The 113675-nt window shown below is 67.2% G+C and carries 105 protein-coding genes and 1 pseudogene (2 of these 106 cut by a window edge); 60 read left to right on the top strand and 46 right to left on the bottom strand.

Features of this window, described 5'->3' with window-relative positions; genetic code table 11:
• Positions 1-624, top strand: partial view of a hypothetical protein gene (locus M5C98_RS03330; protein WP_272550945.1) — the 3' end only. Its footprint begins 1938 nt before the window's first position; the window shows 624 of its 2562 coding nt (coding positions 1939-2562); its start codon lies off the left edge, out of view; its stop codon occupies positions 622-624.
• 9 nt (positions 625-633) lie between these two features.
• Here the strand turns inward: M5C98_RS03330 and M5C98_RS03335 are convergent, their stop codons facing one another.
• From M5C98_RS03335 to M5C98_RS03355, 5 genes are all read right to left on the bottom strand, one after another.
• Complete coding sequence (locus M5C98_RS03335) at positions 634-1842, bottom strand: M48 family metallopeptidase (RefSeq protein ID WP_272550946.1); 1209 nt, start codon at positions 1840-1842, stop codon at positions 634-636.
• Positions 1843-1870: 28 nt separating this feature from the next.
• A complete protein-coding gene (locus M5C98_RS03340; protein WP_442867272.1) occupies positions 1871-3106 on the bottom strand; it encodes a YjgN family protein in 1236 nt (411 codons plus the stop codon).
• A 181-nt stretch (positions 3107-3287) separates the two neighbouring features.
• Complete coding sequence (locus M5C98_RS03345) at positions 3288-4127, bottom strand: rRNA pseudouridine synthase (protein WP_272550949.1); 840 nt, start codon at positions 4125-4127, stop codon at positions 3288-3290.
• Positions 4120-5811 carry an MBL fold metallo-hydrolase gene (locus M5C98_RS03350; RefSeq protein WP_272550950.1) on the bottom strand — a complete coding sequence of 564 codons (1692 nt, stop codon included), beginning with the start codon at positions 5809-5811 and terminating at the stop codon, positions 4120-4122. The genes M5C98_RS03345 and M5C98_RS03350 overlap by 8 nt, the downstream gene beginning before the upstream one ends.
• A gap of 104 nt (positions 5812-5915) precedes the next feature.
• The gene (locus tag M5C98_RS03355; protein ID WP_272550951.1) at positions 5916-6176 is read right to left on the bottom strand and encodes a hypothetical protein; all 261 of its coding nucleotides are present in this window, start codon (positions 6174-6176) and stop codon (positions 5916-5918) included.
• A 416-nt stretch (positions 6177-6592) separates the two neighbouring features.
• Here M5C98_RS03355 and M5C98_RS03360 point away from each other — a divergent pair, with 416 nt between their 5' ends.
• The gene (locus tag M5C98_RS03360) at positions 6593-7843 is read left to right on the top strand and encodes a S1 family peptidase (RefSeq protein ID WP_272550952.1); all 1251 of its coding nucleotides are present in this window, start codon (positions 6593-6595) and stop codon (positions 7841-7843) included.
• Between the two features lie 25 nt (positions 7844-7868).
• Here M5C98_RS03360 and M5C98_RS03365 read toward each other — a convergent pair.
• Together M5C98_RS03365 and M5C98_RS03370 are read right to left on the bottom strand one after the other, a co-directional pair.
• Positions 7869-8615, bottom strand: a pseudogene (locus M5C98_RS03365) (NUDIX hydrolase); the annotation flags it as partial.
• A gap of 104 nt (positions 8616-8719) precedes the next feature.
• Positions 8720-9997 (bottom strand): flavin-dependent oxidoreductase, encoded by a 1278-nt coding sequence (locus tag M5C98_RS03370; protein WP_272550953.1) that lies wholly within the window; start codon positions 9995-9997, stop codon positions 8720-8722.
• A 59-nt stretch (positions 9998-10056) separates the two neighbouring features.
• Between M5C98_RS03370 and M5C98_RS03375 the strand changes: the two genes are divergently transcribed.
• On the top strand, positions 10057-10641 hold the full coding sequence (locus M5C98_RS03375; RefSeq protein WP_272550954.1) for a MarR family winged helix-turn-helix transcriptional regulator: 585 nt from the start codon (positions 10057-10059) through the stop codon (positions 10639-10641).
• An 82-nt stretch (positions 10642-10723) separates the two neighbouring features.
• Positions 10724-11707 (top strand): Bug family tripartite tricarboxylate transporter substrate binding protein, encoded by a 984-nt coding sequence (locus M5C98_RS03380; RefSeq protein ID WP_272550955.1) that lies wholly within the window; start codon positions 10724-10726, stop codon positions 11705-11707.
• A gap of 24 nt (positions 11708-11731) precedes the next feature.
• Here M5C98_RS03380 and dkgB read toward each other — a convergent pair whose 3' ends face one another.
• Positions 11732-12574, bottom strand: a complete 843-nt coding sequence (gene dkgB, locus M5C98_RS03385; protein ID WP_272550957.1) for a 2,5-didehydrogluconate reductase DkgB — start codon at positions 12572-12574, stop codon at positions 11732-11734.
• Between the two features lie 210 nt (positions 12575-12784).
• On the opposite strand from dkgB, the gene M5C98_RS03390 reads away from it, so the two are divergent.
• Entirely contained in the window at positions 12785-13675 is an 891-nt protein-coding gene (locus tag M5C98_RS03390) for a LysR substrate-binding domain-containing protein (RefSeq protein WP_272550958.1), read from the top strand.
• Positions 13676-13693: 18 nt separating this feature from the next.
• On the opposite strand, the gene M5C98_RS03395 is transcribed toward M5C98_RS03390, so the two are convergent.
• The 5 genes from M5C98_RS03395 to otsB form a co-directional block, all read right to left on the bottom strand.
• Positions 13694-14449 carry a zeta toxin family protein gene (locus M5C98_RS03395; RefSeq protein ID WP_272550959.1) on the bottom strand — a complete coding sequence of 252 codons (756 nt, stop codon included), beginning with the start codon at positions 14447-14449 and terminating at the stop codon, positions 13694-13696.
• On the bottom strand, positions 14449-14784 hold the full coding sequence (locus M5C98_RS03400; protein ID WP_272550960.1) for a hypothetical protein: 336 nt from the start codon (positions 14782-14784) through the stop codon (positions 14449-14451). Before M5C98_RS03400 ends, M5C98_RS03395 begins: the two co-directional genes overlap by 1 nt.
• 127 nt (positions 14785-14911) lie before the next feature.
• Entirely contained in the window at positions 14912-16279 is a 1368-nt protein-coding gene (gene otsA, locus M5C98_RS03405) for an alpha,alpha-trehalose-phosphate synthase (UDP-forming) (protein WP_272550961.1), read from the bottom strand.
• Positions 16280-16340: 61 nt separating this feature from the next.
• Positions 16341-18152 carry a glycoside hydrolase family 15 protein gene (locus M5C98_RS03410; RefSeq protein WP_272550963.1) on the bottom strand — a complete coding sequence of 604 codons (1812 nt, stop codon included), beginning with the start codon at positions 18150-18152 and terminating at the stop codon, positions 16341-16343.
• Entirely contained in the window at positions 18149-18886 is a 738-nt protein-coding gene (gene otsB / locus M5C98_RS03415; protein ID WP_272550964.1) for a trehalose-phosphatase, read from the bottom strand. The genes M5C98_RS03410 and otsB overlap by 4 nt, the downstream gene beginning before the upstream one ends.
• Before the next feature lie 162 nt (positions 18887-19048).
• Here otsB and trxC point away from each other — a divergent pair, with 162 nt between their 5' ends.
• Positions 19049-19492 (top strand): thioredoxin TrxC, encoded by a 444-nt coding sequence (gene trxC, locus M5C98_RS03420; protein ID WP_272550966.1) that lies wholly within the window; start codon positions 19049-19051, stop codon positions 19490-19492.
• A gap of 65 nt (positions 19493-19557) precedes the next feature.
• Here trxC and M5C98_RS03425 read toward each other — a convergent pair whose 3' ends face one another.
• The 4 genes from M5C98_RS03425 to M5C98_RS03440 all read right to left on the bottom strand — a co-directional run bounded on the left by M5C98_RS03425 (position 19558) and on the right by M5C98_RS03440 (position 22862).
• Positions 19558-20793, bottom strand: coding sequence for a multifunctional CCA addition/repair protein (locus tag M5C98_RS03425; RefSeq protein ID WP_272550967.1), 1236 nt, complete (start codon positions 20791-20793; stop codon positions 19558-19560).
• A 193-nt stretch (positions 20794-20986) separates the two neighbouring features.
• A complete protein-coding gene (locus M5C98_RS03430) occupies positions 20987-21346 on the bottom strand; it encodes a hypothetical protein (protein WP_272550969.1) in 360 nt (119 codons plus the stop codon).
• A 120-nt stretch (positions 21347-21466) separates the two neighbouring features.
• Complete coding sequence (locus tag M5C98_RS03435; protein WP_272550970.1) at positions 21467-22159, bottom strand: glutathione S-transferase family protein; 693 nt, start codon at positions 22157-22159, stop codon at positions 21467-21469.
• 130 nt (positions 22160-22289) lie between these two features.
• Positions 22290-22862, bottom strand: coding sequence for a 5-formyltetrahydrofolate cyclo-ligase (locus M5C98_RS03440; protein ID WP_272550972.1), 573 nt, complete (start codon positions 22860-22862; stop codon positions 22290-22292).
• A 15-nt stretch (positions 22863-22877) separates the two neighbouring features.
• Between M5C98_RS03440 and M5C98_RS03445 the strand changes: the two genes are divergently transcribed.
• Entirely contained in the window at positions 22878-24860 is a 1983-nt protein-coding gene (locus tag M5C98_RS03445; protein WP_272550973.1) for a lytic transglycosylase domain-containing protein, read from the top strand.
• Between the two features lie 88 nt (positions 24861-24948).
• Positions 24949-25509, top strand: a complete 561-nt coding sequence (locus tag M5C98_RS03450) for a DUF4124 domain-containing protein (protein ID WP_272550974.1) — start codon at positions 24949-24951, stop codon at positions 25507-25509.
• 24 nt (positions 25510-25533) lie between these two features.
• On the opposite strand, the gene M5C98_RS03455 is transcribed toward M5C98_RS03450, so the two are convergent.
• The 14 genes from M5C98_RS03455 to M5C98_RS03520 form a co-directional block, all read right to left on the bottom strand.
• Positions 25534-26088, bottom strand: a complete 555-nt coding sequence (locus M5C98_RS03455) for a cytochrome b/b6 domain-containing protein (protein WP_272550976.1) — start codon at positions 26086-26088, stop codon at positions 25534-25536.
• The gene (locus M5C98_RS03460; RefSeq protein ID WP_272550977.1) at positions 26075-26353 is read right to left on the bottom strand and encodes a PepSY domain-containing protein; all 279 of its coding nucleotides are present in this window, start codon (positions 26351-26353) and stop codon (positions 26075-26077) included. Before M5C98_RS03460 ends, M5C98_RS03455 begins: the two co-directional genes overlap by 14 nt.
• Before the next feature lie 58 nt (positions 26354-26411).
• The gene (locus tag M5C98_RS03465) at positions 26412-27095 is read right to left on the bottom strand and encodes a Fe2+-dependent dioxygenase (RefSeq protein ID WP_272550978.1); all 684 of its coding nucleotides are present in this window, start codon (positions 27093-27095) and stop codon (positions 26412-26414) included.
• Positions 27089-28246 carry an alpha-hydroxy acid oxidase gene (locus M5C98_RS03470; protein WP_272550979.1) on the bottom strand — a complete coding sequence of 386 codons (1158 nt, stop codon included), beginning with the start codon at positions 28244-28246 and terminating at the stop codon, positions 27089-27091. The genes M5C98_RS03465 and M5C98_RS03470 overlap by 7 nt, the downstream gene beginning before the upstream one ends.
• A gap of 72 nt (positions 28247-28318) precedes the next feature.
• The gene (locus M5C98_RS03475; RefSeq protein WP_272550980.1) at positions 28319-30640 is read right to left on the bottom strand and encodes a TonB-dependent receptor; all 2322 of its coding nucleotides are present in this window, start codon (positions 30638-30640) and stop codon (positions 28319-28321) included.
• 249 nt (positions 30641-30889) lie between these two features.
• Positions 30890-31279 (bottom strand): energy transducer TonB, encoded by a 390-nt coding sequence (locus M5C98_RS03480; RefSeq protein ID WP_272550981.1) that lies wholly within the window; start codon positions 31277-31279, stop codon positions 30890-30892.
• Positions 31280-31329: 50 nt separating this feature from the next.
• The gene (locus M5C98_RS03485) at positions 31330-32274 is read right to left on the bottom strand and encodes an MBL fold metallo-hydrolase (RefSeq protein WP_272550983.1); all 945 of its coding nucleotides are present in this window, start codon (positions 32272-32274) and stop codon (positions 31330-31332) included.
• A 34-nt stretch (positions 32275-32308) separates the two neighbouring features.
• Positions 32309-32698 (bottom strand): D-ribose pyranase, encoded by a 390-nt coding sequence (gene rbsD / locus M5C98_RS03490; protein WP_272550985.1) that lies wholly within the window; start codon positions 32696-32698, stop codon positions 32309-32311.
• On the bottom strand, positions 32695-33645 hold the full coding sequence (gene rbsK, locus M5C98_RS03495; RefSeq protein ID WP_272550986.1) for a ribokinase: 951 nt from the start codon (positions 33643-33645) through the stop codon (positions 32695-32697). Before rbsK ends, rbsD begins: the two co-directional genes overlap by 4 nt.
• A gap of 35 nt (positions 33646-33680) precedes the next feature.
• Positions 33681-34691, bottom strand: coding sequence for a LacI family DNA-binding transcriptional regulator (locus M5C98_RS03500; RefSeq protein WP_272550987.1), 1011 nt, complete (start codon positions 34689-34691; stop codon positions 33681-33683).
• A gap of 56 nt (positions 34692-34747) precedes the next feature.
• On the bottom strand, positions 34748-35764 hold the full coding sequence (locus M5C98_RS03505; protein ID WP_272550989.1) for an ABC transporter permease: 1017 nt from the start codon (positions 35762-35764) through the stop codon (positions 34748-34750).
• Positions 35761-37353: a sugar ABC transporter ATP-binding protein gene (locus M5C98_RS03510; RefSeq protein WP_272553140.1), complete on the bottom strand. Its 1593-nt coding sequence runs from the start codon at positions 37351-37353 to the stop codon at positions 35761-35763. The genes M5C98_RS03505 and M5C98_RS03510 overlap by 4 nt, the downstream gene beginning before the upstream one ends.
• Before the next feature lie 105 nt (positions 37354-37458).
• Entirely contained in the window at positions 37459-38412 is a 954-nt protein-coding gene (locus M5C98_RS03515) for a sugar ABC transporter substrate-binding protein (protein ID WP_272550991.1), read from the bottom strand.
• Between the two features lie 528 nt (positions 38413-38940).
• Positions 38941-40620 carry an AMP-binding protein gene (locus tag M5C98_RS03520; protein WP_272550993.1) on the bottom strand — a complete coding sequence of 560 codons (1680 nt, stop codon included), beginning with the start codon at positions 40618-40620 and terminating at the stop codon, positions 38941-38943.
• A 135-nt stretch (positions 40621-40755) separates the two neighbouring features.
• Here M5C98_RS03520 and M5C98_RS03525 point away from each other — a divergent pair, with 135 nt between their 5' ends.
• Positions 40756-41679: an esterase/lipase family protein gene (locus M5C98_RS03525; RefSeq protein WP_272550994.1), complete on the top strand. Its 924-nt coding sequence runs from the start codon at positions 40756-40758 to the stop codon at positions 41677-41679.
• A gap of 87 nt (positions 41680-41766) precedes the next feature.
• Here M5C98_RS03525 and M5C98_RS03530 read toward each other — a convergent pair whose 3' ends face one another.
• The 6 genes from M5C98_RS03530 to M5C98_RS03555 form a co-directional block, all read right to left on the bottom strand.
• Positions 41767-43251, bottom strand: a complete 1485-nt coding sequence (locus M5C98_RS03530) for a hypothetical protein (RefSeq protein WP_272550995.1) — start codon at positions 43249-43251, stop codon at positions 41767-41769.
• Positions 43252-43418: 167 nt separating this feature from the next.
• Entirely contained in the window at positions 43419-44258 is an 840-nt protein-coding gene (phhA, locus tag M5C98_RS03535) for a phenylalanine 4-monooxygenase (RefSeq protein WP_272550996.1), read from the bottom strand.
• A 62-nt stretch (positions 44259-44320) separates the two neighbouring features.
• Positions 44321-45250, bottom strand: coding sequence for a Bug family tripartite tricarboxylate transporter substrate binding protein (locus M5C98_RS03540; protein ID WP_272553142.1), 930 nt, complete (start codon positions 45248-45250; stop codon positions 44321-44323).
• Between the two features lie 126 nt (positions 45251-45376).
• Positions 45377-46513: a 4-hydroxyphenylpyruvate dioxygenase gene (gene hppD / locus M5C98_RS03545; RefSeq protein ID WP_272550998.1), complete on the bottom strand. Its 1137-nt coding sequence runs from the start codon at positions 46511-46513 to the stop codon at positions 45377-45379.
• Between the two features lie 147 nt (positions 46514-46660).
• Entirely contained in the window at positions 46661-47623 is a 963-nt protein-coding gene (locus tag M5C98_RS03550) for a lipase secretion chaperone (protein WP_272551000.1), read from the bottom strand.
• The gene (locus tag M5C98_RS03555; protein WP_272551001.1) at positions 47620-48561 is read right to left on the bottom strand and encodes a lipase family alpha/beta hydrolase; all 942 of its coding nucleotides are present in this window, start codon (positions 48559-48561) and stop codon (positions 47620-47622) included. The genes M5C98_RS03550 and M5C98_RS03555 overlap by 4 nt, the downstream gene beginning before the upstream one ends.
• A 169-nt stretch (positions 48562-48730) precedes the next feature.
• Between M5C98_RS03555 and M5C98_RS03560 the strand changes: the two genes are divergently transcribed.
• The 4 genes from M5C98_RS03560 to lnt all read left to right on the top strand — a co-directional run bounded on the left by M5C98_RS03560 (position 48731) and on the right by lnt (position 52681).
• Positions 48731-49213 (top strand): Lrp/AsnC family transcriptional regulator, encoded by a 483-nt coding sequence (locus M5C98_RS03560; protein ID WP_272551003.1) that lies wholly within the window; start codon positions 48731-48733, stop codon positions 49211-49213.
• A gap of 145 nt (positions 49214-49358) precedes the next feature.
• The gene (locus M5C98_RS03565) at positions 49359-50084 is read left to right on the top strand and encodes a GNAT family N-acetyltransferase (protein WP_272551004.1); all 726 of its coding nucleotides are present in this window, start codon (positions 49359-49361) and stop codon (positions 50082-50084) included.
• 90 nt (positions 50085-50174) lie between these two features.
• Positions 50175-51056 (top strand): HlyC/CorC family transporter, encoded by an 882-nt coding sequence (locus tag M5C98_RS03570; protein WP_272551006.1) that lies wholly within the window; start codon positions 50175-50177, stop codon positions 51054-51056.
• Positions 51056-52681, top strand: coding sequence for an apolipoprotein N-acyltransferase (gene lnt, locus M5C98_RS03575; protein WP_272551007.1), 1626 nt, complete (start codon positions 51056-51058; stop codon positions 52679-52681). The genes M5C98_RS03570 and lnt overlap by 1 nt, the downstream gene beginning before the upstream one ends.
• Positions 52682-52720: 39 nt before the next feature.
• Here the strand turns inward: lnt and M5C98_RS03580 are convergent, their stop codons facing one another.
• Positions 52721-53647, bottom strand: a complete 927-nt coding sequence (locus M5C98_RS03580) for a LysR family transcriptional regulator (protein ID WP_272551008.1) — start codon at positions 53645-53647, stop codon at positions 52721-52723.
• A 146-nt stretch (positions 53648-53793) separates the two neighbouring features.
• On the opposite strand from M5C98_RS03580, the gene M5C98_RS03585 reads away from it, so the two are divergent.
• The 3 genes from M5C98_RS03585 to fabB all read left to right on the top strand — a co-directional run bounded on the left by M5C98_RS03585 (position 53794) and on the right by fabB (position 56844).
• Positions 53794-54867: a type II asparaginase gene (locus tag M5C98_RS03585; protein ID WP_272551010.1), complete on the top strand. Its 1074-nt coding sequence runs from the start codon at positions 53794-53796 to the stop codon at positions 54865-54867.
• 214 nt (positions 54868-55081) lie between these two features.
• A complete protein-coding gene (gene fabA / locus M5C98_RS03590) occupies positions 55082-55621 on the top strand; it encodes a 3-hydroxyacyl-[acyl-carrier-protein] dehydratase FabA (RefSeq protein ID WP_272551011.1) in 540 nt (179 codons plus the stop codon).
• Positions 55618-56844 (top strand): beta-ketoacyl-ACP synthase I, encoded by a 1227-nt coding sequence (gene fabB / locus M5C98_RS03595; protein ID WP_272551012.1) that lies wholly within the window; start codon positions 55618-55620, stop codon positions 56842-56844. The genes fabA and fabB overlap by 4 nt, the downstream gene beginning before the upstream one ends.
• 130 nt (positions 56845-56974) lie before the next feature.
• Here the strand turns inward: fabB and M5C98_RS03600 are convergent, their stop codons facing one another.
• Positions 56975-57997 (bottom strand): c-type cytochrome, encoded by a 1023-nt coding sequence (locus M5C98_RS03600; RefSeq protein ID WP_272551013.1) that lies wholly within the window; start codon positions 57995-57997, stop codon positions 56975-56977.
• Between the two features lie 377 nt (positions 57998-58374).
• Here M5C98_RS03600 and glyQ point away from each other — a divergent pair, with 377 nt between their 5' ends.
• The 6 genes from glyQ to M5C98_RS03630 all read left to right on the top strand — a co-directional run bounded on the left by glyQ (position 58375) and on the right by M5C98_RS03630 (position 64672).
• Positions 58375-59319 (top strand): glycine--tRNA ligase subunit alpha, encoded by a 945-nt coding sequence (glyQ, locus tag M5C98_RS03605; protein ID WP_272551014.1) that lies wholly within the window; start codon positions 58375-58377, stop codon positions 59317-59319.
• 32 nt (positions 59320-59351) lie between these two features.
• Positions 59352-61646 carry a glycine--tRNA ligase subunit beta gene (glyS, locus tag M5C98_RS03610; RefSeq protein ID WP_272551015.1) on the top strand — a complete coding sequence of 765 codons (2295 nt, stop codon included), beginning with the start codon at positions 59352-59354 and terminating at the stop codon, positions 61644-61646.
• A 58-nt stretch (positions 61647-61704) separates the two neighbouring features.
• Positions 61705-62301 carry a D-glycero-beta-D-manno-heptose 1,7-bisphosphate 7-phosphatase gene (gmhB, locus tag M5C98_RS03615; RefSeq protein ID WP_272551016.1) on the top strand — a complete coding sequence of 199 codons (597 nt, stop codon included), beginning with the start codon at positions 61705-61707 and terminating at the stop codon, positions 62299-62301.
• A 78-nt stretch (positions 62302-62379) separates the two neighbouring features.
• The gene (locus tag M5C98_RS03620) at positions 62380-63126 is read left to right on the top strand and encodes a lysophospholipid acyltransferase family protein (protein ID WP_272551017.1); all 747 of its coding nucleotides are present in this window, start codon (positions 62380-62382) and stop codon (positions 63124-63126) included.
• Positions 63126-64145, top strand: a complete 1020-nt coding sequence (locus tag M5C98_RS03625; protein WP_272551019.1) for a M48 family metallopeptidase — start codon at positions 63126-63128, stop codon at positions 64143-64145. Before M5C98_RS03620 ends, M5C98_RS03625 begins: the two co-directional genes overlap by 1 nt.
• A gap of 74 nt (positions 64146-64219) precedes the next feature.
• Entirely contained in the window at positions 64220-64672 is a 453-nt protein-coding gene (locus tag M5C98_RS03630) for a rhodanese-like domain-containing protein (RefSeq protein ID WP_272551020.1), read from the top strand.
• 109 nt (positions 64673-64781) lie between these two features.
• Here M5C98_RS03630 and M5C98_RS03635 read toward each other — a convergent pair whose 3' ends face one another.
• Positions 64782-65435, bottom strand: coding sequence for a hypothetical protein (locus M5C98_RS03635; RefSeq protein WP_272551021.1), 654 nt, complete (start codon positions 65433-65435; stop codon positions 64782-64784).
• Positions 65436-65611: 176 nt separating this feature from the next.
• Positions 65612-66094: a peptidoglycan-binding protein LysM gene (lysM, locus tag M5C98_RS03640; RefSeq protein WP_272551022.1), complete on the bottom strand. Its 483-nt coding sequence runs from the start codon at positions 66092-66094 to the stop codon at positions 65612-65614.
• Positions 66095-66297: 203 nt separating this feature from the next.
• Here lysM and M5C98_RS03645 point away from each other — a divergent pair, with 203 nt between their 5' ends.
• Positions 66298-67089 carry a type III pantothenate kinase gene (locus tag M5C98_RS03645; protein ID WP_272551023.1) on the top strand — a complete coding sequence of 264 codons (792 nt, stop codon included), beginning with the start codon at positions 66298-66300 and terminating at the stop codon, positions 67087-67089.
• 3 nt (positions 67090-67092) lie between these two features.
• On the opposite strand, the gene M5C98_RS03650 is transcribed toward M5C98_RS03645, so the two are convergent.
• The 3 genes from M5C98_RS03650 to M5C98_RS03660 all read right to left on the bottom strand — a co-directional run bounded on the left by M5C98_RS03650 (position 67093) and on the right by M5C98_RS03660 (position 69273).
• Positions 67093-67869 carry a hypothetical protein gene (locus M5C98_RS03650; RefSeq protein WP_272551025.1) on the bottom strand — a complete coding sequence of 259 codons (777 nt, stop codon included), beginning with the start codon at positions 67867-67869 and terminating at the stop codon, positions 67093-67095.
• A 32-nt stretch (positions 67870-67901) separates the two neighbouring features.
• Positions 67902-68570: a TetR/AcrR family transcriptional regulator gene (locus M5C98_RS03655; RefSeq protein ID WP_272551026.1), complete on the bottom strand. Its 669-nt coding sequence runs from the start codon at positions 68568-68570 to the stop codon at positions 67902-67904.
• A gap of 139 nt (positions 68571-68709) precedes the next feature.
• The gene (locus tag M5C98_RS03660; RefSeq protein ID WP_272551027.1) at positions 68710-69273 is read right to left on the bottom strand and encodes a phasin family protein; all 564 of its coding nucleotides are present in this window, start codon (positions 69271-69273) and stop codon (positions 68710-68712) included.
• Between the two features lie 217 nt (positions 69274-69490).
• On the opposite strand from M5C98_RS03660, the gene rfbB reads away from it, so the two are divergent.
• The 4 genes from rfbB (at position 69491) to rfbC (ending at position 73048) form a co-directional block, all read left to right on the top strand.
• Positions 69491-70597 carry a dTDP-glucose 4,6-dehydratase gene (gene rfbB / locus M5C98_RS03665; RefSeq protein WP_272551028.1) on the top strand — a complete coding sequence of 369 codons (1107 nt, stop codon included), beginning with the start codon at positions 69491-69493 and terminating at the stop codon, positions 70595-70597.
• The gene (gene rfbD / locus M5C98_RS03670; RefSeq protein ID WP_272551030.1) at positions 70594-71484 is read left to right on the top strand and encodes a dTDP-4-dehydrorhamnose reductase; all 891 of its coding nucleotides are present in this window, start codon (positions 70594-70596) and stop codon (positions 71482-71484) included. Before rfbB ends, rfbD begins: the two co-directional genes overlap by 4 nt.
• Positions 71485-71505: 21 nt before the next feature.
• Positions 71506-72390: a glucose-1-phosphate thymidylyltransferase RfbA gene (rfbA, locus tag M5C98_RS03675; RefSeq protein WP_272551032.1), complete on the top strand. Its 885-nt coding sequence runs from the start codon at positions 71506-71508 to the stop codon at positions 72388-72390.
• 112 nt (positions 72391-72502) lie between these two features.
• Positions 72503-73048 (top strand): dTDP-4-dehydrorhamnose 3,5-epimerase, encoded by a 546-nt coding sequence (gene rfbC, locus M5C98_RS03680; protein ID WP_272551033.1) that lies wholly within the window; start codon positions 72503-72505, stop codon positions 73046-73048.
• A gap of 42 nt (positions 73049-73090) precedes the next feature.
• On the opposite strand, the gene M5C98_RS03685 is transcribed toward rfbC, so the two are convergent.
• Positions 73091-74974 carry a hypothetical protein gene (locus tag M5C98_RS03685; RefSeq protein WP_272551034.1) on the bottom strand — a complete coding sequence of 628 codons (1884 nt, stop codon included), beginning with the start codon at positions 74972-74974 and terminating at the stop codon, positions 73091-73093.
• A 202-nt stretch (positions 74975-75176) separates the two neighbouring features.
• Here M5C98_RS03685 and M5C98_RS03690 point away from each other — a divergent pair, with 202 nt between their 5' ends.
• The 18 genes from M5C98_RS03690 to M5C98_RS03775 all read left to right on the top strand — a co-directional run bounded on the left by M5C98_RS03690 (position 75177) and on the right by M5C98_RS03775 (position 93552).
• Entirely contained in the window at positions 75177-76919 is a 1743-nt protein-coding gene (locus tag M5C98_RS03690) for a GspE/PulE family protein (RefSeq protein ID WP_272551035.1), read from the top strand.
• Positions 76912-78183, top strand: coding sequence for a type II secretion system F family protein (locus tag M5C98_RS03695; protein WP_272551036.1), 1272 nt, complete (start codon positions 76912-76914; stop codon positions 78181-78183). Before M5C98_RS03690 ends, M5C98_RS03695 begins: the two co-directional genes overlap by 8 nt.
• Before the next feature lie 28 nt (positions 78184-78211).
• Positions 78212-78667, top strand: a complete 456-nt coding sequence (gene gspG, locus M5C98_RS03700) for a type II secretion system major pseudopilin GspG (RefSeq protein ID WP_272551038.1) — start codon at positions 78212-78214, stop codon at positions 78665-78667.
• 26 nt (positions 78668-78693) lie between these two features.
• Complete coding sequence (locus M5C98_RS03705) at positions 78694-79140, top strand: GspH/FimT family pseudopilin (protein ID WP_272551040.1); 447 nt, start codon at positions 78694-78696, stop codon at positions 79138-79140.
• Positions 79137-79544, top strand: a complete 408-nt coding sequence (locus M5C98_RS03710) for a PulJ/GspJ family protein (protein WP_272551042.1) — start codon at positions 79137-79139, stop codon at positions 79542-79544. The genes M5C98_RS03705 and M5C98_RS03710 overlap by 4 nt, the downstream gene beginning before the upstream one ends.
• Positions 79544-80224 carry a prepilin-type N-terminal cleavage/methylation domain-containing protein gene (locus tag M5C98_RS03715; protein WP_272551043.1) on the top strand — a complete coding sequence of 227 codons (681 nt, stop codon included), beginning with the start codon at positions 79544-79546 and terminating at the stop codon, positions 80222-80224. The genes M5C98_RS03710 and M5C98_RS03715 overlap by 1 nt, the downstream gene beginning before the upstream one ends.
• Before the next feature lie 44 nt (positions 80225-80268).
• Positions 80269-81087, top strand: a complete 819-nt coding sequence (locus tag M5C98_RS03720) for a type II secretion system protein GspK (protein ID WP_272551044.1) — start codon at positions 80269-80271, stop codon at positions 81085-81087.
• A 7-nt stretch (positions 81088-81094) separates the two neighbouring features.
• A complete protein-coding gene (locus M5C98_RS03725) occupies positions 81095-82432 on the top strand; it encodes a PilN domain-containing protein (protein ID WP_272551045.1) in 1338 nt (445 codons plus the stop codon).
• On the top strand, positions 82429-82989 hold the full coding sequence (gene gspM, locus M5C98_RS03730; RefSeq protein WP_272551046.1) for a type II secretion system protein GspM: 561 nt from the start codon (positions 82429-82431) through the stop codon (positions 82987-82989). Before M5C98_RS03725 ends, gspM begins: the two co-directional genes overlap by 4 nt.
• Positions 82986-83594 carry a hypothetical protein gene (locus M5C98_RS03735; protein ID WP_272551048.1) on the top strand — a complete coding sequence of 203 codons (609 nt, stop codon included), beginning with the start codon at positions 82986-82988 and terminating at the stop codon, positions 83592-83594. The genes gspM and M5C98_RS03735 overlap by 4 nt, the downstream gene beginning before the upstream one ends.
• Before the next feature lie 50 nt (positions 83595-83644).
• A complete protein-coding gene (gspD, locus tag M5C98_RS03740) occupies positions 83645-86077 on the top strand; it encodes a type II secretion system secretin GspD (RefSeq protein ID WP_272551049.1) in 2433 nt (810 codons plus the stop codon).
• Between the two features lie 49 nt (positions 86078-86126).
• The gene (locus M5C98_RS03745; protein ID WP_272551051.1) at positions 86127-86549 is read left to right on the top strand and encodes a hypothetical protein; all 423 of its coding nucleotides are present in this window, start codon (positions 86127-86129) and stop codon (positions 86547-86549) included.
• A gap of 196 nt (positions 86550-86745) precedes the next feature.
• Entirely contained in the window at positions 86746-88368 is a 1623-nt protein-coding gene (locus M5C98_RS03750) for a cell surface protein (RefSeq protein WP_272551053.1), read from the top strand.
• Between the two features lie 97 nt (positions 88369-88465).
• On the top strand, positions 88466-89371 hold the full coding sequence (locus M5C98_RS03755) for a peptidylprolyl isomerase (RefSeq protein WP_272551055.1): 906 nt from the start codon (positions 88466-88468) through the stop codon (positions 89369-89371).
• A gap of 93 nt (positions 89372-89464) precedes the next feature.
• Entirely contained in the window at positions 89465-90265 is an 801-nt protein-coding gene (locus M5C98_RS03760; RefSeq protein WP_272551058.1) for an ABC transporter permease, read from the top strand.
• 35 nt (positions 90266-90300) lie between these two features.
• Entirely contained in the window at positions 90301-91593 is a 1293-nt protein-coding gene (locus M5C98_RS03765; protein ID WP_272551060.1) for an ABC transporter ATP-binding protein, read from the top strand.
• Positions 91594-91733: 140 nt separating this feature from the next.
• On the top strand, positions 91734-92624 hold the full coding sequence (locus M5C98_RS03770; protein WP_272551062.1) for a class I SAM-dependent methyltransferase: 891 nt from the start codon (positions 91734-91736) through the stop codon (positions 92622-92624).
• 70 nt (positions 92625-92694) lie between these two features.
• Positions 92695-93552, top strand: a complete 858-nt coding sequence (locus tag M5C98_RS03775) for an SAM-dependent methyltransferase (RefSeq protein ID WP_272551064.1) — start codon at positions 92695-92697, stop codon at positions 93550-93552.
• 117 nt (positions 93553-93669) lie between these two features.
• Here the strand turns inward: M5C98_RS03775 and M5C98_RS03780 are convergent, their stop codons facing one another.
• Positions 93670-97560 carry a methyltransferase domain-containing protein gene (locus tag M5C98_RS03780; protein ID WP_272551065.1) on the bottom strand — a complete coding sequence of 1297 codons (3891 nt, stop codon included), beginning with the start codon at positions 97558-97560 and terminating at the stop codon, positions 93670-93672.
• 76 nt (positions 97561-97636) lie between these two features.
• Between M5C98_RS03780 and M5C98_RS03785 the strand changes: the two genes are divergently transcribed.
• The 15 genes from M5C98_RS03785 to M5C98_RS03855 all read left to right on the top strand — a co-directional run.
• Complete coding sequence (locus tag M5C98_RS03785) at positions 97637-98422, top strand: glycosyltransferase family 2 protein (RefSeq protein WP_272551067.1); 786 nt, start codon at positions 97637-97639, stop codon at positions 98420-98422.
• Positions 98419-99522: a glycosyltransferase family 4 protein gene (locus M5C98_RS03790; protein WP_272551069.1), complete on the top strand. Its 1104-nt coding sequence runs from the start codon at positions 98419-98421 to the stop codon at positions 99520-99522. The genes M5C98_RS03785 and M5C98_RS03790 overlap by 4 nt, the downstream gene beginning before the upstream one ends.
• A gap of 148 nt (positions 99523-99670) precedes the next feature.
• On the top strand, positions 99671-100564 hold the full coding sequence (argB, locus tag M5C98_RS03795; protein ID WP_272551071.1) for an acetylglutamate kinase: 894 nt from the start codon (positions 99671-99673) through the stop codon (positions 100562-100564).
• A 143-nt stretch (positions 100565-100707) separates the two neighbouring features.
• Complete coding sequence (locus M5C98_RS03800; RefSeq protein ID WP_272551072.1) at positions 100708-101415, top strand: response regulator transcription factor; 708 nt, start codon at positions 100708-100710, stop codon at positions 101413-101415.
• A gap of 52 nt (positions 101416-101467) precedes the next feature.
• Entirely contained in the window at positions 101468-102910 is a 1443-nt protein-coding gene (locus M5C98_RS03805; RefSeq protein WP_272551074.1) for an ATP-binding protein, read from the top strand.
• A gap of 122 nt (positions 102911-103032) precedes the next feature.
• A complete protein-coding gene (gene slmA, locus M5C98_RS03810) occupies positions 103033-103686 on the top strand; it encodes a nucleoid occlusion factor SlmA (protein WP_272551076.1) in 654 nt (217 codons plus the stop codon).
• Between the two features lie 272 nt (positions 103687-103958).
• Positions 103959-104627 carry a TetR/AcrR family transcriptional regulator gene (locus M5C98_RS03815; protein WP_272551077.1) on the top strand — a complete coding sequence of 223 codons (669 nt, stop codon included), beginning with the start codon at positions 103959-103961 and terminating at the stop codon, positions 104625-104627.
• A gap of 72 nt (positions 104628-104699) precedes the next feature.
• The gene (locus M5C98_RS03820) at positions 104700-106505 is read left to right on the top strand and encodes an acyl-CoA dehydrogenase C-terminal domain-containing protein (protein ID WP_272551078.1); all 1806 of its coding nucleotides are present in this window, start codon (positions 104700-104702) and stop codon (positions 106503-106505) included.
• A gap of 60 nt (positions 106506-106565) precedes the next feature.
• On the top strand, positions 106566-107000 hold the full coding sequence (locus M5C98_RS03825) for a DUF2147 domain-containing protein (RefSeq protein WP_272551079.1): 435 nt from the start codon (positions 106566-106568) through the stop codon (positions 106998-107000).
• A 21-nt stretch (positions 107001-107021) separates the two neighbouring features.
• A complete protein-coding gene (locus tag M5C98_RS03830; RefSeq protein WP_272551080.1) occupies positions 107022-109421 on the top strand; it encodes a 3-hydroxyacyl-CoA dehydrogenase/enoyl-CoA hydratase family protein in 2400 nt (799 codons plus the stop codon).
• A 19-nt stretch (positions 109422-109440) separates the two neighbouring features.
• The gene (locus M5C98_RS03835) at positions 109441-109959 is read left to right on the top strand and encodes a DUF4442 domain-containing protein (RefSeq protein ID WP_272551081.1); all 519 of its coding nucleotides are present in this window, start codon (positions 109441-109443) and stop codon (positions 109957-109959) included.
• Positions 109960-110004: 45 nt separating this feature from the next.
• Positions 110005-111204, top strand: a complete 1200-nt coding sequence (locus M5C98_RS03840; protein WP_272551082.1) for an acetyl-CoA C-acyltransferase — start codon at positions 110005-110007, stop codon at positions 111202-111204.
• 146 nt (positions 111205-111350) lie between these two features.
• Entirely contained in the window at positions 111351-112178 is an 828-nt protein-coding gene (locus tag M5C98_RS03845) for an acyl-CoA thioesterase (protein WP_272551084.1), read from the top strand.
• A 61-nt stretch (positions 112179-112239) separates the two neighbouring features.
• Positions 112240-113019 carry an enoyl-CoA hydratase gene (locus M5C98_RS03850; protein WP_272551085.1) on the top strand — a complete coding sequence of 260 codons (780 nt, stop codon included), beginning with the start codon at positions 112240-112242 and terminating at the stop codon, positions 113017-113019.
• Positions 113020-113157: 138 nt separating this feature from the next.
• A protein-coding gene (locus M5C98_RS03855; RefSeq protein WP_272551087.1) for a tripartite tricarboxylate transporter substrate-binding protein crosses the window boundary here: on the top strand, positions 113158-113675 show its 5' end (the start). Its footprint extends 520 nt past the window's final position; only the first 518 of its 1038 coding nucleotides appear in the window; the start codon lies at positions 113158-113160; its stop codon lies off the right edge, out of view.

The raw sequence follows: 113675 nt of genomic DNA on the forward strand, positions 1-113675 counted from the left end.
ATGCTCAATCCGCAGGCCAAGCAACTCAGCGCTTCGTTCGGCTTCAACTTCGGCTGGCATGACATCGAGTGGGACGGCATCACCCTGTGGGGCGTGACGCTGGTGCCGAAAATCCAGTTGCCGAATTTCAGCGTGGCGGCGGGCCTGGGCTTTTCCGCCTCGATGGAGGCCCTGGTGGTGACTGGCTATTTCGATTTCAGCCTGTTCGGGCTCGACCTCCACCTGGGCGATCAGGCCAGCCCCTACACGCTGCTGAATGTGAACGTGGCCGGCGTCATCGCCCAGCTCAAGGATGTGGCGGGCCATCTGCTCACCGCGCTGAAGCAGGAGGCTTCGGCCCTGATCCAGGCGGTGCTGTCCGGCCTGGACCGCTTCGTGGGCTGGGTCAAGGACCAGTGGCGCAATTTCGTCAACGGCCTGCAACTGGTCGGCCAGATCCTGCAGGACCAGTTCAAGCAACTGGGCAAGGACCTCGCCACGCTGCTGCAGAGCCTGGGCGCGCTCGCGGCCGAAGTGCAGCAGGCCATGGTCGCCCTGGGCTATGAACTGGAGAAGGTCGTGGACTGGCTCGGCGATCTGTTCGGCTGCCCGATCAACAAAGCGTCGAGTGCGTTGCCCAGCTAACTGAACAGCTCAACGCGCACAGTGCGGCGCCCGGCCTTCGCGCAGTTCGGTCGCCCGCTGCACGGTGCCCGGGTGGCTGTTCAGCAGCGACAGCAGGCCCTCGCCGCCGGGCTCGATGCTTGGCGAGCGTTTCGGCGGATCACTCTGGCCCTTGTCCTCCGATGGCTTGCCGGGGTGTTTCTTGTCCTCGTCGTGCGCAATGGCCAGCAGCAGGTCGGCCATGGGCGCGGTGGGCAGGTGGGCCTGGCCCATGAGCGCGATGGCGTAGCAGTCGGCTTCGCGTTCGTGGTCGCGGCTGTAGGCCAGGCCGGTGAGCAGCGCGCCGCCGGTGGACAGCAGGCCCGACACATCCCCCAGCGCCAGCCCCAGGCCGATGTTGAGCACGCCTTGCTCGACCACGGTGCGGGTGGTGTGGCGGTGCACGACATGGCCGATTTCGTGCGCGAGCACGCCGACCAGCGCGTCGTCGCTCAGGCCGTTCTTCGCGGCCGCCTGGGCCAGTCCGTCGGTCATGACCACACGCCCGCCGGGCAGCGCGAAGGCATTGGCGCCCATGCCCTGGCGGAACTCCAACTGCAGGCGCGGCGCGTAGCCGCTGTAGCGCGGCGGCAGGGTGCGCGCCTGCGCCGCCAGCGCATCGAAGCGCTCGCGCAGCTGGGCCTGGCGGGCGGTGGGCAGGGTGCTGGCTTTCAGCGTGCCTTGGTCCATCTGCTGCATGGCGCGGTCCGCCAATGCGGCCTCCCAGGCGATCGGCACGTGGCGCGTGAGCTGCGTGGCGGCCCAGGGCGTGCCGTAGCGGTAGAACAGCACCAGCGCCAGCACCGAGGCCAGCACGGTGGCGGCCAGCACGGTCCAGCGGGTCTGCATGCGTTGCGCGATGCCCGGGCGGTGGCCGGCCGCGTGCATGGCGGCCTGCCAGGCGCTGACCGCCTCGATCTCCAGGCTGCCGTGGTCGCGCAGGTCCACCACGATGCGTTGGGGCAGTCGGTCCGCGCTCCAGGATTCGGGCCAATCGACCTCGCGAAAGCCGAACGCGCGGGGCGTGGCACCGGGGGCCAGGGGATGCAGCGTGAGCGTGGGCCCCCGCGCGCCGGCCGACAGTCCCACCAGCGCCGGCTGGCCTTTGCTGCTCAGCCCGTCGTACCAGCGTGCGGGCACCAGGGCCGGCGCGCCCGCGTCAGGGGAGGGAGCCGCCGGGTGCGCGGAAGGGTCGGCCATGCGGGCGCGGTGCGGCAAGGGAAAAGCGTCAGCCGATCAGGTCGAGGCCGGCCGCGTCGGCCAGTGCGTCACCCACGCCGCCCTGCTGCTGGCGCACGAGCTGGCCGGCCACCTGGTCCACGCCGCCCTTGATGTGCAGGGTGACCGATTCGAGCTTCATGCGGTATTCGCTCACGCGGGCGAACGGGCGGTAGAACCCGAGCGTGACCACGGTGAGCAGAATGTTCTTGAGCCGCAGCGCCACGTAGCGGCCCGCGCGCAGGTCGCACTTGAAGCGGGCCATGTGGCTCACGCCGATGTTGTTCCACATGAGCTGGAACATGCGGGCTTCGCGAAATGCGCGCGCGGGTGCCGAGGCCAGCAGGAACACGACGAAGAACAGGATGAAGCCCAGCACGATGAACACGAACAGCCACAGCCCCATGCGCTGCGTGGAACTGGCCAGCAGCGCCCACGAGCCCTTCAGCGCCGCGGCGATGACGGCGCCCAGCACGGCCGACGACAGGAGAAACACCAGCACGGTGGCGACCCAGACCTTGACGAAGTCCACGTACTCCGGCTTCCAGCGGCCGGGCTCGGCGCCGATCTGCGAGCGCAGCACGAGCAGGCTGCGGTAGTTGTATTCGAGCCGGATGAAGCACAGCACGATGAGCACCAGGCCGAGTGCCAGCAGGCCCCACATGGGCGCCGTCACCTTGGGCAGCTTGCGGCCGCTGGCCTGCAGTTGCGCCTCGGGCGACAGCGCTTGCAGCCCGAAGAACACTGCCATGGCCACCAGCGCGATGGCGAACACGGGCCAACTGGCCTTGTAAACCTCACGCCAGTTGGCGGTGAACTGCAGGCGCAGCCCCTTCCATCGCGTGTTGGCCAGGCGAAAGCGCATGGCGCTGCCCCAGATGAGCGGGGCGAGGAGGGCGCCGCCGATCAGGAACAGGCCCACGGTGGCGTCCTGGCCCGTGCGCACGGCGATCTGGTAAGCGGCGGTGAGGCCCAGCAGCACGACGAAGCCGAAGACCATGCGGCGCTGCTGCGCGGTGAATTCGAGGGGGCTGCCGGCCACCAGGGTGTGGCCGTAGAAGTATTGCGCGGTGCGCCGCCGTGCCCACGGCGTGTACAGGCCGAGCGTGAGGATGCCCAGCAGCACGTTCACGATCCACACCCGGAAGTATTCGCCGCCGCTGCCGGTGAAGACCAGGCCGTGCGGTTCGATGCCGTGCGATGTGAAGGAAGAAGACACCCGGCTGTCGCCGGGCGGGGTGGTCATGTCCATGGGCTGCGCTCCTCAGTGCCGCGGAGTGTAGCTCAGCCCTTTTGCGCCGGGTGGCCTGTCCATCGGGCTGTAGCGCAATACCAACTTGCGGTGGCAGCTATTGTTTTTGTAGCGATTTTTTGCGGCAGGCCGTGTCGCGGACCGTGCCGCCGTTCGCGCGGCGAAGCCGCCGCCGTCAGAACTTTTCCCAGGGCTGCAGGTAGCGCCACTGGCCCTCGGGCACCTTGGCCAGCGGTACGCGGCCGATGCGGATGCGTTTGATGGCCACGACCGACAGGCCCACGGCCTCGCACATGGCCGGGATCTGCCCGGGGCGGATGCCCTTGAGCGCAAAGCGCAGGCGCGTCTCGTTTTGCCAGCTCACCTTGATGGGCGGCAGCGGGCGGCCGTTGAAGCTCAGGCCGTGGCAGAGCTTCTTCAGGCCGCTGTCCGACAGCGTGCCCTGCACCTCGACGATGCATTCCTGCTCCAGCGATTCGATGTCCTCGGCCAGCTTGCGGGCGATGCGCGCATCCTGCGTGTACACGACCAGGCCGCTCGCGGGCGTGGGCAGCGGGGTGAAGCATTCGAGCGACCGGAAGTGCCGCTGCAGCACCCGCGTGCCGCTGGCGTCGTCGGCCGTGTGCGAGGCGGGGCCGAGCAGGGTGAGCGCCGAGGGCTCGCCCTGGCTGCGGCTGCCGTGGCTGCCATGGACCTCTTGGTTCCTTTGGCCTTTGGGGCCGCCCTGGCCTGGCTGCGCCGCGCCGCCGGGGCCCGGCGGGGCGCCCAGGCCCGCCTCGTAGCCCACGGGCTTGTGCAGCAGCAGCGTCACCGGGGTCAGCTCCATCAGGTTGGCGTCCTTGTCCATGGCCACCGTCTGGTGCGGCGAGACGCGCGCGCCGGGTGCCTCGACCACGCGGCCGTCCACGCTGACCCAGCCGCCCTCGATGTATTGCTCGGCCGTGCTGCGCGAGCAGCCCAGTTGTTCGGCCACGCGTTTGGCGAGGCGGATGTGTTCACGGGTGGGATCAGACATGGCCGGTTTCCAGGAAAAGGTTCAGTGCGCGGATGCGCTCGACATGGGCCAGCAGCGAGCGCTGGGCCACCGGCCACATGCGCTCGGGCACATCGCCGTAGGCGTGGCGCACCCAGTCGTCCGGGCTGCCATCGGGAAAGGCCTGCATGGCGGCCAGCACCTTGGCCTCGCGCGCCAGGCGGTGGGCCTTGAGGCCGGTGATGGCGCCGCGCGCATCGCCCAGCACGTAGCCGTGCGCGGGCAGGATGAACTGCACGCCATGCCGCTCGCACAGCGCATCGAGCCGGTCGAGCGAATCGAGGTAGTCGGCCATGTTGCCGTCCGGCGGGTCCACCACCGTGGTGCTGCCGTTCAGGATGTGGTCGCCGCTGAAAAGCAGGCCGTCTTCGACCAGCAGCAGGCACAGGTGGTTGGCCGCGTGGCCGGGGGTGTGCACCACCTCCAGTGTGTGCGTCGCGCCCTCGGGCGACGGGCCGGCCAGCACCAGCCGCTCGCCATGCGCCAGCGCGCGCTCGGGCACGAAGTGGCTGGCCGCGCGCGCCGTGGGCGCCGACGGCAGGCCCAGGATGGGTGGCGCCGCGCGGCCATGGGCGGCCACCCGGGCCTGCAGCGGCAGTGCGCCGGGGGAATGGTCGGGGTGCGAATGCGTGCACACGATCATGCGGATGTCGCCGCCGGCCGCACGCCACAGGCGTTCCAGGTGCTCGGCATCCTGCGGGCCGGGATCGATGGCGATGAACCCCGTGACCGGATCGCCCACCAGGTAGCTGTTGGTGCCCGGGCCGGTCATCACGCCGGGATTGGGCGCGGTGAGCCGCTGCACGTTGCGCAGCAGCGGCACCGGGTGGTCGCTCTGCCAGTCGAGCGGGTGAACGATCTGGCCGTCGGGGCACACCAGCGCCAGTTCGCCGAAGGGCGGCTCGTGTTCCATGTGGCGCGACTCCCGGCCCGCCAGCAGGCCGGCGCGCGGGCAGCTGGTCCACAGCGGCGCCTCGTGCGCCACGGCGGCCAGCACGGCGTCCACGCCATCGAACCGCGCCAGACGCTCCAGCGTGCGGATGGTGGGGTAGATCATGAAGAAGCGGCCTGCGGCATGGCGCTCCAGCGCGTCGGCCGGGCGCACCCACACGGGCTCGAACTGCTCGGCCTCGTCGGCCACGGGCTCCTGGCCCTCGGGCATGCGCGCCACGAGAAAGGGCACGTCGAAGCGGCGCGGCAGATCGCGGTCGGCCGTCCAGTGGGCGAGCAGGAACACGGCATCGGCCGCCAGCCGCAGCCCGCGTGCCTGGCACTGCGCCACGAACGGCGCGTGGCGGTCCAGCGCGGCGATGTCCGCCGCATCGGCGAAGCAGCCATCGGCACGGCGCGCCAGCAGCACGCCCAGCTCCTCGAAGCTCTCGCGGATGGCGGCGATGGCCTGCGTCACGCGCAGGTCGTTCTGCGTGGGGCGCCGGTCCGCGGCGGCGTGCGAGGCGGGAGCGGCGTCCAGCGCGTCGATGCCGCCGCCCGGAAACACGTAGGCGTCGGGCGCGAAGCTGGCGTTCGGCGAGCGGCGCGTCATCAGCACTTCGAGCCCGGCGCCGCCGCCGGCCGCCGGCACATCGCGCAGCAGCAGCACGGTGGCCGCGGCGCGCGTGGCGACCGGCTCGCGGTGGGGATGGAGTTGTTGGGAGGTGCGGGGCATCGGGCGATTATCGGCAGTGGGCGCCGGGGCGCTGCCCGACCGCGCCCCGATGGGGGACAAGGCGGCCGATTGCTATAAAAACAGTAGCATTATGCCCTAGTGAATCATGCGCTGGAGGCCGATTGGGCTTGAACCTGCCGGTGGCCGGCCGCGGCCTTGTATTCCTGCACCCAGCGCGCCAGCACGGCCGGGTCCATCACGTCCTCGATGCGCGCGAAGCCTTCGGGGGCGCGTTCTTCCACCATGTCGAGGATGGCGTCCAGGCCCTCCTGCCGGTTCAGGGCCACGATGCGGGCGGTGGCGGGGCGGCGCGCCGCCTCGTAGTCTTCCAGCGCGGCGACGGGATCGCTGGGCTGCGTTTGCAACGCGTCGGCCAGCGCGCGGGCGTCCAGGATGGCCTGCGTCGCGCCGTTGGAGCCGATGGGGTACGCAGCAGGTGGACTGCCACAGGCTTCCTGTGCAGGCGATGGAGCAAATAGTCCCCCAAAAGATAGAGCCTTTCTACCACTTGTAAATCCTCTGCTCTGTGGGCTCTGTCGCATAAAACGATTTCTTCCCGATCAGCGTTCTTTGCGAAGGAATATTGCTCGTCCATAGGAACAATATTAATTCTGCTCTCTGGTCTTTTTTCATGGGTGAAATTTATTTTTGCAACAAAATCCCAGTCGAAAATCGTGGCTATGATAGCAGCGGCTTACGTCGCAATGCTCCGTAAACCCCCGGCATTTTGGTAATTTGTTGCCAATTGTCGGTAATTATCAATCACAAGGGAAAGGTAAAAATGACTATTAAAAAGAAAATCATGCTAATCGCTTTGGCGCTGGCAACAAACGCAGTCTATGTCAGCGCGCAAGACTTTTCTGCAGACACTTACGCCAAGCCAGAGAATTTCAACTTTACTAAAGAGCAGGCGCTTAAGGCCGCTGGTTTGGATGTGTATGTGAACGAAGAGAATTCTAAGCAAGTTCAAGCATTGGTAAAAAATAGGCCAAAAATACAGGAAATTGCTGGAGAATTTTATGCTGGCTCGTGGATAAGATATGATGAAAATCTCAAGGCACATCAAATTTTTGCCACTACTGCCCCTATCAACAAGCTCAAAAATTCGACTTTTGATGGAGATGTCACATTCGTCCAGGTGAAATTCAGCTATAAACAACTGGAGGCGATGAAAGACAAAATCATGAGTACTTTCGCCGAGTCTGCTCAAAGCAGTAATCCGCTGGTTTTCGGAGTTGCCATTGATGAAGAGAAAAACCGACTTCTAGTGCGGGGGCGCGAGGAAAACCACAATATCATCAACTCTCGATTGAGGTTGCTTGGTATTGACATGGATGCCATCTTGCTCGAGGATCAAAATGGCCCTATCACTCTAATGGGTTCATTGTTTGGTGGGTCAAAAATTGGTGCATCAAACGCGGATACAACAGCCATGCTCAGATGCACCGCTGGGTTTAACGTCATCGTTGACGGTATATATCCTGGCACCATCACATCGGCGCATTGCTGGCATTACAACACCAGCTGGAATAAGGTGTACTTCGCTGATGGGGTGGGCAAGGGTGTTGAAATTGGGGAATTCTTTGCCGATGGATATCCGGATAAAATGGATGCTATTATCTTTGGGAATACTAATTTTGTTCACACGCTGTTCAGAAAAATAATTACAACCCCTAACAATGCCGTGAGCGTAAAACCCGTAACCGGCTTGTCTCAAAATGCCAAAATATGCACTTCAGGTGGTACCAATGGTTGGAGATGCGGCACGCAAAAACAACTCGTTTCCGAAGCCTTTGTTAATGGAGCGATTTTTAAATTCTCGGAAGCAACGTTCTGTGGCTCTGGAGGTGATTCCGGAGGGCCGGTGGTTAATGAAACTAACAATGCAATAGGCATCTACACGGGGGCGGTTGGCAACCACCCTAATGGAACATGCGGATCAGTATTCGGAGGGGGAACCGTAAACTCGTTCTTTCAGCCGCTTACGCAGTATCTCGCACGGTACCCAAATGTGGCCATAATGTCAGAGTAAATTAGGCTTGAATCGAAGGCGGATTCGACTCCCGGTCCGCCAGCAGGCCGGCGCGCGGGCAGCTGGTCCACAGCGGCGCCTCGTGCGCCACGGCGGCCAGCACGGCGTCCACGCCATCGAACCGCGCCAGACGCTCCAGCGTGCGGATGGTGGGGTAGATCATGAAGAAGCGGCCTGCGGCATGGCGCTCCAGCGCGTCGGCCGGGCGCACCCACACGGGCTCGAACTGCTCGGCCTCGTCGGCCACGGGCTCCTGGCCCTCGGGCATGCGCGCCACGAGAAAGGGCACGTCGAAGCGGCGCGGCAGATCGCGGTCGGCCGTCCAGTGGGCGAGCAGGAACACGGCATCGGCCGCCAGCCGCAGCCCGCGTGCCTGGCACTGCGCCACGAACGGCGCGTGGCGGTCCAGCGCGGCGATGTCCGCCGCATCGGCGAAGCAGCCATCGGCACGGCGCGCCAGCAGCACGCCCAGCTCCTCGAAGCTCTCGCGGATGGCGGCGATGGCCTGCGTCACGCGCAGGTCGTTCTGCGTGGGGCGCCGGTCCGCGGCGGCGTGCGAGGCGGGAGCGGCGTCCAGCGCGTCGATGCCGCCGCCCGGAAACACGTAGGCGTCGGGCGCGAAGCTGGCGTTCGGCGAGCGGCGCGTCATCAGCACTTCGAGCCCGGCGCCGCCGCCGGCCGCCGGCACATCGCGCAGCAGCAGCACGGTGGCCGCGGCGCGCGTGGCGACCGGCTCGCGGTGGGGATGGAGTTGTTGGGAGGTGCGGGGCATCGGGCGATTATCGGCAGTGGGCGCCGGGGCGCTGCCCGACCGCGCCCCGATGGGGGACAAGGCGGCCGATTGCTATAAAAACAGTAGCATTATGCCCTAGTGAATCATGCGCTGGAGGCCGATTGGGCTTGAACCTGCCGGTGGCCGGCCGCGGCCTTGTATTCCTGCACCCAGCGCGCCAGCACGGCCGGGTCCATCACGTCCTCGATGCGCGCGAAGCCTTCGGGGGCGCGTTCTTCCACCATGTCGAGGATGGCGTCCAGGCCCTCCTGCCGGTTCAGGGCCACGATGCGGGCGGTGGCGGGGCGGCGCGCCGCCTCGTAGTCTTCCAGCGCGGCGACGGGATCGCTGGGCTGCGTTTGCAACGCGTCGGCCAGCGCGCGGGCGTCCAGGATGGCCTGCGTCGCGCCGTTGGAGCCGATGGGGTACATGGGGTGCGCGGCATCGCCCAGCAGGGTGACGCGGCCGTGGCGCCAGCGGGGCAGGGGGTCGCGGTCCACCATGGGCCACTCCAGGATCTGCGTGGCCGCGCGGATCACGCCGGGCACGTCCAGCCAGTCGAAGTGCCACGCGCCGAAGGTGGGCAGCAGATCATCCACCGCGCCGGGCCGGCTCCAGTCGGCGCGGTCCGGCGCCCGGAGCCCGCCGCCGAAACCGTCCTCGCGCAGGCGGCGGTCGGCCACCCAGTTGATGAGTTGCGTGCCGTCCGGCGCGGGCGGCGCGATGGGGTAGACCACGAACTTCGCGCGGCGGTGGCCCGCCTGCACCATGGTGCGCCCGTCCAGGAACGGCCGCGCGACCGTGGTGCCGCGCCACATCATCATGCCGTTCCAGCACGGCGCGCCTTCGTCGGGATAGAACTGGCGCCGCAGCGCCGAATGGATGCCGTCCGCGCCGATCAGCAGGTCGCAGCGCAGCGCCTCGGTGCGGCCATCGGCATGGGCGATGTGGGCGGTGGCGCCGGCGTCGTCCTGCGTGCTGCCGGTGACGCGCGCGCCGCTGCGCACCTGCGCCGCGCCCAGGCGCCGCACCGCCTCGTCCCACAGGAACATCTGCAACTGCCCGCGGTGCACGCTCAGCTGCGGATGGCTGTAGCCGGCGGCCACGCCGCGCCGGTCTTCGTAGATCGGCTGGCCGTGGCGGTTGGCGAAGACCAGCGCCGCGGTCTCCACCCCCATCGTGCGCAGCGCGGGCAGCAGCCCCAGGCCATCGAGCACCGCCACGGCGTGCGGCAGCAGGTTGATGCCCACGCCGAGCGGCTTCAGGTGCGCGGACGCCTCGCACACGGTGATGCGGTGGCCTTGCGCCGCCAGGGCCAGCGCGGCCGTGAGGCCGCCGATGCCGCCGCCGGCGACGACGATGTGAAGCGGTGCAGAGGGCATGGTGGGTCTCCGGGTTGTCCTGCTTGACGCCAGGCGTTGGCGCCGCCTATTGTTGCGCCATGCAACAAAAAACGGCACGCGCGAAAACCCTGCCCTCCCACGCGCTGGCGAAGCCTGCGGCGCCAGCGCCGGCCCCGGATGCGCCCGAGGGCGAGTTGCGCCACCTGCCAGGCCTGGACTACGGCGTGCTCGACCAGCTCATGGGCTATGCGCTGCGGCGCGCGCAGAACGCGCTGTACCTGCACTTTCAGCGCGCCGTCGCCGCCCAGGCCGACGTGAGCCCGCAGCGGTTTGCCGCGCTCGTGCTGGTGGCGGGCAACCCGGGCCTGCGCCAGGGCGTGCTGGCCGAGGCGATGGGGCTGCACCGCAGCGGCGGCATGCGGCTGGTGGACTGGCTGCACGTCCAGGGCTGGGTGCGGCGCGCTCCCGATCCGCTGGATGGCCGCGGCTGGACCCTGCACCCCACGCCCGCGGGCCGCGCCGCGCTGAAGCGGCTGAGCGAGTCCGTGCAGGCGCACGATGCGGCGCTGGTGCAGGCGGTGGGCGAGGGCGGCGGGCAACTGCATCGGCTGCTGGAGCGCCTGGCAACGGCGGCCGCGGCGGCGCCAGAACCAGCACCCCTTTCCTCATCCCCGCCCCCCTGATGGCCCCGTGGCTCCGGCCGGCACGGTCGTCTGGCATGCTTTCCGGCCTTGCCCCAACAGAACCTGCACAAGGAGACAACGCATGAAGAACATGAACCGACGCCAGGCCGGCCTGGCGCTGGCCGGGCTGGCCGCCGCTGGCCTGGGCGCGCCCGCACGGGCGCAGCAGGGCGTGCCGCGCATCCTGGTGGGTTTCCCCGCCGGGGGATCGATCGACGTGGTGGCCCGCCGCCTGGCCGAGCAGTGGCGTGGCCGCACCGGCACCACCACGGTGGTCGAGCAGAAGGTGGGCGCGGGCGGGCGCATTGCCCTCGCCACGCTCAAGGACGCGCCGCCCGACGGGCTCACCCTGGTGCTCAGCCCGTCGTCCATGCTGACCATCTACCCGCACGTGTACAAGCGCCTGCAGTACCGGCCGGCCACGGACTTCATCGCCGTGACGCCGGTGGCCCTGTCCACCTGCGGCTTCATGGTCGGGCCGAAGGTGCCCGAGTCGGTCAAGACCCTGCGCCAGTTCGCCGACTGGACGAAGGCGCGGACCGAGCCCGAGGGCTACGCCTCGCCCGCGGCCGGCGCCATGCCGCACTTTCTGGGCAACCAGTTCGCCCGCGCGGCCGGCATCCAGCTCACGCACGTGCCCTATCGCGGCGCGGCCCCGGGCCTGCAGGACCTGATGGGCGGTCAGGTCGCCTCCGGCTGCTTCAGCGTGGGCGACTGCCTGCCGCACCTGCCCACCGGACGGGTGCGCGTGCTGGGCGTGACCGACACGCGGCGCTCGCGCTTCCTGCCCGATGTCGCCACGTTCGAAGAGCAAGGCTTTGCCGGCATCCACGGCGTGGAAAGCTATGGGCTGTACCTGCCCGCCAAGACGCCCGCAGCGCAGGTCGACCGGCTGCTGGCGCTGGCGCAGCAGGCGATCCGCGACCCGGCCGTGGTGGAGTCGCTGGCCAAGCTGGGCTTCGAGCCCGTGAGCAGCACGCCCGAAGCGTTCGCGCGGCAACTGGCGCAGGAGCGCGAGCGCTGGGCGCCCGTGGTGGCGGCTTCGGGCTTTTCGTCCGAGGAGTAGGCGCTGCGGACGCTGCCGGTCCGTTCAATCCCAGGCGGGGGCCAAGCCTTGCGGATCGACCAGCCGGCCGCCGCGCTCCAGTGCGGCGATGCGCTGCATCTGCCCGTCCGTCAGGCGCAGTTGCGGTGCTTTGAGGTTGCCTTGCAGGTGGGCGCGCTGCGTGGACGAGGGAATCACCGCATGGCCCAATTGCATGGCCCAGGCGAGGGCCACCTGTGCCGGCGTGGCGGCCAGCTCCGCCGCGATGGCCTGGATCACCGGGTCCTGCAGCACCTGGCCGTAGGCCAGCGTCATGTACGACGTGGTGTGGATGCCCTGGCTGCGTGCGAAGTCCACCACCGCACGGTTCTGCAGGTAGGGGTGCAGCTCGATCTGGTTCGTCGCGATGCGGTCCGCGCCCACGGCGGCGATGGCTTCGCGCAGCAGCGCGGTGTTGAAGTTCGATACGCCGAAGGCCCGCGTCAGCCCCTGCGCCTGGGCGTCTGCCAGTGCGCCCAGAGACTCCGCCACCGGCACCGCCCCGCCGGGCGCTGGCCAGTGGATCAGCGCGAGGTCCACCCGGTCGGTGCGCAGTTGGGCGAGGCTCTCCTTCAGGCTGGGGATGAGTCGGTCGGCCGCGAGGTGGTCGGTCCAGACCTTGGTGGTGATGAACAGCTCGTCGCGCGGCACGCCGCTCTCGGCAATGGCCTGGCCGACCTCGGCCTCGTTGCCGTAGATCTGGGCCGTGTCGATGTGGCGGTAGCCCAGCGCCAGCGCGGTCTTGACCGAGTCGATGACGACCTGGTCTTTCAGGCGGAAGGTGCCCAGGCCGAAGGCTGGAACGGCAGGGACAGCGGTGGTGGCAGAGGGGCTGGTGATCGTCGTCATGGAAATCTCCTGAAGAAATGAAAGCGGGGGACGGGAAGGACCGGTGCTGTGCGAGGAACGAGGGCCTTCGCAGCGCCATCCATAAGAGCGATGGCATGGGCACCCTCGTGAAGAGCCCCGAGTCTGCAGGTTTATCCTTTGCAGAAAAACACCGCCATGCTCCATAGATATTTGCTCTGGAGTCAATAATGAACCGCGAGCGATGCGCCCATGAAAACCACACTCGAAGAACTGCAGGCCTTTGCCGCCGTGGTGGACGGCGGCTCCATCACCGCTGCAGCCGAGCACCTGGGCCAGACCGTCTCCGGCATCAGCCGGGCGCTGGCGCGGCTGGAGAAAAAGCTCGAGACCACGCTGCTGCGCCGCACCACGCGCCGCATCGAACTCACCGAGGAGGGCCAGGCCTTCCTCGCCCGCACCCGCGCCATCCTGGCTGCGCTCGACGAGGCCGAAGAGCACATGGCTGCGCGCCGGCGCGAGCCTGCCGGCCGCCTGCGAGTGAACGCCGCCACGCCCTTCATGCTGCACGCCGTGGTGCCCCTGGTGCCCGAGTTCCGCCGCGCCTACCCGCAGATCACGCTGGAGCTGGACACCGACGAGCTGAACATCGACCTGCTGGCACGCCGCACCGACGTGGCGATCCGCATCGGCCCGCTGCGCGACTCCACGCTGCACGCGCGGCCGCTGGTCACGAGCCGCATCCGGGTGCTGGCGAGCCCGGCCTATCTGGCCGAACGCGGCCGGCCGAAGACCGCGGCGGCCCTCGGCCGCCACACGCTGCTGGGTTTTTCACAGGTCGAATCGCTCAACCGGTGGCCGCTGCGCGGCGCGCATGGCGACGAGTGGCCCATCGCGCCGGCGATCACCGCCTCCAGCGGCGAAACGCTGCGCCAGTTGGCGCTACAGGGTGCGGGTATCGTGTGCCTGTCCGATTTCATGACCGCTGCCGACCGCGAGCGGGGCGACCTGGTGCAGATCCTGGCGAAGGACACGGCCGACGTGCGCCAGCCGATCAGCGCGGTGTATTACCGCAACACGCAGCTGGCCGCGCGCATCGCGTGCTTTCTGGATTTTCTGCAGGAGCGGTTGAAGTCGTTTTGAACACTCTGCCGGATGAATTCAGGCGCTGCCAGCGGCATCTGCTGGCCATTCCCCGGCCACTGGGGCCATCCAGTAGTTGGCCAGTGCGGGAAAATGATCGCCCTCGCTGGCATAGGCTTGGTCGCGAATGTCAAACAGCAGGTTGCCGCGCTGCTGTGCGCGAACCAAGGTAAAGGCCTGTTCGATATCGCGGCTGTTGTCGAACATCAGGGTCATATCCGCCAGCGGCGCCGCATGCCGGATGGCTGCCTGGGTGCGCGGAAACCGCTCGCGCAGCTTGGCCGTCGGCACGGCGTGCCCGCCTTGTTGCTTGCGTGTTTCCACGCGCAACTCCGACAGCGCAACGTTGGCCAGACCCACGAAAAGCAGAACCACGTAGTAGCCGGAGCGCTGCATCTCCAGGATGTCTTCGTGCTTGCTTTCCATGGTGCCGTCCGAGCGCTTGCGCCAGTGAGAGAAAACGGTCTCGAACGCAAAAGGCATGCGTTCGGCCATCACGATGGCCTTGAAAGCGCGGATTCCCTCTTGTGAAAGGCGTTGCCAGCGTTGATCGGAATCCCGCAGTTTCTGCGCCCATTCGGGCATGTCGCTGGGCAGGATGGAGGCGGTCAGCCGATCGGCGTTGATGAGCGGAATGCGCAGATCGTGGGCCAGGCGTTCGTACCAGAGGGTCGATTTTCCTGAGCCGTTGTGCCCTGCCAAAACCAGCGCCAGGGGCTTTTTCTGGCTGTCCAGAGCCGCGTGAAGGACGTCGGCTAGAACCGGAGGCCGCATCAGGAACCGGCTCGTAACGCCTTGAACTTACCGTTCACGAATTCTCCGATAGTGGTTTCTCCGTCCACCGACCTGCGCACCATCTTGGTGGGATCCGTTTCGCTGATGGCATAGGAGTAGATCTTGCGAGCGGAGTGCTGTTTGAAGACCGCATCGGCGGTGATGCCGGGCGTCGCCAGGGAGCGGCCTAACTCGACCACCAGAACATTCGCTTGTTCGCTGCCCCTGACCCGTGCCCGCTTGGTGGATCTTTCAGACCGGACCAGCGACAGTCCACCGTGGAACGAAGCCACCGTTCTGCCGTCCGAAGGGGGTGTGGAGGTCTTGGTATTCATGGCCGGAAGGGAAGTAGGCGGTGGGAAAGGTCATTGTGCCACCGCGCTATGGAAAGGCGCTGTGCATTGCCGTGGAGGGCTTGCGGTGCACATCGGAATTTTCGACAGCACGGCCACTGCCCTCCCTTCAGCCCAGCGTCTCCAGAAACGTCTTGCGCCACCAATGAATGTCGTGCTCGCGAATGCGTTCCATCAACGCCTGGTGGCGCCGCTGGCGTTCCTTGAGCGGCATCTGCAGCGCGGTCTGGATGGTGTCTGCCATGCCTTGCGTGTCGTAGGGGTTGACCAGCAGCGCTTCCTTCATCTGCTCGGCCGCGCCCGCGAAGCGCGACAGCACCAGCACGCCGGGGTCATCAGGGTCTTGCGCGGCGATGTATTCCTTGGCGACGAGGTTCATGCCGTCGCGCAGCGGCGTCACCAGGCCCACGGCGGCGGCGCGGCACAGGCCCGGCACGCGCTTGCGGGCCACGGTGCGGTGGATGTAGCGCAGCGGCATCCAGTCGAGCTCGCCATAGTCGCCGTTGATGGCGCCGCACAGGCCTTCCAGTTCCTGGCGCAGGTCGGCATAGGCGTCCACGCTGTCGCGGGTGGGCGAGGCGATCATCACCAGCGTGGCGCTGTGGTGGTTCTCGGGGTAGCGCGCCAGCAGCTCGCGGAAGGCGCGCACGCGCTGCGGGATGCCCTTGGAATAGTCGAGCCGGTCGATGCCCAGCAGCAGGCGCCGGCGCGAATACTCGTCGCGCATGGCGGTGAAGGTCTGCACGGCCTCGGGCGCGGCGGCCAAGCGGGTGAATTCTTCCACGTCGATGCCGATGGGAAAGGCCCCCACCTGCACCGTGGCGCCGAAGGCGCGCAGGTGCTGCGGGCCCACGGTTTCCGCATTGGCTTCGTTGCTCAGGTAACGCGTGAAATGCGACACGTCGGCCTCGCTCTGCAGGCCCACGAGGTCGTAGGCGAACAGGGAGCGCATGAGCCATTCGTGCTGCGGGATGGCGGCCATGATGAGCGGCGGCGGCACCGGGATGTGCAGGAAGAACCCGATGCGCTGGCGGCAGCCCAGCGCCCGCAGTTCGGCAGCGAGCGGGATCAGGTGGTAATCGTGCACCCAGATGGTGTCGTCTTCCTTGAGCAGCGGCAGCAGCTTGCGGGCGAACATCTGGTTCACGCGGCGGTAGCCGGCGATGTAGCTGGCATTGAAATCCGCCAGGTCCAGCCGGTAATGGAACACGGGCCACAGCACGCTGTTGCTGTAGCCGCTGTAGTAGCTGTCGTGGTCTTCCTTGCACAGGTCCACGGTGGCCAGGGTGACGGAGCCCGCCTGGCGCGTCTGCAGCTTGGCTTCGCCGGGAAGGCTGTCTTCGGAAATGTTGCCGCTCCAGCCGAACCACAGGCCCCCGGTGCGGCTCAGCGTCTCGCCCAGCGCGACCGCCAGGCCTCCGGCGGCGGGCTTGCGGGGGTCGGCGATGCGGTTGGAGATGACGACGAGGCGGCTCATGGGAAATTTCCTTGCGGTGCGAACGGGCAGTCGGGGTGGGCGTGGCGGATGCGGCGCCTTTTCAGATCACGCTGTCCCAGGGATCGGACAGCCGCACGGCGGCATTGATGATGCCGACCATGGAATAGGTCTGCGGGAAGTTGCCCCACATCTCGCCGGTCTGCGCGTGCGTGTCCTCGGACAGCAGCCCGAGCGGGTTGCGGGCGGCCAGCAGGGCCTCGAAGATCTCGCGCGCCTGCGCCTTGCGGCCGATGCGGGCCAGCGCGTCGATGCGCCAGAACGCGCAGATGTTGAAGGCGGTGTCGGGCTTGCCGAAGTCGTCGGCGGCCTCGTAGCGGCGCATGTAGGGGCCGTCGCAGAGCGAAGCCTCCATGGCGTCCACGGTCGAGACGAAGCGCGGGTCCATCGGGTCGATCAGGCCCACCTCGGCCATCAGCAGCACACTGGCGTCCAGTTCGTTGCCGCCGAAGCTCTCGGCAAAGGCCTGGCGCTCTTCGCTCCAGGACTTGGCGAGGATCTCGTCGCGCATCGACCGGGCGTGTGCGCTCCAGTAGTCGGCGCGTTCCGGCAGCTGCAGCGAATGGGCGATCTTGGCCAGGCGGTCGCAGGCGGCCCAGCTCATCAGTGCCGACGAGGTATGCACGCGGGCTCGGGTGCGCAGCTCCCACATGCCGGCGTCGGGCTGGCCGTACACGCGCACGGCCAGCTCGCCGATCTGCTCCATGCGCGAGAACTCGGTCGCGCCCGCCGGGTGCAGCAGCCGCTGGTCGTGGAAGGCCTGGGCCGCGCCCAGGATGATGTTGCCGTACACGTCGTGCTGGAAATGCTCGGCCGCCTGGTTGCCCACGCGCACCGGGCCCATGCCGCGGTAGCCGGCCAGCTGCGGCACAAAGGCCTCGGGCAGGTCGTGCTCCAGGCCGATGCCGTACAGCGGCTGGATGTGGCCGTCGCTGGCCTCGGCCACCACGTTGCTGAGCCAGCGCAGGTAGTCCTCCATCGTCGCCGTCTCGGACAGGCTGTTGAGCGCCCGCACGACGAAGAACGCGTCGCGCAGCCAGCAGTAGCGGTAGTCCCAGTTGCGGCCGCTGTCCGCCGATTCGGGAATGCTCGTGGTCATAGCCGCCACGATGGCGCCGGTGTCCTCGAACAGCGAGAGCTTGAGCGTGATGGCTGCGCGGATCACCGCGCCCTGCCATTCGAGCGGAACGGCCAGGCGCTGGGTCCAATGGCGCCAGTACCAAACGGTTTCCTGCTCGTAGTGGCGCGCCGTGTCGGCAATGCCGACGGGCAGCGATTCGTCGGCGCCCAGCAGGAAGTTGTGTTCGCGCGCCATCACGAAGGGCTGGCCCGACAGCACGTGGGAGATGGGCACGTCGGTGTTCAGCCGCAGCGTCAGGTCTTCGCCCACATAGCGGATGTGGTTGCTGCCCTGCGTGATCTCGGGCGCATGCTTGCCCCAGCCGTAGCGCACATCCACCGTCACGCGGATGCGCGGGGCGCCCTCCAGCCGGCGCACGCGGCGCACCAGCATCATGGGCCGGAAGTAGCGCGCCCGGGCATAAAAGCGTGGCGCGAAATCCGTGATCTCGATGCTGTTGCCCGAACGGTCGGTGAGCCGCGTGCGCAGCACCGCGGTATTGGGCTCGTACCACTGCTCGGTGGTGGCGAGGTCTTCGATCTCGATGGCGAAGCGGCTGCCTTCGTCGCCCGGCTGCAGCAGGGCGTTGAACACCGGGTCGCCATCGAAGCGGGGCAGGCAGCACCACACGATGTGCGCCTGCGCGTCCACCAGAGCGCTGATGGCGCAGTTGCCGATCAGGCCCAGGGCCAATGAAGGCTCGGCGGGCGGGCCGAAATGGGAACCGGTCTTCATGCGGCGGGCCTTTCCGGCGCCGCCATCTGGTAGAGCCATTCGCGCAGGACGGTGGTGTCGTCGCAGCGCACTGCGGCCTGCGTCTCCCCCGTGCCCACCTTGATGCCGATGCCGCCCAGGGCCTGCGTGGCGACGAAGCCGTTTTCGTCCGTCACGTCGTCGCCCGCGAACACGGGGATGCGGCCCTGGAAGGGCGGGTGCTGCATGAAGTCGGTGATCGCGCGTCCCTTGCTGGGGCCCGAGGGCTTGATCTCCAGCACGCATTTGCCCTGCATCAATTCGAGCCCGGGCGCGTGATTGAGGGCATGTTCCAGGGTCGAGCGGCACACAGCTTCCAGTTCCTGCGCCTGCCGGTAGTGCAGCGCGACGCCGGCGCTCTTGCGCTCCAGGACCAGGGCGGGGTAGCGGTCGCGCAGTGCCTCGATGATGCGAATGACCGCTGTCAAGTCCGTGGCCGGCACGGCCCCCACGAGCCCGCTGTTCAGGCGGTACTGGGCGCCGTGCTCACAGGCCAGCGGCAGCTGAAGGGGGGACAGGAAGCGGTCGATGTCGGCTTGCGTGCGGCCCGTCGCGATGGCCAGGGCACCGCCCAGCCTTTCGTGCAGCGCCTGCAGCGCCGGCACGATGCCCGGGGGCACCTGCACCGCATCGGGGTGGGACGCAATATCGGCGAGCGTGCCGTCAAAATCGAGGAAAAGTGCGTATCTCGCAGTCAGTAGCGGTAGATTTTGCATTGCCAGCCACCTTACCAGAAGCCTTTGCGCGGGCTGTAGGCGCCGAGGCAGGGCGCCTGTAGGCGGGTTGAAAACGCCCGCCGTAGCGCCCATGTGCGATGGGTGTACCCCCGGTGCCCTGGCCTGTCTGGGCCACCACACCCTTCTTCATTGCGGCCTTCCATGAACGACATCTCGCACCTGCACATCGTGTGCCCCCACTGCCACACCACCAATCGCGTGCGGGCGGACCAACTGGCGAGCGCGCCCGACTGCGGGCAGTGCCATCGGCCGCTCTTCGCCGGCGCCCCTCTGGCGCTGGATGCGGATGGTTTCGAGCGCCACGTGCAGCGCAGCCACATTCCGGTGCTGGTGGATTTCTGGGCGCCCTGGTGCGGTCCCTGCCGTGCGATGGCCCCGGCGTTCGCGCAGGCCGCGCGCGAGTTGGAGCCGCAGGTTCGCTTGGCCAAGCTGGACACCGAGGCTCATCCCGCGTTAGCGGCGCGCCATCAGATCCGCAGCATCCCGACGATGATCCTGTTCCGGAACGGCCGCGAGTCCGCGCGCATTTCCGGCGCGCTGGGCGCGGCAGACATCGTGCGCTGGGTGCGCACCGCCACCCACTGACCGTTCAGCGGGGCGATTGCCTTCAACGGGCCCGCTTTGCGGGCGTCGGGGGGCACAGGAGGGAGTCAGCCCTGCGCGGCCAGCCAGCCGGCCACCGCACGCACCCGCGCCTCGCGGATCCATTCCCCCACCTGCGGGCCCGCGGCGCCAGCCGCCGCGGCGCGGGCGGCGATCTCCGCCGTCACCACCGACTGCGCCGCCGACAGGACGGCCGCCAGCCGGGGGCGCTGGGGGTAGGGCGTCTCTTCGAAGCCGAGCCGGCCCCGCGCATCGCACTCGCAGGCCAGCAGCACCTCGGCAAAGCGCGCCGGCTTGCGCAGGGCATCGCACCGCTCCAGGAGCCGCACCAGGGCGGCTGCGCCGAGGTCCGCGCTGCGGTGGATGTTGCCGTGCTCGCGCGCCACCACGTCGGCGGTTTCGCGGCAGTCCACCGGCACGCGCAGGCGCTCGCACACGTCGCGCAGCAGTTCTGCGCTGCGGGTTTCGTGGCCGATGTGGCGCGGCAGCACGTCGGCCGCAGTGGTTCCCTTGCCCAGGTCGTGCACCAGGCAGGCAAAGCGCACGGCCAGGGGCGCCTGCAGCCGCGCGGCCATGTCCAGCACCATCATCACGTGCACGCCGGTATCGACCTCGGGGTGGTATTGCGCGCGCTGGGGCACGCCCCACAGGCGGTCCAGCTCCGGCAGCAGCACGGCCAGCGCACCGCAGGCGCGCAGCACCTCGAACATGCGCGAGGGCGCGGGCTCCATCAGGCCGCGGGCCAGTTCCTGCCAGACGCGCTCGGCCACCAGATTGTCCACCTCGCCGGCCTCGACCATCTCCCGCATGAGCGCCAGGGTTTCGGGGGCCACGGTGAAGTCGGCGAAGCGCGCGGCGAAGCGGGCCACGCGCAGGATGCGAACGGGGTCTTCGCGGAAGGCGTCGGTCACGTGGCGCAGCACGCGTGCCTGCAGGTCGCGAACGCCGCCGTAGGGGTCGCACAGGCCGGTCGCGTCGGCCTGCTCCGCGATGGCGTTGATCGTGAGGTCGCGGCGCGAGAGGTCTTCCTCCAGCGTGACTTCGGGCGAGGCCTGCACCGCAAAGCCGCGGTAGCCGCGCCCGCTTTTGCGCTCGGTGCGCGCCAGGGCGTATTCCTCGTGCGTCTGGGGGTGCAGGAATACCGGGAAGTCGCGCCCGACCGGCAGGTAGCCTTGCGCGGCCATTTCGTCGGGCGTGGCGCCGACGACGACCCAGTCCCTGTCGTTGACCGGACGGCCCAGCAGCCTGTCGCGCACCGCGCCGCCCACCATGTAGATTTGCATGGCCGGCAGTGTACGGGGTGGCATTCATCGCGCGGTGGCTTCTGGCCTTTCATGCGCGATGCAGCGGCCCTGGCGGGAAATCCAAGGCCAAAAAAGCACCATGCCGGCGTATTTCATGCCTTCACTGCTATAAAAAATATAGCGATCGATGCGTTTTGCCAGGGGGCCTGGCATCGCCGCCGGGCGGCGCGGGTCAGCGCTTGTCGGCCGTCAGGCGCGCGAGCGCGCCCCGAATCACCTCGATGCGCTGCGCTTCGTAGGAATGGCTGTAGCGCAGGGTCTTGATGCCGTGGGGTCCGCGGGTCGCCTGCGTCTGGAAAGTGCCTTGCAGCCGGTCGAGGTAGGCCAGCAATTCTGGATGGTGGCGCGCGGCCACGGCCCGGTCGAAGGAGAGGCTGCCTTCGGCCTGCGGCCCGAAATCGCTGTCCGGCAGGGTGCCGTTGCCTGGCGTGAACGGCGGCGGCGGGATGGCGAACCGCGTGGATGGGCGGACGGGCCGGTCCACGCCCATCAGGGACGGATCAGGCGGGGTGCTGAAGAAGGTGGTAGGCATGGAACTCTGGTCCTGGAGTGGCTGCGTTCACAGCGTGCCGCCCCTCCCGCCACGCCCCTGCCGCAGGCCGGAAGCGATGTTCCATTTTGCGAAGCGCCCCTCCTGCGGGCGCCTCGCCAATCAGCGCTCCGTGCGGCTCAGCCGGTACGGCTCTTCGAAGTCGAGAAAGTCCGCCTCGGCTTCGGCTGCGCGCACCCAGTCCTGCACGCCGGGCAGCGCCAGCACGCGCTCCACGTAGTCCGCGATGTGCGGGGGCAGGGGCAAGGCGTAGGTGGTCAGGCGCGAGCACACGGGGGCGAAGAAGGCATCGGCGATGGTGAACCCGCCGAACAGCAGCGGGCCGCCGTGCGCCTGCAGCAGCGCGGTCCACATCTCGATCAGCCGCGCCACGTCGGCGCGCAGCGCGGGGCGGTCGCGCCACAGCAGGGCGCCGGTGTCGGGCAGGCGGGCCTCGATGTTCATCGGGCAGGCGCCGCGCAGCGCGGAGAAGCCGCTGTGCATCTCGGCGCAGACGCTGCGGGCGCGCGCGCGGGTGGCCGCGTCGGCAGGCCACAGTGCCTTGTCCGGGTGCTTTTCCGCCACGTATTCGGCGATGGCCAGGGTGTCCCACACGGCCAGGCCGCCATCGACCAGCACGGGCACCTTGCCAGTGGGGGTGACCGCCTGGATCTTCTGCTTGAACTGGGAGCCTTCGTCGAAGCTGTCGAAACGCAGCGGAATTTCTTCGAACGCGATGCCGGCCTGGCGCAGCAGCACCCAGGGGCGCATGGACCAGGAGGAGTAGTTCTTGTTGCCGATGTACAGCTGGAGCATGGGGGTCACCTCGGAAAACGGGAGGTGCATCCTACGATGCCGCAGCACGGCCCTTCGATGCCTTTTCGCGCGGCGACTGATGCGCGCCGCGCATCAGCCGTTCTTTCGGGCGCCGCTCGGGGCGGGCCGGTCAGATTGGCCAGACCACGCCGTTGTCGTTCAGGATGGCATCGAGCGCACGGTCGTGGTCCTCGGCCTCGAAGTCGTCGATGTAGCCGTGCGTGAAGCCCAGGCCCACCGTGGTGGGCACCGGCTGCAGCGTGGCCAGCGTGCGGTCGTAGAAGCCCCCGCCGTAGCCCAGGCGGTAGCCGCCGGGGCCATAGCCCACGCAGGGCACGAACAGCAGGGAGGGCACGATCACCTCGGTGTCCTTGGGCTTGGGGATTCCGTAGGCGTCTTCTTCCATCGGGCAGCCGGGATACCAGGCATGGAAGGTGAGGGTCTTGTGCACCTTGTCCACCACCGGCAGCCCGATGCGGCGGCGCTGGGGCTCGTCGAGCAGTTCGCCGTCTTCCTTCCAGCGGTGCAGCGCCGGGAGGGGGTCGAACTCGCCCTTGATGGGCCAATAGGCACCGATGACGGTGTCGGGCCGGTCCACCAGCCAGATTCGCATGACGCGCTGAAGCAGGTCCGCCCGCTGTAGGCGGTCGGGGAGATTCAGGCGTTCTTCTACCAGTGCGCGGCGCAGGGCTGCTTTGTCCATCACATAATTCCCCCAATGCAATTGCTCAAGATTCTGACACCGCTCGTCGCGGGCGCCTTGCTCGCCGGTGGCGCGACCCTTGCCGTCGCGCAAAACCGGGGCGACGATACCCTGCTGGAGATGCAGCAGGCCTTCCGCAAGGGCGACCGGCAAAGGCTCGCCCAACTGCTGCCCAGCGCCCGTGGCCATGTGCTGGAACCCTGGGCAGCTTACTGGGAACTGCGGGCCCGCCTCGGCGAGGCCCTGCCGCAGGAGGTGAACGCCTTCCTGCAGCGCTACCCCGGCACCTACCAGGAAGACCGCCTGCGCAACGACTGGCTGCTGCTGGTGGGCCAGCGCCGCGACTGGGTGCAGTTTTCCGAGCTGCATCCCCAGTTCCGCATGGGCGATGACCGCGAGGTGCGCTGCTACGCGCTGCTGATCGAGCAGATCAAGGGCACGGCGCCGGCTGGCGCCATCGACGAGGTGCTGCGCAATTGGTATGGCCAGCGCGAGGCCGACGACGGCTGCACCCACGCGGTGGCCGAGTTCTACGCCGACAAGAAGGTCACGGCCATGGACATCTGGCGCAAGGCGCGTCTGTCGGCCGAGGCCAACCGCGCCCGTGCCACGCGCAGTGCGGTCGAGATCGTGGCGCCCGAGGCGCTGCCGCTGCTGCGCGAGGTGTTCGACTCCCCCGTCAAGTTCCTGGCCGGCCGTGCCACGGCCGCCGGGCGCGTGCGCCAGGAATTGGTGGTGCTCAGCCTCATCAAGATGGCCATGGCCGACCCCGGCGGCGCGGCGCGGCTGCTGGACGCCAAGTGGGGCGTGCAGCTGTCGCCCGAGGAGCGCAACTGGGTCTGGGGCGTGATCGGCAAGCAGACGGCGATCGCGCTGTCGCCGGACGCCATGGGTTACTTCGGCAACGTGTCCAAGGATGCCGACCTGCCCGATGACGCCCTGGGCTGGAAGGTGCGCGCCGCCTTGCGCGCCGGCCAGTGGAAGCAGGTGGCCCGCGCCATCGACGCCATGTCGCCCACCGCCCGCCAGGACAGCACCTGGACCTATTGGCGCGCCCGCGCCTGGCTGTCCGACCGCCCAGGCGACGAAGACAGGGCCCGCGCCCGCGAGCTGCTCGAACGCATCGCGGGCACCAACGGGTTCTATGAAATGCTTGCCCTGGAAGAGCTGGGCCAGCGCGTCGTGCTGCCGGCTGCGCCCCTGCCGCCCACGCCCGAGGAAAAAGCCGCCGTGCGCGCCAACCCGTCGCTCAACCGCGGGCTGTACGCCATCTTGCTGGGGCTGCGAAGCGAGGGCGTGCGCGAGTGGAACTATGCCACCAACCTGCACAGCCCGGGCGGCATGGCCGACCGCGAGTTGCTGGCCGCTGCCGAATTCGCCTGCCAGCGCGAGGTGTGGGACCGCTGCATCAACACCAGCGAACGCACCAAGGCCCTGTTCGACGCATCGCAGCGGTTTCCCATGCCGTTTCGCAACACGGTGGTGGCGCGTTCGCAGGCCATCGGGCTCGACCCGGCCTACGTGTACGGGCTCATCCGCCAGGAGAGCCGCTTCGTCATGGACGCGCGTTCGGGCGTGGGCGCCTCCGGCCTCATGCAGGTGATGCCCGCCACGGCCCGTTGGACGGCCCGCAAGATCGGCATGGCCAACTTCACGCCCGACCAGATCAACGACCGCGACACCAACATCACCATCGGCACGGCCTATCTCAAGCTCGCGCTGGACGATTTCGACGGCTCCATGCCCCTGGCCGCGGCGGCCTACAACGCCGGCCCGGGCCGCCCGCGCAACTGGCGCAACGGCCCGCTGCTGGAGGCGGCCATCTGGGCGGAGAACGTGCCTTTCAGCGAAACGCGCGACTACGTGAAGAAGGTGCTGGCCAACACGACGCTCTACGCGGCAATCCTGAGCGGCCAGCCGCAGTCGCTCAAAGGCCGCCTGGGCAGCGTGGGGCCGCGCGATGCAGCGGTGCCGGAGCCGACCAAAGACCTGCCATGATGGCCCTCGCGAGGCCGGGCGCCAGGTGCCCCGGCCTCGCGGTTTCACCGGGCCGCGGAGGGCGGCCGTTTCACTTCCATAAAAACCGATGTCGAAGAAAAAAACCGGGGCCTTGGTGGCCGTTGCCGTGGCGATGGGGTTGCTGTGCGGAGCCGCTTCGGCGCAGCAGGTCTACAAATGGGTGGATGCACAAGGCCGCACGCAATACGGCCAGCAGCCGCCGGACCTGTCCACCGCCGAGCAGCCCCAATTGCACAACACCGTGCCGTTCGGTGGCAGCAGCGGCGGCGCAGCCAGTTCGGGCAGCGCCCCGCGCAAGCTGCCCCGGGACGTGCAGGACCAGGTGAACGGCCTGGCGCAGGGCCTGACCAAGACGCAGCCGGGCAAGGTGCCGCTGGCCTGTGGCAGAGCGGTGAGCAACGCGACCTCGGGCCTGGACACCATGCTGGAGACCGGCGACAAGAACGCGCGCGACGGCTACCTGTCGCGCGAGCAGTACGAAGCCACGGCGGGCAAGATCCGCGCCACGCGCAGCCATATCACCGTGAGCGATTGCGAATCGTCCACGGGCGTCAAGCGCGACTTCTACCAGTGCATTTCCAACGACCGCAACCACGTGATGGGGTGCGCGCAGCAGCACCGCTTCTGAGGCGGGTCGGGCCCGGCGGTGCGATCAAGGCACGTCGTCGCCCGCGGGGGGTGGCTTGCGCCCGGTGACCATGGCCCGCACCAGGTTCTCGCGGTGCTTCCACCCGGTGAACAGCACGCCGCCCACGTGCAGGGCGATCAATCCCAGCAGGGTCCAGCCCAGGCCCTCGTGCAGGTTGGCGAGCCAGCCGTAGCCCCAGAAAAGATCGGTGGTGTAGAGCCAGCCGGTGAACCCCAGCAGACCGATGCAGCCCAGCAGTGCCACCACCATCCAGCCGCCCAGCGGGTTGTGGCCTAGGTGGCGCGGCGCACGCCCTGCGCCCACGGCACGCGCATAGGCCCAGGTGGCGGCCGGCCCGCGCACGAACTGCGCAAAGCGTGCGTGGTTTCGGCCCGCGAAGCCCCAGGCCACGCGCGTGCAGGCGATGGCCAGGGCAGCGTAGCCCAGGTTTTCGTGCAGGGGCCCCAGCCGGTGCCGGGTGATCCAGGCCGCGGCGACCGAGGCCACCAGCGACCAGTGCAGGAGCCGCACCGCCGCGTCCCACACGGGAACAGGCGGCCGGGAGTTATTTTTCTTCAACGCGTTCCAGCGTCTTGGGGTCGAAGAACGCCTCCACGCGCTTGCCCTGCGGGTCCTTGCCGTACACCTCGTAGCAGGTGGTGGTCTTTTCCATGCGGCGCACGGTCCAGCCTTCCTTGACGAGCTTTTCCTGCAGCTCGGTGTGGGGGCGCCATTCCGATGCGGGATGGGAGGGGCACTGCACGTCGCCGTGCGCCCAGGCGCCGCCGGCGGCCACGGTCAGGGCCAGGGCGATGGCGGCACGGCAAAAGGGGGTGGAATTCATGGGGGACTCCTGCAGAGAAAAAGGATAGGGGCGAAACGGTTTCGGCCAGCGCAGCGTGTCAGGTCTGCGCCCAGCGGCGCAGGAGATTGTGGTACACGCCCGTGAGCTGCAGCAGCCGCGGATCGGCGGCGTCCAGCGAGGGGGTCAGGCGCTGGATGGTCTGGTCCAGATCGAAGAGCAGCGTGCGGTCGCCCTCGTCCTGCACCAGGCTTTCGATCCAGAAGAACGAGGCGATGCGCGTGCCGTGCGTGACCGGCGTCACGCGGTGCAGGCTGCTGGAGGGGTAGAGCACCAGGTCGCCGGCTTCGAGCTTGACGCTCTGCACGCCGAACGGGCCTTCGATTTCCAGTTCACCGCCATCGTATTCGTGCGGGTCGGCCAGGAACAGCGTGGCCGACACGTCGGTGCGCATCGATTGCTGCGTGCCGGGCCACTGCATGACGGCGCTGTCCACATGCGCGCCATAGGTGCCGCCGTCGGCATAGCGGTTGAACTTCGGCGGGTGGATCTTGCGCGGCAGCGTGGCCGCGATGAAGGTCGGGTGGCTGCCCAGCACCTGCAGCAGGTGCTGGCCCAGTTCCACCGCCACCTCGCTGGCATCGTCGAGCTGCTCGTTTCGCTTGACCGACCGCGCCAGCGTGCCGGCCGTGGCGCTGCCGCTGCGCCAGGCGGCGGTATCCAGGCGCTGGCGGAAGTGGCGCACTGCGTCTGCGTCCAGAACGTGTTCGAGGGTGATCAGCATGGCGTGTCTGGCAAAGAAGGACAGGAAAGCGGCTGGGCCACGAGTGCGCCGGGGCCGATGTCGGCCAGCGTGGCGCAGCCGGCCAGCGCCATGCAGGCCTGCAGTTCCTCGATCAGCAGGCGCAGCAGATGGGCCACGCCCAGCGCGCCGGCCACGGCCAGCGCATAGACCTGCAGCCGGCCGATCAGCACGGCATCGGCGCCGAGCGCCAGGGCCTTGAACACGTCGGTGCCGCTACGGATGCCGCCATCGAACAGCACGGGCCATTCGGACCCCACCGCGGCACGCACGGCGGGCAGCATCTGCAGGCTGGCGGGGGCGCCATCCAGGCCACGCCCGCCATGGTTGGAGACGACGATGCCCGCCACGCCCCGGGCCTGCAAGGCGGTGGCGTCGTCGGGGTGCAGCACGCCCTTGACCCAGACGGGCAGGGGCGTCTGGGCCATCAGCCATTCCAGGTCGGCCCAGGTGGGCGCGAAGTGCATGGCATGAAAGACCCGGCCCTGGCCCGGCTGCGGGGCGGGCGGCTCCATCGGTGCCTGGCCACGCAGGTTCTCGGCCACGCAGCTCGGCGGCATGCGAAAGCCCACCTCCAGTGCCTGGCGGCCGGCCGTCTGCAGGGCCGCGTCCAGCGTGACGACGATCGCGCGGTAGCCGGCGGCCTCGGCGCGGCGAACCAGCTGCAGCGTGTCGTCCCGCCGCGGCTGGAAATACAGCTGGAACCAGCGCGCCGGGCCGCTCGCCTGCGCGATCGATTCGAGCGTGCGGGACGACAGGGTGCTGGCGACCAGGCAGGTGCCGGTGGCCTCGGCGGCGCGCGCGGTGGCGATCTCGCCGTGCGGGTGCGCCAGGGCCTGGAACGCGACGGGCGCCAGGGCCAGCGGGTGCTCCCAGGCCTCGCCGCCCACTACGGCCCGCACATGGCCGTGGCGCACGTCGCGCAGCAGCCGGGGCAGCACGGCCCAGCCGTCGAAGGCGCGCCGGTTGGCCTGGGCCGACCCGCCCAGGCCGCTGCCGCCCGCCACGTAGGCGTGGTGCGCGGCATCCATGTGCTTGGGCGCGAGCAGTGCGTAGTCGAGCGCGCCGTGCACGCCGGGTGGAATGCGGTCCGGTGGCGGGGCGGATGCGGTGGAGGGAAGGGCGGGGGTCATCGTGGATAAGCGGCAATGCCGGGCAGAGCCCGGCATTGGATCAGACCAGGGGCGCCGTTGCCAGCGCGCGGATCAGAACTCGTAGTCGAGCGTGACGCGCACCGCACGCCCGTCGCCCTTGTACAGGAACGAGCCCGAGCGGTACACCGCGGTGTAGTAGTCCTTGTCGCCGGCGTTGAGCACGTTGACGCGGATGTCGGCGTGCTTGTTCAGGCGGTACGAGGCGAACAGGTCGTACACGGTGAACGAAGGCACGGGCTGCGCGCAGGTGCCGCTGGTGTAGCTCGCACCGGTGTCGGGCTGGCCGCCGCAGCGGTCGCTTTCATGCCGCGCCGTGGCGCCCACGGACAGCGAAGGGGTCAGCTGGTACTTGCCCTGCACCGAGAACGAGCGGTCGGCGAAGTTCGACAGCGGCAGGCCCACGTTGCCCGCCGTGGAAGACTTCAGCACCTTGGACTTCATGAACGCCACGCCGGCCTGCACCGTGAATTTGGACGTCACGTTGCCCACCAGGCCGAATTCGACGCCGCGCACGCGGTTCTTGCCCGTGTTGAACGTGCCCAGTGCGTCGTAGTTGGCGCCTTCCATCACGTCGGACTTGGTGGTCTGGAACGCAGCGGCCGTGAACAGCAGCTTGTTGTCCAGCAGGTTCCACTTGGTGCCGATTTCCAGATTGCGCGAGGTCTCGGGCTTGGCGCCTGCGGCGCTGCCGTTGTAGACCACCAGCCCGCCGTAGCCGCTGCTGGTGCCGGTGTCGGATTCGCCGCCGTTGATGTCCTGCGCCGAGCCGTAGCTGGCATACACGATGCCCATGGGGTTGATCTTGTACGACACGCCCAGGTGGCCGTTGAGCAGCGTGTCGGTGTAGCTGTAGTTGCCCGTCTGCGCGGCCGTTGTGGCATTGCGCGTGACGAGGCTGAAGTCGGTGTAGTCGGCACGCACGCCGCCGAACACCGTCCATTGGTCGGTCAGGTCCACCGTGTCCATGGCGCTGAGCGCGAAGCTCTTGACCTGCCAGTCATTGGCCCAGGGCGTCTGGGCGATCTGCCGGCCCATGATGGAGTTCAGGCCCGGCGTGACGGCGCCCGTGGGGCCCGAGAGGCAATACGCCGTGTTGGGGCCCGCGCCGGCTTGCGTGCGGCAGTTGAACGCGCCGGTGTTGGTGACGGCGTAGTTGCCGCGGGTCACCTGGTGGTCGGTGTATTCGAGGCCGAAGATGAGTTCGTTCTTCTTGCCGGCGATCTCGGTGTCCCAGCGCAGGTTGGTCTGGTGCGCGAAATACTTCACTTCCTGCCAGCCGTTGTGCGTGCTCAGCGAGGCGCTGCTGAACGGCGCGCCGTTGCTGTAGCGCGTGCCGCCCGAGGCACCGGTGACCACGTAGCCGTTGTCGGACGTGCCGTAGCGCGTCAGGCTGGTGAGGGTCTTGTCCGGCGCGATGCGCCATTTGACGCGCGCCGTCAGGGCGTCCACGTCGGAATTCTGGAAGTCCTGGTCCTGCGCGTACAAGGGCACGCCGGTGGCCGGCACGCGGTTGGGCACCGTGCCCACCAGGTAGCTGCCCAGGTCGGGGTGCTTGTCCTTGGCGCGCAGGCCGTAGTAGTCCAGCGTGACCGAGAGGTTGGCATTGGCTTCCCACAGGCCCGACAGCGCCAGGCCGTCGCGGCGGCGCTTGGAGGGGTCGCGGTCCGGCACGCCTTCGTTGCTGTACAGCGCGTTGGCGCGCAGGGCGAACTGGTCGGAAAAGCCCTTGTTGGCGTCCAGCGTGGCGCGGCGGTAGCCGTCGGAGCCTGCGCCCACGGAGATGCGCGAGAAGTCGTAGTCCAGCGTGGCCTGCTTGGTGATGGCGTTGATCGCGCCACCGGCCGAGCCGCGGCCGGCGAAGGTCGAGTTCGGGCCCTTGGTGATTTCGAGCTGCTCGATGGCGAAGCTCTCGCGCGTCGTCATGCCAGGGTCGCGCAGGCCGTCCACGAACACGTCGCTGCGGGCTTCCTGGCCGCGGATGATGTAGCGGTCGCCGAAGGCGTTGCCGTTCTCGCCCGTGCCCAGGGTGATGCCGGGCTGCGCCGCGAGGATCTGCTTGAGGTCGGTGAAGCCGGAGTCGTCGATGGCGGCCTTGGTCACCACCGAGATGGTCTGGGGCGTCTCCGCCAGGGGGCGCGTGTGGCGCACGTCGGCTGACGTCTTGGCCTTGTAGGGCACGCCCACTTCGGCATTGGGATTGGGGTCGATGGCCTGGTCCTGCACCGTCACGGTCGGCAGGGTGTTGGTGTCCTGCGGCGGCACCGTCTGGGCCATCGCGGCCCAGGGCAATAGCACGGCGGTGGAGAGGCTGGCGGCGACGCCTTCCGCCAGGCGGAGGCTGCGGGGTTTCTTGACGGGGCTGGAGTGTTTCATTTTGTTGTCAGGACCAAAAAACAGCCGCGATTATTGATGCGAATCACTCTCGTTCAGGTGCGGGCCCACCCTTGGACGGGAGGAAAGGGGCGGTTTGTAAGATTTTTGCAACAAATTCCGCAGGGAGGGACGTGCGGCCCCGGCGCGCTTGCAAGGGAGGCCGGCCGAGTCGAAGGCCCAGGGATGCAGCGCTGGCGGCCCCCTCGGAAAAGAGGCGTGCAGACCGCTCCTGAAGGGATCCGCCCCTGGTTATCCCATCGCCGGAAAGTGCAGCGGCACGAGGACGGTGACCGCAATGGCACGACCGTTTTCAACGAACGGGGCGAACCTCATCTTGCGCATGGCCCCCAGGGCCGCGCCGTCCATTCGCGGCGTGCCACCGCTTTCCAGCACGGCAGCGCGCACGACGTTGCCGTTGTCATCCACATGCAGGCGAAGCACCACCGTGCCGGCGGGGCTCCCGCTCATCCTGTTCACCAAAAGCGAGAAGTTGAGGCGTCCGACCGGCTGCATTTGCGCAATGCCTACCGTTTTTGCAGGCCATGCATATTCCGCTTCGGGTGTGGCGGCGCAGCCAGCGACCAGCACGCTGAGCGCGATTCCGGCGAGGGCGCAAGGGTATGAACGGCTTGATTTCATGGGTACGGATTAAAGCGCAGGCGGGCCTGCCGGCAGTGTCGCGGCCTCCATCACAGATTGTGGATCTGCGTGCCCTGGACCGCCGCCGCGCCCGAGCGCACCAGGTCCTGCACCGTGCCCTCAAGCCATGCTGGCAGCGGCTGGTCGGCGAAGTAGCGCCCGTGCAGCAGCGCGAAATACGGCGTGGCAGCCGCCCAGTCCCACAGCCGCTGCGCCTCGGCCTGCTGCCACTCCAGCAGCTTGTATTTGACGAGCACCTTGGCGGCGTAGCGCGCGTGCTTTTCGGGCGACTGCACGAAGCCGTCCAGCCGCCGGCGGGCGGTGTCCAGCGCAGGGGCGAGGCCGGTGAAGACGCGGCCATGCCCGGGAACGAGGGTGCGCGGCGCCAGCGACTCGATCAGGTCCAGCGTGGCCGCCACGTCGGCGAAGGCGCTGTCGCCCTCCAGTTCGGGAAAGACCACGCCGAAGCCGTTCTCCCACAGCGCGTCGGCCGAGATCAGCACGGCGTCGATCGGCTCGAACAGCACGATCGAATGCGGATCGTGCCCTGGCGCGGCATGCACCTGCCAGGCCCGGTCGCCGAGCATCACTTCCGTGCCCGGCTGCAGCACGCCGTCCATGCGAAACGGCGGGCAGTCCTGGCCCGTGGGCGTGTAGCTCAGGGCATTGGCATCCCACTGGCGCACGTGGGCCGCCTGGCCCGGGGGAATGAAGATGCCGAGGGCGGGCCAGGCCGCCTGCAGCGCGGCGTTGCCGCCGCAGTGGTCGCTGTGCAGGTGGGTGTTGAGCACGCTGTCGAGCGGGCGGCCCTGCAGTGCGCCTTGCAGCAGCGCGACGGTCTGCGCGGCATTGGTGCAGTAGCCGGTGTCCACCACCGCCGTGTGCCCGGCGCCGATGAACACGATGTTGTTGGCCGACAGCCAGCCACGCTCCAGCACGGTCATGCCGGGGGGCAGGGGCGCAGCAGGGCCCGAGGGCGTCGTCGAGAGGGGCATGGCGGTGGCTTTCATGGCGCGCCGCCCCGGCCGTCTAGAACGTCACGCCGGCGACGAGTATGACATTCGCATAGGGCGTGCATTCGCCGGTGCGCACCATCACGCGCGCCTGCTGGCACAGCCGTTTGAATTCCTCGTGCGGCACCGTATCAGGCACCACGGGCAGCAGGCACCAGTTGGGCAGGGCTCCTTCCGCGCGCTCCACGGCTTCCGAGGCGACGATGGCGCGCTCCACCTGCAGCTCGGACAGGACGGCGCACAGCACCTCATCCACGGCCGGGATGCCGGCCGTGACGGCCAGGTCGATGCGGCGCGGTCCGGGCGGGATGGGCAGGCCGGCGTCCCCGATGACCAGCATGTCGCCGTGGCCCATGCAGGCGATGGCGTGCGAGAGTTCGGCGTGCAGCAAAGCGCGGCGTTTCATAGCAATCTCCAGTCGGGTGGGCGGGGGCTGGCGGCGACGGCATCGCGCGTGGGAATGGAGGGCTGGGCGCCGGGCCGGGTCACGCACAGTGCAGCGGCACGGATGCCGCCCTGCACGGCCAGATCGAGCGGCTCGCCCCGGCCCAGCGCGACGGCGAGCGCCCCCAGGAAGGTGTCTCCGGCGGCCGTGGTGTCCACGGCCTTCACGGCCATGCCGGGGTGGTGGCGGCAGCCATAGGCATCGGCCGCCACGGCGCCGGCCGCGCCGAGCGTGACGACCACGCGCGCCGGGCCGCGCGCACGCAGCAGCCGCGCGGCATGCGCGGCCTCGGCAGGGGTCTGGACCGGGCTGCCGGCCAGGGCCGCAGCCTCGACCTCGTTCACGACCAGCGTGTCCACCAGCGGCCACAGCGCATCGGGCAGGGGCTGCATGGGCGAGGGGTTCAGCACCACGCGGCAATTGGCCGCGTGCGCCTGGCCCGCGGCGGCCAGCACCTGGGGCAGCGGCACTTCGAACTGTGCGACCAGGCAGGCCGCGCCCAGCACCGCGGGCGCCAGCGCCGGGGCGTCCAGCACGAACCGCAGGTTGGCTCCGGCGGCCACGACGATGCGGTTCTGCGCCGCGTCGTCCACCACGATGGCGGCCACGCCTGTGGGCGCGTGGCCATCGGTCTGCACGCCGGAGTGGTCGATGCCGTCGGCGTCAAGCGCTGCCCGCAGCGCCTGCCCGTTGCCATCGGCACCTACGCGCCCGAACAGGTGCACGTCCGCGCCCAGGCGGGCGCAGGCCACGGCCTGGTTGCCGCCCTTGCCGCCGGGAATGTGGTGCAGCGAGTGCGCCATGACGGTTTCGCCGGCGCCGGGCGCCTGCGGCACGCGCAGCACCAGATCCATGTTGAGGCTGCCGACGACGGCAATGCGGGGGCGGGAAGGGGAAGCGGCGTTCATGCGCGAAAAAAGAAAGGAAAAGCAGGCAGAAGGGATCAGGAAAAAAGGTAGCGGGCCGTGGAGGCGCGCACGCGCAATTCGGGCTGCAGCAGCACCTGGCGCAGCTCTTGCCGCTTGCCGTCGATGCGTTCCAGCAGCATGTCCACCGCCAGAGCACCGATGCGCAGCTTGGGCTGGGCGATGGTGGTGAGCGGCGGGCTGGTGAAGGCGGCCAGTTCGATGTCGTCGAAGCCGACGACCGACAGGGCATCGGGAATGCGCAGTTGCCGCTCGTTCGCGGCACACAGCGCGCCCATGGCCATGAGGTCGTTGCACACGAAGACGGCGCTCGGTGCCGAAGGCGCCCGAAACAGCGCCTGCATGGCCTCGTACCCGCCCTGGCTGGTGAAGTTGCCGTGCGACAGCATGCCATCGGAGGACGCGCCGGCTTCGGCCAGCGCCTCGCGCCAGCCGGCGATGCGCTGCTCGCTGGGCGCCAGGCCCTGCGGCCCGCCGATGCAGGCGATGCGCCGGTGCCCCAGGTCGAGCAGGTGGCGGGTGGCCAGGCGCCCGCCCTGGGCGTGCGCGGTCTCCACCAAGTCGCAAGGCGGCTGGGGCACCTCGATCTCGCGGTCCACCAGCACGGTCGGGATCGCCAGGCCCTCCAGTTGCCGCGCCAGCGTGGCGTCGTGCCCGGTCGAGACCACGATCAGCCCGTCGATGCGCCGCTCGGCCAGCACCTGCAGGTAGGACGCCTGGCGGTGGGCCTCGTCGTTGGTATTGCACAGGATGAGGTTGTAGCCCGCGCCGAAGCAGCGGTCCTCCACGCTGTGCACCACCTCGGCGAAGTAGGGGTTGGAGCTGTTGGGGATCAGCATGCCCAGGGTGCGCGTCTGGTTGCTCTTGAGGCTGCGGGCGATGGCGCTGGGCACGTAGCCCAGCTCGCGGATCGCGGCCTCCACGCGCGCGCGGCCCTCGGCGCTCACGTGGCGCGTGCCGTTGACCACGTGCGACACGGTGGTCACCGACACTTCGGCGCGGCGGGCGACGTCCTTGATGGTGGCCATGGGTTCAGCGGTGCAGGTGGTTCATCGGCGCAGGCGCAGGGCGGTCAGGGGCGCGGTCACACGGCGGCCCGGCGCTGGCGCACGGTATCGACGATCACGGCAGCCACGATCACGCAGCCGGTGATGATGCGTTTGCTCGGCTCGCTCGCGCCGATCTGCGCCAGGCCCGCCTCCAGCACCGCGATGATGAGCACGCCGAACGCGGTGGTGATGACCGAGCCGCGCCCGCCCATCAGGCTGGTGCCGCCGATCACCACGGCCGCGATCACCTGCAGTTCCATGCCGGTGCCGGCGTTGGGGTCGGCCGCTTCCAGGCGCGCGGACTGCATCAGCCCGGCCAGCCCGGCCAGCAGGCCGGTGAGCGCGAACACGGCGATGCGCAGGGGGCGCGGGTCCACGCCCGCCAGGCGCATGGCCTCTTCATTGGTGCCGATGCCCACCAGGCAGCGGCCGAACACGGTGCGCGACAGCACCAGTTGCGCCACCACCACCAGCACCAGGGCCAGCACGAACGCCACCGAGACGCCGCCCACCACGGGTGCCGACAGCCAGGAGATGGCATCGCCCACGTACTGCGTGCGCGAATCGGTCACCACGTAGGCGCCGCCGCGCACCGCCTCCAGCATGCCCAGCGAGACGATGAACGAAGGCAGGCGCCAGGCCACCGACACCGCGCCGGTCACCGTGCCGCACACCAGCCCCGTGGCCAGCGCCAGCGCGGCCGCGGCCGGCACGCTCCATTTCCATTGCAGGATGGCGGCGGCCGATGTGGCCGCCGACAGCGCCATCACCGAACCCACCGACAGGTCGATGCCCGCGATGATGAGCACGAACGTCATGCCCACGGCCATCACGGCCAGCGCCGGGATCTCGTTGGCGATGGTGACGAAGGTCTCGCGGCTCCAGAAGTACTCGGACATCCACGAAAACAGCACGACCATGCCGACCAGCACGGCCGCCAGCCCCAGGAAGGTGCCCAGTTGCGTGCGCCAGACGGAGGCCGCCGACGCGGAGGCCGGTGCGGAGGAAGAAGAGGGTGCGGCGGCCTGCGCCGCCGGTGCGGGGGTGTTCATGCGGAAAGGGGTTTGGGGGCGGCCGTGCGGCCACCGGGTTCGGAAAAAGCGGCCGCGAGCAGGGATTGCTCGGTCCACTGGCCGCGTTCGAACACGGCCACCAGGCGTCCGGCGCTCATCACGCCGATGCGGTCGGCCATGGCCATCAGTTCGCGCAGGTCGGACGACACCATGCACAGCGCGCGCCCGGCGTCCGCCATGCGGTCGAGTTCGGCATACAGGTCGGCGCGGGCGCCCACGTCCACGCCGCGCGTGGGCTCGTCCAGCAGCAGCACGCGGCCGTCGCGGTGCAGCCAGCGGGCGAACACCACCTTCTGCTGGTTGCCCCCCGACAACTGCCCCACGGGCTGCTCGGGTCCACGGCAGCGCACGCCCAGCGTGCGGATGAAGCCCTGCACCACGCTGCTTTCGTGCGCCCGGCGCAGCCAGCCGAAGCGCGACACGGCCGACAGGTCGGACAGCGTGGCGTTCACGCGGATCGGCTGCGTGAGCAGCAGGCCCTGCGACTTGCGATCCTCCGCCACGAGCCCGATGCCCGCCGCGATGGCCTGCATCGGCGAGGCGAAACCGCGCGGAATGCGGCGCACGTTCGAATCGTTTGCTATTGAATTTGTAGCGTTATGCCCTAGTGTTGATTGCACTGGAGGCCGATTTGGCTCAAAGCCTTCATGCAGCACCACGTCGCCGCGGTCGGCCCGGTCGGCGCCGAACAGCAGGCGCAGCAGCTCGGTGCGGCCCGAGCCCACCAGGCCGGCGATGCCGAAGACCTCGCCCGCGCGCAGCTCCAGGCTCACGTCCTGCACCGCCGTGCCCCGGCCCAGGCCTTCGGTGCGCAGCACCACCGGGCCGGCCTGGCGGCGCGGGCGGTGTTCCAGGTCGCTCACCGCGTGGCCCACCATGCGCTGCACCAGATCGGCCTCGCTCAGGCCGGCCATGGGGCGGGCATCCACCAGCGCGCCGTCGCGCAGCACGGCCACGCGGTCGGCGATGCGCCGCAGTTCCTCGAGCCGGTGCGACACATAGACGATCGCCACCCCGCGCGCCGTGAGCCGCGCGATCTGCTCGAACAGGTAATTCGTCTCGCGCGGCGTGAGCATGGCCGTGGGCTCGTCCAGCACCAGCACGCGCGTGTCGTCGTGCAGGTTGCGTGCGATCTCCACCATCTGCTGCTGCCCCAGCCCCAGGCGCGCGACCGGCGTGGCCGGGTCGATGTCGGTCAGGCCGATCTTGGCCAGTTGCGTGCGGGCCGCCGCATGCAGCGCGCCGCGGCGCAGCCAGCCCGCGCGGTGCGGCAGGCGGCCCATGAGCAGGTTCTCGGCCACGGTGAGCGTGGGAATCAAGCCCAGCTCCTGCATCACCATGCGCACGCCCTGGCCCTCGGCGTCGCGGCGCGAGGCGGGCGCATAGGGGTGGCCCGCCAGGCGCATGCTCCCGCGCGAGGCCGGCTCCAGCCCGCACAGGATCTTGGACAGCGTGCTCTTGCCCGCGCCGTTCTCCCCCGTGAGGGCCAGCACCTCGCCCGCGTGCAGCGACAGCGTCACCGTGTGGAGCACCGTGGTGGCGTGGTAGTCCTTGCCCACGCCGATCATCTCCAGCAGGGGGGCGGACGCGGGCGCGGCGGCGGGCGGCAAAGGGGGCACGGGGTCGGTCCTCGGTTCAGGAGAAGGCGGGCGCGGGTGCGGCGCAGCGGCGGATTACTTGCTGTCCTTGGTGACCAGCACCACCTCGGTCTTGACCTCGGCGGGCAGCTGGGCCTGCGGCGTCTTGGCGGCCAGGGCCTTTTGCACCAGCTCGATGCCGAACACGGCCTGCTTGGCGGCGTACTGGTCGGCCGTGGCGAGCACGCGGCCATCGGCCAGCATGGGCTTGATCGCGTTGATGTTGTCGTAGCCCACCACCTGCACCTTGCCGGCCTTGCCGGCGGCCTTCACCGCGGCCACCGCGCCCAGCGCCATGCTGTCGTTGCCGGCCAGCAGCGCCACCAGGTCGGGGTGTTCGCGCAGCATGCCGGCGGCGACCGTGTTGCCCTTCTCGATCTCCCACTGGCCGGACTGCACGCCCACCACCTTGATGTTGGCGGCCTTCATCGCGTCCTGAAAACCCAGCGTGCGCTGCTGCGCGTTGAACGTGGTCGAGACGCCTTCGATGATGCCGACCTTGTCGCCCGCCTTGATCGATTTGGCCAGGTAGTCGCCCACCAGCTTGGCGCCCGCGCGGTTGTCGGGGCCGACGAAGGGCACGGTCAGGTTCTTTTCCTTGAGCGCATCGGTGTCCAGGCGGTTGTCGATGTTCACCACCAGGATGCCCTTGTCCACCGCCGCCTTGACGGCCGGCACCAGTGCCTTGGAATCGGCCGGGGCCAGCACGATGGCGTTGACCTTCTGCGCCACGGCCTGCTCGATCATCTTGATCTGCGCGGCGGTGTCCGTCTCGTTCTTGATGCCGTTGGCCACCAGCGTGTATTCGCTGGCATGCGCCTTCTGGTGCGCCTTGGCGCCGTCTTCCATCGTGCGGAAGAACTCGTTGGCCAGCGATTTCATCACCAGCGCGATCTTGGGCTTGTCCTGCGCGAACGCGGGCGAGGCGATCAGCCCTCCCAGCACGGCGAGGGCGGCGGCGGTCTGAACAGAGCGGCGGGTGAAGGGCATGGTGTCTCCTGAAGGTGGTGTTGTCGGGGTGCTTGGTGCGCCGGTTGTGGACCCGAAGGGGCCGCCGAAAGGGACCCGATCGCCATCCGCAAAGCCGTCACGGACCGCCATGGTAGCGAAAGCAAACGTTTGCGCAAACGTTTGCGCGTCGGGATTATCCCTGAGCCCAGGGTCGGCGTTGCCGTCCGTTCATGGGGAAATGGCGCGGTGATGGGGTGATGGGGTGATGGGGTGATGGGGTGATGGGGTGATGGGGTGATGGGGTGATGGGGTGATGCGGTCCCCCTTGTCCAGGGCGCAATCGGGTGGGAGGCGTGGGGGACTGCGCCGAAATGCGGCGTGCCCGAAGCGGCCGATGGGCCGGAAGGGGCGCGGCGGGGCGCGCCAGGGCAGGGGGGAGGCAGAAATCAGCGGATGCAGCTGTTACATCCACCTGCACGCAGCGCGTGCGGCAACCCCGCGCCGGAGCTAAGCCGCCGCCCGCCGGGTCGGTCGGCCCCCGCGGCGAGGGCGTGGCCTGGAGTCAGATCAACCGCGCAACTCCCGGCGCAAGATCTTGCCCACATTCGTCTTGGGCAGCGCATCGCGGAACTCGATGTGCCGGGGCCGCTTGTAGCCGGTGAGGTGCTCGTGGCAGTAGCGCTCCACGTCTTCCTCCGACAGCGCCGGGTCGCTTTTCACCACGAATACCTTGATGGCCTCGCCCTGTTTTTCGTCCGGCACGCCGATGGCCGCGCATTCCAGCACGCCGGGGCACAGCGAGATCACCTGCTCCAGCTCGTTCGGGAACACGTTGAAGCCGCTCACCAGGATCATGTCCTTCTTGCGGTCGATGATGCGGGTGTAGCCCGCCTCGTCCATGATGCCGATGTCGCCCGTGCGCATGAAGCCGTCCGCCGTGAAGGCCTTGGCGTTCTCCTCGGGCTGCTGGTAGTAGCCGGTCATCACGTTGGGGCCGCGGATGCAGATCTCGCCCGATTGGCCGATGGCCAGGCTCTCGCCGGCATCGTCCTTGATGGCGATGTCGATGCCCGGCAGGGGCAGGCCGATGGTGCCGGTGAACTGCGTGTTGTTCACCGGGTTGTTGGTGCCGATGGCGCAGGTCTCGCTCATGCCCCAGCCTTCGATCATGGTGCTGCCCGTCACCTTCTGCCACTGGCGCGCCGTGCCCTCCGACGCGGCCATGCCGCCGGCCTGCGATACGCACAGGTGCGAAAAATCGAGCGCGGCGAACTGCGGGTTGTGCAGCAGCGCGTTGAACAGCGTGTTCACGGCCGGCAGCATGTGGAAGGGCCGCTTTTTCAGCACGGCGACGAACTTCGGAATGTCGCGCGGGTTGGGGATCAGCGTGAGGTGCGAGCCCTGGCGGATCGCCAGCAGGCACAGCGTGAGCGCGAAGATGTGGTACAGCGGCAGCGCCGCGATGCTGTTGGCATGGCGCACGTCGCCCACCTTGGACAGCGCGGGCGTGAACCACGCCTCGGCCTGCAGCGTGGCGGCCACGATGTTGCGGTGGGTCAGCACCGCGCCCTTGGACAACCCCGTGGTGCCACCCGTGTACTGCAGGAAGGCGGTGGAATCCAGCGTGGCCTGGCTGGGCGCCAGCGTGCGCCGCTCGCCCAGGGCCAGCGCCTTGTTGAACGGCAGCACCTGGCGGCCGTTGGTGAGCGGAATCTCGTAGGCCGGCACCATCTTGGCCAGGTGGCGCACGGCGAACGTGATCCATCGCCCGAACGCTGCGCCCAGCAGGTCGCCCATGCTGGCAACGCACACGTGCTGCACGGCGGTGCGGTCGATCACCTCGGCCAGCGTGTGGGCGAAGTTCTCCAGGATCACGATGGCGGTGGCGCCGGAGTCCTTCAGTTGATGCTCCAGCTCGCGCGCGGTGTAGAGCGGGTTCACGTTCACGCAGGTGTAGCCCGCGCGCAGCACGCCGGCCATGGTCACGCCGAACTGCGGCACGTTGGGCAGCATGATGGCCACGCGCGCACCGGGCGTGAGGCCCTGGCCCTGCAGCCACGCACCCAACTGGACCGACAGGCGGTCGAGTTCGCCGTAGGTCATCCACCGGTCCATGCAGACCGAGAAAGGGCGGTCGGCATGCTTGCGGAACGACTCCTCGAACAGGTGGGGCAGCGAGCGGTACTGCCCGGGCTCCACGCTGTGCGGCACCCCCGGAGGGTAGTTTTTCAGCCAGATCCGTTCCATGCGGTCGTCCCTTTCGTGCGCGGGTGGAGGTGGGCACGATTGTGGAAGCGGCTCGCTCCCTGTCCATGGGGCTTGTCCTAGGCCCGTCCCGCAAGTGACATGATGCGGGCTCGTTTTTTTTCAGGAGCGCCGGTCTTGACCAATGCACGATGGCAACGCGGGGTGGTGGTGTGCAACCTGCTGATGGCCGCTGGCTGGCTGCTGTGGCAATGGCCCGCCTCGCCGCTGCGCGCGGTGGCGGGCCTGGCGGCGGCGATGCTGCTGCTGCGCCTGTTCATGGGGCTGCAGTTCGTGTTCATGGCCCGCGTGAACCGGCAGGCCAGCCGTGCGGATGGCGTGCCCGTGCCCTCGCTGGCGCAGATGGTGCGCGCCTGGTCGGCCGAGGCGCGCTGGGCGAGCGTGGTGTTCGGCTGGTGGCAGCCGTTTCGCTCCATCGCCGTGCCCGACTGGCTGCCGCCCACCGCCGCCGATGGGCCGCCGTCCGCGCGGGGCGTGGTGCTGGTGCACGGTTTCCTCTGCAACCGGGGGTTCTGGACGCCCTGGATGAAGGTGTTGCGCAGCCGGGGCCACCCGTTCGTGGCGGTGACGATGGAGCCCGCGTTCGGCGCCATCGACGACTACGTGGGCACGCTGGACGAGGCCGTGCGCCGGGTCACCGCCGCCACGGGCCGCCCGCCGGTCGTGGTGGGCCACAGCATGGGCGGCCTGGCCGTGCGGGCGTGGCTGCGGGCGCGGCAGGCCGATGCGCGCGTGCACCGCGTGATCACGCTGGGCTCGCCCCACCAGGGCGCCTGGGCGGCGCGGTTCAGCCAGTCCGCCAACGGCCGGCAGATGGTGCCCGGGGGCGAATGGCTGCGGCAGCTGGCGCAGGACGAGCCGCCCGGGCGCGCGGCGCTGTTCACCTGCTTTTATTCCAACTGCGACAACGCGGTGTACCCGACCGCGACCGCCATGCTCGACGGGGCGGACAACCGCTTCGTGGAGGGCCTGGCCCACGTGCAGATGGCCTTTCATCCGCCGGTGGTGCGGGATTGTCTGGGCCTCATCGCGGCGCCTTGAGCGTGGCGCGGGCCTTTTCTACGCGGCAGCGGCCGCAGCAGAACGCCGCGCGTTGAAGTCGTCCGACCCTGCGCCCATGTCCTTGCCCTACTGCGGCGATACATAGGCCACCTGCATGGCGTCGCCCAGCAGGCGCTTGAGCTGCTTCACGGCGGCCACATTGTGGGTGCTGAAATCGTCGGGCAGCGTCAGCCGGTCCTGGTAGGCCAGTTGAAAGGCCCGCTTGTCGTCCACTGAGCCGTTTTGCGCGGCCTTGAATGCCAAGGCGATTTCACGCAGCCCCGCATCGGCGGATTCGGGCGTGCCGAAGCCCGCGCGCAGCGCCTGCCGGCCCTCCTCGGTGGAGATCGCCATCACGTTGACCGGCGACGGTTTGGCCGTTGGCACAGGCGCTGGCGTGGTGGCCGGCGCGTGCAGGGCCGGCTTTGTCGCGAGGTGCTTTTGCGGGCGGGGCTTGAGGTGTGCTTTCAAGGGAGGTGGCGGCGGCGGTGGCGGTGCCGCCGCTGCTTCGGCTTCGGCCTTGGCGGCGGTTTCGGCGACTGCGGCCGTCTCGGCGGCGGCCGCCGCATCGGCGGGTGTTTCGGCGGGCGGCATGGTCTGCGGAGCGAACTGTCCCAGGGTGTGGTTCAGGAACTTCTGCAGGGACTGGCCCGTGGTCAGCAGCGACTGGCCGATGTCGGCCAGCTCTTCGCGGATCTCCTGCGACAGCCGCGTCTTGTTTTCCACCATGTGGTGAAGCGCGCCGGCCAGCGCGTGCAGGGCCGGGGCCGCCTGGGTGGCCAGGCGCTGCACTTTGGCCAGCACCTCCTTCGCCTGGGCCGCGGTGGCGATCTGAACGGTGTTGGCGCTTTCCAGGCCGATGGCCACCGCGGCATGGGCCACGGACTGGAAGGCCGCCGAGGCCGCCTGCAGCTTGGCCGGTAGCACCGAATACCGTGTTTCCATGTGCGCCTGGGCAGAGGCCGCGCTGCCGGTGGCGCTACCACTGCTGCTGTTGAAGGAAGGCCTTTGGGGCAGTATCGAGGGGCGGGGTGCCTGCGGACGCGGGCTGGTGCCTTGAAGGCCGGTGGGACGCAGTTGCGGCAGCACCGACACCCGCGGTGGCCGCTGCGCGGCGGCCTCCGGCCGGGATGGGTCTTGCGATGCGGGGGGCAGGACCGATCCGCCCAACGGCCCTTGCGGTGCTGGCGCATAAGGCGACTGGAACGTGTTCATCGCCGAGTGGGACTGGTACGCCTGCGGCGGCAAAAAGCTCTGGCGCAGCGGCGACTGGTACTGGGGCGGCAGCTTCGAATGGCGCTGGTAGGTTTCGGGCGGTTCGGTGCCGGGCCGCTGGGGCGACTGGAACTGCGGCGGCAGCAGCGAATGCCGCACCACATTCAGGGGCGCACGCGGAGGCATCGACGGGGCGGAGGACAGGCGCCGGGCCAGTTCGGGCAGCGTCTGTTCGGTGGAGGGCGGCTGGCGCCTGCGCCGGACGGGCGTGACGGGCGTCATCAGCCCCGGCGAGGGATCGACGACGATGCCCGGTGTGGGACGCAGCGGTGACGAAATGCCAGAAATGCGCGACATGGATGGATTCCTCGGGGAATCCGCCGCCAATGTGCCTCGCGCTGGGCGCCAGTTGGACCTTGCGGCGGATGACGGAGTCGATCATCCGCAGCCGCCAGGGGCGCCCCGGCCCCCGGCGCGAAGCCATGCCGCCGCGTGCGAAGCGGCAGCCGGCCAGGCGCGCGCGGTCAGGCCGGCACGGCCTCGCGCTCGTCCGCCGCGAACTCGGGCTGACCTTTGAGGCGCTCGTAGATCGGGGCGAAGTCGGCCGCCGTCATGTCGAACAGCTGCTGGAAGCTGTCGATGACGAAGTAGGTCTGCTGGTAGGTGTCGATCTTGTAGCGCGTGCGCATGGTGCGCTCCAGCTGCAGGGGAATGCGCTGCGGCTCGGGGCTGCGCACCGAGTGGGCCAGTTCGCCCGAAGAGCTCAGGATGCCCGCGCCATAGGCCCGCAGGCCGTCGTCCTGGCGGATCAGGCCGAACTCGATCGTGTACCAGTACAGGCGCGACAGCAGCTCGCAGGCGCCCAGGCCGTGGGCCTTGAGGCCGCCCTGGCCGTAGCGCTGCACGTAGTCGGCGAACACCGGGTTGAACAGCAGCGGCACATGGCCGAACAGGTCATGGAAGATGTCGGGCTCGACGATGTAGTCGAACTCGTCCGGCGTGCGGATCCAGTCGGTCACCGGGAACTTGCGGTTGGCCAGCAGCGTGAAGAACGGCACCTCGGGGATCAGTCCCGGTACGCCCACCAGTTCCCAGCGCGTGGCCTTGTACAGGCGCTCGTTCACCTCTTCGAAGCGCGGAATGCGGTCGCTCGCGCCGAGCGAGGGCAGGGCCTCGATGAACGCATCGCTCGCCAGGCCCGGCAGCAGGGCCGACTGCCGCTCGTACAGGCGCCGGTAGGTGTCGTGGTCGGCCGCGGTGTAGGCCGCGTAGTCCTGCGCGCAGGTGTAGTCGGCGTTGGCGCGGGCGTAGTCGCCGCGGGGCGGGCGATCGGATTGTCCATAGACGACGGGGGGCTGTCCCATGTTGGGCTCCTTGGGTTTTTGCATCCATGCCGCAGCCCCGGGCGTCCTGCCCCTGGCCGCGGCTAATCCATCTTGATCTTTGCGGCCTTGATCAGAAAACCGTACTTGCTGTGCTCCGAGCGCACGAACTGGCCGAAGCTCTCCAGCGTGAGGTCCTCGGGGTCGAGGCCCATCTTCTTGAAGCGCTCCATGCTGGCCGGCGACTTCATGCCGGCGCTGAACGCCATGGCGTAGCGGCGGGCGTCGGCGTCGGGCAGCGCGACCGGGGCGAACAGCCCGAACCACGTCACCACGTTGAAGCCCTGCACCTCGTCGTTGATGCTGCGCACGTCCGGCAGGTCGTCGTCCCGGCCCAGCGAGGTGACGCCCAGCGCCTTCAGCTTGCCCGCCTTGATGAGCGGCAGCGACGACGCCAGGTTGTCGAACACCAGGCTCACTTCTTGCGCCTGCAGTGCCTTGAGCGCCGGGGGCGATCCCTGGAACGGCACGTGCGCCATGCGCGTGTTGGTCAGCGACTTGAACATCTCGGCCGCGATGTGGCCGATGCTGCCGTTGCCGCCCGAGCCGTACTTGAGCTGGTCCGGGTGCTTCTTGAGGTACTGCACCAGGTCGGTCGTGCTGCCGATGTTCAGGCTCTTGGCCTGCTCGGCGCTCATCACCAGCACGTTGGGCGTGCGCGCGACGAGGGCGATCGGCTTGAAGTCCTTGATCGGGTCGTACGGGAAGTTCTTGTACAGCCAGGGGTTCACCGCATGCGTGGCCACCGCGCCCATCACCAGCAGGTTGCCGCCGGCCGGGGCTTTCGCCACGAGATCGGCGCCGACGTTGCCGCCCGCGCCGGGCTTGTTCTCCACCGCCACGTTGCCCAGCGCCGCCTTGGCGCCTTCGGCAACGATGTGGGCCGAGGCATCGACCGGCCCGCCCTCGGGATAGGGCACGATGATCTTCAGCGGCGCGGAAGGGGTCTGCGCATGCGCGGCAAGTCCTGCCATGCACAGCAACACTCCCCCCAGATAGGCACTGGCACTCAATAACTTCACGGTATCTCCTCCGGGTCTTGGGACGCCGCAGTATAGAGACGCATCGCCGTGAAGCTGCATTCGGTTACAGGCGGTGTTTCACTCGGACTTCAGCACGCCCCGGCGCATCTGGTCGAGTTCGATGCTCTCGAACAGCGCCTTGAAGTTGCCGTTGCCAAAGCCGTCGTCGCCCTTGCGCTGGATGAACTCGAAGAAGATCGGCCCGAGCTGGTTCTCGCTGAAGATCTGCAGCAGCAGCGCGTCCTTCTTGCCGTCCACGAGGATCTTGCGCTTGTGCAGCTCGGCCAGCGGCTCGCCGTGGCCGGGGATGCGCTTGTCCACCAGCTCGTAGTAGGTGTCGATGGTGTCCAGCAGGCGCACGCCGGCGCCGCGCAGCGCGTCCACCGTGGCATACAGGTCGTCCGAGCCCATGGCGATGTGCTGGATGCCCTCGCCGTTGTACATGTCCAGGTACTCCTGGATCTGGCCGGCCTTTTCCTTGCCTTCTTCGTTGATCGGGATGCGGATCTTTCCGCAGGGGCTGGTCATGGCCTTGCTCTTGACTCCGGTGACCTGGCCTTCGATGTCGAAGTACCTGATCTCGCGGAAGCCGAACAGGCGCTCGTAGAACTCGGCCCATTCGTTCATGCGGCCCCGGTGCACGTTGTGCGTCAGGTGGTCGATGTAGGTCAGGCCATGGCCATGGGGGTTGAGCGCCTCTTCGGGCGAGACGCCGGGCAGCGGCTCGAAGTCCACGTCGAAGAAGCCGATGTTGCCGATGTCGCCGGGCTGCGCGCCGCCCTTGCCGCGCCAGCGGTCCACCAGATAGATCAGGCTGTCGCCGATGCCCTTGATGGCGGGAATGTTCAGCTCGCCCGGACCGGCGGTGCCGGCATAGCCCCAGGCGCCCAGGCCCAGGGCGCGCTCGTAGGCGGCTTTGGCATCGTGCACGCGGAAGGCGATGGCGCAGACGCTGGGGCCGTGCATGCGCGCAAAGCGCTGCGCAAAGCTGTCGGGCTCGGCATTGATGATGAAGTTGATCTGGCCCTGGCGGTACAGGGTCACGTTCTTGTGGCGGTGCCGGGCCACGGGCTTGAAGCCCATGCCTTCGAACACCTTGCCCATGGCCTGTGGATCGGGTGCGGCGTATTCGATGAATTCGAAACCGTCGGTGCCCATGGGGTTCTCCCAGGCGGCGGTCTGCTGCGTGGCTTGCTCGGGCAAGGCTGCGTTCATTGGCGTCTCCGTTCGTGGATGGATGTCTGCCATCCACTTTAGGCCGTAGTGGCTCAGCATTCGGGCGAAATCGTGTCCCTGGTGGTGCCGTTTTGCAGGAAAACTGCGTCGATCGCCCGAGTGCCGCCGCCGAAGCCTCTTTGCCGGTCAGGGCGTGGACGCGGGCAGCGCCCGCAGCGCCAGTGCGCCGTCCAGCCGGAGCTGCTCTTGCGGCGTGAAGAGTTCCGACCGCAACTGCGCCAGCCCGGCCGCCGAAGTGCCGGCCCCCATGGCCGCCTGGTACTGGTCCAGCCGACCCTGCCACTGGCGGTCCTGCAGGTCCACCTGGGCCAGGCGCTGCGCGGCCTCGGCGCCGTATTGCGCGCTGCGGGCGGTGAAGCGGGCCGTGGCGTCCATGCCCTGCGCATCGAAGGCCGCGGTCTGCCGGGCCACGCCGACGTGCGCCGCCGCTTCGGCCCGCTGGGCCTGGAGCGCCGGGCCCAGGGTGCCTTCGGCCTGCTGCAGGGCCACGCTTTTCTGGTCGGCGGTGAGCGACGGGTCGCGCTCGATCTCCATGCGTGCCAACAGGTACTGGTCCATGGCCGCATCCTCGGCGAACAGGGCCTGGTATTCATCCGGCTCGAAGGCCGCCATGCGCACCTTCTGGCGCGCGGCCAGCGCCAGCCGCAGGGCGTGGGGATCGCGCAGATCGGCAGGCGCCTGCAGCCGCCCGAGCGCCACGCGGTAGTCCACGTAGCGGTAGGCCAGTGCCAGGGCGCGCGCCTTGACCTGCGCCGGGAAGAACTGGCCGATCAGGCCCTCCAGCCGTGCTTTGAGCAGGCCCGGCTCGGGCGCTTCGCCCGCCGCGCGCAGCAGAGCCTCCAGCGTGTCGCGCAGGCCGGGGCCCAGCAAAGGATCGCTACTGGCGGCGGCCACGGGCGGCGCGGGGGCGTCCCACACTGCCGGCGCGGCCGGGCCCCGGGCGGCGGTGCCTGCGGCCATGCCCGGGATGGCTGCGGCGCCTGTCGGGCGGGACGCCTCCTGCGCCGGACCGCTGCCCGTCCACCACAGCAGGGCGGCCGCGGCGGCAAGGCCGCACGCCACCAGCGCCGCGCTGCGGATGCGTATCACAAGCCCGCTTTCTTGAGGCGATTGGCCTGGTCGAGGTAAAGCGTAACCGGGTCCACCGACAGCCAGTCGCGCAGGCCCAGCAACTGGTTGACTTCGTCCAGGTGGTTCTGGCGGTAGTCGCCCAGGTGCTTGCCCAGGCGCGCCGAGCAGGCCGACACCAGGCCGTCGTTGGCCTCGTTGAATACCAGCCCGGTCGTGGCCAGCAGGGCGTCGCTGGCATCGAGCACGTTGGTGACCGTGCGCACGCCGGTCCACGAGTAGTAGCGCACGCCATTGACCAGGTCGGCCCCGTCGCCGCAGCCGCTGGCAGGAACGCCCGCGCCGAAGCGCTGGTTGAAGCGCGCCGACCCCTCGGTGGTGAGCGAATCCAGCGCCGCCGTCGGCATCTGCGGCAGGCCGCTGCCGCCCGAGGACAGGTTGATGAGCGCCACCAGCGCCGAGGCCGCCTGGCTGGCCACCGCCTCGCTCACGCTGCCCTTGGGCGCGACCCCGCGCACCACGTCCGCCACGCGCGAGCCGCGGTTGACGCCGCCCACGGACGTGACCGACGCCACCCACTGCGGCGCCACCCCGGCCACGTACCGCGCGGTCGGCCCACCGTGCGAATGGCCGATCAGGTGGACCTTCTCGGCGCCCGTGAGCGCGCGGATGTTCTTCACCTGGGCCAGCAATTGTTCGCCCCGCACCTCGGTGCTGTTGGCGGCGGACACCTGCGCCACGAACACACGGGCGCCGTCGCGCTGCAAGGCCTGAGGGATGCGGTAGAAATAATCCACCCCCAGCGCGGAGTCGAATCCGAACAGGCCGTGCACCAAAACGATGGGGTAGCGGGTCTGCGCATAGCCGGATTGGGCGCTGGCGGCCTGCAATCCCTGCAATGCGAACGCGGCCAGGACGAAAGCGAAACCGCGCAGCAGGCGGCTGAATGCAACGAACATGGTTTGTCTCCGGTGGTGGTGTGAAAACACTCTCTTATAAAAAAGAACGACCGTTCTTTTTTTGGGATTTTGCGACTTTGCGCCGCAATCCACATCGGGAAATACCTGCACTCCGCCAGCATGGAATTCACCTTCGCGGCAGCGCCCAGGCTGCGTAGAATCCTGCGCCATGACCGCCGACCACGCACTCGACAAGCTCGACCGCGCCATCTTGCGCTGTTTACAGGTCAATGGGCGCGAGACCTACGACGAAATCGGCGAGCGGGTGGGCCTGTCGCCCAGCGCCGTGCTGCGCCGCGCCAAGCGCCTGGAAGACAGCGGCGTGATCGACCGCTACGTGGCATTGGTCAAGCCCGAATCGGTGGGCCTGGGCCTCACGGCCTACCTGAACGTGCGGCTCGAAAAACACACCGAGAGCCACAAGCGCAACCCCATGGACCTGTTCCGCGCCAGCGTGCAGACCTGGCCCGAGGTGGTGGAGTGCGCCGCGCTCACGGGCGAAATGGATTACCTGCTGCGCGTGGTGGTGGCCGACATGGGCCACTACAGCCGCTTCATCATGGACACGCTGCTCAAGCACCCCAGCGTGCAGGACTGCAAGACCAGCTTCGTGCTCGACCGCGTGAAGGCCACCACCGCCGTGCCGGTGTAGCGCGCAGGCGCTACCGAATCCATAGCGGCTCGCGCAGGTGGGATAGGCGGTGGCGCCCTGGCGGTGCCGGATCGCTCCAGGCGCCGTGCTGCATTGCAACAAATTGTTGGCCGAACATAGGGGAAAACCCTAAAATCGCGCCATCATGATCCCCACCCAAGACTGGCTTCGCGCGTCCCCCGATGCAGGCGGCACTTTGCCGCGCAGCGAAGCGCCCCGACCGCCCCACCGGCGGGGCAGCTCTCCAGTCATGGTGCCGATCCGCTCGCTCGGCCCCGGGCATCGCGAACGCATCGCCACCCACCTGCTGCGGCTGGAGCCCGCGGACCGCTACCTGCGCTTCGGCTACGCCGCCAGCGACGAACAGGTGCAGCGCTATGTGGACCAGCTGGATTTCGTGCGCGACGAGATCTTCGGCATCTACAACCGCCGGCTTGAACTCATTGCCGTCGCCCACCTCGCCTACGCCGATTCGCCGGAGCACCAAAGCTGCGCCGAATTCGGCGTGTCCGTGCTGGGCCAGGCGCGGGGCCGCGGCTTCGGTGCCCGTCTGTTCGAGCGCGCGGTGATGCACGCGCGCAACCAGGGCGTGAGCATGGTGTTCATCCATGCCTTGAGCGAGAACACCGCCATGCTGAAGATCGCGCGCAATGCCGGCGCCACCGTGCGCCGCGATGGCTCGGAGTCCGAGGCCTACCTGCAATTGCCGCGCGCGGGCCTGGACACGCGCATGGCGCAGATGGTGGTGCACCAGTTCGCCGAGATGGATTACCGCTTCAAAAAGCAGGCCCGGCAGTTCTGGCGGCTGCTCGCCGGGCTGCAGGAAGTGCGGCGCGGCGTGCGCGAAGGGCGCCACCAGTCGGCCGAATGACAGGCCCGGGCGCGCGGCAGGGCCGCCAGCGCGGCGCTTCCGCTATCCTTGGGGCCTGATCAACCACCGCACGTCCTGCATCCCAAGACCGTGTCCGACCCCCATTCCGCGCGCCCGTCCGACCGAGAGGACAAACGCACGTTCCTGAAGCGGCTCATCGAGTTCATCCACCCCGGCCCGGATTCCACCGACGAGCTGATCGCCACCCTGGCGGAAGCCGAAGACAACCAGATCATCAACGCCGATGCCCGAGTGATGCTCGAGCGCGTGCTGCGCATGGCCGAAATGCGGGCCAGCGACGTGATGGTGGCCGCGCCGCGCATGGACCTGATCGACATCGAGGCGCCTTTCGACGCCCTGCTGTACCAGGTGATCGACACCGCGCACTCGCGGTTTCCGGTGTACCAGGGCGAGCGCGAGAACATCATCGGCATCCTGATGGCCAAGGACCTGCTCAAGCTGCAGCGCGCGCCCGACTTGAACATCCGCGCCCTGCTGCGGCCCGCCGCCTTCGTGCCCGAGAGCAAGGGTCTGAACGATCTGCTGCGCGAGTTTCGCGTCAACCGCATCCACATGGCGGTGGTGATCGACGAGTTCGGCCGCGTGGCCGGGCTGGTCACCATCGAGGACGTGCTGGAGCAGATCGTGGGCGAGATCGAGGACGAGTTCGACATCCCCGAGGACGAGGGCGACATCTTCGGCCTGGCCGACCGCACCTACCGCGTGAGCGGCGACACCCCGATCGAGCGGGTGGCCGAGGCGTTCGGCGCGGTGCTCGTGGGCTCCGACCGGACCGAACCCTTCGACACCATCGGTGGCCTGATCGCGCACGAGATGGGCCATGCGCCCAAGCGCGGCGAAGCGCTGGACCTGGGCGGGTTGCGGTTCGTCGTGCTGCACACCAAGGGCGGTGCCGTGCGCTGGTTCAAGGTATCGCCGGTGCCCGCCGAAGACGACCGGGCCGCCGCCTGATGGGCGCCGCTGGGGCGCGCCGCGGGCCGCTCGGCCCGCTGGGACCGGTGGCGCTGGCAGGGGCCCTGGCGCTGCTGGCGGGCTTGGCGCAGGCTGCATCGATCGCTTGGCCCTTCAGCGGCGAGCCCGTGTGGTGGCTGCAACTGCTGTCCTTGGCCGGCTTCGCGCGGCTGCTGCTGGCCAGCCGCAGCGCGCGGCAGGCCGCGGTGCTTGGGTGGCTGTTCGCCACCGCCTGGCTGACGGGCACCTTCTGGTGGCTCTTCATTTCCATGCACACCTACGGCGGGCTGGCCGCGCCGCTGGCCGCGCTCGCGGTGGTGGGGCTGGCAGCGTTTCTGGGCAGCTACTACGCGGTGGCATCGGGGTGTTTCAGGGCTCTGGCGCAATCAAGACGCTGGCAGGATGCTATTATTTTCGGAGCATTCTGGCTGCTGGCCGAACTGGCGCGCGGCCAGTGGTGGACAGGCTTTCCGTGGGGCGCCGGCGGCTATGCGCATGTCGAAGGTCCGCTGGCCGTGCTGGCCCGGTCGGTCGGGGTGTACGGCATCGGCTGCATCGCGGCCGTGCTGGCCATGCTGGTGGCCCAGGCGCTGCGCAGCGACCTGCGCAGCGGGAAGGCGTGGGTCCTGGTGGCGTTGGCCGTGCTGGCCTGGGCAGGGCTGGCGGTGCAGCGCCACTGCGCCGTCGAGCTGTGCCACACGCCGATGCAGCGCCCCGCGCCCCTGTCGCTGGCGCTGCTGCAGGGCAACATTCCCCAGGACGAGAAATTCCAGGCCGGCAGCGGCGTGCCGACCGCCTTGCGCTGGTATGCCGAGCAACTGCGCAGTGCCCAGGCCACCCTGGTGGTGGCGCCCGAGACCGCCATCCCGCTGCTGCCGCAGCAGTTGATGCCGGGCTACCTGGATTCGGTCACCGCGCGCTACACCCAGGCGCCGGGGCAGGGTGGGGCTGGCGGCCGGCAGGCAGCCCTGCTGGGCATTCCGCTGGGGGACATGGCGCTGGGCTACACCAATTCGGTGATGGGCTTCGCCCCCGGCCAGGCCGCGCCGTACCAGTACGACAAGCACCACCTCGTGCCCTTCGGCGAGTTCATCCCGCCGTTCTTCCGGTGGTTCACCGAGATGATGAACATCCCGCTGGGCGACTTCAACCGGGGCGCGGTGGGGCAGGCGCCGTTCCTCTGGGCGGGCGAGCGCATCGCGCCCAACATCTGCTATGAGGATCTGTTCGGCGAAGAGCTGGGCGCGCGCTTTGCCGACCCGGCCCAGGCGCCGACCGTCTTCGTGAACCTGAGCAACATCGGCTGGTTCGGCGATTCGGTGGCCATCGACCAGCATCTGGCCATCAGCCGCATGCGCGCGCTGGAGTTCGAGCGCCCGATGGTGCGGGCCACCAACACCGGGGCCACCGCCATCATCGACCACCGGGGCGTGGTCACGCAGCGCCTGCCGTCGCACGTGCGCGGCGTGTTGACCGGCGAGGTGCTGGGGCGCAGCGGGGCGGTCACGCCCTATGCCTGGTGGGTCTCGCGCTGGGGCCTGTGGCCGCTGTGGGCGCTGGGCGCGCTGGTGGCAGGCCTGGCCTGGGTGCGCCGGCGCCGCGCCCGCAGGGCCGCAACCGCCTGAAAAGCCCCCGCGCGCCCCGGCGCCGATCGAAGTGCCGGCTCAGAGCGTGGCGGCTTCGGAGGGCGTGCGCGCCATCGTCTGCATGAGCACGTTCGACAGCAGGGCCAGCATGCGTGCGGCATGGCGGTCCGGCGGGCGGTTGGCGGCGTGGTAGGCGTGCAGCGCCATGGGCGGCAGGTCACGCAGCGGCACGGCGGTGATGGCCGTCGGGTCGAGGTTGCGTGCGGTCAGGAAGTCGATCACCGTCCACCCCATGCCGCGCTTGACCAGCGCCAGCGCCAGTTGCGAGGTCTGCATCTGGATGCCCAGCTCGGTGTGCACGCCCAGGGTCTGCGCCAGTTCGGCCATGGGCTGGCGCATGGGCTCGTCGCCCAGCAGCTGGATCATGGGCGTGTTGGCCAGGAACGTGATGGGGTCGGACCGGTTCAGCCGCACCGCGCGCAGCCAGATGTCCCGCGCCACGGCGATGAACAGCGGCCCGCTCACCAGGATGCTGCTTTCCAGTTGCGGGTGCGGGTGGTCGTAGAAGCCCAGGGCGAAATCCACCGAGCGGGTGAGCAGCGCCTGCGCCATCTGGTCCTGGTGCAGGGTGCGCACTTCCACGCGCACCCGGGGCGACTGCTGGGCATGGCGCTCCAGCACCGCGGGCAGAAATTCGTGCGTGACGGACGGAATCGCCGCCAGCCGCACCAGGCCGCCCTCGGGTTGGCGCAGGTTGTGCGCGGTGCGGCGCAGTTCGTCGAGCTGGCTGTGGATCTGGCTGGAGGCGGTGAACAGCGCCTGCGCCTCCGGCGTGGGAAGCAGGGCGCCACGGGCCCGGCTGAACAGCGCGTAGCCCAGTTGCAGTTCCGCGTGCGCGATGGTTTTGCTCACCGCCGATGGCGTGATGTTGATCAGCCGGGCAGCCGCGCTCATGTTGCCGGTCTGCATGACGGCCTGGAAGACTTCGAGTTGGCGGAGGTTCATCGCGATGGGAGGGAAAACCAGAATATGACCGGAAGTCACACCCGGCCGGCGATTATTCCCCACAGCCCGCCACGGCGCTTCCTACCATACGGCACCTGCGGAAAATGCCGCGGGCACAAGAAGTGTCATTTATTACGGAGACTCACATGCTTTCCCCTTTGAAACTGAAGCGCCTGCTGGCGGGCGCCGCCTTCGCAGCCTGGGCCGTCGTGGCCGCGGCCCAACCTGCCGCCAAGCCCAACGTGGTGGTCCTGGCCACGGGCGGCACCATCGCCGGTGCGGGCGCTTCGGCGACCAACAGCGCTTCCTATGCCGCCGCCAAGGTGCCGGTGGACAAGCTCATCGCGGGCCTGCCCGAACTGGCGAACGTGGCCAACGTGAAGGGTGAGCAAGTCTTCCAGATCGCCTCGGAGAGCTTCACCAACGAGCAGCTGCTCAAGCTGGGCAAGCGCGTGTCGGCCCTGGCCAAGCAGGCCGACGTGGACGGCATCGTCATCACCCACGGCACCGACACGCTGGAGGAAACGGCGTATTTCCTGAACCTCGTGGTGCGCACCGACAAGCCCATCGTGGTCGTGGGCTCCATGCGCCCCGGCACCTCGCTGTCGGCCGACGGCGCGCTGAACCTGCTGAGCGCCGTCTCGGTGGCGGCCAGCAAGGATTCCTCGGGCAAGGGCGTCCTCGTGACCATGAGCGACGAGATCCAGAGCGGCCGTGACGTGGTCAAGGGCGTCAACATCAAGACGCAGGCGTTCCGCAGCCAGTGGGGCCCGCTCGGCATGGTGGTGGAAGGCAACAACTACTGGTTCCGTGCCCCCGTCAAGCGCCACACCGCGCAGTCGGAGTTCAACATCGACGAGATCGAAACGCTCGCCCCCGTGGAGATCGTCTATGGCTACGGCAACGTGCCGCGCGCCACGGTGGACGCCGTGGGCCGCTCGGGCATCAAGGCGCTGATCCATGCCGGCACCGGCAACGGTTCGGTGGCCGACCGGATCGTGCCCGCGCTGCAGGAACTGCGCGGCCAGGGCGTGCAGATCATCCGTTCCTCGCGCATCGCCGACGGCTTCGTGCTGCGCAATGCCGAGCAGCCCGACGACAAGTACGACTGGGTGGTCGCCCACGACCTGAACCCCCAGAAGGCCCGCATCCTGGCCGCCGTGGCGCTCACCAAGCCCCAGACCAGCAAGGACCTGCAGCGCATCTTCTGGCAGTACTGATCGGGACCCGATCCGCGCGGCCGCACGCCCGTGCGGCCTGCGCTGACGCGGTCCGGCGCGGTCCGCTTTCATGAAATTAGGGAATCACCCTTGGCCCTGTGTCACAGTCGGCCCTCCGTGTGCCTTGATAATGGATGCCCCGCCACCGAAAAAATCCCGGTGGCGCGCAATCAAAATCCGGCGGGCGCACCGCCGATCTGGAGCACGACTGACAATGGCTGATTCCTTTTCCTATGAACAACTGATCGCCTCCGGCGAGGGCAAGCTGTTCACCCCTGACAGCGGACGACTGCCGCTGCCGCCCATGCTGATGTTTGACCGCATCACGCACATCGACAGCGATGGTGGGGCGCATGGGCTGGGGAGAATCCGGGCCGAACTCGATGTGCGCCCCGACCTCTGGTTTTTCGACTGCCACTTCCAGGGCGATCCGGTCATGCCGGGCTGCCTGGGGCTGGATGCCATGTGGCAGCTCATCGGTTTCTACCTCACCTGGCTGCAATTGCCGGGCCGGGGCCGCGCCCTGGGCGCGGGCGAAGTCAAGTTCACCGGCGAAGTCGGCCCGAACGTGAAGCTCGTCACCTACGAAATCGATATCAAGCGCGTGATCAAGCGCAAGCTGGTCATGGCCATCGGCGACGCCCGCCTGCTGGCTGACGGCCAGGAAATCTATGTGGCCAACGACCTGCGCGTGGGCCTGTTCAAGCGTGAAGACGGGAAGGACGGAGCACCCGCAGCGGGAGCCACGGCATGACCATGAAGAAGCGCGTCGTCATCACGGGTGCGGGCATCGTCTCGTGCATCGGCAATGACCAGCAGGCAGTGACCGCGTCGCTGCGCGAAGGAAAATCCGGCATCCGCGCCATGCCCGAGTTCGCCGAACTCGGCCTGCGCAGCCAGGTGGCGGGCGCGCCGCAGATCGATCTGGACGCGCTCATCGACCGCAAGCAGCGCCGTTTCATGGGCGACGCGGCGGCGTATGCCTACCTGTCGCTGAAGGACGCCATCGCCCAGTCGGGCCTGGCGCCCGCCCAGGTGTCGCACCCGCGCACCGGCCTCATCATGGGCTCGGGCGGCGGCTCGCCGGCCAACCAGATCGAGGCAGCGGACACGCTGCGCTCCAAGGGCATCCGCCGCGTGGGCCCCTATCAGGTCACCCGCTGCATGGGCTCCACCGTGTCGGCCAACCTGTCCACGGCGTTCGCCATCAAGGGCATCAATTTCTCGATCACCTCGGCCTGCAGCACCTCCGCGCACTGCGTTGGCATGGCGGCGCAGCAGATCGCCTTCGGCCTGCAGGACGTGATGTTCGCGGGCGGCGGCGAAGAGCTCTCCTGGGGCCTGGCCACGCTGTTCGACGGCATGGGCGCCATGTCCAGCAAATTCAACGACACGCCCGAGACGGCCTCGCGCCCCTACGACGTGGACCGCGACGGCTTCGTCATCGCCGGCGGCGGCGGCGCGCTGGTGCTGGAGAGCCTGGAGCACGCCCAGGCCCGCGGCGCCACCATCCTGGCCGAGATCGTCGGCTTCGGCCTGTCGTCGGACGGCGAGGACATGGTCGCGCCCTCGGGCGACGGCGCCATCGCCTGCATGCGCCAAGCCATCGCCGAAGCGGGCGGCGGCACGATCGACTACGTGAACACGCACGGCACCTCCACTCCCGTGGGCGACCTGCCCGAGCTGCGTGCGCTGCGCGAGGTGTTCGGCGAGGCGGTGCCGCCGTTTTCCTCCACCAAGTCGCTCACCGGCCATTCGCAGGGCGCGACGGGCGTACAGGAAGCGATCTACTGCCTGTACATGTTGCAGAGCGGATTCATCGCCGGCTCGGCCCACATCGAGAACCTGGACCCGGCGGCCGAGGGCATGCCCATCGTGCGCACCTCGCGCGATGCGGCGCTGACCACCGTGCTGTCCAACAGCTTCGGCTTCGGCGGCACCAACGCCAGCCTGGTGCTGCGCCGCTGGGAAGGTTGAGGGCTCTCCGAGGTTAAGGGCTCTCCGAGGTTAAGTGCTCTCCAAGGTGCCCGGGGGTGCAGCAGAGTGTGCTGCGCCGGAACCGCGATCTGGCGGCCGGGGCGCTTCTCCCGGCCCCTGACCCGTTGGCTCAGTAGTTTTCGTTGACGTTGCGAAACGGCCCGAACTTCGCCCGAAGGTACATCTGGGGTTGACCTGGAAAATGCTCCGGAATCGCAAAGCCTTGCGGACGCAGGGCAGGATCTGGGTAGAGGCGCGCGCGGTTGGGATTTTGCAGGCGCGGCATGGCATCGTCATTCAGAAACGCAGCGATGTCGAGGGCCTGACTTGGCGTGAGCCGAGGCCGGTCGTAGGTGGAACCCAGTGGCATGGAGGCCCGGATATAGCGCGCCAGGAGCGGGACGGCGAACATGTGGCCGGCGTTGTCATAGGTATCGGGGCCGGCGATGGGCGGAAACAGGTACCCGCCGCCGGTTTTGAAGTCGGGGCGCTGCTGGCCGCCCGCGTCCCCGCCATGGCATGCACTGCACTGGGCAGCGTAGAGTTTGGCCCCGCGCTGCGGATCGGCGGCCCGCGCGACGTCGGGCATGGGCAACAGCCCCGTGCGTTCCATGGCCGAATGCGGCGGTGTGTCGCGCGCCAGCCAGCGGAGATAGGCGACGATCGCCTTCAGTTCCGGGGTGTCCGGCGTGACCGGCACACTGCCCGGGCCGAACATGCCGATGATGCGCTGCTCCAGCGAGATGATCTTGCCCGACTTGGCGTCGAACTTCGGATAGTCGTTGACCGCATTCACCAGCGGCAGTGCGAAGGGCTTGGTGCCGGGCAGGCCGGATGCGCCTGCCTGATGGCATTGCACGCAATGGAGGTTGTTCCAGCCCATCCGTTTCGCGGCATCGGGCGCCAGTTTTCCGACCCGCGACGACGTGTTGCGCAGCAGATCGATGCCATCGCGTATCGCGTCGCCCTCGGGCCCGGACGGGATGCGCTTCTCGTCGGGCTCTTGCCAGGGCTGGGGCGGGCGGGCCGCATAGCGTGCCAGCAGCGCGCGCGCTTGCGGGGTGGTCAGGGCATCGCCTACCTGGTGGGGGGCAATATCGAAGGCGTGCGCGGACACCGCGAAGGCCGAAATGCTGAAGAAAAGTGCGCCCATCCGGGACATGCTGGTCTTGCGAACGCGTTGCGCTGGCGCCGGCCGGATGCTCTGTACCGCATCCCGTCCGGCGGATCGCGCAAGCCTGGGGAGTTCGTCCTGTGTTTGTGTTTTGAAGAAAGAATGCAGGACTCCGCAAGCACTGGCGAATGCGCTTGAATTCCGCGCTGCGGATTCTGCCCATGGCGCCCGGGCGCATGGGTTTCGTTTTGTAAGCCGGGCTTCTCCGGTCTCTGCGCGGCAAAGGGGATCGGCTTTCATGGGCCGGTTCCGCCAACCCTTAGAATCCGCAATTCCGCGCGCCGCGCTCCCATTCTCATGATCGCGCCCGGGTCAGGGCCCCAGGCCATCGAAGCCCCGAGCGCCAGGACACACGCATGTTGACCTTCCAGCAAATCATCCTGAAGCTGCAGTCGTACTGGGCCGAACAGGGCTGCGCGCTGCTGCAGCCCTACGACATGGAAGTGGGCGCCGGCACCTCGCACACCGCCACCTTCCTGCGCGCGCTGGGCCCCGAGCCCTGGAAGGCCGCCTACGTGCAGCCCAGCCGCCGCCCCAAGGACGGCCGCTATGGCGAGAACCCCAACCGCCTGCAGCACTACTACCAGTTCCAGGTGGTCCTCAAGCCCGCGCCGGCCAACATCCTGGAGCTGTATTTGGGATCGCTGGAGGCCCTGGGCTTCGATCTGAAGAAGAACGACATCCGCTTCGTCGAGGACGACTGGGAAAACCCCACGCTCGGCGCCTGGGGCCTGGGCTGGGAGGTGTGGCTCAACGGCATGGAGGTGACGCAGTTCACCTACTTCCAGCAGGTCGGCGGCATCGATTGCAAGCCCGCCACCGGCGAGATCACCTACGGCCTGGAGCGCCTGGCCATGTACCTGCAGGGCGTGGACAACGTCTACAACCTGACCTGGACCGACGGCCTCTCCTACGGCGACGTGTACAAGCAGAACGAGGTGGAGCAGTCCACCTACAACTTCGAGCATTCCGACGCCGACTTCCTGTTCACCGCGTTCAACGCGCATGAAAGCCAAGCCCAGCACCTGATGGAGCAGCAGCTCGCCCTGCCGGCCTACGAGCAGGTGCTGAAAGCCGCGCACAGCTTCAATCTGCTGGATGCGCGCGGCGCCATCAGCGTGACCGAGCGCGCGGCCTACATCGGCCGCATCCGCAACCTGGCCCGCGCCGTGGCCAAGAGCTACCTGGACAGCCGCGCGCGGCTGGGCTTTCCCATGGCGCCCAAGGAATGGGCCGCCGAGGTGCTGGCCGATCTGGCCAAGGCCGACCAGCAACAGCAGCAGCAGAAGAAGGCGGCCTGAGGCACGCACGCGCAGCAGGAACACAAACCACCATGACCCATCCGAATCTTCTCGTTGAACTGTTCGTCGAAGAACTGCCCCCGAAGGCCTTGCAAAAGCTGGGCGACGCCTTTGCCGGCGTGCTGTTCGAGCAGCTGCAGGCTCAAGGGCTGGCCGCGCCGGGTTCGCGCCTGACGGCCTTCGCTTCGCCGCGCCGCCTGGCCGCGCACATCACCGAAGTGGCGCCCCAGGCCGCCGACAAGGCCGTCTCGCAAAAGCTCATGCCCGTCGCCGTGGGGCTGGATGCCACCGGCAACGCCACGCCCGCGCTGCTCAAGAAACTGGCTGCGCTGGGCGCCGACGCCTCCGCCGTGGCCGCGCTGCGCCGCGTGCCGGACGGCAAGGCCGAGGTGCTGTTCCATGACAGCACCGTGCGCGGCGCCACGCTGTCCGAGGGCCTGCAGAAGGCCCTGCAGGAATCCATCGCCAAGCTGCCCATCCCGAAGGTGATGCGCTACCAGCTCGCCTCCGGCTGCGAGCAGCCTGGCTGGACCAGCGTGAGCTTCGTTCGTCCCGCGCACGGCCTGGTGGCGCTGCACGGCACCGAGGTGCTGCTGTCGGTGAAGGCGCTGGGCCTGACCGCCGGAAACACCACGCACGGTCACCGCTTCGAGGCGGCCGTGGACCCGGTGGTCGTCACCAGTGCCGACAGCTACGCCCAGCAGCTCGCCGAGCAGGGCGCTGTGATCGCCAGCTTCGCCGAGCGCCGCGCCGAGATCGTGCGCCAGCTGCAGGCCGCGGCTGCGCGCGTGGGCGGCGGCGTGCGCCCCATCGAGGACGACGCCCTGCTCGACGAGGTGACCGCGCTGGTCGAGCGCCCCAACGTGCTGGTCTGCGAGTTCGAGAAGGAGTTTCTCGGTGTGCCGCAGGAGTGCCTGATCCTCACGATGAAGGCCAACCAGAAGTATTTCCCGCTGCTGCAGGCCGATGGCCGGCTGTCGCACCAGTTCCTGGTGGTGAGCAACATCACGCCCGCCGATGCCAGCGCGGTGGTGCAGGGCAACGAGCGCGTGGTGCGCCCGCGCCTGGCCGACGCCAAGTTCTTCTTCGACCAGGACCGCAAGAAGACGCTGCTGTCGCGCGTGGAGAGCCTCTCCAAGGTCGTCTATCACAACAAGCTGGGCACGCAGGGCGAGCGCGTGGAGCGTGTCAGAGCGATCGCCAAGGCCATCGCGGAGCAACTCTTCGCAGGCATCGGCGAGCACAACCCGGAACTGGATTCGCACGACGGCGAGATCGCGCGCGACTACCTGCTGTCGTGCGTGGACACCGCCGCGCTGCTGTCCAAGGCCGATCTGGTGACCGACATGGTGGGCGAATTCCCCGAGCTGCAGGGCATCATGGGCGGCTACTACGCCGCCAACGACGGCCTGGCGCACGAAGTGGCCCATGCCATCGAAGACCATTACAAGCCGCGCTTCGCGGGTGACGAGCTACCGCGCGAGAACGTGGGCGTCATCGTGGCCATGGCCGACAAGCTGGAAACGCTGGTCGGCATGTTCGGCATCGGCAACCTGCCGACGGGCGACCGCGATCCGTTCGCGCTGCGCCGCCATGCGCTGGGCGTGATCCGCATGCTGATCGAGCGAGATCTGCCGCTTGACCTCGAACTGCTTTTAAGCAGAGCTTTCGATGCATTCAATGATGAAGGCATTCAGCGAGCAATTTGGGATGCGCAGCAGGCGCAAGAGTTGGAGGCTAAGAAGCAAGCAGGGGGCATGTTTCTTCACGCCTCTAGTTTTTCCCCTCGTGAATTCGACACATCAACCGCTGCTAAGTTGGCTGACTTCATGTACGACCGCCTCGCCGGCAGCCTGCGCGAGCAGGGCTACAGCGCTCAAGAGGTCGATGCCGTCATCGCCCTGCGCCCGCAGCGCCTGTCGCTGGTGCAAAAGCAGCTCGCCGCCGTGCGTGCCTTCGCCGCGCTTCCCGAAAGCCCGGCCCTGGCCGCCGCCAACAAGCGCGTTGGCAACATCCTCAAGAAGGCCGAGGTGGCCGGTCCCGTGGACCCGCACGTCAATCCCGGCCTGCTGCAGGAAGAGGCGGAAAAGAACCTCTACGCCGCGCTGCAGCGCTTCGTGCCCGAAGCCGATGCGCAGTTCGACGCGGGCGACTACACCGCCAGCCTGCAGACGCTGGCCGTGCTGCGCGCGCCGGTGGATGCGTTCTTCGACGACGTGATGGTCAACGCCGAGCAACTGGACCTGCGCCTGAATCGCCAGGGCCTGCTCAAGCGCCTGCACGTGGCCATGAACCGCGTGGCCGACCTGTCCCGGCTGGCGGCCTGAGGCAGGGTGCCGCGCTGGTGGTAGGCTGGCGCAGTCTTTCACCAGGCGCTCCCACACCATGAAAATCGCCATCCTCGACCGCGACGGCACGCTCAACGCCTTGGACGAGGCCTTCATCGCCTCGCCCGACGAGTGGACCCCGCTGCCCGGGGCGCTGGAGGCCGTGGCGCGGCTCAACCATGCCGGCTGGCATGTCGTCGTCGCCACCAACCAGCCCGGGCTGGGGCGCGGGCTGTTCGACGTGATGGCGCTCAACGCCATCCACGCCAAGCTGCACCGCAAGCTCGCCGCGGTGGGCGGGCGCATCGACGCCGTGTTCTATTGCCCGCATGCGCCCGACGACCTGTGCGCCTGCCGCAAGCCGGCGCCGGGCCTGATGGAGCAGATCCGCGACCGCTACGGCGTGGAGGGCGACGACGTGCTGGTGGCCGGCAACTGCGTGGAGCACCTGCGGGCCGGCGCGGCCATCGGCGCGCGCCTGCATCGGGTCGGTGCGCCCCAGGCCGCCGAAGCGCCCCTGGTGGCCTCGGGCGATGCCCTGCTGCCCAGCCCGTGGCCCGAAGGCACGCAGTTCCATGCCAGCCTGGCCGACTTTGCCGACCACGTGGCCGCGCAATCCGCCGTGGCCGCGCCGGGCCTGAACATCGCCGTCTGATTGCTATTAATTTAATAGCTGTCTGCGCATATATTCCTAGGGCGTGAGCCCGAAAACACTCATTTTTTCCTGATTGCCATGGCCCTGATCCGTTCCGTCGCCCACCTGCTCTGGATGGGCACCACCGTGGTGCCCTATACGCTGCTCATCCTGCTGGTGCGCCTGTTCGGCGCCAGCAGCCGCACGCGCTACCGCATCGCACGCGCCTGGCTCAAGCTCAGCACCGATGCGGCGCGCGTCATCATGGGCATCCGCACGCGCATCACGGGCATGGAGCACCTGCCCACCAACCCCACGCAGGGCGTGGTGCTGCTGGTCAAGCACCAGTCCACCTATGAGACCTTCCTGATGCCGGCGATCATGCCGCGCCCCCTGGCCTACGTGTTCAAGAAAGAGCTGCTGTACGTGCCGTTCTTCGGCTGGTCGATCGGCAGCCTGGACATGATCCACATCGACCGCGGCCAGCGCGCCCGGGCCTTCGTGAAGGTGCTGCAGCAGGGCCGCGCGCTGCTGGCCAAGGGCACCTGGGTCATCATGTTCCCCGAGGGCACGCGCGTGGATCGCGGGCGCAAGGGCCAGTACAAGAGCGGCGGCACGCGCCTGGCCATCGAGGCGGGCGTGCCGGTGGTGCCGATCGCCGTCACCTCGGCCAAGGTGTGGCCTCGCAAGGCCTTCATCAAGCGGCCGGGCACGGTGGACGTGTCCATCGGCCGCCCCATCCCGACCGAGGGCCGCAAGCCCGACGAGCTGATGCGCGAGGTCGAGGCCTGGATCGAAGCCGAAATGCAGCGCCTCGACCCCGAGGCCTACGCGCCGGGCCGGTGATGCAGCGGCTGGTGCAGCTGGCGCTCGATCTGTTCGGCGGCGCGGCGCCGGCCGAGCCGCCGAGTGCGCCTGCCTCCACGCCCCGTGACGAGAGTTCAGAGCCGAATGCCGCGCATGCCGGCGGTTCGATTGCCGATGTTGCTATTGATTCAGTAGCAAAAGACGCTGCCAGGCCGCTGCAGCCGGTGAGCGCGCCGCCGCCATCGCTTACACCACCCGCCCCGAAAACGCCGCCCGTACCCCTGGGCACGTTGCTCACCCCCGCGATCTTCCGCCACCCCCGCGCCAGCCGCGAGGTGCTGCTGGGCGATGCCGTGGTGGGCTATGCGCTGCAGCGGGCGCGGCGGCGCACCATCGGGTTCACCGTGGGCGCGGACGGCCTTTCGGTGCGCGCGCCGGGCTGGGTGTCGCTCGCGGCCGTGGATGCGGCGCTGCAGGAAAAGTCCGCCTGGATCCTGCGCAAGCTCGGCGAGGCGCAGGACCGCCAGCAGCGCGTGGACGGCTCCCGCATCGCCTGGGGCGACGGCGCCGTGCTGCCCTACCTGGGCGAGCCGCTCACCGTGGTGCTGGACCCGACGCACGGCTTTCGCGGCGCGGGCGGCGCGCTGGTCGATGGCCCCGAGGGGCAGCGCCAATTGCACATCGGCCTGCCCCGGGCCGCCTCGCCCGCGCAGGTGCGCGATGCGGTGCAGGCGTGGCTCATGCGCGATGCGCGCCAGCGCTTCACCGCGCGGCTGGACCATTTCGCGCCGCTGCTGGGTGTGCGCTGGAGCAGCCTGCGCCTGTCCAGCGCCCAGACGCGCTGGGGCAGCGCGCGCAGCGACGGCTCCATCCGCCTCAATTGGCGGCTGCTGCACTACCGCCCCGCGGTCATCGACTACGTGGTCGCCCACGAGCTGTCGCACCTGCGCGTGATGGACCACAGCCCGCGCTTTTGGGACACCGTGCGCAGCGTCGTTCCCGACTACGCCGACCTGCGCGGGCGCCTGCGCGACGAGCCCGCGCCGCCCTGGGATTGACTCGCCTGCCAAGCCCCTGACGCCAGTGCTTGAAACCCGTGCGGCCTGCTGCCGGTGCTGACAGAATGCGCCGCATGACTTCCAACGCTTCTTCTTCCTCTTCCCCCTCTTCTTCCCCGGACCGGCCGCAGCCGGCCGAAGGCTACGCGGGCGATGTGTCGCCGGAGCTGGCATGGCAGTGGGTGCAGTCCGGCCGTGCCGTGCTGGTGGACGTGCGCACCGATGCCGAGCGAGACTGGGTCGGTTTCGTGCCCGGCGCCGTGGCCGTCCCCTGGAAGCACTGGCCGGGCATGGTGCCCAACCCCCAGTTCGACGCCACGATCCAGGCTGCGGTGCCGCCGGACGGCCAGGCCGTGCTGCTGTGCCGCAGCGGCGTGCGCTCGGTGGCGGCGGCGCGGCGGGCCACGGAGTTGGGGCTCACCGCCTACAACATCCTCGAAGGCTTCGAGGGCGATCCCGACGAGAACGCGCACCGCAACCTGAAGGGCGGCTGGCGCTTTCGCGGCCTGCCGTGGCGCCAGGGCTGAGCAGGTTGCCCGGCTGGCGTCCGCAGCCCTGCCGCGCAGGGCCTCGGCCCCGTCCATCGCCTGAGGGTGCGACGGTTCGCCTGTCGGCGGTGCGCTGAGCCTCGATCCGTCAGAGGAAGTACTGCACCGCGCTCGAATCGATCTGCATGCGGCGCCTCATGTCATCCAGTTCGGCATGGGTGAAAAAGGCCTCCACGGGGTCCGTCGAGATGCTGAGCGTCAACGCGTCGACAGAGATCGAATCCTTGTCGTGGTAGTGGACGTTGTCTTCGTCGAACGCAATGTGGTCGAACTGTTCGGAGATCGCCGCGATGGTCTCCCGTGCGGCGGATTTCTGTTCCTCTGCTGCGCTGGCATCGGTTGAAAAAGCGGTGGCGATATGGATTTCCATGTCCGCGTGGAAGTCGTCCGGCATGTGGGCGGCCACCTGTTTTGCGAGTTCCTTTTTATCGGCTTCGGGCTGCAAGTGGGCCAGCAAGGCGGTCTGGGTGGTGTCTGAACGGTAAGTCACGGCCACCCCCAGGCAAGGCCCGCAGCCGGTGGTGGTGGCCCTCGTCAGTTTGTTTTTCTGGCGCGGTGCCAGAAGCACCCCTTCGCCCATGGCGACCAGGCCCCGATCCAGGTTGGAGGGGTAGCGTTGCGCCAGCGGATGGTGCAGGCCTGCCTGCGGGTTGCGCACCGTGGCCGGTGGGCGCGGCTTCGATGATGGGGAGTGGGTTGGGGAGGCGTTGGTGAAGAGGGCGGATAGCAAGACGGTTTTCATGGATTGGCTCCGATGTCCCGTCAGCCTAAAAAAAATCGCACGGCCCCAGGCCGGATGCGCACGAAAAAGAAAGGCACTGTGCGAACCGAATGCTGGGCTGGCCTTTTTTCGGGTCTCCCAGAACAAAAAAAGGGCCTGCAAGGCCCTTTCGTCGATGCGCTGCAAGAGCGCCGGGGTCAGAGCGCAGGAATGCGCAGCTTCTGGCCGGGATAGATCTTGTCGGGGTGCGTCAGCATGGGCTGGTTGGCCTCGAAGATCTTGGGGTACTTGTTGGCGTCGCCGTAGAACTTCTTGGCGATGGCCGACAGGGTGTCGCCGCGCACCACGTCGTGGTACTGGGCTTCGGGCTCGGGGTGGGTGACGGCCATCTGGTTGTCCACGCTGGTCACGCTGGCCACGTTGCCGCAGCACAGGGTCACCTTCTCCTTGGCGGCCTGCGTGGGCGCATCGCCCTTCACGGTGACCTTGCCCTCGGGACCGGCGAACGCCACCTGGACGTTGCTCACGCCGAGGTTCTGCGAGGCGATGTACGTCTCGATGGCCTTGCCCGCCTTGGCGTTCAGTTCGTCCTGTGTCGGGGCTGCGGCCGTAGCGGCCTGCGCTTCCTTGCCGCCGAACAGTTTTTCGCCGGCTTCCTTGATGAAGCTGAAAAGTCCCATGTGTTGGCTCCTTGATGGTCTGTGGATCGGACCGCCCACTGTAGCGCCGCGGCGGGTCCGCCGGGTGTCGGACAGCCGCCCGAAGGAGCATGTCGATCCCGAGGGGCCGGGATACCCGCGCGGCCATGGGTGCCGGATCACGGCCCATCGTCCGCGTGTCCCGTGCGGGTAAGGCCGGTTTGTAAAAGTCGTGATAATCCCGCATGACTTTTCTGGCCATCGACGTCGGCAACACCCGCCTCAAATGGGCGATGTACGACGCTCCCCAGCCGGGCGCCGCAGTGCTCGCCCACGGCGCTGAATTTTTGGACAACATCGAACGGCTGGCCGAAAGCTCGTGGGCCGGGTTGCCTGCGCCCGAGCGCATGCTGGGCTGCGTGGTCGCCGGCGATGCCGTTCGCCGCCGCGTGATGGAGCAGATGGAACTGTGGGACGTGCTGCCGCTGTGGGTGGTGTCGTCCGCGCAGGAAGCGGGGCTGGTCAACGGCTATGACCACCCCACGCGCCTGGGCTCGGACCGCTGGGTGGCCATGATCGGCGCCCGCCATCGCCTGCTGGCGCAGGGCCCGGCGCGCCCGTTGATCGTGGTGATGGTCGGCACGGCCGTGACGGTCGAGGCGATCGATGCGCAAGGGCGTTTTCTGGGCGGTTTGATCCTGCCCGGCCACGGGATCATGCTGCGGGCGCTGGAGTCCGGCACGGCCGGCCTGCACGTGCCCACGGGCGAGGTGAGCCTGTTTCCCACCAACACGAGCGATGCGCTCACCAGCGGCGGCACCTACGCCATCGCCGGGGCGGTGGAGCGCATGGTGCAGCACGTCATGCAGCACTGCGGCGAAATGCCCGCCTGCATGATGACCGGCGGCGCGGGCTGGAAGATGGCGCCCAGCATGACCCGGCCGTTCGATCTGGTCGAGAACCTGATCTTCGACGGCCTGCTGGCCATCGCCGCACAGCGCTTTGCCCAGACCGCCGCGGACCGGGACAGCCGTTAAAGCCTAGCCTTCGGCCAGTTCCGTCTGGGCCAACTCCACGCCCAGCCGCTCCAGCGCATCGGCCGGGTGCGTGGTGGCGACTTCTTCATACAGGCGCGTGGCATCGCCCATGCGCTGGTCGCCTTCCAGGATGAGCAGCGCGTTGGCGTATTCGATCTTGCCGATCACCGAGTCCGGGTTGATGGCGAAGGCTTCCTCGAACAGCCGCAGGCTGCTGGCCTTGCGGGCGCCATAGGTCATGCTGCCCACCATCTCGCCGACCTTGTCGATGATCTCGGCATGGAACACGGCCAGCGCCAGCCGTGCATCGGCATGGGTGGGCGACAGCAAGATGACCTGCTCCAGCGTCTTGCGCACCCGGCTGCCCAGGCCCTGCGCCATGGCCTTGGCCACGCTGATGCCCTGGCTGTAGCGGCCGATCGCGTAGGCATGCCAGAACCAGGCATTGGGGTTGCCGGGCTCCGTGCGCATCTGGTCACCGGCCCGCTCGGCGGCTTCGGTCAGCAGCGCCAGGCGCCGGTCTTCGTGGGGCTCCAGGTAGTTCGCATAGACGATGGTGGCCTTGTTGGCCACGGTGATGCCGGCGCCGCCGGCGGCCAGCCCGGCGCGCGCCGCCTCTTCGAACGCCCCGCGGTGAAAGAGCACCCAGGCGTCGAGCACGGCAGCGTCGTCCGGACAGGGCTCGGCATCGCCTGCATGCAGGCGGCTCCATTGGCTGCGCACCGAGTTCGCGGTGAAGGGATAGGCATCGGAGTACGGGAAGGGCGTCCAGGGCTTCACGGTGCGTCTCCTTGCTGGGGTCTTTTTTTCGGTCAGGCAGCCAGGGCCTGGGTGCTGTAGGCGCCGCTCAAGACCTGCAGGTGGTCGCGCTGGCTGTCTTCCAGGTAGGGCATGAGCAGGTCCAGCACGTGGTGCGCGCCACGCAGCAGTGCGCTTTGCGCGCTCTCGGGCTCCAGCGCGTGCCGCGGGTCGCTCACGTATTCGAAGCTGAGCCAGTAGGTCAGCACCACGACCATGCTGGTGGCCATGGAGCCCGCGTCGCGACCTCCCAGGTGCAGTGCGCCCGTGCGCTCCATGCCGCTCAACAGCGTGCGCAGGGCCTGGGTCTTGCGCCCGAGCAGGGTCTGGAAGTGGGTTTCCAGGCGGCGGTTGCGCGACAGCAGGTCGTTCAGGTCGCGGTACAGGAAGCGGTACTGCCAGATCAGCTCGAACAGCGTGTGCAGGAAGAACCAGGCGTCTTCCACGTCGCGCACGCTCTCCGCCGCATCCAGCAACTCGTTCAGCGCCGCCTCGTAGCGCGAGAACAGCACGTTGACCAGCTCGTCCTTGGCCGGGTAGTGGTAGTAGAGGTTGCCCGGGCTGATGCCCAGTTCGGCGGAGATCGCCGTCGTCGACACGTTGGGCTCGCCAAAGCGGTTGAACAGCTCCAGCGTGGATTCCAGAATGCGCTCGGCAGTGCGGCGCGGCGCTTTTTTCACCATATTGGCGGCCTCCCGGTGCGTGGGTGGTTGTCTCTTTCACCCACTCTAACCGAGGTGGTCCGCCCGCACGGTGTTGCAGTGCATCATGCAAGGAATAGGCAATCCTTTGGGATCGCCTGTTTCCCATGGGTCAGAAGCGTCACTCGGCCGGCGGTTTCGGGGGCCGGGGCCGGGCCGCCGCAGCGGTCTTGCGGGCGGCGGTGGCGCGGCCGGTCGGGGGCTTGGCCGCGCCGCGCTTGGCGGCGGGGCGGGGCGCGGCCTGTGACGGGTTCTGTGCCTGGGTTGCGGCCTGCAGCGCCTGGGTGAGCGCGTCGATGCGTTCGTGCAGTGCCTGCACCTCGCGCGCGGTGGGCACGCCCAGGCGGGCGAGCGCCTTGGCCACGCGGTCTTCGAAAATGGTTTCCAGCTTGTCCCACTGGCCGGCCGCGCGCGTGCCCAGTACGCTGGCCGCGCTGGTCATGCGTTCAGCCGCTTCCGACAGGCGCTCCTGGGTGGTGGACTGGGTCTTGCGCTGCATGGCAGCGCCTTCCTTCACCAGCGCCTCGAACACCTTGCCGCCTTCCTGCTGCGCTTTGGCGAACGCGCCCAGGCCCGCCTGCCAGATCTGCTGCGCGGAGTCGCGCGCCTTGCTGCCGGAGAAAGGGCCGCTGCCGGCGGGATTGGCGTCGTCCGGAGCGTCGGGGTTTTTGGTGGATCGGGGCATGGATGGCTTTCCTTGGGGGCTGATGCAACGGTGCCGCACCGATGAGGTGTTCCAGGCGGCATCGCTTTGGGAGACTTTACGTGCGCTGTGCGCGCCGTGGGTAGTGTGCGGCCCCTAAACGGCACGGCAGGCCTGCTGCGGCTGGTAACAGGGCCCCGGCACGCGATGGGATAATCCGCGGCTTTCACACAGCGGCGCTTCGCGCGACCCTCATCCCATGATTCTTGTCACCGGCGGCGCAGGCTTCATCGGCGCCAACTTCGTTCTGGACTGGCTGGCTTCGGGCGACGAACCCGTGGTCAACCTGGACAAGCTCACGTACGCAGGCAATCTGCAGAACCTGGCGAGTGCGCAAGGCGATCCCCGGCATGTCTTCGTGCAAGGCGACATCGGCGATACGGCCCTGCTGACAAAGCTGTTGGCCGAGCACCGGCCGCGCGCCATCGTCAACTTCGCCGCCGAGTCGCATGTGGACCGGTCCATCCACGGGCCGGAAGATTTCATCCAGACCAACGTGGTCGGCACCTTCCGCCTGCTGGAGGCCACCCGGCAGTATTGGCTGGCGCTGCCGCAGGCCGACAAGGCCGCGTTCCGCTTCCTGCATGTCTCCACCGACGAGGTGTACGGCACGCTGTCGGCCGGCGATCCGGCCTTTGCCGAAACCCATGCCTACGAGCCCAACAGCCCGTATTCGGCCAGCAAGGCCGCGAGCGACCACCTGGTGCGCGCCTGGCACCATACCTACGGCCTGCCGGTGCTCACCACCAACTGCAGCAACAACTACGGGCCTTATCACTTCCCGGAAAAGCTCATTCCGCTGATGATCGTGAACGCCCTCGCGGGCAAGCCGCTGCCGGTGTACGGCGACGGCATGCAGATTCGCGACTGGCTCTACGTCAAGGACCACTGCAGCGCCATCCGCCGCGTATTGCAAGGCGGCGCACTGGGCGAAACCTACAACGTGGGCGGCTGGAACGAAAAGCCCAACATCGAGATCGTGCGCACGGTGTGCGCCCTGCTCGACGAACTGCGCCCGAGCGCCGACGGCCAGAGCTATGCCGCGCAGATCCACTACGTGAAGGATCGCCCCGGCCACGACCGGCGCTACGCCATCGACGCCCGCAAGATCGAGCGCGAACTGGGCTGGAAGCCCGCCGAAACCTTCGAGACGGGCATCCGCAAGACGGTGCAGTGGTATCTCGAAAACCCCGAGTGGGTGGCGGCCGTGACCAGCGGCGCCTACCGCGAATGGGTGCAGACGCAGTACCAGGCCGCGCCCGGCGCGGCGGCTGCGGCACCGAACGCCCTGGCTGCCAGCGCATGAATATCCTGCTTTTCGGCAAGGGCGGCCAGGTCGGCTGGGAGTTGCAGCGCAGCCTGTCGGTGCTGGGCACCGTGACGGCGCTGGACCACGACAGCACCGACCATTGCGGCAATTTCGCCGATCCCGCCGGCATCGTGGACACCGTGCGCGCGCTGCGCCCCGACGTCATCGTGAATGCGGCCGCCCACACGGCCGTGGACAAGGCCGAGAGCGAGCCGGACTTTGCCCGCACGCTCAACGCCACGACGCCGGGCGTGCTGGCCGACGAGGCCGCGCGCAACGGGGCCTGGCTGGTGCACTACAGCACCGACTATGTCTTCGACGGCAGCGGCGACCGCCCCTGGGTGGAGACCGACACGCCGGCGCCGCTGTCCGTCTATGGCCGCACCAAGCTCGAGGGCGAACAGCTCATCCGGCAGAGCGGGGCCCGCCATCTCATCCTGCGCACCAGCTGGGTCTATGCCGCCCGCGGCGGCAATTTCGCCAAGACCATGCTGCGCCTGGCCCAGGAGCGCGAGCGCCTGACGGTCATCGACGACCAGTGGGGCGCCCCCACCGGCGCCGACCTGATCGCCGACGTCACGGCGCATGCCCTGCGCCACCTGCAGCAGCGCCCCGAGGATGCCGGGCTCTACCATCTGGTGGCCGCTGGCGAGACCAACTGGCATGCCTATGCAAAATACGTTCTGGCGCAATCAGCACTAGGGGGTGATGCTATAAAAATAGTAGCAAATGAGGTGGCGGCCGTTCCGACGAGCGCGTTTCCCACTCCGGCCGTGCGCCCGCACAATTCGCGGCTCGACACCCGCCGGCTGCAATCCACGTTCGGCCTCGTGCTGCCGCATTGGCAGGCGGGCGTCTCGCGCATGCTTGCCGAAATCCTTTAGCACCCAGGCCAGAGAGAGCACATGACCGCACGCAAAGGCATCATCCTCGCCGGAGGTTCGGGCACCCGCCTGCACCCGGCCACGCTCGCCATCAGCAAGCAATTGCTGCCGGTGTACGACAAACCCATGATCTATTACCCGCTCAGCACACTGATGCTGGCGGGCATCCGGGAAATCCTGGTCATCAGCACGCCGCAGGACACTCCGCGCTTCGAGCAATTGCTGGGCGACGGCAGCCAGTGGGGCATTCAGCTGCGCTATGCCGTGCAGCCCAGCCCCGATGGGCTGGCCCAGGCGTTTCTCATCGGTGAAGAGTTTCTCGCGGGCAGCCCGAGCGCCCTGGTGCTTGGCGACAACATCTTCCACGGCCACGATTTCGAGGACCTGCTGCGCAGCGCCTTGCAGCGCAAGGAGGGTGCGAGCGTCTTCGCCTATCACGTGCAAGACCCCGAGCGCTACGGCGTGGCCGAGTTCGATGCCAGCGGCAAGGTGCTGTCCATCGAGGAAAAGCCCAAGGCCCCGAAGTCCAGCTATGCCGTGACGGGGCTGTACTTCTACGACGCGCAGGTGGTGGAACTGGCCAAGCGGCTGAAGCCGTCCACGCGCGGCGAACTCGAAATCACCGACCTGAACCGCCTCTACCTGGAGCAAGGCGCGCTGCACGTCGAGATCATGGGGCGGGGCTATGCCTGGCTGGACACCGGCACGCATGAAAGCCTGCTGGAAGCCGGGCAGTTCATCGCGACGCTGGAACACCGGCAGGGCCTGAAGATTGCCTGCCCCGAGGAAATCGCCTGGCGCAACGGCTTCATCGACGATGCGCAACTGGCCCGGCTGGCGCAGCCGCTGTCCAAGAACGGCTACGGCCAGTACCTGCAGCGGCTGCTCCGGGAGCCGCGCGAGTAGCAGGGCGCACGGGCGCCGAGCCGCTTCGGCCTGTGCCCGCCTGGCGCGGCCTTTTCAGGCCGGGGGTGTTTCCCTTCTGTCTCTTTTCTTTTTCGTTGCTGGCACTTTCTCCATGAACGTTATTTCCACCCGCATTCCCGATGTCGTCGTTCTCGAACCCAAGGTGTTCGGCGATGCGCGGGGCTTCTTCCTCGAGAGCTTCAACCAGCGCGCCTTCGACGAGGCCACCGGCACGCGCCATGCGTTCGTGCAGGACAACCACAGCCGCAGCGCGCGCGGCGTGCTGCGCGGCTTGCACTACCAGCTGCGCCAGCCGCAGGGCAAGCTCGTGCGCGTGGTGCGCGGCGCGGTGTTCGACGTGGCGGTGGACTTGCGCAAAAGCTCCCCGACGTTCGGCCAATGGACGGGCGAGGAACTGAGCGAAGAAAACCAGCGCCAGATGTGGGTGCCGCCCGGCTTCGGCCATGGCTTCGTGGTGCTCAGCGAGAGCGCGGATTTCCTCTACAAGACCACCGACTACTACGCCCCCGAGCATGAGCGCTGCATTGCCTGGAACGATCCGGCCCTGGCGATCGATTGGCGTTTCGAGGGCGAACCCAGCCTGTCCGCCAAGGACATGAAGGGCCTGCCGCTGGATCAGGCCGAGGTGTTTGCCTGAAGCCTGCGGCAGGCTGAGCGGGACCCGTCCCTCATCACCGGCTCACGGGCCCTTGGGTGCCAGCGTCTGCTGCGTGGCCCGGTAGAGGCGGTCGGAGCCGAACTTCGTGTTGTCGGGATCGAACGAGAACATGTTGTGCCCCCGGGGCACCAGCGCGCCATGCCAGCGCGGCTCGGCGAAGAACGAGAGAAAGTCCGCCCCCTTCTGTGCATGGGCATCGAACACGCGCTGCAGCGAGGAGGCATCCATCGCCTTCAGGGGATGGAATTCGGTGATGCCATAGCGCGTGTTGCCGCTGTGGCCCAGCCAGTCGAAATAGGAGTGCCCGTAGGTCGGCTCGCCATACAGGCTCACGCCCAGCCGGATGTTGCCCAGCGGCCGCAGCGATGCCTGGATGGCGAACTTGTTTTCGTCCCAGCCCGGGTTCGTGAACGGCACGATCTGGTGGGTGTAGCGCGGCACGCCGGTCAGGCACGACCGCGCCACCACGCCATCGAAATAGCGCAGGTAGTCCACCCCCTGCTGCGCGCGGAAGGCGTGCCACAGCGGCACGAGCGGGTTGTAGTAGTACGAGGACGCATCCCGCGGAGTGTCGATGTGGGCCTGTACACCGGGCGCTGCCGGCGTGCTGGCAGGCAGTGCTGCCTGGGGCTGCGGCTGCGGCGTGTTCTGCTGCCGATCCATGATGGCCACATCGCGGCGGCCCAGGTGGGTGAGGGCGCCGGGACGGGTTTCCAGGAAGATGTCCAACTGGTGCAGCCCGGCCGGCAGGCCACGGAAGTCCAGGTCCAGCCGCCAGCCCGTGTTGGCGTCCCCGAACTCCGGCTTGGCCGCCAGCACATCCTGCCGCCCGAGCCGCACGGCGGTCTTGCCCGCAAAGTGGCCGTTGCGGTAGAGGTGGATCCAGGCGGGTCGCTCCGGGGTGGCGCCTTCCACATGGGCCCAGCCCGAAATGGGCAGGGTTCCCTGTGCGAACGAATCGATGTGCTCGGTGTAGCGGCGCAGCGGCTCCGTGCGGATGTCGCGGGAAGGGGGCTGCACGTCGGAGAACGCGGCGTAGTCGCCGCCCACGGCGCGGTTGAAGGCCTCGATGCCGCCGAATTCGGCCTGCAGATAGCGGCGGAACCCCTCGACCGAGGCTGCGCTGTAGTCGGTCACGCGGTAAGGGCCGTCGAAGCCCATGCCTGCCTGGAAGTTGGGGAACAGGTGGTGCAGTTCGCCCAGCAGCGTGATGCCGCGGATCTTGGCGCGGTCCTGTGCGGGCAACTGGCATGCGGCGTCAAGCACCGCGCGCATCGCCTGCTCGCGCCGCTCGGTCAGCGAGTTGCGGGTGGTGGCGAACGTCCAATTGAAGACCTTGGAGTCGTAATAGTCGTCCGTGCCCAATGCGCCGTCACGGGTGTGGCCCATGTTGGCGGGGTCGGCGGCCAGGGCGGCCTCGATCGGGGCCTCCGCCGAGAAATGCGTGGAAAACAGGTAGAGGATCGCCGGCCGGGGTGTGTCGCGCAGCGTGCGGACCAGGCGCCCCACTTTTTCATCGTCGATGCGCCAGGCGCCATCCGCCTCCTGGCGGAAGAGGCGAAGCAGGGGCACGGGCAGGGTATAGCCCAGGGCCTGGCGGGGCGATGTCTGGTCGGCGGGCTGCAGCGTTTTCAGCGTGGATTCGACGAGCGCGGCGGCCGATCCCTGCGGGCCCTGGCAGCGCTCGGCCAGGTCCTGCATCGAGGCCGGCAGGGTCTCGGGCGAGAGAACGCAAGGCTCGATGACGCTGACCATCGGGGCCAGCAGCAGTCGATGGGCCTCGGACGGGAGCGCCGGCGCATGGCGCTTCAGCAGCGATGCGCCCCCCGCGCCAGCCAGAAGAACGCCCATGGCTGCGAGGGCCATGGACACGTGCAGGGCAGTCCGTCGGGAGGGTCTTTGCATGGGCGGTAAGGGGCAGGCGCTGAAATCGATCAGGGGGTGGCCCGCGACTGTAAGCGAATGCACGGCATGGCCCCCGGAACGCGCAAGGGGCATGCCTTTTTGCGCCAGGGGCCGCATTGCTGCCGCGGCTACACTTGGACCCCATTGCGCGCATGCCTGATGGCACGCAGCGCCGCTCAAGGCGAGCTTTTTCACCACCTCCATGACGACGAACACCCTTCCCGACCGCATCGAACCCTTGGCAGACGCGACGCCTGCGCCGCGCCCTCCGCTGGGGGAGTTGCTTGTCCAGTCGGGCAAGCTGAGTGCCCGTGACCTGGATCGCGCGCTCTCCGCGCAGCAGGAAATGGGTGGCCTGCTGGGCCGCGTGCTGGTGCGGCTGGGCCTGGTGTCCGAGCTGGACGTGATCCAGTCGCTGTCGCGCCAGTTGGGCATTCCCATCGTGCCGGCCGGCGAGTTTCCCGAACTCATGCCCGAGGTCGAGGGGCTGCTGCCCGAATTTCTGCACGCCAACAGCGTGTATCCGCTGCAGGTCAGCGAAGGCCGCATGCATGTGGCCATGGCCGTTCCGCAGGATGCGTTCGTCGTCAAGGCGCTGCATCTGGCCACGGGCCATGTGATCGTTCCGCACCTGGCGCTGGACAGCGACATCGAAAAAGCCTTGTCCGCGCCCGTGGTGGAGCAGGCGGCCGAAGACGACGAGGCCGATGACGGTTTCGGCGATGGCTCCGATGGCGGCGACTTCGTCGAGCATTTGAAAGACCTGGCCAGCGAAGCGCCCGTCATCCGCCTGGTGAACGCCATCATCGGCCGCGTGATCGATCTGCGCGCCTCCGACATCCACCTGGAGCCGTTCGATGACGGCCTGCACGTGCGCTACCGGGTGGATGGCGTGATCCATGCCGGCGAACTGGTGCCGCCGCGCCTGAGCGCGGCCGTGAATTCGCGGGTCAAGCTGCTGGCCCACCTGGACATCGCGGAGCGCCGCCTGCCGCAGGACGGCCGCATCAAGACGCGCGTCAAGGGCCGCGAACTCGATCTGCGGGTGTCCACCGTGCCCACCGTGCATGGCGAAAGCGTGGTGATGCGGGTGCTGGACCGCGCGAGCGTGCGCCTGCAACTGGAAACGATGGGTTTCGAGAAAGACACGCTGGAGCGGTTCAACGGCCTGCTCGCACGGCCCCACGGCATCTTGCTGGTCACCGGCCCGACGGGCTCCGGCAAGACGACCACGCTGTATGCGGCCTTGTCGAAGATCGATGCGGGGGCCAACAAGATCATCACGGTCGAAGACCCGGTCGAGTACCAGCTGGAGGGCATCAACCAGATCCAGGTGCATCCGCAGATCAACCTGACCTTCGCCAACGCGCTGCGCTCCATCCTGCGCCAGGACCCCGACATCATCATGATCGGCGAAATGCGCGACGGAGAGACGGCGCAGATCGCGGTGCAATCGGCGCTCACGGGGCACTTGGTGCTGTCCACCCTGCACACGAACACGGCCGCCGGCGCCGTGATCCGGATGAAAGACATGGGCGTCGAGGGCTATCTGATCACCTCGGCGGTCAACGGCGTGCTGGCGCAGCGCCTGGTGCGCACGCTGTGCGGCCAGTGCAAAGAGCCCTTCGAGCCGGGCGAAGAGGTGCGGCAGAGCACGGGGCTGGCGCGTTTCAGCGGGGTGGGCCAGGCCATCTACCGGGCCGTGGGATGCGAGCACTGCCGAGGCTCCGGCTACCGTGGCCGGACCGGCATCCACGAACTTTTCGTGCTGGACGAGCCCATGCGCCGCGCCATCATCGAAGGCCGCGACGCCAACGCGTTGAATGCATTGGCAACCGCAGGCGGCATGCTCAACCTCTACGAAGACGGATTGCGCAAAGTGGCCGCAGGCATGACCACGCTCGACGAACTCGCCCGCGTGACACAGGATCAAGCCGATGCCTGATTACGTCTGGCGTGCCGCTGCCGCCTCGGGCAAAGTGGTCGAAGGCCGGCTCACTGCCATCAATGAAGCCCAGGCGCTCAAGCAACTCAGGGCGCAGGGCCTCACGCCATTGACCATCAGCGACTCGATCGCCGCCGCGGGTGCGGGCGCCAACAGTGCCATGGGCGCCGCGTCCGCCAACGAGGCCATCGGCGCTGCCGCCGTGCCCAAAGGGCGCAGCGGCAAGGGGCCGGTCAAGGCGGCCGATGTGCTTGCCCTCACGTCTGAACTGTCCATCATGCTGCGGGCCGGGCTCGCCCTGGACAACGCGCTGCGCGTGCTCATCGACATGAGCCACAAGCCCAGCATGGCCGAGTTGCTGCAGGGCATTCTGGACGCGGTCAAGGGCGGTACGCCGCTCAGCCGGGCCTTGTCGCAGCACCGCGAGCTGTTCGGCGATTTCTACATCAACATGATCCGCTCGGGCGAGGCCAGCGGCCAGATGTCGTCGGTGCTGGAGCGGCTCGTGGAGCACATGGAGCGCCAGCGCGCGCTGCGCGACAGCGTCATCTCCGCCACAATCTATCCGGCGATCCTTCTCGGCGTGGCCGTACTGTCGCTCATCGCCATGCTGGGATTCGTGGTGCCGCAGTTCGAAAAGCTGTTCACCGACATGGGCGATGCGCTCCCGATGCCGACCCAGATCGTCATGGCGCTGGGCCATGCCTTCACGCGCTACGGCCTGTTCATCGGCATCGTGGCCCTGGGCCTGGGGCTGATGGTGCGCCGCTGGGCGGCCTCTCCCGCAGGGCGGCAATGGTGGCAGGCACGGCTGCTGAAGCTGCCGCTCATGGGGCGCCTGGCGCTGAAATACCAGCTCACGCTGTTCTCGCGCTCCCTGGGCACCCTGCTCGGCAATGGCGTGCCCATGCTGACGGCACTGCACATCGCGACGGAAACCGTCGGCAACACCGTTTTGCAGCAGGCACTGGCCCGCGTCGCCCCCATCGTGAAAGAAGGCGGGAAAGTCGTACAGGCCATCTCCGCCACGGGGATTTTCGAGCCCCTGGCGATCAACCTGATCCGTGTGGGCGAGGAAACGGGCCGCATCGGCCAGATGATGCTCGAGCTGTCCAATATATTGAACCGTGAAGTCGAAACCGGTATCAAACGGCTTCTCACGCTGGTAGAGCCCGTACTCATTCTGGTGCTGGGTGTTTTGATCGCCGCCATCATTGTTTCCATCCTTCTCGGGATCCTGTCCATCAATGACCTCGCCGTATAATTTTTGTTTGTCCAAGGAGTCCTTTTTCATGGCGCATTCCCGTGCTGGCCGCTCCTGTGGCGCCCCTTTGCAACGCAAATCCGCTCGCGGCTTCACGCTGATCGAACTGCTGGTCGTTCTGGCCATCCTGACGCTTCTGGCAGGCCTCGTCGGCCCCCGTGTTTTGAACCAGCTGGGCGGTGCCAAGGCCAAGACGGCCGGTGTGCAGATCGCCGATCTGGACAAGTCGCTTGAACTGTTCAAGCTCGACGTGGGGCGCTACCCCTCGACGGAAGAAGGCCTGGAGGCGCTGGTGAAGCGCCCCGGTTCCGTGAACGGCTGGACGGGTCCTTACCTCAAGGGTGGCGTGCCTGCAGACCCTTGGGGCCATCCTTACCGCTATGCCAACCCCGGCCCGAACGGCGGCATCGAGATCCTGTCGCTCGGCTCCGATGGCGCCCCTGGCGGTGAAGGCGAAGCCGCCGACATCCGCAACACGCCCTGATCGCCTGCTTTCTCAGGCGTCCTGCCATGCGGCGCGAGCGCGGCTTTACGCTGGTCGAATTGCTGGTCGTGTTCGCCATTCTGGCGCTCGTGATCGGCTTGGCGCCATTGGCCTTTGATCGTTTGCGGGACTCTGCGCAGTACCGTGACACGGTCCGCACGATGATCAGCCAGATGCGTGCCGCCCGTTTCACCGCCATGGCGGAAGGGCGGGAGGTACGCTTCTCTGTCGACTTGAAGAACCGCATGTACGGCAACGACTCTGCCCTGAAGCCGTTGCCGCAGCCGCTGCAATTGCGTGCGATCGTGGCCGGTACCGAATTGAATGCGCAGAGCCAGGCGGCCATCCGCTTCCTGCCGGGTGGCGGCGCCACGGGCGGCAGCATCGAAATCCTGAGGGCGCCCGGAGTCGGCACTCGCTTGCGGGTGGACTGGCTGTCGGGGCGCGTGACGCAAGAGGCCCTCACCCGATGATGCGGGGCCTGCATCGCCGCCAGCGGGGCTTGACCTTGCTGGAGTTGCTGGTGGCCTTCGCCATCATGGCGCTGTCGCTCGGCATGCTTTACCGCGCCATGGGCAGCAGCGCGCGCAGCGTCGCGGACGTGGATCGCTATCAACGCGCGGTGGTGCTGGCCGAGTCGTTGCTCTCCCTGCGCGACGCCATTCCCGAGCAGGGCTTGAACCAGTCGGGGGAGTCCGCAGGCTACCAGTGGCGCATCACCACGGCGCCCTATGCGACGGAGTTCAAAGGGCCCGCCATCCCGCCTTTGCACGAGGTGAACATCGTCATCTCCTGGTCGGACGGTGTGCGCCTGCGCAACTTCGAACTGAACACCTTGCGGCCACAGCGCAAGCCGCCCGAGCCGGGGCGTGGATGATGAAGCGCTTGCCCGAAGGCTCGAAGGCGCCGCGCCAGCACGGCTTTACCTTGGTGGAACTGCTGGTGGTCATCACCTTGCTTTCGCTGGTGATGCTGGCCCTGGGGTCTGCGTTGCGTACCACGGCGCAAACGGAAGCGAGGGTGGATCTCCGGATGCTGCGGACCGATGAGCTTCGGGTGGCCAACGGGTTTCTGCGCTCGGTGCTGGGCCGGGTGTCTCTGCAAAAGCGGGCCGCTGTCGTCTCCATTGACGAGAGCCCGTACTTTTTCATCGGGCTGCCCGAGGAAATGGCTTGGGTGGGTGTGATGCCAGCCCGTTATGGTGTGGGTGGGCGCTACCATTTTCGATTGGGCGTGCTGGACCAGGCGTCGGGACCTGCTTTGGTGTTGCGGTACTTGCCTTGGATCGATGGGGGCGGGGCGCCGGATTGGAGCCAGGCCGCCAGTTACGTGCTGGTGGACGGAATGACCGGCTTTTCGCTCCGGTACGAAGACGCCAATGAAGAGCCTCCCGTTTGGGGCGCTCCCTGGAAGGCGGTTGATCGGCTGCCTCAGCGGGTTTCGATCGCGATCCGGACCTCCGCAGGTGCTTGGCCGGACATCGTCATTCCGATGCGCGTTCTCCCATCCAGCGATCCGGCCAGCGACGGAGCCACTTTTGGCGGGAGCCGCTCGTGAATCAGTGCAAACCAAGTAAGCACCGTAACAAGAAACAGGGCGGGATGGCCCTATTGGCCGTGCTCTGGATGGTCGCGGCCCTCACCATCATCGTGTCTGGCCTGACACGGTCCATCAGGGAAGAGGCGCGCGTCATGTCCTTGTCGCGCCAGAACGTCCAGGCGCAAGCGCTGGGCGATGCCGCAATTCAACTGGCATTGCAGGCCCTGGTGGCCAGCAACACTCCCCTGGCCCGCACCCGGCAGGCGCAGATCGACTATCGCGGGGTCACGATGCAGGTCCAGGCCATGCCTTTGAATGGCCTGATCGACATCAATGGTGCGCCTGTTGCCTTGCTGGCAAAGCTCTTTTCGGTTGCGGGCGAGATGCCGGCAGAGGCGGCCCAGGGGCTCGCTCAAGCCACAGTGGAAATGCGTGAACGGCGTGATCCACGCGGTGTGCCGCAGCGTTTCGAATCGGAAGAAGACCTGCTCAAGGTGCCCGGGGTGGACTACACCCTCTATGCTAGACTTTCGCCGCTCATCACTGCAGATCTTCGAGGGCGAGGCTTGGTCAATCCGATGGCTGCGCCCATGGAAGTACTGACTGTCCTTGCCGGAGGAAACGCTGCAGTCGCCATGCGCATCGTCGCGGACCGGGATGCCGGCGCTGAAGGCATCGACACCACGGCCCTGGAGGCCGCATTTTTAGATAACTCGACGGTTCGGCGGCTGCGAATCCAGGCAAGGGTTCCCATGCCGGACGGTGTTTGGTTGCGCGTATCGCGCAGCATCGATTTCAACGCGCGTTCGAAGGGCGGTTTGCCGTGGCAGACCTTCCGTGCCAGTTCAGGCGTTGAGCCCGTGATACGTAAAAACTCCTGAGCCACCAATGCCTTCCATTTCCTCCGATGCCCGTTTCCTGGGAATCGATTTGCACGCGCTCTGGCGTGATGTCCGCAGCCCCTGGCAGGGCATGCATGCTTGGCCGCTGTTCTCCTGGTTGACGCCGTCCGCGCCGGTCGTGCTGCTCCATCCCGAGGACGGCCTCTCTTTCTGGCTGGGGGACGAAAAACAGTCCAAGGTAGCGGGCCCGGTCAAGGCCAGCTTCACTGCCGTGGAGCTGCCTGAAGAATTCGTGCTTCGCCGGACGCTGACCTTGCCTCCCATGGCTGAATCGGACATTGCCAAGGCTGGTGCTCTGGAAGTGCGCGCCATCAGCCCCTTTCCCGAGGCGGATCTGGTGTGGGGCTATCGCTTGCTCGAAGGCACTGCTGGCAGTTCCCGAATCGAGCTGGCCTTGGCATCTCGCAAGCAGGTCGCCCAATACCTCGCATCCCAGGCCGCTCGCCTTGGCGGCGTGTCAAACCCGGAAGTCTGGGTGCGTAGCAATCAACAGCGCCCCATCGTGCTTGGAGGCTATGGTGAAGGCTTGCGCCATGCGCACGCACTGAGATGGATGCGCGCGGGCTATGGGCTTTTGCTCTCGATGGCCGTTCTGGCCGTCGCCATTGCGGTGACCCCTACGCTTCAATTGCGTGAGCGCGCGATCGAGGCGGCGCAGAGCTACCAGGATGCGGCCAAGCGCACGGCTCCGGTCGTCGCCAAGCGGGATGCACTCATGCAATCTGCAGAAAAGCTCGGAATGCTGTCGGAAGTGCTTGCCACGCGCATTGAGCCTTTGCGTGCGTTGGACAAGCTCACCCAGCTACTGCCGGACGATACCTATCTGCAGAGTTTTCGCATGCAAGGCGCCAAAGTGACCATCGTGGGAATGACCGGAAACGCTGCCGCCCTGATGCAGGTGCTGGGCAATGAGCCGGGGTTGCGAGAGGTCCGTGCCCCATCCGCTGCCACCCGGATGGGAAATTCCGCCAAGGAAACGTTTGCCATTGAATTCACGCTGGATCCTCAGTTTTTCGGAGTGGTGGGTAGTGCAACCGCAGGCAAGGCCGCTATGCCCTCCACTGGGGCCATGACTCCGGCCCTTGTGCCCGCGGGCGTTGCCAGCGCTGCCGCTTCAGGCGCCAGCGTAGCCGGGGCGTCTGCCGTCCCAGCCTCTGCGCTGCCTGCCAATTCATCCCCCAGCGCAGTCGCACCGCCACCGGCCAGTGCATCTCCATCGGCCGGTGGAGCTGCCTTTGGCGGATCGGTCGCCACATTCGGCGGCCATACCACCACGGCGCCTGCATTGCCCGCTTCTTCGCCTGCGAACCGTACCAAGCCATGAAACGCATTTCATCCCGTGAGGGGCTGATCCTCGTCTGTACTCTGGCTCTGGCGATTCTCCCTCTGGTCTTGTTGGGCTGGTACATCGCTGAAAAGCACCAAGGTGCCGAGTCTCAACTGGCGCAAATGGAGCCGCGCTATGCGCGGCTTCTGGGGTTGGAGTCGCAGCGGGCAGATATTGAAGCCGTGCTTTCTCAGGCCAATGCGGCAAGAACGCAGTACATCTATCCGGCGTCCCAGGATGCCAACCAGACTGGCAATGCGGCCCAGCAGCGGATCCGGGATATCTTCAGCGCGGCTGGCTTGCAGGTGATCAGCAGCCAAGTGCTGCCAGCCAAGGACGAGAAGGGCTTTGATCGCATTCCCCTGACCGTGCGGACCGAGGGCGAAATGCTGGCTCTGCAAAGTGCACTGGCCGTTCTGACCAGTCAAATGCCCATCATCGTCATCAATGATCTGGACATTCAACTGCAGGGCGGCTATGCCAACTCGGATCCCAAGGTCGCCCCCCGGCTGTCGGCGCAGTTCGGCCTCAGCGTATTGCGGGAGCGCACATGAAGCGGTATGCCTTGCATCTGCTGCTGCTGGCCAATGCAGCGTTGCTGATTCTTCTGGCATGGATGTGGGTGGCGCCGGATGGAAGCGTTCGCAATGTGCATTGGCAAGAACCAACGCCACACCGCACGGATTTCGCCGCCATGCTTCCCGCGTTGCCAGGGGTGACCAATGCAGACACCGGGCAGTTCATTGCGATGCTGGATCGTCCATTGTTTGCTTTCACGCGCAGGCCGCCTCCACCGCCTCCGCCGCCCAAGGCTGCCGAGGAAGTGCAGGTCGACAACCTCAGCACCGCTCGCTTGTCAGGCGTCTTTGTCGGCGATGGTGCAGGAGGCATCATCATCGAAGTGGCAGGCAAGCACCGCCGTGCACGCTTGAATGACAACATCGAAGGGTGGACGCTCCAGTCCATCAACGGTCGCAATGTCACATTCATCAAGGGTGACCAAAGCCGTGTCCTGCAACTGCCTCGTGCAGCCGTTACTTCGTATACCGGCATGGCTCCAGCAGCACCGGTTGGCGCTCCAACATCGATCGGACGAGGGGCGGTGCAACCTCCAGCCCGGTCCGCCCCCCCTCGCGCAACATTTGGCGGCCGTTCTTAATGAACATGCTTCCAATCTGTTCGTTTCTCCCCGTTTCCAGGCAAGCAGTCATGACCCCTTACCGACACGCACTAACCGCTATTGCGCTGGCCACTTGTCAGTTGGCCATAGCCCAGTCGCAGCAGTCCGCCCCCGCAACCGGTAGCAGCAACCTCGTTACGGAGTCGAGCGGCGCAGTGATGCCAAGCTCTGCGTCTGATTCGTCCGCCAATGCCGCGCCGAAGAAGGCTGACAAACCTTTGGCAGAGGGCGAGCTTCCTGCAGCGGAGCCGCGCTACATCATCGGAAACGATCGTGTGATCGCTCCGGCCAAGCCGGTGGCCGCAGTACAAGGCGCTCCGTTGTCCTTCAATTTCGAAGAGGCGCCGGTGGCAGAGGTCGTTCGCACCATTTTGGGAGATATCCTCAAGACGGACTACGTGCTTCACCCACCGTTGAGCGGGACGGTAACGTTGGCGACACGCACGCCCATTGCGCCGGATCAGGCAGTTTTCCTGCTGGAGAGTTCCTTGCAGGCCAACGGACTCGCCATGTTGCGCGATGCCCGCGGCACTTATCACGTCGGTCGGCCTGATGCATTGCGCAGCATTGGTGGGTCTGTTCGCCAAGTAGGCAATGGCCCGCTGCCCCCTGGCTCTGGTGCCATCATCGTGCCGCTGCAATACATCGGTGCGAGCGAAATGGCATCCATTCTTCGACCGATGATGCCCCCCGATGCCGTCGTGCGGGTAGACAACGTGCGCAATCTGCTGATTCTGAGTGGGACGCGTACTCAAGCCGAAGGGTGGCTTGATCTGGTGAACACTTTCGATATCGATTTGCTCAAAGGCATGTCTGTCGGGGTGTTTCCGTTGAAGCATGCGTCGATCAAGGAAGTGGAAACCGCGCTGCGTCTGGTGAGCGGCGGCGGTGCCGCGGCGGCTTCCCCGAATGTCGGAGGAGCCGTCGCTGCAGGAACACCGGGTGCTGCGCAGGCGAATGCGGCCAGTGCGGCGCAGGCCATGCTGGGTGAAGGCAATCCTCTCTTCGGCGCTCTGCGCATCATGCCCATCGAGCGGCTCAACAGCATTTTGGTGGTAACGCCACGCGCTTCCTATTTGGAGGAAGCCCGCCGCTGGATCGAAAAGTTGGACCAGCCCAGCGACAACGGGTCTGAGCCGCAGCTCTTTATCTACCAGGTGCAGAACGTCAATGCCAAGCATCTTGCGAGCGTGCTTAGCGGTATTTTCGGGGGGCAGACTGGCAGCTCGAATGTTGCCAATAGTGGTGTAGCCCCTGGGTTCGGAAGTGCGACAGGAAGCTCCTTTGGTCAGCAGCAGGGCGGATTGGGAGGCGTCGGCAACACCTTCGGCGGCGGTGGCTCCAGCTATTCAGGTGGCATTGGCTCCAGTGCGAGATCTTCTGGACTGACCGGCAGCGGGTTTTCCGGCAGCGGGACGAGTGCTTTTGGTAATCGCAACACCAATGCGCAGGGGACGCAGCAACAAGGAACCCTGAGTGCCAACTTGGGCAGTGTGCGAGTGATGGCCGATGAACTGAACAACTCCGTACTTATTTGGGGTACGCGATCAGAATACTCAAAGATCGAAGCTGCATTGAAAAGGCTGGATCTTCCTCCGACGCAGGTGTTGATCGAGGCGAGCATCATTGAAGTGACGTTGAACGATGATCTGCAGTACGGTTTGCAATGGTCGTTCAACAACAGCCGTAACGGGTACACCGGCCAGGGGCTTGTGAGTGGTCTCAATCCCACGACGGCCAATAGGAATACATTATTGGGCGGGGCATCCCAAGGCTTCTCTTACGTTCTCAGCAGCTCGACGGGCGTTCAGGCCGTGCTCAATGCATTGGCGGACAAGTCGCTCTTGAAGGTCATCTCCAGCCCATCACTCATGGTGTTGGACAACCACACGGCTTCCATCAATGTTGGTAACCAAGAGCCAGTGAGTACAACGACCGTTAGCTTTGTCGACAATGCCAACGCATCTACCAGTTCCGTTCAATATAAGGACACTGGCGTCAACCTAGTTGTCACGCCATCGGTCAACGCTGGCAACATCGTGAACATGCAAGTGGATCAAACGGTGACCGATTTGGGGGCCGTAAGGAGCAATGCCAACAATCAACCTGCCTTTTTGCAACGCCAGATCAGCAGCAAGGTGGCGGTGCGGTCGGGGGAGACCATCGTGCTTGGAGGTCTGATCAAGGACAACAGCACGGTTGGCAAGGCGGGAGTGCCTTTGTTGCAAGATATTCCGGTACTTGGAAATCTATTTGGCACTAACAGCAACACCAGCAATCGGACAGAGTTGTTGGTAGTGCTAACCCCCCGTGTCGTGCGAACTGATATCGACATCCGGGAAGTGAGCGAAGACTTACGGGACCGGATGAAAGGTTTGAGAGTCATCGAACTCAAGGAACGGGGCACTGCTGGTGCGCCAAAAAATCCACAAGCACCCGTGCAACCTGCTCAGCCGAATTGAGTCGGAGAGCGTCGTCACACTAGATAGTTAACAGGAGATCAGTACAGCCATGGTTCAGACCGCTACTTTCCGCCGCCGGATGGGCGCCATTTCTTTGATTGCCGGTGCTTTGGCACTTTCCGGGTGCGCCGCGTTCAAGCCCGCCACTCCAGAGCAGATCGTTCAGCAGCGTGCGACGGAGTATTGGCAAGCGCGAGTGGCAGGCCAGTATGACAAGGCTTACGCTTTGTCCACGCCCGCCTATCGCAAAACCAAGACGGCCGATCAATTCAAGATGCAGTTCGGTGCGGGTGTTGCGGTCAAGAGCGTAGAAGTCACGAAAGTCACTTGCGAAAGTGACAAATGCACCACACAGGTGAAATTGGGGGTCCAGCCTGCCATGATCGGGGCAAAGCTTGGTACGATCGACAGCTACCTGAACGAGACATGGCTCCTTGAAGACGGCCAATGGTGGCACTACCAAGATCTTTGATAGGTATCCCCGAAGCCGTTTGCAAGCAGTTTGCGAAGCAAGATTCACCCAACCGCAAACGGTGTTGCATTTCCTCAACAACAGGTTTTGTTACAGCGGTTCCGTTGTACAACACGTTAGAGCGCTGTGCTACCATCCCTTAGCGTAATCAATCGTGGTAGTTGCGCTTACCAACTTTTTAACTGGAGTTCTTGATATGAGAAAAAATGTTCTGGCCCTGAGCATTGCTGCCATGATTGGTGGCCTGGGCTTTGCTGGCGCCGCATCTGCTGATGTGGTCGTTGGTACGGCTCCTCTGAAGCCAACGACTGCTACGACGATGTCGTTCGCAGAAGGCGGCGTGGGTCATGCACTGCTGATTCCTTACTTCAATGCGCAAAACGGCAACATGACCGTGATGCACGTTGTGAACACCGACACCTCCAACGGCAAGGCTGTGAAGGTTCGTTTCCGCGGCGCCCTGAACTCCGACGACATTCTTGACTTCCAAGTCTTCATGTCGCCTGGTGACGTGTGGACCGCTGCCGTGACGGCTGGCGCTGACGGCGTGGCACAAATCGTGACCGCTGACGGTACCTGCACGTTGCCTACCCTGGCCAAGGGTGTGAACCAGCGTTTTGTGACCGACCGTCTGAACCCCGGCATCGCCGACGCAGATAAGGCCAACAACACGCGTGAAGGCTACGTTGAAATCTTCAACATGGCTGACATTCCTCAGCTGCTGGCTGGCACGACCACGGTCAACCCACTGTACACGGCTATCAAGCACGTGAACGGCGTTGCACCTTGCACCCCTGCCGCTCTGAACGCTACGCTGCAAAACTTCACGTCGCCTGCCGCCGTGGCTGCAGCTGGCTTCGACACGCCTTCGACCGGTCTGCTGGGTGACTGGTACATCCTGAACGTTGCTCAAACGACGACGTTCTCGGGCGGTGCAACCGCAATCCGTGCTGAAAACGCTGGTGCTCAAGCCATCGGCAACTTCGTGCACTTCCCACAATCGGCCAGCGCCGCGCCTACGCCTGATACGTACACGGCTGACCCGCTGTTCCGTACCGTGAACGTGTTCACGACCGGCACGACGGCACCTACGACCGTGCCTGCAATCGCAGCTGCGAACTACGACCTGCCAGACATGTCGACGCCTTACGTGACGGCTCCTAACGCTACGGCACCTCTGACGCAAGCTCGCTTGCTGACGAACGCCCTGGCTATTACGTCGATCGCTAACCAGTACGCTAACGACGCGAGCATCTCCGCCAAGACGGACTGGGTGTTCTCCATGCCTACCCGTCGTTACAACGTGGCGTCTAACTACGCTGCTGCGCAAACCGGTGGTAACGCTGCTCAAGTTCGTTACTTCTCCGACTTGATCGCTACCGGCAACGGTGTTGGCGACGAGCGTTTCAACCCAGGCAACACGTCGCTGGCTACCACTGGTGGTGCCATCTGCGTGAGCTCGACGGGCCAAGCGTTCTTTGACCGCGAAGAAACCACGACCACGACCGGCGCAGTGTTCTCGCCTGGTTCCATCACGCAGACCCGTTTCTGCGGTGAAACCAGCGTGCTGAGCTTCGTGGACACCGGCACTTCCGTGCTGGGTGGCTCGGTTGCTCGTCAAACCCTGTCGACCGGTTCGTTCACCAACGGCTGGAGCCGCGTGGATGTGCCTAACGTCGTTGGCGGTCAATCGCTGGGTCTGCCAATCCTGGGCGCTTCGTTCATCAAGCTGAGCAACCCAAGCGCTGCGGCTGGCACGTCCGGTACCTACGGTATCACGTGGCCCCACCGCTTCACGTTCCCTACGGTTACTCCTTAATTCGTACGGCACTTTTCACAGCAATGTGAACCAAAAAAGGCGGGGGCAACCCCGCCTTTTTTTTTAATGCTTTTTTGATGGAGTGTTGGATTTGCACATGATTCGCTCAACCTATCGCCTGCTTGCCTTGGCAGCACTTTCTGCAACCGCTCTTTCCGTTCACGCCCAAGCTCCGGTGTTGATCCAGGGGCCAAAAGTCGCGATCGATACGCTGGACATTCAAGCGGACTCTCTTCGCATGCCTGCCGAGATGCGCGACACAGTTCTGGCTCGTGCTCAAACCGTCACGCAGATCGCCTCTAATCTGTACGCACGCCGGGTGATGGCATCGCGTGCAGAAACCGAAGGGGTAGAAAAGGACCCTGAGGTTGCAGCAGCCCTGAAGATTGCGCGGGACAAAGTGCTATCAGATGCTTACATCGCGAAAATCGACAAGCAAAGCACGCCTACCGATGCAGCCGCTGAAGGCTTTGCACGAGACATCTACAAGGCCAAGCCTGAGCGCTTCAAGGCGCCGGAACAAGTTCGTGTGAGGCATATTCTTGTTGAGGGGTCAGACGCCAATTCCCGCGCACAGATCGAAAAGATCATGCAGAAACTCAAATCAGGCGCAGACTTCGCCAAATTGGCCCAAGAGCGTTCCGCAGACAAGGGCTCCGCCGCAAAGGGTGGAGATTTAGGCGCTTTTGAGCGCGGCCGCATGGCGCCACAATTCGACGAAGCCGCTTTTGCATTGACCAAGCCTGGTCAACTCAGCGATGTCGTCGAAACCCAGTTCGGGTTTCACATTCTCAAGCTTGAAGAGCGTATTCCAGCACGCACTCGGTCGTTCAGCGAAGTTCGCGAAGAGTTGATGAACGAGGTTCGCAACAACATTCGCCAGGAAGCGCGAGTGGCAGAAGCGCAGAGGATGCAACAAGAGGCGAAAATTGATGCCTCCGCGATTGCCTCTTACGCCCAGTCTTATGCGGCAAAGATTCCGTCCACTAAGATCGCTCCCTGAGGTTCCACGTTGGTTGAGGTGAAGCAAGTGCCCTTTCGGTCACTTGCTTCTTTTATTGCTGATGGGCCTGCTGCCATCCTCTGAACAAGCTGCATGCAAACTCTGTGGAATGAATGGCGCGCAATCTGGAGTGCGCGCTCACTGGTGTGGGTTCTTGTGCAACGCGAGGTGGCCGCGCGCCACGCAGGCACCGCTGTTGGCGTGCTTTGGCCCTATCTGCAGCCCCTGCTGACGGTGGCCGCGTACTACCTGGTTTTCGATGTGGTGTTCTCCATGCGGTTGGGCGAAGGGGCTCCTACGCACGCCGTGGGCACATTCCTGATCGTGGGCGCGCTTCCCTGGATGGCGTTTTGCGATGCGGTGTCACGGGGCATGAACAGCCTGATAGAAGCGGGCAGCATGCTGCAGAAAAACCCGCTGCCGCCGGTGTTGTTCACCACCCGCTCTGTGATGGCCAGTTGCGTGATTTTCGGGCCGTTGCTGGCGCTGGTCGCTTTGGCCTATACGCCGCTTCACGGCTTTCGTCCCGCCGTCGCAGCGATCTTGCCATTGATGGCGCTGCAATTGGTTCTGAGTGTTTTGATCGCCTATCTGCTGGCCATTTTGGCGGCGGCCTTGCGGGACACGGTTCAACTGGTGGGTTTTTTGCTGTCGGTGGGGATTTACCTTACCCCCATTCTTTTTCCCCTGACGCTGTTTCCTGAAAATTGGCGTTGGGTCCTCTGGCTCAATCCGATGACCGCGCTGGTGATCGGATACCAACAGGTGTTGTTGCAGGGCGTGTTGCCGCCGCCGATCGTGTGGTGGGTCGCCTTGACCTGGGTGGTGGTCGTTGCGGTAGCGCTGAATGTGGTGGTCAAGCGCAGCCGTGACCAATTGGTGGACTGGCTATGAGTGAGATCACACAAACCAGCCGGCCAGGTAGCGCAATGCCCTGCGATACGGTGCTGAAGGTCGCGAACGTGGGCAAGGAGTACAAGCTCTACGCCTCGCCACGGCAGCGTCTTAAATCGTTGATCACAGGCCGTTCCACGCACCGCAGCCACTGGGCATTGCGCGACGTGTCCTTCGAACTGCAGCGCGGCCAGTGCATCGGCGTCATCGGCGACAACGGCGCGGGCAAAAGCTCGCTGCTCAAGCTGCTGGCGGGGACACTCCAGCCTTCGACCGGCTCGATCGAGCGGGTAGGGCGGGTCACCGCCATTCTGGAACTGGGCGCGGGCTTTCACCCCGACTTCAGTGGACGCGACAACCTGTACTTCGGCGGCAGCCTGATCGGCATCGATCGAGAAGAGATGGCGCGGCTGGAGCCGGAGATCGTCGAATTTTGCGAACTGGGCGAGGCGCTGGACCGGCCGGTGAAGACCTATTCGTCGGGCATGTCGGTCCGGCTGGCCTTTGCGCTGGTGACCGCGGTGCAGCCCGACGTGCTGATCATCGACGAAGCCCTGGCAGTGGGCGATCAGCATTTCCAGAAGAAATGCGTGGATCGGATCATGGCGTTCCGCAATGCCGGCTGCACCATTTTGTTCTGCTCGCACAGCCCGTACCACATCCGCCATCTGTGCGATCTGGCGCTCTGGCTGGACGGGGGGCATGTCAAGCAGTTCGGCCTGACGGAGCCGGTACTGGGCGCCTACGACGTGCACTCCCGCCTTCGCAATGCGGAGACCGCGCACGAAGGCGGCGCAAGCGACGCCCCTGCGCCGGACAATGGGGCTCCGCTGGATTCCGACGCCCCCGCGGCTTCCGGGGCTGCCGCATCGGCCGGCCGCCGCCAGCGCAGTGGCAATGCGCCGGCCCGCGACGATGGCTCCGCCCGCATTCTCTCGGTCGATATCCAGAACCTGGGTGAACCGCAGGACGGCGGCTATGGCAGGCTGTCCGGCAAGGACCTGATCGCCCACATCGTCGTGCGTGGCCGCGGGAACGAGCGGCCCAATGTCGGCTTCATGATCGAGCAGTCCAAGGGAGTCGGCATCACGTCGCTGGCCACCCACGAAGAGGGCGCGGCGCCCGTGTCGCTGGGCGATGGCCTGTGGCGCTCGGTGCTCACGTTTCCCGGCCTGCCGCTGCACAGCGGGGACTACGTGATCAGCACCTTCCTCTTCGACGAGAGCGGCCTGGTGGTGTACGACGAGTGGTTTCAGTTCCTGAACTTCAACTGGGTCGCGCCGACCCTCATGCCCGGGCTGGTGAAATTGCCGCACCACTGGGGATGATGCCGCTGGGGCCGCTGCATCCCTGATGCGGTGCTATATTTTTGATAGCTATCTGCCCTAGTAGAATATGCGCTGGAGCCTTTTTATGCCAATGAAGGTTTGTTGCCTTTCGGCATGATCTTTTCCTTGGCCCTTTACCCATGAATGATCTGATCGCCCCTTCACAAAAGGCCGCCGAGTGGCTGGCCCTTGGAGTCCAGCACCTTGAGCGCAACGAGCGCGCCATGGCCGCAGAGGCTCTGCGCCATGCCTTGCAGGACCGCGAAACGCGACTGGCCGCCCATCAGTTGATCGAGCAGCACACCTTGCCGGGTGCTTTCTCCCAGATGATGGGGCTGAACTGCGAGATCTCTCGCGCCGACGACATCTTCCGTTTCTTCGAGGGCCATCCCTCCAGCACCAATCCCCTGCGAGACTATCTCGCGGACGGCTGGCGAACGCTGTCCGAGCTGATGACGCTGCTGGAAGCCGTGGACCGGCCTTTGCTCAAGACCCCACGGTTCATGGAGTTCGCGAGCGGGCACGGCCGCTTCACGCGGCACCTGGTGAAAGCGCTGGGTGCGGACCGGGTGACGGTGTCCGATGTCGTGCCGGACGCCATGGCGTTCGCGCAGCGCACGTTCGGCGTGCGGAGCGTGCTGTCTTCCACCGTGCCGGAGAGCGTGGTGTGGGACCAGAAGTACGACGTGGTGTTCGTGCTGTCGCTGTTCAGCCACCTGCCGCGCCGCACCTGGGCCCGCTGGCTGCAATGCCTTTACGACGGCGTGGCACCGGGCGGGGTTCTGGTGTTCTCCACGCACGGTTTGAAAGCGGCCGCGCACGACAGCGTCCCACTGGATGAGGATGGTTTCTTCTTCGCCCCTTCCAGCGAATCCCAGGCCATCGATGTGCAGGAATATGGCACTGCGTTCACTTCGGAGGATTTCGTCCTGGCGCGCATCGCCGAAACCGTGGGAATGGACAAGCTCGTTCATCGGTCGCTGGTGCATTTCTGGAACCATCAGGATGCCTATGTGCTGGCCAAGCCCTGATCGCAGGGCTTGAGCCCCCTCCTGGCACCGAGTCCTCTTTCCGAAAACCCTGCGATAGGCGTTTCTTTCCATGGCCACTTTGTTCGATCGCATCCAGCAACGATTTTGGGGACCGCCCCAGTGGGATGCCGAGCGCATTTCCGACGAGTGGTTCCGGGCGCATTTTCACTATGCGGCCGATGTCGTCCAGCATTGGCTGGGTTCGGCGCTGGATGTGAAGACGGCGCGGCTGCTCAACTTCGGTTGTGGCGACGGCATCACGGACCTGGCCCTGGCGCTGCGCCATGGGGCGGCGTCGATCCATGGCATCGATATCCGGCAGGAGTACGCCAAGCTGCCGCGCATCGCGAAAGAGCAGCTGGGCCTTCGCCGCGTGCCGAAGGCCCTGAGCTTCGAGACCATCGCGCCCGCCACGCCGTTGGCGGGGCGGCGGCCCGTGGACGGGATTTTCAGCTGGTCCACGTTCGAGCATGTGAGCCGGGACCAGCTCGAACCCATTGCCCGCGATTTGTACGCCGCGCTGAATCCCGGGGGCGTGTTTTTCCTGCAGATCGAGCCGCTGTATTTTTCTCCTTACGGCTCGCACCTGCGGCGCTATGACGAGGTGCCCTGGCACCATCTGCTGGTGAGCGATGACGAGCTGTGGGCCATCATCCAGGCGCACGAGGGGCCGATCGATGGCGCCGAGCGCGATTTCGGTTTTGACGACTTCGGCGTGGAGGGCTACAAGAAGTTCGTCTTCAACGAGTACAAGACGTTGAACCGGCTGACGGCGGACGAACTCGTCGCCCTGATGACGAAGGTGGGCTTTCAGGTCATTCGCCAGGAGCGGCGCAGTGTGCAGATGGACATTCCACGAGCCCTGCACGGCCAATACCCCGACGAACTGCTGCTCAACAACGAGATCTTCCTGTTGCTGGGCAAGTAACGGCGCATCCCTCTTCGCCGACAGCCATGGCACAAGAGGCGTTGGGGGGGCTGAATGCAAAAGGGCTGCCGGAAATGGCAGCCCTTTTCGTTTTCAGGGCGCCGCGCGGCGCCCGCCTCAGGCTTGTAGCCAGCTCTTGACCCGGCGCTGCCACTGCGCCGGGATGCGCCGTGCAACGCCGCGCAGCACCGGCAGAGAACGCAGATAGACCACCGCCGACAGCACGCCGGACTTGGCGGCCGCGGTGGGCGTGGCCTCGGGCATGTAACGCTGCAGGTCGGCCAGGGTCATGCGGGTCAGCGCAGCCACGGGCGTGGAGTCCGCCAGGTAGTCTGTCTCGTAGCGGAACGGTGCGGACGATTCATGCGGCACGAGGGCATTCGGCTGCGACTCGGCCAAGGACGGGGCCTCGCCCTGGGCAAAATGCCGGTCGCGAACCCCGGTGAACCAGGCCAGCCATTGAGCGGGCGTGGCATCCCAGGGGTGCACCCAGCTCCAGGGCCGGCCCGACAGGCGCTCGGCGAAAGCGCCGATGTCGGGCACCACCACCGGCAGGCCGGCCAGCAGGGCGGCGCTCAGGGTGTAGCTGTAGGTCTCCGGCCATTGGGCGGGGAACCAGACCAGGTCCGGCTCCAGCCACTGCAGCAGGCCGGACAGGTCCTTCTCCTCGTATTCGCCATGGATGGTCAGGCGCGCGCGGGGCTGTGTCTGAAGGTGGCGGTAGCCGTAGCCGATGAGGTGGAAATCCACCAGGGCATTGCGGCGCGCCGCCTCGATGGCGACGGCTTCCAGCACATCCGCGCCCTTGATGGCACTCAAAGCGCCGATCACGACGATCCTGAGCCGCTGGCCGGGCTGCAGCGTGCGCGGTGCGGGCAAGGGCAGCGATGCGCCGTCCGGCAGGTCAGTGTGGGGCACGGCATGCACATGCGCCGCGGGCGCAAAGCCGGCAATGCGCCGGGCCGTGTCGTGGCTGGGTGCCAGCACATGGCGTGCGCCGGTGAGCAGGCGCGCATTCGCGCCGCGCCATTCGGCGACGGTGCCGCCCAGGGGGGAATGCATGTCCGGCGCGCAGCATTGGCATTGCCCGGGACCGATCTCGCCGGCGTAGCGGTTGGTCGCGTCGGTCATCGAGATGTGCGTGCAGTAGCTGTAGTAGTCGTGCGCGGTGAAGTCGTAGGGCACATCCAGCAGGTGTGGAATGTTGCGCACTTCCTGGCCATGGCCCAGCAGGTGATGGAAGTGCACCTGCCGCACGCCCAGTTGCCGCAGCACAGCGAGCAGATCGTCGTATTGGTCGTTCAGGCGGAAGGTGAGTTCGAACCCCTCGTCCTGCCCCGCCATGCGCAGCCGCACGCTGTGGCCCGGGGCGGGCGTGAGGGTGATGAAGGTGGCCTGGTCCGCGAGGTGCGCGGCCAGCTCGCGGACATGGCGGACCGTGCCACCGGCGCGGTCATGCAGCACGGCGAGCACGGCAGGCACACCGGCCTCGGCGATGCGGGCGACGTCGAGCGCCAGCCGATAGGGCTGCGCCGGATCGGCCTGCACGAACGCGTGCACATCGCGCTCGTAGCGGGGGTGCAGGCGGCGCAGGGTTTCCATGGCGGCGAGCTCGCGTGGGCTCTTGCTGTCGCCGAAGCTGACCCCGCCGGTGTGCAGCACGAAGGTGTCCAGCAGGTGCAGATTGCGCCAGCCGGCGGCGTGGGCGCGCTGGCAGAAATCGTTCTCCTCGCCGTAGCCCTTGCCGAAATGCTCGGTGTCGAACAAGCCCAGCTGCACCAGGCAATCGCGCCGGATGTACATGCAAAAGCCGACGCCCGTGGGCACGTCCACGACCGCGCCGGCATTCGTCCTGGCGCACAGCGCATCCAGGCGGGCCGTGTCGTAGCCGGGCGGCAGGTCGTTGTCCTTGCAAAAGCGCGGGTAGCTGCAGATGGTGGCGTTGTTGGAGAACGGCGTGACCGAGGCGACCTTGGCGTCGCCATAGGCGGCGTTGCGGATGCGGTCGAGCCAGTCGTTGGCCACTTCCGTGTCGCTGTTGAGCAGCAGCACGTCGTTGCTGCCGCTCAGGGCCATGCCGCGGTTGACCGTGCCGACGAAGCCGAGGTTCTCCTCGTTCTCCAGCAGCACGATGCGCTCGTCCTGCGTGGCCCGCTGGCGCAGCCAGGCCGTGACTTCGGGCTCGGGGCTGGCGTCGTTGATGACGATGAGGCGGTAGGGCGTGGCGCATGGGCTGGCCAGCACGGAATCGACGCACATCTGCGTGTCGGCCAGGCCCCGGTAAACGGGCACGATCACATCCACGGGATGTGGCGTCGGCGTGACCTGCACAGGTCCCTGCGGTGCCGCTGCGGCCACATGCTTGGGCGCACGGCCCAGAAGGCGGTCGATGCGCATCTTGGTGTGGACGAGGGGGCGGGTCGCGCGGAACACGGTGGAGTTTTCGATCGTTTTCAAATGGTGGGCGAGGGCGCCGTAGTCGTGCTGCAGGCGGCCCAGTTCATGCTGCAGGCGGGTGGCGTTGCGCTGGAACTGGGCGGACTCCTGCTGCAGGTCGGCCCGCTGGCGCAGCAGCGTCTGCGCGCTGTCCTTGAGCGTGGCGTTGTGCTCCTGCAAGGCCTGGTTGGTGTACTCCAGGGTGCGCTTGTCGCCCTCGAGCACCTCCTTTTGCTCGCCCAAAGCGCGTTTCTCCTGCTCGAGCGCCTCGCGGGTCTGGTTCAGCCGCTGCTCGGCCTCGTGCCGGGCCCGGGCTGCCTCTTTTTCCAGGGTGGCGATGCGGTCCTGCAGGGGGAAAACGGCGCCCGACAGGGTGAGGTAGTCGGCGGACATGGGCCATCCCACATCGATGTCCAGCACGGCCCCGGCGCCGCCGTGGGCTGCCAGCACGTCCCGGGGAATCGGCAGTTCCATCCAGGGGTCGTCTCCGGTCAGCAACAGCAAGGTGGCGGGAGAAGCGGCCGGCATGGGCTGCTCCCACACGATCTGGCTGTGCGGCGAGCGGGCCAGCAGCGAGCGCGATGCGCTATCGGCCTTCCATGTCCACACGGCGTCGCCCTGGGCATTGCGCAGGGCCATGCCATGCAGGTGCATGAAGCCGGGGCGGTCCGCCGGGTCGAGCCGCACGTTCGTGAGGGGTGCCGGCGTGTCGGGCAAGGTGAAGCGCACCGTCTGGCGTTCGCGGCCGATGATGCCGGTGGAGGTCAGCTTGCGGTCTTCGGCATATTGGCCCGCCTGGCCCAGGTAGAGCTGGGCGGTGAACAGCGCGTGGGCTTCCTGCGCATCGGAAGTGCCGCCTTGGTCTTCGGTGATGGCCTGCGCGGCCGGTTGCGCCACGGCGATGAACTGGTAGGCCATGGCGTCGGGCGCGCCGAGCAGATGGCGCGACACGGCCGGCGGCAGCAGATCGAATGCGGCCTTGAACTCGGATTCCGGCACCTCGCGGCGCACGGTGTCGATCTGATCGACGGCCCAGCGCTGTTCGCCCAGAAAGCGCCCCAGCGAACGCCGGGTGAAAAAACGCAGGTGCGTGCGGTCCAGCAAGCCCTCGTCTCGGTAGCGGAACTCGCCCTGGAGCAATTCGGCCACCAGGCCGCAATAGCCGGCGTTGGGAACGGAAATGAGCAATTGACCGCCGGTTGCCAGCAGTTCGCGGCACTGCGCCAGAATGCCCTCGGGCCGCCGCAGGTGTTCCAGCACGTCGGCGCACACGATGTAGTCGTAGCGCTGGCCGGTAAAAAGAGTAACGAGATCGCAAGTCTCCAGATCGGAGACTTCCACGCGCCGGTAGTGGGGGCGGGCATGGTCTGCCTCGGCTTCGCTCAGTGTCACGCCATCGCTGATGCAGCCACGGGTTTCTGCCAGATACTGCCCGAGGGCGCCGCTGCCGCAGCCCAGGTCGAGCACCGTGGAGCCCTCGCGGACAAGGCTCGCCAGCACGGAAAGAGAGGTGCGTTCGTCTTGCTTGATGGTGCGCAGATAGACGTGCAAATCCTCGATTGTTTGGGTCATCCCCGGATTATGACGGGCGCATGGCAGGGGTCCGTCTGGCGGGGCAGTGTGCGATGCAGACGACAATACCGGGTTCATGACGTCACATATCAATGCGGAGCGGGGCCTGGCGGTCTCGCTGATCAGCCACGGCCACGGGCCCTGGGTGCAGGCTTTGCTGCAGGATCTGGCGCGTTGGTGCGGCGGCAGCGTGTCGCGCGTGGTGCTCACGCTGAATCTGCCCGAGGCCGAGCCGCAGGCGCCCGCCGAAGGCTGGCCTTTCCTGCTGGAGATTCGCCGCAACGCCGCGCCCCTGGGCTTTGGCGCCAACCACAACCGCGCCTTGCGCGGTGCGAGAGAGCCGATGGTTTGCGTGCTCAACCCCGATGTCAGCTTGCTCGGGGGCAACCCGTTTCCCGCGCTGTGCGAGGCGGCCTGGCCTGCGGATGTGGGCTGCGCCTATCCCGAGCAGGTGGACGGCCGTGGCCAGCCGCAGGACTCCGAGCGCGAGCTGCCGTCGCCCGCCGCGCTGTGGCGCCGCCGCGTGCTGCGGCGCCGGGAGCATCGCGTGGATTGGGTGAATGCTGCGTTTTTGGTGATGCGCCGCGCGGTGTGGGAAGCGCTGGAGGGGTTCGATGAAAGGTATTTCATGTATTGCGAGGATGTCGATTTGAGCTTGCGCATGCGGCTGAAGGGCCTGCGCCTCCAAAAGGGCGCGGCCCGGGTGGGCCATGTCGGACAGCGCGATAGCCAGCGCCGTTTTTCCTACCTTGCATGGCACGTGCGCAGCCTCTGGCGGCTTTGGCGGTCTCCGGTGTATCGGCAGGCACGATCTTTGTTACCAGGGGGTACTGGCGGCCCGCATACCATCGGCGCTCCATGATCTGGTTGTCTCTGGTCGCTTTTCTGGTTTCCACATTGGTGGCTGCGGGCATCGTTCGATGGGGGCGCGACCATGCGTCCGTGTATGGCGACACCATGCCCCAGCGGTTCCACCTGGGAGATGTACCCCGGCTGGGCGGGGCCGCGTTGCTGGCCGGCATGGCCTGCAGTTGGCTGCTCGGGGTGGTTCAAACGTCGTGGATGGGCGATCCGGGCTCGCTGCGGCTGGGCGCGTGGGTGGTCTGGTGGATCGTGGCGCTCCTGCCATCCGCAGTGGGCGGCATCGTGGAAGACCTCACGCAGCGGCTCACCGTGCGTTACCGCCTGCTGCTCACCGCCATGTCCGGCGGGCTGGCGCTGATGGTGCTGCAGCTGAACGTGCAGCGCATGGGACTGCCCTGGCTGGACACCTTCCTGGCCGAGACGCCTTGGCTGGGCATGACGATCGTGGTGCTGGCGGTGGCCGGCCTGCCGCATGCCTTCAACATCATCGACGGCTACAACGGCCTTGCAGGCATGGTGGCGTTCATCGTCTGCCTCGCACTGGCGCACGTCAGCCTGCAGGTGGGGGACCGGTCGCTCGCGACGCTGTTCGTCTGCACGGCGGCGGCAACCGCCGGCTTTCTGGTGTGGAACTACCCGCGGGGCATGATCTTCGCGGGCGATGGGGGCTCGTACATCTGGGGCGTGGTGATTGCGCTGGGCAGCATCTCGCTGGTGCAGCGCAACCATGATGTATCGCCCTGGTTCCCGATGCTGCTGCTGATCTACCCAATCTGGGAGACGGTGTTTTCCATCTACCGCAAGCTGGTGCGCGGGGTCTCGCCCGGCGTGGCCGACGCGCTGCATTTCCACCAGTTGATCTACCGGCGCATCGTGCGCGGCGTGTTCCACGACGACGAATCCCGCCGGGTGCTGATGCGCAACAACCGCACCTCGCCCTATCTCTGGGGCTTCACCCTGCTGACGGTGGTGCCCGCCGTGCTGTTCTGGAGCAACACGGTCGTGCTGGTGATCTTCTGCGGGCTGTTCGTGATCGCCTACGTCTCGGCGTACCTGGCGATCGTGCGCTTCAAGGTGCCCAGCTGGCTGCGGCACTGAATCCAACCCCGATCGCCAGGAAACGGCGGCGCCCGGTGGTGTCCGGGCCCGCTCATCCCCTGGCCCCGCCGAAGCGCCGCTCCGGCGCCGGGGCAAGGCACAATGCGCATCTCCATCGCTTAACCGCTCCTTCAGCCGCGAGCTTTTCATGACGACCGACCTTCTTTCGATTGCCCCCCGCGACAAGGCCGAAATCCTGGCCCAGGCGCTGCCCTACATCCGCAAGTTCCATGGCAAGACCATGGTCATCAAATACGGCGGCAACGCCATGACCGACCCGGCCTTGCAGGCCGACTTCGCCGAGGACGTGGTGCTGCTCAAGCTGGTGGGCATGAACCCGGTGGTGGTGCACGGCGGCGGCCCGCAGATCGAGACCGCGCTCAACCGCCTGGGCAAGAAAGGCCAGTTCATCCAGGGCATGCGGGTGACCGATGCCGAAACCATGGAAGTCGTGGAATGGGTGCTGGCCGGCGAAGTCCAGCAGGACATCGTGGGCCTGATCAACCAGGCCGGCGGCAAGGCCGTGGGCCTCACGGGGCGCGACGGCGGCATGATCCGGGCGCAAAAGCTCAAGATGGTGGACAACAAGGACCCGAGCATCGAGCACGACATCGGCCAGGTGGGCGACATCGTCTCCATCGATCCGAGCGTGGTCAAGGCGCTGCAGGACGATGCGTTCATTCCCGTCATCAGCCCCATCGGCTTCGGCGAGAACAACGAGAGCTACAACATCAACGCCGATGTCGTGGCCAGCAAGCTCGCGACCGTGCTGCAGGCCGAAAAGCTGGTGCTGCTCACCAACATTCCGGGCGTGCTGAACAAGGCGGGCGAGCTGCTCACCGACCTCACCGCCCGCGAGATCGACATGCTGTTCGCCGACGGCACCATCTCCGGCGGCATGCTGCCCAAGATCGCCGGCGCCCTGGATGCCGCCAAGGCCGGGGTGAACGCGGTGCACATCATCGACGGCCGCGTGCCGCACGCCATGCTGCTGGAAATCCTGACCGAGCAGGCCTACGGCACCATGATCCGCAGCCACTGACATGCATCACGCCGCCTTGCCCGCAGTGCACGACACCGCGTCCAGCGCGGCGAGACGGCATTGCTGCTGTGTTCGATTCACTTGTGCGGTGGCCGCATCCGGCCTTACCGCGCAGGTCCGTCCCTGAAACGGGTGACCGGGCGATGCGCCTGCTGCTGGTCGAGGACGACGTCATGCTGGCCAGCGGCATCAAGCTGGGCCTGACCGACGCGGGCTATGCGGTGGACTGGGTGGGCAGCGGCGAGCGCGCCGAAGAGGTGCTGCGCACCGAATCGTTCGATGCCGCGATCATCGACATCGGCCTGCCGGGCATGGACGGGCTGGAACTGACCCGCTGCCTGCGCCGCCCCGAGATGGCCCATCCGGCCATGCCGGTGCTCATCCTCACGGCCCGCGACGCCCTGCACGACCGGGTACAGGGGCTCGACCTGGGCGCCGACGACTACATGGTCAAGCCCTACGAGCTGCCCGAACTGCTGGCGCGGCTGCGCGCCCTGCTGCGGCGCTCGCAGGCCGCGACCACCGCCATCCTGAGCTTCGGGCCGCTGGAGCTGGACACGGCCGGCCGCACCGTGAGCATCCGCACCGCCAGCGACCCGAATGCGCGCCAGCCCATCGAACTGGGCCCGCGCGAGTGGACGGTGCTGGAATACCTGCTGATCCACGCGCCCAAGCCGGCCAGCAAGGACAAGCTCTTGCAGGCCCTGACCGGCTGGGACAAGGAAATCACGCCCAATGCGGTCGAGGTGTACGTGTCCCGCCTGCGCAGCAAGCTCGAACCCAACGGCGTGGCGCTGCGCTCCATCCGCGGCTTCGGCTACCGGCTGGAACTGCAGCCCCCGCGCGGCTGAGCGCGTCGCCATTCCCTTCGCTCAGCGCCCATCCGGACACCCGGCCGCCGCCATGACCTCCGCGCTGCGCATCCGGCTGCTGCTGCTGCTGATCCTGCCGCTGTGCGCGCTGGCGCTGGCGGGCGCGTGGCTCGACTACCGCTCGGCGGACGAGGCCGCCAGCCGGCACGACCAGCGTCTGCTGCGGCTGCTGCCCGCGCTGGCAGACTCGGTGGTGGCCCCGCCGGTGAGCGACGGCGGCCCGCCGCTGCTGCTGCTCGCGCCGCCCGTGGAGGAGTTTCTGCGCCAGAACAGCGGCTTTGCCGGCTACAGCGTGAAGGACCTGTCCGGCCGGGTGCTGCTGGGCGAAGGCTGGGTGCAAGGCGCCGTCCCCGCCACGCACGACCCCGAGTTCCACAGCGTCGAGTACGACAGCGTCACCTACCGCGTGGCCGTCCAGCGCAGCCCCACGGGTGCGGGGGAGCTGGTGGTGGCGCTGGCCGACGGCTCCGATCCGCGCCAGCAGTGGGGCAAGCAGATGCTGCTGCGCGTGCTGCTGCCCAACCTGGTGCTGGTGGCGGCCGCTGCGCTGGCGATCCACTGGGCCGTGCGCCGCGCGTTCAAGCCGCTGGTGGACCTGGCCGAGGCCGTCGCCCGGCGCTCGCCCCGGGACCTCAATCCTATTGACGAGGCGGCCTCGCCCGTGGAGGTGCGGCCCCTGGTGTATTCGCTCAACCGGCTGTTCGCCCTGGTGAACGAGCAGGCCGAAGGGCAGCGCCGCTTCGTGGCCGACGCCGCGCACCAGCTGCGCACGCCGCTGGCCAGCCTGCAGGCACAGGTGGAAGCCTGGGCGCTGTCCGCGCAATCGGCGGGCGGCCGGGAGGGGTATGAATCAAAACAGGCTCCGGCGCAAATGGGACTAGGGCATGGTGCTATATATTTAGAAGCAGACCAGATCGAGAAGCTGCGGCAGGCCACGCGCCGCACCTCCAAGCTGGCGCACCAGTTGCTGGCCCTGTCGCGCGCGGACGCCCGGAGCCTGGACGCGCAGGCTATGCAGAGCGTGGATTTGAAGGACCTGTGCGAAAGCCTGCTGGAGGCGTTCCTCGACGCGGCCACGGCCAAGGGGCTGGACCTGGGGCTGGAGGTCGCGCCGGCCCGGGCCGTGGGCCACGGCTGGCTGCTGCGCGAACTGCTCACGAACCTGGTGGACAACGCCATCAAGTACACCCCGGCCGGTGGCGCCGTGACCATCCGCTGCGGCGGCGCTGCGAACGGCGGTGCCTTTCTGCAGGTCGAGGATGACGGGCCCGGCATTCCCGAGGCGGAGCAGGCGCGGGTGCTGCAGCGCTTTTACCGCGTGCCGGGGGCTGCGGGAGAGGGCACCGGCCTGGGGCTGGCCATTGCCGACGAGATCGCGCGCGTGCACGGTGCAGCGCTGGGCCTGGGGCGCGGGCCGGCCGGTGGGGGGCTGGTGGTGACGGTGTTTTTAGCGCCGGCGCGCAAGGCCCGATAGCGCCACCCGTCCCGTTGCCTTGGGGGGCGAAGCGGGGAAGCGGGACATGCGGGAGGGAGCGCCTGCCTCGCCCAAGTCCGCCGGGACCGTGTGCGAGAATCAATTGCATACATCTCTTGCCCATGCCCGAACTCCAGTCCCTGCCTGAACCTGCCGCCGCCGTGGTGCAAGACGCCCCTGCGGCCCGCAAGCGCCCCAAGCCCGGGGAGCGCCGGGTGCAGATCCTCCAGGCGCTGGCCGGCATGCTGGAGCAGCCCGGCTCGGAACGCATCACCACCGCTGCGCTGGCGGCACGCCTTTCGGTCAGCGAGGCGGCGCTGTACCGGCACTTCGCCAGCAAGGCCCAGATGTTCGAGGGCCTGATCGATTTCATCGAGCAATCGGTCCTCACGCTGGTCAATCAGATCATGGAGCGCGGTGCGCAGTCCGACACCTCGGGCACGCAGCAGGCCGCGCGCATCGTCGCCATGGTGCTGCAGTTCGGCGAGCGCAACCCGGGCATGGTGCGCGTGATGGTGGGCGATGCCCTGGTGCTGGAGAACGAGCGCCTGCAGCAGCGCATGAACCAGTTCTTCGACAAGATCGAATCGAGCCTGCGGCAGTGCCTGCGCCCCGCCGCGCAGGCCGCCGGGGCCGAGACGCCCACGGTCGATGCCCAGGTGCGTGCTGCAGCGCTGTGCGACCTGGTGCGGGGGCGGCTGCAGCGGCATGCGCGCTCGGGCTTTCGCCGCGCGCCGAGCGAGCATCTCGAAGCCACGCTCGCGCTGCTGCTCTAACCTGCCGCCCTGACCCCATCGCTGTTCCGGCTGCCTGAACGGCGGCAGGCAGCGCAGTTTTTCTCTTTCCCTCGAAGCGTGCGAGACCCGCCTGCCGGCCATGCTGGCGGCCACGGCTCGATGCAGCCGCAGAGCGGTGCGTGGTCCCGCCTTTTCCGGAGCCGCCTTCTCGGCTAGGGGTTTTCCCGGTGCAGAGCCCCTGATCGCCCCGAGGGATGGGCAGTCCCGGTGTTTTCATGCAAAATAGCACGATCGTTCGTTTTATTTTCTCCATGCCGGTCACCCCCTTACCATCCCGTCCCGCCCGCTCCGCCAGCACCCGCGAAGGCCGTGCCTTGCAAAAAGGCCAGCAGACCAAGGCGGCGATCGTGGAGGCTGCGCTGGGCCTGGCCACGCACATCGGGCTGGAGGGCCTGTCCATCGGTGCGCTGGCGGATGTGACGGGCATGAGCAAGTCCGGCGTGTTCGCCCATTTCGGTTCGCGCGAGGAGTTGCAGATCTCCGTCATCCGCGAATACCACGCGCGCTTCGAGCAGGAAGTGTTCTACCCGGCCGTGTCCGCCCCGCGGGGGCTGCCGCGGCTGCGGGCCCTGTTCGGCAACTGGATGAAGCGCACCTCCATCGAAATCGATTCGGGCTGCATCTACATCAGCGGTGCCGTTGAGTTCGACGACCGCACCGGGCCTGTTCGCGATGCGCTGGCCAGTTCCGTTCTGACCTGGCTGGCCGCCATGAAGCGCGCCATTGACCAGTGCAAGGAGCAGGGCGAACTGCGCGGCGACGTGAATGCCGAGCAGATGCTGTTCGAGATCCATGGCCTCATCCTGGCGCTGCACTACGAGGCGCGCTTCCTGCAGACGCCCGGCTCCATCGACCGGGCCAATGCCGGCTTCGACAGCATCCTCACCCGCTATGGCGCACCGCCGCCCGCGCAGGATTGACCGACCCGTTTCGCTTTTTTCTCTCCCTTTTTCCTTTTCATTTCCCACCCTTTCCATCCAAGGAGCCTCCCCATGCCGACCTACACGCCGCCCCTTCGCGACATGCAATTCGTACTGCACGAGGTGTTCAAGGCGACCGAAGAACTCAAGGCCCTGCCCAAGCATGCCGACGTGGATGTGGACACCATCAACGCCGTGCTGGAAGAGGCGGGCAAGTTCGCCACCGGCGTGGCGTTCCCGCTCAACATCAGCGGGGACGAGGAAGGCTGCACGCTCGACAAGGCGACGCACGAGGTGACCACGCCCAAGGGCTTCAAGCAGGCCTACGCGCAATACGTCGAAGGCGGCTGGGCGGCCCTGAGCTGCGAGACCGAATACGGCGGCCAGGGCCTGCCGTTCGTGCTGAACCAGTGCCTGTATGAAATGCTCAACAGCGCCAACCAGGCTTGGACGATGTACCCCGGCCTGTCGCACGGCGCCTACGAGGCGCTGCACGCGCACGGTACGCCCGAGCAAAAGAAGCTCTATCTGCCCAAGCTGACCAGCGGCGAATGGACCGGCACCATGTGCCTGACCGAGCCCCATTGCGGCACCGACCTGGGGCTGCTGCGCACCAAGGCCGAGCCCGTGGCCGGCGCGCCCGAAGGCACCTACAAGATCACCGGCAACAAGATCTTCATCAGCGCGGGCGAGCACGATTTCACCGAGAACATCGTCCATCTGGTGCTGGCCCGCCTGCCGGATGCGCCCAAGGGCAGCAAGGGCATCAGCCTGTTCATCGTGCCCAAGTACCACGTGAACGCCGACGGTTCGCTGGGCGAGCGCAACCCGATCTTCTGCGCCGGGCTGGAGCACAAGATGGGCATCCACGGCAACGCCACGGCGCAGATCGCCATCGACGGCGCCATCGGCACGCTGGTGGGCCAGCCGCACAAGGGCCTGCAGGCCATGTTCGTGATGATGAATGCCGCGCGCCTGGGCGTGGGCAACCAGTCGCTGGGCCTGACCGAAGTGGCGTTCCAGAACGCGCTGGCTTATGCCAAGGACCGCACGCAGATGCGCAGCCTGTCGGGCACGAAAGCCAAGGACAAGGATGCCGACCCGATCATCGTGCACCCCGACGTGCGCAAGATGCTGCTGACCGCCAAGGCCTATGCCGAGGGCGCGCGCGCGCTGCAGATCTACTGCACGCTGCTGCTGGACAAGGCGCACGGCCACCCCGACGAGAAGGTGCGCCAGGAAGCGGACGAACTGGTGGCGCTGCTCACGCCCATCGTCAAGGCCTTCATCACCGACAACGGGCACATCGCCACCAACCACTGCATGCAGGTCTTCGGCGGCCACGGCTTCATCAAGGAATGGGGCATGGAGCAGTTCGTGCGCGACAACCGGATCAACATGATCTATGAAGGCACCAACACCATCCAGTCGCTGGACCTGCTGGGCCGCAAGGTGCTGGGCAACAACGGCGCCACGCTGAAAAAATTCGGCAAGCTGGTGGGCCAGCTGGTGCAGGAAGAGGGCGTGAACGAGAAGATGGCCGAGTTCATCAATCCCATCGCCACCCTGGGCGAGCAGATGACCAAGTTCACTACCGAGATCGGCTTCAAGGGCTTCCAGAACCCCGACGAAGTGGGTGCCGCCGCCGTGGACTACCTGCGCGTGGCCGGCCACCTGGTGTTCGGCTACCTGTTCGCCCGCATGGCCCAGGTGGCGCTGCGCGAGATCGCCAATGGCAACACCGACCCGTTCTATGTCGCCAAGCTGCAGACGGCGCGTTTCTACTTCGCCAAGCTGTTCCCCGAAACGGCCACGCTGATGCGCACCGCGCGCGCTGGCGCCAAGCCGCTGATGGACACCGACGCCGCGCTGGCCTGACCGCCGGGCCGCTTGTTCACCGCTTTGCCCAACTTCAAGCCTTTTTGCACTGGAGCCGTTATGAATAAAGCGCTAGCAGCTATGTTTTTTGTAGCAATTGCCGCCCCCGCATGGGCCCAGATGTCACCCGTGGGCGGGTGGCGCAGCATCGACGACAAGACGGGCGAGGCCAAGGCCGAGATCCGCATCGCCGAGTCGGGCGGCGCGCTCACCGGGCGCATCGAGAAGTCGCTGAAGAAGGACACGCCCCCCGATGCGGTCTGCGTCGAATGCCAGGACGACCGCAAGGGCCAGCCCATCGCCGGCCTGGAGATCATCCGGGGCGGCAAGAAGGCCGAAGGCAAGGACGTGTGGGAGGGCGGCAAGATCCTCGACCCCGAAAACGGCAAGGAATACCGCGCCAGCTTCACGCCCATCGATGGCGGCGCCAAGCTGGAGGTGCGCGGCTACCTCGGCCCGTTCTGGCGCACGCAGGTCTGGCAGCGCATGCAGTAACCCATTCCAAAGAAACCAACCATGTCCCGATTCCAAGTGAAGAAAGTCGCCGTGCTCGGCGCGGGCGTGATGGGTGCGCAGATCGCCGCCCACCTCGCCAACGTGAAGGTGCCGGTCGTCCTGTTCGACCTGCCCGCCAAGGAAGGCCCGAAGAACGGCATCGTCACCAAGGCCATCGAGGGGCTCAAGAAGCTCAAGCCCGCGCCGCTGGGCGTGGCGGAAGACGCCGCGCTGATCGGCCAGGCCAACTATGAAGAGCACCTGGAGCAGTTGCGCGGGTGCGATCTCATCATCGAGGCGATCGCCGAGCGCATGGACTGGAAGCTCGATCTCTACAAGAAGATCGCGCCCTTCGTCGCACCCGGCGCCATCGTGGCCTCGAACACCTCCGGCCTGTCGATCACGAAACTGTCCGAGGCGCTGCCCGACGCCATCAAGCCGCGCTTTTGCGGCATCCACTTCTTCAACCCGCCGCGCTACATGACGCTGGTCGAGCTGATCGACACGCCGACGACCCGGCCCGAGGTGCTCGACCAGCTCGAAGCCTTCGTGACCAGCGGCCTCGGCAAGGGCGTGGTGCGCGCGCACGACACGCCCAACTTCATTGCCAACCGCGTCGGCATCGCCGGCATGCTGGCGACGATGAAGGAGGTGGAGAACTTCGGCCTGACCTTCGACGTGGTGGACGACCTCACGGGCAAGAAGCTGGGGCGCGCTTCCAGCGGCACCTTCCGCACCGCCGACGTGGTGGGCCTGGACACCATGGCCCACGTCATCAAGACGCTGCAGGACAACCTGACTGAGGAAACCGATCCGTTCTACGGCAGCTTCGGCACGCCCGAGGTGCTGAACAAACTCATCGAGATGAAGAACCTGGGCCAGAAGGCCAAGGCGGGCTTCTACAAGAAGGTGGGCCGCGACATCCTGCGCTTCGATTTGGAAAGCGGCGAGTACGTGCCTGGCGGCCAGAAGGCCGATGAGGTGTATGCCCGCATGCTGAAGAAGCCCGCCGGCGAGCGCCTGAAGCTGCTGCGCCATGCCGAGGGCGCGCAGGGCCGGTTCCTGTGGGCCATTCTGCGCAACAGCTTCCACTACGCCGCCTTGCACCTTTCAACCATTGCCGACAACGCGCGCGACGTGGACCAGGCCATGCGCTGGGGCTTCGGCATGAAGCAGGGCCCGTTCGAGCTGTGGCAGGAGGCCGGCTGGCTGGAGGTGGCGAAGATGATCCAGGAGGACATCGACGCCGGCAAGGCATTGGCCCAGGCCCCGCTGCCCGACTGGGTGTTCAAGGGCCCGGTGGCCGAGGCCGGCGGCGTGCACACGGCCGAGGGATCGTGGAGCGCTTCGCGCGCCCAATTCGTGCCGCGCCGCCAGCTGCCCGTGTACGAGCGCCAGCACTTCCCCGAGAAGCTGCTGGGCGAGGCACTGCCCGACTGGCGCACGGCCGGCACCACCATCAGCGAATCGGACGCACTGCGCACCTGGACACTCGACGGGAAAATCCTGATCGCCAGCATCCAGAGCAAGATGCATGCGATCAGCCCCGACGTGATGGAAGGCCTCATCGAAGCCATCGACACCGCCGAGCGCGAATACGACGGCCTGGTGATCTGGTCCGGCGATGCGCCGTTCAGCGTGGGCGCCGATCTCGCGGCCACCATGCCCGCCTTCGTCGTGGCCGGCATCTCGGCCATCGAGAGCGTCGAGCAGGAGCTGCAGAACCTCATGCTGCGCCTGCGCTACGCCCAGGTGCCCGTCATCTCTGCCATCCACGGCATGGCGCTGGGCGGCGGCTGCGAGCTGGCCGTGTATTCGGCCCGCCGCGTGGCGCACATGGAAAGCTACATCGGCCTCGTCGAAGTGGGCGTTGGCCTGGTGCCGGGCGCCGGCGGCCTGACCTACATCGCGCGCCGCGCGGCCGAGAACGCCGCCGCCTCCACGGGCAAGGACATCCTGCCGTTCCTGACCGAAGGCTTCACCGCCGCGGCCATGGCCAAGGTGGGCACCAGCGCGCTGGAATCGAAGAAGCTCGGCTACCTGCTGGACAGCGACATCGTCGTGCCGCACAAGGACGAGGTGCTGTTCGTCGCCCTGAACGAAGCCAAGGCCATGGCGGCCAGCGGCTGGCGTGCGCCGAACAAGCGCCTGTTCCCCGTGGCCGGGCGCAGCGGCATCGCCACCATCCGCGGCTCGCTGGTGAATATGCGCGACGGCGGCTTCATCAGCGACCACGACCAGCACATCGCCACCCTGATCGCCGAGATCGTGTGCGGCGGCGATGTGGATGCCGGCACGCTGGTGACCGAAGAGTATTTGATGGCACTGGAGCGCAAGGCCTTCTGCGCGCTGATCCAGCACCCCAAGACGCAGGAGCGCATCCTGGGCATGCTGAACACCGGCAAGCCCCTGCGCAACTGATGTGCCATCGGACGACCGCATGACGACCTCCGACGGCGCATTCCCGCCCAACCGCATGCAGCTTCAGCTGGAGCAGGTGGACGAGTTTCCGAAGTTCCTGCGCCCCTGGGTGCGCAATCTGGTGCTGCGCCGCGCCGTGCCGTTCACCCGCACGGCGCGCGTGGAGTTCATCGAGATGTCGCCCCACCGCGTGGAAGTGCGCCTGCCCAACGAGCACCGCGTGCAGAACCACATCGGCAGCATCCATGCTTCGGCCATGAACCTGCTGGCCGAGACGGCCACCGGGATGGCGATGGGACTGAACGTGCGCGACGACTGCCTGCCGCTAGCCAAGGACCTGAAGATGGCCTTTCGCAAGCGCGCCACGGGCGCACTGCGCGCGGTGGCGGTGCTGACCGATGCGCAGCGCCAGGCGATGCGAGACAGCGACAAGGGCGAGATGCAGGTGCAGGTCACCGTGACGGACGAGGCCGGCATCGAGCCGGTGGAATGCGAATTCACGTGGGCCTGGATTCCGTCCAGCCGCCCCGCCAAGTAACTGATTGACTGACCGATCGATTGATCGATTGAAGGAGCCTTCTCCATGGCAAAACAAATGCAGGACGCCTACATCGTCGCCGCCACGCGCACGCCCATCGGCAAGTCGCACCGCGGCTTCTTGCGCAACACCCGGCCTGACGATCTGCTGGCGACGACCCTCAAGGCCGCGCTGGCCCAGGTGCCCGGGCTGGACCCGGCCTCCATCGAAGACATCATCTGCGGCTGCGCGATTCCCGAAGGCGCCCAGGGCCTGAACGTGGCGCGCATCGGTGCCGTGCTGGCCGGGTTGCCCACCAGCGTGGGCGGCATCACCGTGAACCGCTTCTGCGCCTCGGGCCTGTCGGCCGTGCAGATGGCGGCCGACCGCATCCGCGTGGGCGAGGCCGACGTGATGATCGCCGCCGGCGTGGAGAGCATGAGCATGGTGCCCATGATGGGCAACACGCCCTCGCTGTCGCCCAGCATCTTCGCCCAGGACGGCGACGTGGGCATCGCCTACGGCATGGGCCTCACGGCCGAGAAAGTGGCGCAGCAGTGGAAAGTCTCGCGCGAGGACCAGGATGCCTTTGCGCTGCAGTCGCACCAGAAGGCGTTGGCCGCGCAGCAGGCGGGCGAGTTCACCGACGAGATCACGCCCATCGAGGTGACCGACCGCACGGCGAACCTGGAGACGGGCGAGAGCATCGCCAAGACCCGCACCGTGTCGCTGGACGAAGGCGCGCGGCCCGACACCAGCCTGGAAGGCCTGGCCAAGCTCAAGACCGTGTTCGCCGCGCGCGGCTCGGTCACTGCCGGCAACAGCTCGCAGACCAGCGACGGCGCAGGCGCGCTGATCCTGGCGAGCGAGGCTGCGGTGAAGCGTTTCGGCCTCACGCCGCTGGCCCGCTTCGTGAGCTTTGCCAGCAAGGGCGTGCCGCCCAGCATCATGGGCATCGGCCCCATCGAGGCCATTCCGGCCGCGCTGCGCTATGCGGGCCTCAAGCACGAGGACATCGACTGGTTCGAGCTGAACGAGGCCTTCGCTGCGCAGTCGCTGGCGGTCGTGCGCCAATTGGGGCTGGACCCATCGAAGGTGAACCCCATGGGCGGCGCCATCGCGCTGGGCCACCCGCTGGGCGCGACGGGCGCTATCCGCGCTGCCACGGTGGTGCACGCGCTGCGCCGCAAGAACCTCAAGTACGGCATGGTGACCATGTGCGTCGGCATGGGGCAGGGCGCGGCGGGCATCTTCGAGCGGGTGTGACGCCAGGGCGGCGCTGCAGACCGGCAGCACCGCCACCAAAAAGCGCAAGCAGGGCGCGGGGCCAACCTGGCCACCGCGCATTTCTGGGACCCGCCAGTCGCCGGTAAGACGGAACAGCGATGGCATTCACGGCACACTCGCACACCATGACATCCGATCTCCATCCCCTGGACGATGCGCTGGCGCTGGAGCCCACCGGCATCCACCAGTACACCGGCCGAACCACGCCCGCCTACTGGAACATGGTCGGCCCGTTCGGCGGCGCTACGGCCGCGGTGCTGTTGCAGGCGGTACTGCAGCATCCCGACCGCCTAGGCGAGCCGCTGTCGCTCACCGTCAACTACGCGGGAGCGGTGGCGCAGGGGGATTTCACGGTGCACGCCACGCCGGTGCGCACCAATCGGTCCACGCAGCACTGGACGCTGTCCATCGTGCAGCCTGGCGCCGACGGCGAATGGGTCACCACCACCACGGGCACCGCCGTGACCGCCGCGCGCCGCGAAACCTGGAGCCTGGCCGACACCCCCATGCCGAAGGCCCCCGGCCCCGATGCGCTGGAGCCGCTGGCCAAGGGATTGGGCGTGGCCTGGCTCGACCGCTACGAGCTGCGGCCGGTGGCCGGCGCCTTGCCCCAGCGCTGGGACGGCAGCGGCGACAGCAGCCTTTCGCAGCTGTGGATGCGCGATGCGCCGGCCCGGCCGATCGACTTCTGCGCGCTGGCGGCGCTGGCCGATGTGTTTTTTCCGCGGGTCTGGCTGCGCCGGGCGCATCGGGTGCCGGCGGGCACGGTGTCGCTCACGGTGTATTTCCACGCAAGCCGCGCGCAGTTGGAAGCCACGGGCACGGGCTTTTTGCTGGGCCAGGCGCGTGCGCAGGAATTTCGCAACGGCTTTTTCGACCAGACCGCACAGTTGTGGAGCGAGGCCGGCACCATGCTGGCCAGCAGCCACCAGATCGTTTATTACAAGGAATGAGGCGCACGCTGCGCCCCGTTCGCTTTCCCCGCCCACGACCTTCCATGGCAGGAGCTTTCCCATGACCGACACCCCGACCCAGGACATCCTCGTGCACACCGAATCCGGTGTGGCCACCATCACCTTCAACCGCGTGGAGAAAAAGAATTCCATCACCACGGCGATGTACGCGGCGCTGGCCGATGCGCTGGAGTCGGCCGCGGCCGACAGCGCGGTGCGCGTCGTCGTGCTGCAGGGCGACGTGGCCATCTTCAGCGCCGGCAACGACATCGGCGATTTCCTGAACAAGCCGCCGTCCACGCAGGATTCGCCGGTGTTCCGGTTTCTGCGCGGCATCGCCACGTTCCCCAAGCCTGTCATTGCGGCGGTCTGCGGCCCGGCCGTGGGCATCGGCACCACGCTGCTGTTTCACTGCGATCTGGTCTATGCGGGCGACAACGCCGCGTTCTCCATGCCGTTCGTCAACCTGGGGCTGTGCCCCGAAGCCGCGTCCAGCCTGCTCGTGCCGCAGATGATGGGCTATCACCGCGCCGCCGAGGCGCTGCTGCTGGGCGAGCCCTTCATGGCCGAGGCGGCGCTGGAGGTCGGCCTGGTCAACCGCGTGGTGCCGCCCACCGAATGCAACATGGTGGCCCAGACCCAGGCGCGCAAGCTGGCCGCCAAGCCGCTGTCCGCCCTCATCGAAACCAAGCGCCTCATGAAGAAAGGCCAGACGGCCGCGGTGCTGGAGCGCATGTCGGAGGAGGGCGCGAGCTTCGGACGCATGCTGCAGGAACCGGCGGCGCGCGAGGCATTCAGTGCCTTCGTCGAGAAACGCCGGCCGGATTTCAGCGCGGTGTAAGGCCATCTGCGCGATTGCCTGGCAGGCTGCCTTGCGCCAGAGGGCTGTTGATCGAAACAGGCATAACGATAGATGCGTGTGGCATGAATCTGGCGGTACATTGACCGTTCACCTTCGACCATCTGCAGGACGCGTGCCATGACCCCTCCCAAAACACCATCGACGGGCGTTGTTTCTTGCGTGCCCTCGCGCCGCACCTTCGTTCAATGGGGCGCGGCGCTCGCCAGCGGCGCGCTGGGTGCTTCCGCCTGGGCCCAAGGGGTGCCTGTACCGGCGGCGGTGCCCCTGGAGGGCGGCATCCTCAAGGTGGTGGTGCCGTACGCGGCCGGAGGCGCGTCCGACCGGGCTGCCCGTCTGCTGGCGGATGCCCTCGGTCCCCGGCTGGCGGTGCCGGTGGTCGTGGAAAACCGTGTGGGCGCCGGCGGACGGCTGGCAGTGCAGCAACTGCACCGCGACAGCTCGGGCCAGAACCAGGTGGTGCTGGCCAACCCGGCCACCATGCTGGTCGCGCCCCTTGTCTTCAAGGACAACGGCTACGACCCCGACAAGGACTATGTGGCCCTCTCCCAGATCACGAGCTACCAGTTCGGCCTGGCCGTGTCCACGGCGGTGCCGGTCAAGGAGTTCGCCCATTTGCACGCCTGGATGCTGGCCAA

The sequence above is a fragment of the Acidovorax sp. NCPPB 3576 genome (genome assembly GCF_028473605.1).
In the GTDB taxonomy this organism is placed as follows: Bacteria; Pseudomonadota; Gammaproteobacteria; order Burkholderiales; family Burkholderiaceae_C; genus Paracidovorax.

Coding starts and splice junctions, on each gene's coding strand:
- M5C98_RS03335 (WP_272550946.1), bottom strand. CDS start 1,842: ATGGCCGACCCTTCCGCGCACCCGGCGGCTCCCTCCCCTGACGCGGGC.
- M5C98_RS03340 (WP_442867272.1), bottom strand. CDS start 3,106: ATGACCACCCCGCCCGGCGACAGCCGGGTGTCTTCTTCCTTCACATCG.
- M5C98_RS03345 (WP_272550949.1), bottom strand. CDS start 4,127: ATGTCTGATCCCACCCGTGAACACATCCGCCTCGCCAAACGCGTGGCC.
- M5C98_RS03350 (WP_272550950.1), bottom strand. CDS start 5,811: ATGCCCCGCACCTCCCAACAACTCCATCCCCACCGCGAGCCGGTCGCC.
- M5C98_RS03360 (WP_272550952.1), top strand. CDS start 6,593: ATGACTATTAAAAAGAAAATCATGCTAATCGCTTTGGCGCTGGCAACA.
- M5C98_RS03370 (WP_272550953.1), bottom strand. CDS start 9,997: ATGCCCTCTGCACCGCTTCACATCGTCGTCGCCGGCGGCGGCATCGGC.
- M5C98_RS03375 (WP_272550954.1), top strand. CDS start 10,057: ATGCAACAAAAAACGGCACGCGCGAAAACCCTGCCCTCCCACGCGCTG.
- M5C98_RS03380 (WP_272550955.1), top strand. CDS start 10,724: ATGAAGAACATGAACCGACGCCAGGCCGGCCTGGCGCTGGCCGGGCTG.
- dkgB (WP_272550957.1), bottom strand. CDS start 12,574: ATGACGACGATCACCAGCCCCTCTGCCACCACCGCTGTCCCTGCCGTT.
- M5C98_RS03390 (WP_272550958.1), top strand. CDS start 12,785: ATGAAAACCACACTCGAAGAACTGCAGGCCTTTGCCGCCGTGGTGGAC.
- M5C98_RS03395 (WP_272550959.1), bottom strand. CDS start 14,449: ATGCGGCCTCCGGTTCTAGCCGACGTCCTTCACGCGGCTCTGGACAGC.
- M5C98_RS03400 (WP_272550960.1), bottom strand. CDS start 14,784: ATGAATACCAAGACCTCCACACCCCCTTCGGACGGCAGAACGGTGGCT.
- otsA (WP_272550961.1), bottom strand. CDS start 16,279: ATGAGCCGCCTCGTCGTCATCTCCAACCGCATCGCCGACCCCCGCAAG.
- M5C98_RS03410 (WP_272550963.1), bottom strand. CDS start 18,152: ATGAAGACCGGTTCCCATTTCGGCCCGCCCGCCGAGCCTTCATTGGCC.
- otsB (WP_272550964.1), bottom strand. CDS start 18,886: ATGCAAAATCTACCGCTACTGACTGCGAGATACGCACTTTTCCTCGAT.
- trxC (WP_272550966.1), top strand. CDS start 19,049: ATGAACGACATCTCGCACCTGCACATCGTGTGCCCCCACTGCCACACC.
- M5C98_RS03425 (WP_272550967.1), bottom strand. CDS start 20,793: ATGCAAATCTACATGGTGGGCGGCGCGGTGCGCGACAGGCTGCTGGGC.
- M5C98_RS03430 (WP_272550969.1), bottom strand. CDS start 21,346: ATGCCTACCACCTTCTTCAGCACCCCGCCTGATCCGTCCCTGATGGGC.
- M5C98_RS03435 (WP_272550970.1), bottom strand. CDS start 22,159: ATGCTCCAGCTGTACATCGGCAACAAGAACTACTCCTCCTGGTCCATG.
- M5C98_RS03440 (WP_272550972.1), bottom strand. CDS start 22,862: ATGGACAAAGCAGCCCTGCGCCGCGCACTGGTAGAAGAACGCCTGAAT.
- M5C98_RS03445 (WP_272550973.1), top strand. CDS start 22,878: ATGCAATTGCTCAAGATTCTGACACCGCTCGTCGCGGGCGCCTTGCTC.
- M5C98_RS03450 (WP_272550974.1), top strand. CDS start 24,949: ATGTCGAAGAAAAAAACCGGGGCCTTGGTGGCCGTTGCCGTGGCGATG.
- M5C98_RS03460 (WP_272550977.1), bottom strand. CDS start 26,353: ATGAATTCCACCCCCTTTTGCCGTGCCGCCATCGCCCTGGCCCTGACC.
- M5C98_RS03465 (WP_272550978.1), bottom strand. CDS start 27,095: ATGCTGATCACCCTCGAACACGTTCTGGACGCAGACGCAGTGCGCCAC.
- M5C98_RS03470 (WP_272550979.1), bottom strand. CDS start 28,246: ATGACCCCCGCCCTTCCCTCCACCGCATCCGCCCCGCCACCGGACCGC.
- M5C98_RS03475 (WP_272550980.1), bottom strand. CDS start 30,640: ATGAAACACTCCAGCCCCGTCAAGAAACCCCGCAGCCTCCGCCTGGCG.
- M5C98_RS03480 (WP_272550981.1), bottom strand. CDS start 31,279: ATGAAATCAAGCCGTTCATACCCTTGCGCCCTCGCCGGAATCGCGCTC.
- M5C98_RS03485 (WP_272550983.1), bottom strand. CDS start 32,274: ATGCCCCTCTCGACGACGCCCTCGGGCCCTGCTGCGCCCCTGCCCCCC.
- rbsD (WP_272550985.1), bottom strand. CDS start 32,698: ATGAAACGCCGCGCTTTGCTGCACGCCGAACTCTCGCACGCCATCGCC.
- rbsK (WP_272550986.1), bottom strand. CDS start 33,645: ATGAACGCCGCTTCCCCTTCCCGCCCCCGCATTGCCGTCGTCGGCAGC.
- M5C98_RS03500 (WP_272550987.1), bottom strand. CDS start 34,691: ATGGCCACCATCAAGGACGTCGCCCGCCGCGCCGAAGTGTCGGTGACC.
- M5C98_RS03505 (WP_272550989.1), bottom strand. CDS start 35,764: ATGAACACCCCCGCACCGGCGGCGCAGGCCGCCGCACCCTCTTCTTCC.
- M5C98_RS03510 (WP_272553140.1), bottom strand. CDS start 37,353: ATGATCGGCGTGGGCAAGGACTACCACGCCACCACGGTGCTCCACACG.
- M5C98_RS03515 (WP_272550991.1), bottom strand. CDS start 38,412: ATGCCCTTCACCCGCCGCTCTGTTCAGACCGCCGCCGCCCTCGCCGTG.
- M5C98_RS03520 (WP_272550993.1), bottom strand. CDS start 40,620: ATGGAACGGATCTGGCTGAAAAACTACCCTCCGGGGGTGCCGCACAGC.
- M5C98_RS03530 (WP_272550995.1), bottom strand. CDS start 43,251: ATGTCGCGCATTTCTGGCATTTCGTCACCGCTGCGTCCCACACCGGGC.
- phhA (WP_272550996.1), bottom strand. CDS start 44,258: ATGGGACAGCCCCCCGTCGTCTATGGACAATCCGATCGCCCGCCCCGC.
- M5C98_RS03540 (WP_272553142.1), bottom strand. CDS start 45,250: ATGGCAGGACTTGCCGCGCATGCGCAGACCCCTTCCGCGCCGCTGAAG.
- hppD (WP_272550998.1), bottom strand. CDS start 46,513: ATGAACGCAGCCTTGCCCGAGCAAGCCACGCAGCAGACCGCCGCCTGG.
- M5C98_RS03555 (WP_272551001.1), bottom strand. CDS start 48,561: ATGTTCGTTGCATTCAGCCGCCTGCTGCGCGGTTTCGCTTTCGTCCTG.
- M5C98_RS03560 (WP_272551003.1), top strand. CDS start 48,731: ATGACCGCCGACCACGCACTCGACAAGCTCGACCGCGCCATCTTGCGC.
- M5C98_RS03565 (WP_272551004.1), top strand. CDS start 49,359: ATGATCCCCACCCAAGACTGGCTTCGCGCGTCCCCCGATGCAGGCGGC.
- lnt (WP_272551007.1), top strand. CDS start 51,056: ATGGGCGCCGCTGGGGCGCGCCGCGGGCCGCTCGGCCCGCTGGGACCG.
- M5C98_RS03580 (WP_272551008.1), bottom strand. CDS start 53,647: ATGAACCTCCGCCAACTCGAAGTCTTCCAGGCCGTCATGCAGACCGGC.
- M5C98_RS03585 (WP_272551010.1), top strand. CDS start 53,794: ATGCTTTCCCCTTTGAAACTGAAGCGCCTGCTGGCGGGCGCCGCCTTC.
- fabA (WP_272551011.1), top strand. CDS start 55,082: ATGGCTGATTCCTTTTCCTATGAACAACTGATCGCCTCCGGCGAGGGC.
- fabB (WP_272551012.1), top strand. CDS start 55,618: ATGACCATGAAGAAGCGCGTCGTCATCACGGGTGCGGGCATCGTCTCG.
- M5C98_RS03600 (WP_272551013.1), bottom strand. CDS start 57,997: ATGGGCGCACTTTTCTTCAGCATTTCGGCCTTCGCGGTGTCCGCGCAC.
- glyQ (WP_272551014.1), top strand. CDS start 58,375: ATGTTGACCTTCCAGCAAATCATCCTGAAGCTGCAGTCGTACTGGGCC.
- glyS (WP_272551015.1), top strand. CDS start 59,352: ATGACCCATCCGAATCTTCTCGTTGAACTGTTCGTCGAAGAACTGCCC.
- gmhB (WP_272551016.1), top strand. CDS start 61,705: ATGAAAATCGCCATCCTCGACCGCGACGGCACGCTCAACGCCTTGGAC.
- M5C98_RS03620 (WP_272551017.1), top strand. CDS start 62,380: ATGGCCCTGATCCGTTCCGTCGCCCACCTGCTCTGGATGGGCACCACC.
- M5C98_RS03625 (WP_272551019.1), top strand. CDS start 63,126: ATGCAGCGGCTGGTGCAGCTGGCGCTCGATCTGTTCGGCGGCGCGGCG.
- M5C98_RS03630 (WP_272551020.1), top strand. CDS start 64,220: ATGACTTCCAACGCTTCTTCTTCCTCTTCCCCCTCTTCTTCCCCGGAC.
- M5C98_RS03635 (WP_272551021.1), bottom strand. CDS start 65,435: ATGAAAACCGTCTTGCTATCCGCCCTCTTCACCAACGCCTCCCCAACC.
- lysM (WP_272551022.1), bottom strand. CDS start 66,094: ATGGGACTTTTCAGCTTCATCAAGGAAGCCGGCGAAAAACTGTTCGGC.
- M5C98_RS03645 (WP_272551023.1), top strand. CDS start 66,298: ATGACTTTTCTGGCCATCGACGTCGGCAACACCCGCCTCAAATGGGCG.
- M5C98_RS03655 (WP_272551026.1), bottom strand. CDS start 68,570: ATGGTGAAAAAAGCGCCGCGCCGCACTGCCGAGCGCATTCTGGAATCC.
- M5C98_RS03660 (WP_272551027.1), bottom strand. CDS start 69,273: ATGCCCCGATCCACCAAAAACCCCGACGCTCCGGACGACGCCAATCCC.
- rfbB (WP_272551028.1), top strand. CDS start 69,491: ATGATTCTTGTCACCGGCGGCGCAGGCTTCATCGGCGCCAACTTCGTT.
- rfbD (WP_272551030.1), top strand. CDS start 70,594: ATGAATATCCTGCTTTTCGGCAAGGGCGGCCAGGTCGGCTGGGAGTTG.
- rfbA (WP_272551032.1), top strand. CDS start 71,506: ATGACCGCACGCAAAGGCATCATCCTCGCCGGAGGTTCGGGCACCCGC.
- rfbC (WP_272551033.1), top strand. CDS start 72,503: ATGAACGTTATTTCCACCCGCATTCCCGATGTCGTCGTTCTCGAACCC.
- M5C98_RS03685 (WP_272551034.1), bottom strand. CDS start 74,974: ATGCAAAGACCCTCCCGACGGACTGCCCTGCACGTGTCCATGGCCCTC.
- M5C98_RS03690 (WP_272551035.1), top strand. CDS start 75,177: ATGACGACGAACACCCTTCCCGACCGCATCGAACCCTTGGCAGACGCG.
- M5C98_RS03695 (WP_272551036.1), top strand. CDS start 76,912: ATGCCTGATTACGTCTGGCGTGCCGCTGCCGCCTCGGGCAAAGTGGTC.
- gspG (WP_272551038.1), top strand. CDS start 78,212: ATGGCGCATTCCCGTGCTGGCCGCTCCTGTGGCGCCCCTTTGCAACGC.
- M5C98_RS03705 (WP_272551040.1), top strand. CDS start 78,694: ATGCGGCGCGAGCGCGGCTTTACGCTGGTCGAATTGCTGGTCGTGTTC.
- M5C98_RS03710 (WP_272551042.1), top strand. CDS start 79,137: ATGATGCGGGGCCTGCATCGCCGCCAGCGGGGCTTGACCTTGCTGGAG.
- M5C98_RS03715 (WP_272551043.1), top strand. CDS start 79,544: ATGAAGCGCTTGCCCGAAGGCTCGAAGGCGCCGCGCCAGCACGGCTTT.
- M5C98_RS03720 (WP_272551044.1), top strand. CDS start 80,269: ATGGCCCTATTGGCCGTGCTCTGGATGGTCGCGGCCCTCACCATCATC.
- M5C98_RS03725 (WP_272551045.1), top strand. CDS start 81,095: ATGCCTTCCATTTCCTCCGATGCCCGTTTCCTGGGAATCGATTTGCAC.
- gspM (WP_272551046.1), top strand. CDS start 82,429: ATGAAACGCATTTCATCCCGTGAGGGGCTGATCCTCGTCTGTACTCTG.
- M5C98_RS03735 (WP_272551048.1), top strand. CDS start 82,986: ATGAAGCGGTATGCCTTGCATCTGCTGCTGCTGGCCAATGCAGCGTTG.
- gspD (WP_272551049.1), top strand. CDS start 83,645: ATGACCCCTTACCGACACGCACTAACCGCTATTGCGCTGGCCACTTGT.
- M5C98_RS03745 (WP_272551051.1), top strand. CDS start 86,127: ATGGTTCAGACCGCTACTTTCCGCCGCCGGATGGGCGCCATTTCTTTG.
- M5C98_RS03750 (WP_272551053.1), top strand. CDS start 86,746: ATGAGAAAAAATGTTCTGGCCCTGAGCATTGCTGCCATGATTGGTGGC.
- M5C98_RS03755 (WP_272551055.1), top strand. CDS start 88,466: ATGATTCGCTCAACCTATCGCCTGCTTGCCTTGGCAGCACTTTCTGCA.
- M5C98_RS03760 (WP_272551058.1), top strand. CDS start 89,465: ATGCAAACTCTGTGGAATGAATGGCGCGCAATCTGGAGTGCGCGCTCA.
- M5C98_RS03765 (WP_272551060.1), top strand. CDS start 90,301: ATGCCCTGCGATACGGTGCTGAAGGTCGCGAACGTGGGCAAGGAGTAC.
- M5C98_RS03770 (WP_272551062.1), top strand. CDS start 91,734: ATGAATGATCTGATCGCCCCTTCACAAAAGGCCGCCGAGTGGCTGGCC.
- M5C98_RS03775 (WP_272551064.1), top strand. CDS start 92,695: ATGGCCACTTTGTTCGATCGCATCCAGCAACGATTTTGGGGACCGCCC.
- M5C98_RS03780 (WP_272551065.1), bottom strand. CDS start 97,560: ATGACCCAAACAATCGAGGATTTGCACGTCTATCTGCGCACCATCAAG.
- M5C98_RS03785 (WP_272551067.1), top strand. CDS start 97,637: ATGACGTCACATATCAATGCGGAGCGGGGCCTGGCGGTCTCGCTGATC.
- M5C98_RS03790 (WP_272551069.1), top strand. CDS start 98,419: ATGATCTGGTTGTCTCTGGTCGCTTTTCTGGTTTCCACATTGGTGGCT.
- argB (WP_272551071.1), top strand. CDS start 99,671: ATGACGACCGACCTTCTTTCGATTGCCCCCCGCGACAAGGCCGAAATC.
- M5C98_RS03800 (WP_272551072.1), top strand. CDS start 100,708: ATGCGCCTGCTGCTGGTCGAGGACGACGTCATGCTGGCCAGCGGCATC.
- M5C98_RS03805 (WP_272551074.1), top strand. CDS start 101,468: ATGACCTCCGCGCTGCGCATCCGGCTGCTGCTGCTGCTGATCCTGCCG.
- slmA (WP_272551076.1), top strand. CDS start 103,033: ATGCCCGAACTCCAGTCCCTGCCTGAACCTGCCGCCGCCGTGGTGCAA.
- M5C98_RS03815 (WP_272551077.1), top strand. CDS start 103,959: ATGCCGGTCACCCCCTTACCATCCCGTCCCGCCCGCTCCGCCAGCACC.
- M5C98_RS03820 (WP_272551078.1), top strand. CDS start 104,700: ATGCCGACCTACACGCCGCCCCTTCGCGACATGCAATTCGTACTGCAC.
- M5C98_RS03825 (WP_272551079.1), top strand. CDS start 106,566: ATGAATAAAGCGCTAGCAGCTATGTTTTTTGTAGCAATTGCCGCCCCC.
- M5C98_RS03830 (WP_272551080.1), top strand. CDS start 107,022: ATGTCCCGATTCCAAGTGAAGAAAGTCGCCGTGCTCGGCGCGGGCGTG.
- M5C98_RS03835 (WP_272551081.1), top strand. CDS start 109,441: ATGACGACCTCCGACGGCGCATTCCCGCCCAACCGCATGCAGCTTCAG.
- M5C98_RS03840 (WP_272551082.1), top strand. CDS start 110,005: ATGGCAAAACAAATGCAGGACGCCTACATCGTCGCCGCCACGCGCACG.
- M5C98_RS03845 (WP_272551084.1), top strand. CDS start 111,351: ATGACATCCGATCTCCATCCCCTGGACGATGCGCTGGCGCTGGAGCCC.
- M5C98_RS03850 (WP_272551085.1), top strand. CDS start 112,240: ATGACCGACACCCCGACCCAGGACATCCTCGTGCACACCGAATCCGGT.